This window comes from Microbacterium sp. NPDC090014, assembly GCF_044748285.1.
In the GTDB taxonomy this organism is placed as follows: domain Bacteria; phylum Actinomycetota; class Actinomycetes; order Actinomycetales; family Microbacteriaceae; genus Microbacterium.
The window spans coordinates 2,476,815-2,586,683 of record NZ_JBIVFS010000001.1 but is presented as its reverse complement, the minus strand read 5'-3'; the positions used below and the strand labels follow the sequence as shown (position 1 = coordinate 2,586,683).

The following is a 109,869-nucleotide window of genomic DNA, read 5'->3' as shown; positions in this document are numbered from 1 at the left end:
CGTCAGCGACCTCGCCGCGGACAAGAGGACACGCGTCGCGGGTCTGATCGCGGATGGGCTCGTCGACCCGGCCGCTGCCGTTCGCGGACGCGTGCAGCTCACACTGCGGGGGCGCCTGCTCGCCGATGCCGTCGTGCGTGAGCTCACCGACTGATCGGCGACCGCTGAGTCCGGACATCGTGCCGGATCAGCACGTGGTCGGCGTCGGCGGGTAGAATTGGCACTCGTAGCCAGTGAGTGCCAAGAGGGAGGGAGTTGCGATGGTCAGCGAAAGAGGCCTCCAGGTTCTCCGCGCGATCGTGCAGGACTACGTCGAGACGCATGAACCCGTCGGCAGCCGATCGATCGTAGACCGATACTCCTTCGGCGTGTCCGCGGCGACGATCCGCAACGACATGGCACTGCTCGAAGACGAAGAGCTGATCGCCGCCCCGCACACCTCCTCCGGTCGCGTTCCCACCGACAAGGGCTACCGCGTGTTCGTGGATCATCTCGCCCAGCTGCGGCCGCTGTCGGTCGCGCAGCGCACGGCCATCGAGTCCTTCCTCACCGCTCCATCCGACCTCGACGACCTGATGGTGCGCACGGTCCGAGTGCTGACGCAGCTCACGGGGCAGGTCGCGCTGGCGCAGTACCCGTCATTCGCGCGCGCGCATCTGACGCATCTCGAACTCGTGGCGCTGGCGCCGAATCGTCTGCTCATCGTGCTCGTCACCGACGCGGGCGGCGTCTCGCAGCGCATCGCCCCGCTGCCCGTCGACGTCGACGACGCCGACATGGCGCTGCTGCGTGCTCGTCTCTCCGCCCTGATCACGGGCCGGGCGGTGAGCGACGCCGCTGAGCGGCTGCAGGCGCTTCTCGCGGACGACGCGCACAGTCATGACGTCGTACTGCGCGCTCTCGCGACGATCGTCATCGACGAGCTCGGCGCCTTCCGTCAGGAGCGCCTGGTGATGGCCGGAGCAGCGACTCTGGCTCGACGCGAGCAGGACTTCCGCGGCAGCATCCACCCTCTGCTCGAGGCGATCGAGGAACAGGTGACGCTGCTGCGGCTGATGAGCGAGATGGAGGCGGACTCCCACGGTCTCGCCGCCAGCATCGGCACCGAGAACGCGTCCTTCGGCCTCGGCGAGGCATCGATCGTGGCCAGCAACTACGCCGCCCCCAGCGGCACGGCGCGAGTCGGCGTGATGGGGCCGACGCGCATGGACTATCCGAGCAATCTCGCGGCGGCGCGGGCCGTGGCCCGCTATCTGTCTCGGATGCTCGACGAAGACGAGGCGGCCCGCTGACGCGGCCGCCCAGAGAACAGCACACGCAGAAGGGCCATTGTGGCAGACCACTACGAGGTACTCGGCGTCTCTCGTGACGCCTCCACCGACGAGATCAAGAAGGCGTACCGACGCCTCGCTCGTCAGCTCCACCCCGATGTGAATCCGGGTGAGGACGCGGCCGAGCAGTTCAAGCTCGTCACGCATGCATACGACGTCCTGAGCGACGACGATTCCCGTCGCCGCTACGACATGGGCGGCGGAGACGGCGCCGCCGGCAACTTCCAGGGATTCGGCGGCTTCGGGGACATCTTCGAGACCTTCTTCGGCGCGGGCCAAGGCGGTGGCAGGGGCGCGCGTCCGCGGTCACGCCGCGAACGGGGACAGGACGCCCTCGTCCGGGTGACCCTCGATCTCGGCGACGTCGTCTTCGGTGCGCACCGCGACATCGAGGTCGACACGGCCGTGCTGTGCGAGACGTGCAACGGCTCGTGCTGCCAGGAGGGCACGTCGCCCGTTACCTGTGACATCTGCGGCGGCTCCGGACACGTTCAGCGTCAGGTGCGGAGCCTGCTCGGCAACGTCGTGACCTCTCAGCCCTGCGGCACCTGCGAGGGCTACGGCACGACGATCCCGTATCCGTGCGGCACCTGCGGCGGCCAGGGGCGGGTGCGCTCGCGTCGCACCGTGTCGCTCGACATTCCCGCCGGCGTCGAGACCGGGCTGCGCCTGCAGCTGCCGGGCTCTGGCGAGGTCGGCAAGGCGGGTGGCCCGAACGGCGACCTGTACGTCGAGGTCACCGTGAACCCGCACCCGTCTTTCAGCCGCGACGGCGACGACCTGCTGGCGACGCTCGAGGTGTCGATGCCGGATGCGATCCTCGGCACCGAGACCACGATCCAGGGTCTCGACGGCGAGGTCGATCTCGAGATCCGCTCGGGCGTCCAGTCCGGCGACGTGCTGACGATCAAGGGCCGCGGCATCACGCCGCTGCGGGGCAACCTGCGCGGCGACCTCCGCGTCGGCGTGCAGGTGGTCACTCCGACCCGGCTCGACTCCGCGCAGCGCGCGCTCATCGAGGACTTCGCGAAGAAGACCAAGGCACCGGGCCCGCAGCTGGCGCAGTTCCAGCAGGGGCTGTTCTCGAAGCTCCGCGACCGCTTCCGTTCGCACTGATCCGGACGGCGCTCATGGCACTCCACTTCCTCGTCGAGAACTCCTCCGATGCAGCGGTCGGCGACCTCGTGTCGCTCACCGGCGCCGAGGCGAAGCACGCCGCCGTCGTCCGACGGCTCCGCGTCGGCGAGGCGGTGACGGTCGGCGACGGCTCGGGGGTGTGGCTGACCGGCGTCGCCGAAGAGGTCTCTCCGTCCCGCGTCGACGTGCGCGTGGCCGAGCGATCGGTCGACCCCGCGCCCAGCCCTCGCATCGTGCTCGTGCAGGCTCTCGCGAAGGGCGATCGCGACGAGCTCGCCGTGCAGGCGGCATGCGAGCTCGGCGTCGATGAGATCGTGCCGTGGCAGGCGAGCCGAAGCGTGTCCCGATGGGATGGTCCCAAGGCCCTCAAGGGGCGCGAGCGGTGGGCGACGATCGTCCGCGAGGCGGCGAAGCAGGCTCACCGGGCGTGGGTCCCGGAGGTGGCGCCTCCGGCGTCGACCGCCGACCTCGCGAGACGCGCCGCATCTCAGCGGGTGCTGCTTCTCGACCCGACCGCCCCCGTGCGGTTGTCCGAGCTCGAGCCGGACGGCAGGGACATCGTCCTCGTCGTCGGGCCCGAGGGCGGTATCTCCGACGACGAGCTCTCGAAGCTGTCGGATGCCGGCGCCGAGCGTGTGCTGCTCGGAGACACCGTGCTGCGCACGTCCACGGCGGGCCCGGCTGCGATCGCCGTGCTGTCGGTCGCACTCAGCCGCTGGTGATCAGGCTACGGACCCGGCAGTGCTGCGGTCAGTAGACTGGGAGCATGTCCGAGCCCTCGATCTTCACGCGCATCCTCAACGGCGACATCCCGGGTGAGATCCTGCTCGACACCGGCCGCGTGTTCGCGATCCGGGACATCAACCCGCAGGCACCGCTGCACGCGCTCGTGATCCCCAAGACCGAGGACTACCGCGACGTCACGGAGCTCGCCGAGGGCGACCCCGGTCTGCTCGCGGAGATCGTCGCGGCTGCGAAGCAGCTCGCCTCCGAGCATGCGAACGGCGAATACCGCCTCATCTTCAACAACGGCGCCAGCGCCGCCCAGTCCGTCTTCCACGTGCACGCCCATGTGCTCGGCAACATCGAGGAGAGCAAGCTCGTTGGCTTCTGACGAAAACGACCTGACCGCATCCGACACCGCCGTCGAGAAGATCTACGCCGACGGCGTCGCCATGGTGCAGCTCCTCGGTCCGCAGGATCGACTGCTCCGGATGCTCGAGAAGGAGCACCGCGACGTCCAGGTGCTCGTGCGCGGCAACGAGATCACGCTCACCGGCGCGCCGGAGGCAGTCGCGAAGGCGAAGACCCTGGTCGACGAGCTGATGACCATGACCAAGGCAGGCCACGACCTCGCCCCGAGCGACGTGACGAGCTCGGCCCGCCTGCTGCGCAACGACGGTGGCCCTCGCCCGAGCGAGGTACTCGGAGAGGCGATCCTGTCGACCAGGGGCAAGGTCATCCGTCCCAAGACGCTGGGGCAGAAGGAGTACGTCGACGCGATCGAGGAGAACACGATCGTCTTCGGCATCGGCCCGGCCGGTACCGGAAAGACCTACCTCGCGATGGCCAAGGCCGTCCAGGCCCTGCAGCGCAAAGAGGTCACCCGCATCATCCTCACCCGCCCCGCGGTCGAGGCCGGAGAGCGGCTCGGATTCCTGCCCGGCACGCTCACCGACAAGATCGACCCGTACCTCCGCCCGCTCTATGACGCGCTGAACGAGATGATGGACCCCGAGATCGTCCCTCGTCTGATGGCGACGGGCACGATCGAGGTCGCCCCTCTCGCCTACATGCGCGGCCGCACGCTCAACGACTCGTTCGTGGTGCTCGACGAAGCGCAGAACACGACTCCCGAGCAGATGAAGATGTTCCTCACGCGTCTCGGCTTCGGGTCGAAGATGGTCGTCACCGGTGACATCACCCAGGTCGATCTCCCGCAGGGATCCTCGGGACTCCGGCTCGTCACCCGCGTGCTCGACGGCATCGACGACATCCATTTCGCGCGGCTCACGAGCGACGACGTGGTGCGTCACTCGCTGGTCGGACGGATCGTCGACGCCTACAGCGAGTATGACGAGCGGCGCACCGCCCAGCGCTACGAGCGCGAGCAGGCGGCGGAGTTCGCCAACCGTGCCGACCGGCGGGGCGCACAGCGACCAGGACCCCGAGACCGGATGCCGAAACGAGGCCTCTCCTGATGAAACGAGCACAGCCATGATCGAGATCAACAACGAGTCGGCCATCGACGTCGACGAGACCGTGCTGCAGCGCCTGACAGACTTCAACCTCGCGCAGATGCATGTCAGCCCGGACGCCGAGGTCGCGATCGTGCTCGTCGACGAGGCTGCCATGGAGGCCCTCCACGTGCAGTGGATGGATGAGCCCGGTCCGACCGACGTGCTCAGCTTCCCGATGGACGAGCTGCGCCCGGGCACCGAGGATCGCCCCACGGCCCCGGGGCTGCTGGGAGACATCGTGCTGTGTCCTCAGGTCGCCGAGGCTCAGGCCCAGGCCGCCGGCCACACCCTGATGGACGAGCTGATCCTGCTCACCACCCACGGTCTGCTGCACCTCCTCGGCTTCGATCACGCCGAGCCCGACGAGGAGCGCGAGATGTTCGGACTGCAGAAGGAGCTCATCCAGGGCTTCGCCGCGGCTGAACGTCGACGATGACCGCGGCCCTCCTGCTCGCAGGCGCTGTCCTGCTCGTCGCCTTCGGCGGCCTGATGGCGGCGATCGACGCCGCCTTCGGCGTCACGTCCCGGTCGGACATCGAGGAGATGGGCGCGGAGGGGCGCAACGGCCCCCAGCTGGTGCGCATCGCCGCCGACCCTGACGCACACGTCAACGCCGTCGCATTCATCCGCGTGCTCGCCGAGACGGCGGCCGCGGTGCTCGTCACGGTGGCGTTCAGCATCCTGTTCGACAACATCTGGTGGGCGATGCTGGCCGCAGCGCTGCTCATGACGGGTATCAGCTTCGTGCTGGTGGGGGCGAGCCCTCGATCCTTCGGGCGGCACCACGCCGAGGGCATGCTCCGGGCCAACGCACGCATCGTCCGCGGGCTGCGCATCATCCTGGGGCCACTCGCTCACGGACTCGTGGTGCTCGGCAACCGGGTGACCCCCGGGCGGGGACGCAGCTCGTTCACGTCCGAGGAGCAGCTGCTGAGCATGGTCGACGAGGCCGCCTCGAACGATCTGATCGAGGCTGACGACCGCGACCTCATCCACTCCGTATTCGACTTCACCGACCAGTTCGTGCGTGCGGTGATGGTGCCGCGCACCGAGATGGTGACGGTCGATGCGACGGCGACCACGAGCGAGGCGATGACGCTGTTCCTGCAGCGGGGCGTCTCCCGAATGCCTGTGGTCGACGACGACGCCGATGACGTGGTCGGAGTGCTCTATCTGAAGGACCTGGTGCTGTTCGCCTTCCGCGACGAGAACGCCTGGCGAACCGCATCCATCCGTCCGATCTCGCGACCCGCGACCTTCGTGCCGGAGTCCATGCGCGCCGAGACCCTCCTGCAGCAGATGAAGCGGGATGCCGTGCACGTGTGCCTCGTGATCGACGAGCACGGCGGCATCTCGGGGCTCGTGACCCTGGAGGACCTCATCGAGGAACTCGTGGGCGAGATCTCCGACGAGTACGATCAGGTATCGGCAGAGGTCGTCGAACTCGGCGACGGACGCTATCGCGTGAGCTCCCGACTCTCACTGGAGGACGTCGGCGATCTGTTCGGCCTCGAGCTCGAGGACGAGGACGTCGATTCCATCGGCGGTCTGCTGGGCAAGGCACTCGGACAGGTCCCGCAACCGGGATCCACAGCGACGGTCGAGGGATTGACCCTCACCGGCGGCGCGTCTCGAGGACGAGGGCGCGGGATCGCGACCGTCTTCGTGGAACGAGCGGCAGACGACGCGGGTCATGCCGCAGATGAGAGAGACGGAAACGATGACTGAGCAGACGCGGAGCGGGTTCGTGACCTTCGTGGGACGACCGAACGTCGGGAAGTCCACTCTCACGAATGCGCTGGTGGGCGAGAAGATCGCGATCACCAGTGAGAAGCCGCAGACGACGCGGCGGGCGATCCGCGGGATCGTGAACCGTCCGCAGGGGCAGCTCGTCATCGTCGACACCCCCGGCATCCACAAGCCCCGTACGCTCCTCGGCGAGCGCCTGAACGACCTCGTCGAACAGGTGCTCGGCGACGTCGATGTGATCGGCTTCTGCGTGCCGGCGACCGAGAAGGTCGGCCCCGGCGACCGCCGCATCGCGACGTCTCTCGACGGGTACCGTCGTGCCAAGAAGATCGCCATCGTCACGAAGACGGACGCGGCCAGTCGCGACCAGATCACCGAGCGACTGATGGAGGTCGACGCGCTGCGCGAGGACTGGGACGCGGTGATCCCGATCTCCGCGCTCACGAACGACCAGCTGGAGGTGCTCGCCGACGAGGTGCTCGCACTGATGCCCGAGGGGCCGGCTCTGTACGGCGAGGGTGTCACGACCGACGAGTCGGAGGAGGACCGGATCGCCGAGATGATCCGCGAGGCCGCGCTCGACGGGGTCCGCGACGAGCTTCCCCACTCGATCGCGGTCGTGATCGACGACATCGCCCCGCGTGAGGGAACCGACCTGACCGATGTGCACGCATCCATCGTGGTGGAGCGTGACAGCCAGAAGGCGATCATCATCGGCCACAAGGGCAAGCGTCTGGCCGATGTCGGACGCCGGGCCCGTGTCGGGATCGAAGAGCTTCTCGGCACGAGGGTGTTCCTGGGCCTCCATGTGAAGGTCGCGAAGGAATGGCAGCGCGACCCGAAGCAGCTCGGCCGCCTCGGCTTCTGACCCTCGACACGAGAGGCGGCGAGGATCCGGCGCTCCAGCGGTACGGCCGCAGGACTCTCCCGCAGGGGTAGGGTCGCCATATGACACTCGCACAGCACTGGATCGCATCGTCGTGGGGCGCGCCTGAGACATGGGAGTTCGTCGACTACGAGGTGCCGTCTCCCGGCCGCGGTGAGGTGACGATCCGCGTGGAGGCCGCCGGGGTGAATCCCGCGGACGCCAAGCACGTCGCGTCTGCTCACCAGGGCGTGCAGCTGCCTGTGCCGATCGGCTACGAGGTCTCGGGCACGATCAGCGCGATCGGACCCGACACGCGGATCGGCTCGGGGGAGGCGAAAGAAGGGGACGAGGTCGTCGCCTTCCGCGTGCGCGGGGGATACGCGACCGAGCTGACCGTGCCTGCCGAGAAGGCCTTCGCGAAGCCGACCACACTCACGCACGCGGAAGCCGCGAATCTGCTGCTCGCCGGCACCACGGCCGCTGAGATGCTCTGGGTGACCGGCGCGGCACCGGGGGAGACGATCCTCCTGCACGGCGCGTCGGGAGCGGTGGGAGTGAGCGTGCTGCAGCAGGCCGCGCTGCGGGGGATCCGAGTGATCGGCACCGCGAGCGCCGAGCGGTTCGACGTCGTCCGTCGTCTCGGGGGAGTCCCCGTGCGATACGGGGCCGGCCTGGCGGATCGGGTCCGGGGGGCCGCGGGCGAGGCGGGCGTCTCGGCAGCCCTCGACGCGGTGGGCACGGACGAGGCCGTGGACGTGTCCCTCGAGCTGGTCGCAGACCGCCAGCGCATCGTCACGATCGCAGCGATGGGCAGGGCCGCCTCCGACGGCATCCGGGTGATCGCCGGTTCGATGCCCGTCAGCGCCCGATTCCGGGACGAGGTGCGCGGGGAACTGATCGCTCTCGCTCAGAACGGAGATCTGATCGTTCCCGTGGCGCGGACGTTCGCCCTGGAGGAGGCTCCGGCGGCACTCGCTCTGCTCGCCGAAGGGCACCCCGGCGGAAAGCTCGCTCTGATCCCGTCGTCCTAATCGATCTCGCGCAGCGCCGAGGTCACGACCACGACCCCATCGCCGTAGGCCGCATCCATCGCGTTCTGCACCGACCCGTCGTCCCACACGACCTGCATCCAGACATAGCCGCGTTCGGTCCACAGGGTGAGCGCATCGCGTCCCACGGCTTTCGACAGCTCGTCGGACACCTGCGCCAGCTCAGCCTCGGAGCTCGCGCCTGGGACACCGCCCGTGGGATCCTCCGGTCGGACAGGGTCGTACAGGGCGAGCATGATCGGAGGATCGGTGACCGCATATCGCTCGCCGTCGAAGGTTCCGTACACCGCGTAGGTTCCCCACGTGGTGCCGCCGCTGGATTCGCTCCCGTCTACCCCGTCCCAGGTCCAGCCGTCGAGGGGAAGGCCCGAGCACTGCGGTGGATACGACTCGGCGACGATTCCGAGGCAGAGCCGAGGCTCACCGTCCACATCGAGCACCGTGCCGGTGCCGATCACCCGTCCTTCCGGCGGTGGGACGCTCGCGGCATCCCAGGTCGGTGAGGCCGAACTCGTCGGCGCGGATGCAGCTCCGGAACCGGACGAGCAGGCGGCGAGGCCGCACATCCCGATGACGGCGACGGCGGCGAGTAGCATGCGGCTGTGCGATGTGCTCATGCCTGACAGTGTCCCGTGACGGGTGATCGTCTCACGGCGGCTCTGAGCGGATCGGCATCCCTGCTACCATGGCCGCATGCCTTTCGGCGGTCTGCTTCTTCTTAGCTGCCGCGACGAGTCCTAAAGCTAGGGCCTTCCTCGTCGCGGCGCTTGTGTTGGCCCGTTCACAATTCTGACGAAGAGAAGAAGCCCCATCATGCAGAACACTCAGCGCCCGTCTGCGATGCCGATCCACAAGTATCGGCCGTACCACGAGCAGATCACGGTCAACCTGCCCGACCGCACCTGGCCGGACGCCCGCATCACCGAGGCGCCCCGTTGGTGCGCAGTCGACCTCCGCGACGGCAATCAGGCGCTCATCGACCCGATGTCGCCCGAGCGCAAGCGCGTCATGTTCGAACTCCTCGTCAGCATGGGGTACAAGGAGATCGAGGTCGGATTCCCCTCGGCGAGCCAGACCGATTTCGACTTCGTCCGTCAGCTCATCGAAGAGAACCTGATCCCGGATGACGTCACCATCCAGGTGCTGACCCAGGCGCGCGAGCATCTGATCGCCCGCACGTACGAGTCGATCTCCGGGGCCAAGCAGGCGATCGTGCACCTCTACAACTCGACCAGCGTGCTGCAGCGCGAGGTCGTCTTCCGCACCGACAAGCAGGGCATCATCGACATCGCGCTCGAGGGTGCTCGGCTGTGCCGTCAGTACGAGAAGACCATCCCCGACACGAAGGTCTACTACGAGTACTCGCCCGAGAGCTACACGGGAACCGAGCTCGAGTTCGCCGTCGACGTCTGCAACCAGGTGATCGAGGTCTTCGAGCCCACCCCCGACCGCAAGGTCATCGTCAACCTGCCGGCGACCGTCGAGATGGCCTCGCCGAACGTCTACGCCGACTCGATCGAGTGGATGAGCCGCAACCTGGCGCACCGCGAGAACGTGATCCTGTCGCTGCACCCGCACAACGACCGTGGCACGGCGATCGCGGCGGCCGAGCTCGGCTACATGGCCGGGGCCGACCGCATCGAGGGCTGCCTGTTCGGCAACGGCGAGCGCACCGGAAACGTCGACATCGTGGCGCTGGGCATCAACCTCTTCACGCAGGGCATCGATCCGCAGATCGACTTCAGCGACATCGACCAGGTCAAGCGCACGGTCGAGTACTGCAACCAGCTGCCGGTGCCCGAGCGGTCGCCGTGGGCGGGCGACCTGGTCTTCACCGCGTTCAGCGGGTCGCACCAGGACGCGATCAAGAAGGGCTTCGAGGCGATGGCCGCCCGTGCCGAGGCTGAGGGCGTCACGGTCGACGACATCGAATGGGCCGTCCCCTACCTGCCGGTCGACCCGAAGGATCTCGGACGCTCCTATGAGGCCGTGATCCGTGTGAACTCGCAGTCCGGCAAGGGCGGCGTCGCCTATCTGCTCAAGGCGGACCACGCGATCGACCTGCCGCGCAAGCTGCAGATCGAGTTCTCGGGCGTCGTCCAGAACAAGACCGACGCCGAGGGCGGCGAGGTCACGAGCGAGCAGATCTGGTCGATCTTCAACGACGAGTACCTGCCCGCCACTGACACCGAGGCCAAGTGGGGGCGGTTCGAGCTGCTCTCGACGCAGACCCGCAGCGACATGTCGGGTGACGTGGTGCTCGACGTGACACTGCGCGACGACGATCAGCAGGTGTCCGTCGCCGGTAACGGCAACGGACCGATCGCCGCGTTCATCGAGGTGCTGCGCGGTCAGGGCTTCGACATCACTCTCTACGACTACGTCGAGCACGCACTCAGTGCAGGTGGCGACGCGCAGGCTGCGGCGTACGTCGAGCTGCAGGTCGGCGATCAGCGCCTGTGGGGCGTCGGCATCGACGGAGACATCTCGACGGCATCCCTCAAGGCGATCGTCTCGGGCGTCAACCGCTCGATCCGCACGCGCCAGCTGGAGCTGGCAGCGGTCTGACGGTCGACGAGAACGCCCCCGCGGTCATCGACCGCGGGGGCGTTACGTCTGCCCCGTGCCGAGGATCGGTCACTCAGGGCTCGGCTTGACGACCTGGATCACTCCGGTCTCCGCGGCGACCTTGCGGCGATACAGGCGACGTTGCTCCGGAAGCGAGACGTCGAAGCTCACGGCGAGCACTCGGATCACCGCGGTGACGACGATGCCGAGCACGGCGGCGAGCGTGATCGACATCCCGAGTCCGTTCGCGGTGGCGATGAAGACGCAGCCGGCACCGGCGGCGACGGCGTAGAGCGAGCCGACATGCATGATCGAGGTCGGCAGGCCCATCAGCATGTCGCGCAGCACGCCGCCGCCGACCGCTGCGCAGACGCCGATGAACACCGCGGGAACGGGAGGGATGCCGAAGGCGATCGCCTTGCTCGTGCCGAACGCGCCGAACATGCCGATCACCACGGCGTCGAGCACCACGATGACGGTGTTGAGACGGTTGAAGAGTCCCGCGAGCAGCATCCCGAGCAGCGAGGCGCCGGTGGCCGTGAGCAGGTACCAGTTGCTCTGCAGCGTGGCCGGAGTCTGACCGAGCAGGATGTCGCGGATGAGACCGCCGCCCATGCCGATCATGATGCCGATGATCGCGACGCCGAGCCAGTCGAGTCGTCGCTGCCCCTGGAACCCCGACGCGAACATCGCGCCCTGAACGCCGCCGAGGCCGACGCCGAGGAGGTCCGCCCAGAGCGGAATGGTGAAGAGCGGTTCGGTCACGCCTCTATTCTCCCGCACGGAGGATAATCGAACGGTGCCCACCTACCGAGACGAAGCAGTGATCCTGCGCACCCACAAGCTGGGTGAGGCGGATCGCATCGTCACCATGCTGTCGCGTCAGCACGGCAAGATCCGTGCGGTGGCCAAGGGCGTCCGGCGCACGTCGTCGAAGTTCGGGTCGCGCCTCGAGCCGTTCATGGTGGCCGACGTGCAGCTGTATCAGGGACGCTCGCTCGACATCGTGCAGCAGGCGGAGTCGCTCGGCTCCTACGGTTCCGACATCGCGGCCCACTACGACCGGTTCACATCGGCGAACGCGATGGTCGAGACCGCCGATCGGCTGAGCGACTCCGAGGCGACGCCCGAGCAGTACCTGCTGCTGGTGGGCGGGCTGCGTGCGCTCTCGCGGGGCGAGCATTCCCCCAGGAGCATCCTCGACTCCTACCTTCTGCGCGTGATGGCGCTGTCGGGATGGGCGCCGTCTCTCGGCGACTGCGCACGATGCGCCGCCCCCGGCCCGCACGCGCACTTCGTCGGTCAGCTCGGAGGCGCCGTATGCGTGAACTGCGCGCCGGCCGGAAGTCCGAAGGTGGCAGAGAAGACCCTGTCGCTGCTGCGATCCCTCATGACCGGAGAGTGGGAGGCGATCGATGCCGCGCCTCACGCGGACAACGCCGCGGCATCGGGCCTCGTCGCTGCCTATGCGCAGTGGCACCTGGAGCGCGGCATCCGCTCGCTGGCCCACCTCGTGGCCGACATCCCTCGAGAAGGAGCACGGTGAGCCCCAAGCCCTACACCCACAAGGATGCCGTCGCCTATCGTCCGCTCGACTGGACGGGCGTCCACCCGCCGGCGTTCCGAGCGGTGCCCGAGCACGTCGCCATCGTCATGGACGGCAACGGCCGCTGGGCGAACCGCCGCGGACTGAACCGCGTCGAGGGGCACAAGGCGGGGGAGGAGGTGCTCCTCGACGTCGTCGCCGGTGCGATCCAGGCAGGGGTCAAGCATCTCTCCGTCTACGCGTTCTCGACTGAGAACTGGGCCCGGTCTCCCGAGGAGGTGCGCTTTCTCATGGGGTACAACCGCGACGTGCTGCACCGTCGACGTGATCAGCTCAACGAGTGGGGCGTGCGCGTGCGATGGGCTGGACGCAAGCCCCGGCTGTGGGGCAGCGTGATCAAAGAGCTGCAGTACGCGGAGCAGCTCACGAAGAACAATGACGTGCTCACCCTCACCATGTGCGTGAACTACGGCGGGCGTATCGAGTTGGTCGACGCGATGCGCGCGATCGCCGCCGATGTCGCGGCGGGACGGGTGAAACCGAACGCGATCACCGAGAAGATGATCCGTCGCAACCTCTACGTGCCGGACATGCCCGACGTCGACCTGTTCCTGCGCAGCTCCGGCGAGCAGCGCACCTCGAACTTCCTGCTCTGGCAGGCGGCGTATGCCGAGATGGTGTTCCTCGACACGCTCTGGCCCGATTTCTCTCGCGAGGAGCTCTGGCGCGCGATCGGGGTCTACCTGTCCCGCGATCGTCGTTTCGGCGGGGCGATCGACACCCCTGACGCTTCCGCCTGAGCCCGCAGCCATCGTTCCGTCTCTCGCGGGTGGCGCAGCCGGACGATGAGAAGATGGGGCTGCTCGCTCACGACGCCGGGCATCCGCTCGGTCCACTTGTGCAGCGTTAGCGTCTGCCAGGCAATGATGTTCTCCTCGGGATCTCCCGAGAACATCCGCCAGATCGGCTTCTCGACGTTGCCGTTCCACATGCGGGTGCGCAGGATGCTGCGCCCGAGCGTGCGCCGCAGCAGACGTGCCCGGACCACGCGATACGGGTAGTCCAGCCAGATCACGACCTTCGCACGAGGAGCGAGGATCTCATCGGTTCCCTTGCTCGTGTACTGCCACTCGGTGACCCAGCGGTCCTCCGCAGCGAAGGCGCGGACGTCGTCGAGGAAGGACGGCCGTGGAGTCCAGTTCTCACCGTGGAAGAGTCCGTCGATCTCGACGTGACGCAGATCCCAGAGGTCGGCGATGCGTCGTGCGAGCGTCGTCTTGCCCGATCCTGTGACACCGGCGATCAGCACTCTCTCCGGCCGAAGCGGCAGCGGATCGTCGGCGGAGAGCATCTGAGAATCCTAACGACGGAATAGCCCATAGGTGCATACGGTTGGATGTCAATGTGAGTGAAGCCATCTCGATCGACATCTGGTCCGACATCGCCTGCCCGTGGTGCTACATCGGCAAGCGCAACCTCGAGAAGGGGCTCGAAGCCGTCGCCGGCGACGACGACGCGCCGCAGGTGAACATCACCTTCCATTCGTTCGAGCTCTCGCCCGACACCCCCGTCGACTTCGACGGAGATGAGATCGACTTCCTCGCCGGTCACAAGGGGATGCCGCGCGACCAGGTCGAGCAGATGCTGTCGCACGTCACCGGGGTTGCCGAGAACGCCGGGCTCGCGTACCGCTTCGACCTCCTTCAGCACACCAACACCGTGAAGGCGCACGAGCTCCTTCACTTCGCGAAGGCGCAGGGTGTGCAGCACGCGATGGAGGAGCGGCTGATGTCCGCGTACTTCACCGAGGGCAAGCACGTCGGCCGTATCGACGACCTGGTCGAACTCGCGGTCGAGGTCGGACTGAACCCCGACGACACGAGAGAAGCACTGGTGTCCGCTCGTCACCTCGCCGACGTCCGCCAGGACCAGGCGCAGGCCCAGGCCTACGGCATCCAGGGCGTGCCGTTCTTCGTGATCGACGGTCAGTACGGCATCAGCGGAGCGCAGCCGCCCGCAGCGTTCGAGAACGTCCTGCGCGACCTCTGGGCCAAGCGCGGTGAGACCGAGCCGGAAGCCGAAGCCGAGACGGCCGCGGTCTAGCGGGTCAGCGCGGCTTCGATCGCGCCGACGATCTCGGGGTCGTTCGGCTTCTGCTTCGGGCGGAAGCGGACGACCTCTCCGTCGGGAAGCACCAGGAACTTCTCGAAGTTCCACTCGACGCGACCCGCCTTGCCGCCGGCATCCGGGGTCTCCTTGAGCGTCTTGTAGAGATCGGTGGCGTTCTTGCCGTTGACCTTCACCTTGTCGTTGATCGGGAAGGTCACACCGTACGTGGTCGAGCAGAACTCGAGGATCTGATCGACCGATCCCGGCTCCTGCCCGAAGAACTGGTTGCAGGGGAACCCGACGACGCTGAACCCGCGGTCGCCGTACAGGCGCTGCAGCTCCTCGAGCTGCTCGTACTGCGGAGTGAGGCCGCACTTCGAGGCGACGTTCACCACGAGGACGACATCGGCACCCAGATCATCGAGTGTCTTCTCGTTGCCGTCGGCGTCTGTGAAGGGGATGGAACGGACTGCGGGATCGGTCATATTCACAGCTTAGGTCGATGCGCCGAGACCGGCTCCGTGTCTGGGAGAATGGAGGGGACATGACTCTCGCCACCGCCTCAGCTCGCACCCTCAACATCGGTCCGATCGCCCTCGACGTGCCGGTCGTCCTCGCACCCATGGCGGGTATCACGAACACCGCGTTCCGCAGGCTGTGCCGCGAATACGGTGCGGGGCTCTACGTGAGCGAGATGATCACCTCGCGCGCGCTGGTCGAGCGCAACGAGACCACGATGCGACTCATCCGCCACCACGAGTCCGAGACTCCGCGGTCGATCCAGCTCTACGGCGTCGACCCGCACACGATCTCCGAGGCCGTCCGCATCATCGTCGCCGAAGACCACGCCGACCACATCGACCTGAACTTCGGATGCCCGGTCCCCAAGGTCACGCGCAAGGGCGGGGGAGCGGCGCTGCCGTGGAAGAGCTCTCTCTTCTCGCAGATCGTCACCCAGGCGGTCAAGGCGGCGGGCGACGTGCCCCTGACCATCAAGATGCGCAAGGGCATCGATCCCGACCACCTCACGTTCCTCGACGCCGGGCGCGCTGCCGAAGACGCCGGTGTCTCGGCCATCGCGCTGCATGCGCGGACGGCGAGCGAGTTCTACTCCGGCTTCGCGGACTGGAACGCGATCGGCGAGCTCAAGCAGGCTGTCACCAGCGTCCCCGTGCTCGGCAACGGCGACATCTGGTCGGCCGACGACGCCGTGCGCATGATGCAGCAGACCGACTGCGACGGAGTCGTCGTCGGACGTGGATGCCTCGGTCGTCCCTGGCTCTTCGGCGAGCTCGCGGCGGCCTTCGGCGCGGAATCGCATCCGGTCGACGCGACCCTCGGGTTCGTGGCCGATGCCTTCCGTCGCCACGCCGAGCTGCTGGTCGAGTTCTTCGAGGATGAGGACCGCGGATGCCGCGATGTCCGCAAGCATGTCGCGTGGTACTTCAAGGGCTATCCGGTCGGCGGCGACATCCGGACGGGGCTCGCGACAGCATCCAGCCTCGCCGAGATCGACGAGCTGCTCGGCCAGCTCGATCATTCGGCGCCGTACCCCGGCGCCGATGCCGAAGGACAGCGCGGTCGGTCCGGTCGCCCGAAACGCCCGGCGCTGCCGGACAAGTGGCTGGAGTCGCGGGAACTCGCGGCGTCGGCCTCAGAGATGATGCGAGGGGCGGAGATCGAGAACAGTGGCGGCTGATCCTCAGGCATACCCGGCTCGCGGACGCTCGGACGGATACGACCCGCGCGATGCCGAGCGATTCTTCGCCGAGACCCATCGATCCGAACGAGACGACTTCGCCCGCGACCGTGCGCGCGTGCTGCACTCGGCGGCTCTGCGTCGACTGGCCGCGAAGACCCAGGTGCTCAGCCCGGCCAGCACAGCCGATTTCGCCCGCAATCGTCTGACCCACTCGCTCGAGGTCGCCCAGGTCGGACGCGAACTCGCCACCGCACTCGGAGTCTCGGCCGATGTGGTCGACACCGCGTGCCTCAGTCACGATCTCGGACACCCTCCCTTCGGGCACAACGGCGAGCGTGCGCTCAACGAGTGGGCCGAGCCCATCGGCGGGTTCGAAGGCAATGCGCAGTCGCTGCGCATCCTGAGCCGTCTCGAGGCCAAGGCGATCGACGACGACGGGCGCTCTGTCGGACTCAACCTGACTCGAGCCAGCCTCGACGCGACCTGCAAGTACCCGTGGACCGCCGACAGCCCCGTGCCCGACCCGGGAGGTCGACTCAAGTTCGGCGTGTATCCCGAGGACGAGGCGGTCTTCCGGTGGCTGCGCGAGGGAGTCCCTGGACGCCGACGCTGCATCGAGGCGGAGATCATGGATCTGTCCGATGACATCGCCTATTCGGTGCACGACTTCGAGGATGCGATCGTCAACGGCTACGTCGATGTCGCGCAGCTGTCCGATCCGCGTCAGCATGAGGCGCTCATCGACCGCATCCAGCAGTGGGTCGGGTACGACTTCACCCGCGACGACCTCGCCGATGCCCTGTATCGACTCGCCTCCCAGCCGATGTGGCTGCAGTCCTTCGACCGATCGCGGCATGACCTCGCCCGGCTCAAGAACCTGACGAGCGACTTCATCGGCCGCTTCGCGAGAGCAGCCGTCTCGGCGACGCGTGAGGCATACTCCGGCCCCGCTCTCGTGCGCTACAACGCTCACGTCGTGGTGCCGCGGGTGATCGAGGCCGAGATCGCCGTGCTCAAGGGCATCATGGGCCAGGCGATCGTCACGATCGATGCCCGCAAGGGCGTGTACAAAGAGCAGCGGCGGGTGCTGAAGCGTCTGGCCGATGCCCTCTGGTCGACCGACGCGCTGTGGTCTGCCGGCGCGGACGTGCTCGAGCCCGCCTTCTCGGCGGACTTCCTCGCGGCGACGAGCGACGCCGAACGCGCCCGCGTGATCGTCGATCAGATCGCGAGCCTCACCGATCAGAGCGCGATCGACTGGCACAACAGGCTCGTCGGCGAGATCGACCCTGCAGAGGTCGGGATCTGGACTCCGAGACATGCGCGACCGGGTGCTCGTCAGCACACGCCGCGTCAGGCGGTCATCGAAGGGGTCGGCTGATGCCCCGCATCCGCCAGGCCGATGTCGACGAGGTCAAGGCCCGCACGAACATCGCCGACATCGTCGGGGAGCGCGTCGCACTCAAGTCCGCCGGAGTCGGCTCGCTGAAGGGCCTGTGCCCGTTCCATGACGAGAAGAGCCCCAGCTTCCATGTGCGGCCCCAGGTCGGCTACTACCACTGCTTCGGATGCGGTGAATCGGGTGACGTCTACTCGTTCCTGCGCGAGATGGACCACGTCAGCTTCACCGAGGCCGTAGAGCGACTGGCCGGCCGCCTCGGCTACGCGCTGCACTATGAAGACGGCGGGTCGGCACCGGAGACGAGCGGACGCAGTCGTCTCTATGCGGCCAACACCGCCGCCGCCGAGTACTTCCGCGGCCAGTTGCTCACCGCCGATGCGGAGGCGGGACGCCGGTTCCTCGGGGAGCGCGGCTTCGACGCCGGTGCTGCCGCGCACTTCGGCGTGGGCTTCGCGCCGCGCGGGTGGGACAAGATGTTGAAAGCCCTCACGGCTCAGGGGTTCACGCGCGAGGAACTGAGTGCTGCCGGACTGGTGTCGACAGGTCAGCGCGGCGTCTACGACCGCTTCCGCGGCCGCCTCGTCTGGCCGATCCGCGACGTCTCCGGTCAGACGATCGGGTTCGGTGCGCGCAAGCTCTTCGACGACGACCAGGGGCCGAAGTACCTGAACACGCCTGAGACGCCGATCTACAAGAAGGCCCAGGTCCTGTACGGCCTCGATCTCGCCAAGCGCGACATCTCGCGGGGCGATCCCCGCCGGGTCGTGGTGGTCGAGGGGTACACCGATGTCATGGCGTGTCACCTCGCCGGCCTCACGACCGCGATCGCGACGTGCGGCACGGCGTTCGGAACCGATCACATCAAGGTGCTCCGCCGGGTGATGGGCGACGACAACGCCTCCGGAGAGGTGGTCTTCACCTTCGACGGCGACGAGGCAGGTCAGAAGGCCGCGCTTCGCGCCTTCACCGAGGACGATCGCTTCAACGCGCAGACGTTCGTGGCTGTGGCGCCCGACGGCCTCGACCCGTGCGACCTCAGGCTGCAGCGCGGTGATGCCGCCGTGCGCTCCCTCATGGAGACCAAGCAGCCGATGTTCGAGTTCGCGATCGACAGGAAGCTCAGCGGCTTCGACCTCTCGACGGTCGAGGGCCGGGTGGGCGCGCTGCGCGCGGCAGCGCCGATCGTGGCGGAGATTCGCGATCGTCTGCTGCGACCCGGATACGAGCGGGTGCTCGCGCGAAGGCTGGGCATGGACCCCACCGAGGTGCGCAACGAGGTCGAACGTGCCGCACGTGGCGGAGCGCAGTCCTCGCGGCACGAGGCGGCCAGGCACGAGACCACGATCGACCCCGCCACCGGGGCGCCGGGCATGGCTCCGGTCACTCTTGCGAGCCTGCCGCGAACCGCGGATGTCGCGGTCGAACGCGACGCGCTGATGGGCGCCCTGCAGTACGGTCACCAGATCGATCAGGCGCTGCTCACCCGCGCCCTCAGCGCTCCGTTCCGCACCCCGGGGCTCGACGCCGTGCGCGAGGCCGTCGCGGCCGCGGCTGACCGCACCCGCGCCGGTTGGGTGACGGATGCCGTGAACTCGGTGCGCGAACCCTACCGATCGCTCGCGGGCGAGCTGCTGATGACGCCGTTCCCGGCTCGCAACGAAGACGGCGCCGTCGCCTCGACGACCGATCTCGCCAAGCGGCTCATCATGCGCATCCTCGAGCACGAGAAGCAGGAGCTCCTCGGTGCTGTGCAGCGGGTTCCCGCGGACTCAGACGGCGGGCGCGCCCTGCGGATGCGTCTTCGCGACATCGACGTCGAGCGTCAGCGGTTCGCCGAGTCGTAACGACGGCTGTCAGGCGCGGCAAGGCAGGATGGAGGAATGTTCTCCCGGCCCGAATCGACCAACGCGATCGACAGCTCTGATCTGGTCATCGATCGAATCGGGCACAGCGGCCCCACCCGTGCGATCGACGGGGTGAGCTTCGCTCTCGCACCGGGCGAGCTCATCTGCGTCGCCGGCCCGACCGGCTCGGGCAAGTCGACGCTCGTCGCGGCGCTGGCAGGATCCACGGATCCGTCGGTCCGGGTCGTCGGAGGCAGCGCTCAGGTGTGCGGAGTCGACATCCGCCGGCCGGGACGCAAGCATCGCCTGCTGACCTACCGCACGGGATTCGTTCCGCAGGGCGCCGGTGCCGACCTCCCTCCCCAGCTCACGGTGAGCGAGATCATCTCAGAGCCGATCCTGATCCGCGAGAAGCGGGTCAATACCCAGGCGCTCTCCATCCGCGTCGCGACGCTGCTCGACGAGTTGCACCTGCCTCTCGGAACAGCCGCGAAGTTCCCGTACGAGTTGAGCGCAGGCATGCGTCAGCGTGTGGCGATCGCGCGATCGTTCGTGCTCGAGCCCTGGGTGCTCATCGCCGACGAGATCCTCGCCAACCTCGATCTCGAGGTGCGGCCTGTGGTGTTCGACGCGATCACCCGTCGGCGCAAGGAGCAGGGGATGGGCGCGCTGCTAGTGACGAACGACGCCGACTTCATCCGTGAGCTGAATGCGGAGACGCTGATGCTGCGCGGGGGTCACGTGGTCGCCCGCGGTGTCGGCAAGGACCTGCTGTGGGCGCCCAACGCCGAGGCGGATTCGGGCCACTGACAGGGGTGCCGACGACACGCCCGACCTGCGGCCCGTGTCACGAGCACGCTCCGGAGTTTGCTAGGATTGACGAGTTGCCCGCACAGCGGAGCACATTCCTCGGTAGCTCAATTGGCAGAGCAGCCGGCTGTTAACCGGCAGGTTCTTGGTTCGAGTCCAAGCCGGGGAGCCAATGAAAAGCCCCTCTTCGGAGGGGCTTTTCCCTTTCTGCGGTGCGAGTCCCCGCTACTGTCTCTTCGAGGTCATTCGATGGTGACCTCTGGATACGCGAACGAGGCCCCGTCGGATGACGGAGCCTCGTTCGGTGATCAGAGCGAGATCAGCGCGCTGCGCCCTTGAGTGACCCGGTGGTCTGGCCGGCGGGGTCGGAGATCACGCACTGCACGACGCGGTCGTTCAGCTCGTCCCAGGTCTGCTGGGTCGGCGTGATCGGGTAGACCTCGAGCACCGAGGCCTCGAAGGCGACACCGACGAAGCTCGTGTAGGCGTCGCCGATGCACTCCTGCGACGCGGCGTCGATGTTCTCCTCGGAGAACTCGCCGTCGTCCATCGTGATCTCGTAGTAGACCTCTTCATCGTGCGGCTGGTCGCACGGGACGACGTCGGCGTCCTCGATGAGACCGCTTGCACTCGCCATCTTGCAGTCGCCGAGCTTCAGCGAGAAGATGTCGATGTTCGAGCTCTCGGTCACCTGTCCGGTGTCCTCGTCGCGGTCGGCGTCGCCCGAACCGCCCCCCAGGATGCCGTTCAGCGCGCTGCAGCCGGTCAGTGCGACCGACAGCGCCACAGCAGAACCTGCCAGCGCCAGTGCGCGTCGCGTGCGCATCTTCATCATTTCGTCCCCTCCAGAGCCTCTTGGTGAGTGGCATATTGAAATACCACCTCAAGCACGGTATCCGGGCCGGAGTCTGTGATGCAACTCCGAGAAGACTGTGAGCGGGCTGGGAGGGAAGGTCAGGCTTCCAGATCGTCGATGCCGGGGACCCAGCTCGCGCCGGGCTTGCCCCACCCGCGCTTCTTCGCGATCTTCTGGACGGTCTTCCAGTCGCCGTCCGAGAGGCGGTCGATGTAGAGGATGCCGTCGAGGTGGTCGAACTCGTGCTGCATGATGCGGGCGCGCCAGCCGTCGACCGCGATCTCCACAGGCGCCCCGTCGAGATCGACGCCTGAGACCCGCACCCGCTCCGAGCGCCGTAGCGGGAATCGCTCACCCGGGAACGAGAGGCAGCCTTCGGACTCCAGCTCGTCGTCCGGCTCGCCGGGCTCCAGCGGCACCATCCAGAGCTCCGGGTTGATGATCACGCCACGCCACGGCTGCTCGTCATCATCGACGTACGCGTACGTGTAGATGCGCAGCGGCACGCCGACCTGGGGTGCGGCGAGACCGACGCCCGGGGCCCTGTCCATCGTCTCGAACATGTCGGCGACGAGCGTGCGGATGTCGTCGGAGATCTCCTCGACGACGGAAGCGGGGGAGTGCAGGACGGGGTCGCCCATGATGCGAATAGGAAGAACAGCCACGCCATAACCCTACTCGGCGCACATCGCCGGGTAGGGTCGAAGGGTGAGCATCTCCGTATGGATGACTGGGGCGGAAGACGTCACCGAGCAGCTGGTCGGTGTCTTCCAGAACCCGAAACTGCTCCTCGGCATCCCCCTCGCGCTTGCGGGTGCCGTCTTCATGTCTCTCGGCGCGCAGTATCAGCATCGTGGCGTCGAGAAGGTGGAGCGGCTCAGCGGATCCGACGGAGCCAACGGTCTGAGCATGAGCCAGATGAAGGGCCTGCTCACCCGGCCCTCCTGGATAGCCGGAACGCTGATGCTCGGCCTGGCGATCGTGTGTCAGCTCGCGGCGCTCTCTCAAGCGCCGCTGATGGTCGTGCAGCCGCTCGGCGCCATCGCGCTTGTCATCACCACGCTGCTCAACGCACGGATCTCGGGTCATTCGCCGACCAGGAAGTCGATCATCGCGATCGTCTGCTGTGTGGGCGGCATCTTCCTGTTCGTCTTCTTCGCGGCGATCTACGCCACGGAGAAGGAGATCACCGACACCGAGCTCTTCACGATCCTGGCGATCCTGCTGGTCGTCATCATCGTGCTCGGCGCCTGCTGGCTGGTGCTCCGCCACCGCATGCGCGCTCTGTTCTACGTCATCGGCGCCGGCATCCTCTACGGTTTCGTCGCCACTCTCGCCAAAGCCGTCATCAGCCGGATCAGCGCCGGCAACTTCGAGTGGATCACCCTCGTGTGCGTCATCGCGCTGATCGCGGCCGGCGCCGTCGGAGCGTACTTCGTCCAGTCCGCCTACAGCTCGGGGCCGCCGGATCTCGTCATCGCCGGACTGACGGTCGTCGACCCCATGGTCGCCGTGCTCATCGGCATGGTCGTGCTCGGAGAGGCCGCGGCGTCACCGCCGTGGGTCCTCGTGATCTTCGCCGTGGCCGGTGCCATCGCGATCTGGGGCGTCGTCAACCTCGCGCGGTATCACCCGCAGGTGCTGAGCGACAGCCAGGACCTCGGGATCACGCGCGGCAGTGACGACGCGACAAAAGACCCCGAGGCCTGAGTTCTCTCGGCTTCAGTACGCCGGGTCGATGAGGTCGGGCGAGACCTCTGACGCAGCGGCCTCGTCGACGAAGAAGACGGTGCGCTTGCGGCCCTTGGCGCCCGCGGCCGGAACGTTGGTGTAGCTCGCGCCCGCGAGGGCGAGTCCGAGCGCCGATGCCTTGTCCGCGCCGGTGAGGACCAGCCAGACACGCTTCGACGCATTGAGCACCGGGCGCGTCAGCGTGACACGCTCCGGCGGAGGCTTGGGAGAGTCGCGAACCGGCAGCGCGGCGGCGTCCGTCACGGTGACCTCGGGGCGATCGGGGAAGAGTGAGGCGATGTGGCCGTCGGGCCCCACGCCGAGGAAGCAGACCGCGAACGACGGCCACGGGTGCTCGTCGGTCCCGTAGCGCGCGAGATCCGCCGCGTACGCCGAAGCGGCCTCGTCGAGGGTCAGCCCCTCGTTCGCAGCAGCGACCTCGTGGATGTTCTCGGCGGGGACGGGAATGTGGTCGAGCAGGGCCTCACGCGACTGCACCGCATTGCGATCGGCGTCGTCGCGGGCGACGAACCGCTCATCGCCCCACCAGAAGTGCACGAGCGACCAGTCGATCTGAGCCGACCTGGGGTCGTCGCGCGTCGCACGCAGAACCGCACCGCCCATCGAACCGCCGGTGAGAGCGATGTGGGCGATACGGCCGTTGCGCGTGCGCGCACGAAGGCGCGTCAGGAATCTGTCGGCCACGCTCGCGGCAAGTGCTGCGGGCGTGGCTTCGACCACGACCCGCTTCTCTGCGGGCGCTGTCTTCGTCGACATCATTCTCCTGTCTGGGGCGGACCCAGTTTCTCCCAGCCCTCGGTGATCACTCGACCGTACAGGACGTCGGGGTCGAGGCGACGCAGCTCCTCGGCGAGGCACTCCCGCAGCGTGCGGCGCGGCAGGTGCAGGTCGTGGTCGGGCTGGTCGGGCTGCGTGAGCACGGCCACGCCGGGCGTGGGGCGCTCGAGCAGGATGTCGCCCGACGAGCGGTGCAGCCGCACCGACTTGATGCCCTCCTGCCAGTGCTCGGGGTCTTCGTACGACCAGGTCACCGGGACGTCGAGGGCCATCTGCAGCCATGCGGCGAGCAGCGCGGTCGACGGCGAGGCCGATCCACCGCGCACCTCGACAGCGGTGACCTCTTCGAACGGCGGCTGATCGAGCACGGCGGCGAGCTGCTCGCGCCAGTGCGTGAGACGGGTCCACGCGAGGTCGGTGTCGCCGGGCGCGTGGGTCTCGCCGAGCAGTCCCAGGCGGTCGCGAACATCGGGTGCGGTCGCGGCATCCGTGATGCGGCGCTGCGCGATCTTGCCGAGGGGAGACGAGGCCGGCGATGTCGGCGCCTCTTCGGGCCACCAGGCGACGACGGGGGCGTCGGGCAGGAGCAGACCTGTGACCAGGCTCTCCTCGTTGCTGGCGGCGTCGCCGTAGGCCCGGAGGACGACGACCTCGGAGGCGCCGGCGTCACCGCCGACCCGGATCTGAGCGTCGAGACGCGACTCGCCCTCACCCGTGGTGAGAACGATGACACGCATGGGGTGCTCGCGGGACGCGTCGTTTGCCGCGTCGATCGCTGCCTCTGCGACGCCGTTGCGTGCAGAGATGATCAGCGTGAGCACACGGCCGAGTGCGACGGCGCCGCCCTCTTCGCGCACCTTGACGAGCTGCTTGGCGACCTGGCTGACGGTCGTGTCGGGAAGGTCGATGATCATGGGCGTCTCCACACTCGTCCATCACGGGCAAGGAGGTCGTCGGCGGATGCCGGACCCCACGAACCGGGTGCGTACTGGTCGACCGGGCCGCCCTCGGCTGCCCAGTACTTCTCCACCGGGTCGAGGATCTTCCAGGAGAGCTCGACCTCCTCATGGCGCGGGAACAGCGGCGGGTCGCCCAGGAGCACGTCGAGGATCAGACGTTCGTACGCCTCGGGGCTCGCCTCGGTGAACGCGTGGCCGTAACCGAAGTCCATGGTGACATCGCGCACGTTGGTGCCGTTTCCGGGCACCTTCGATCCGAAGCGGATCGTGACGCCCTCATCGGGCTGGACGCGGATGACGAGCGCATTCTGGCCGAGCTCTGCCGTGTTCGAGCGGCCGAAGAGGTGCTCCGGTGCCTTCTTGAACACGACGGCGACCTCGGTCACACGACGCCCCAGACGCTTCCCGGTGCGAAGGTAGAACGGGACGCCGGACCAGCGTCGGGTGTCGATCTCCAGCTTGATCGCGGCATAGGTCTCGGTCGCGGACTCGGGGTTCATCCCGTCCTCGTCGAGGAATCCGGTCACCTGCTCGCCACCCTGCCAGCCTCCCGCGTACTGCCCGCGGGCGGTCGCGAGCGAGAGATCCTCCGGCACGTGGACCGCAGCGAGAACCTTCTCCTTCTCGGCACGCAGGTGCTCGGCGGACAGGCTGATCGGCTCTTCCATGGCGGTGAGCGCGAGCAGCTGCAGCAGGTGGTTCTGGATGACATCGCGCGCCGCGCCGACGCCGTCGTAGTAGCCCGCACGGCCACCGACGCCGATGTCCTCGGCCATCGTGATCTGCACGTGGTCGACGTAGTTGCGGTTCCAGATCGGTTCGTACAGCTCGTTCGCGAAGCGCAGGGCCAGGATGTTCTGGACCGTCTCCTTGCCGAGGTAGTGGTCGATGCGGAAGATCGAGTCGGCGGAGAACGCCACCTCGAGGGCGGCATTGAGTTCGCGCGCCGACTCGAGGTCGTGGCCGAACGGCTTCTCGATCACGACACGTCGCCAGCGCTCATCGTCGTCGTCATTCGCTCCGACGAGGCCGGAGTCCTTGAGCTGCTTCGCGACGAGGGGGAAATCCTTCGGCGGGATCGACAGGTAGAACGCGTGGTTGCCCATCGTGCCGCGTTCGACGTCGAGCTGATCGACCGTGTCGCGCAGCTTGCGGAAGGACTCGGGGTTGTCGAACTCGCCCGAGACGAAGCGGATGCCCTGCAGCAGCTGCGCCCACGTCTCTTCGCGGAAGGGAGTGCGTGCATGCTGCTTCACGGCGTCGTACACGACCTGGGCGAAGTCCTGGTCCTCCCAGTCTCGACGGGCGAAGCCCACGAGAGCGAATCCGGGAGGCAGGAGTCCGCGGTTGGCGAGATCGTAGACGGCGGGCATGAGCTTCTTGCGTGACAGATCTCCGGTCACACCGAAGATCACGAGGGCGCTGGGCCCGGCGATCCGGTTGAGGCGGCGATCATCGGGGTCACGCAGCGGGTTGTGCCCGCGCGAGATGGGAACAGACATCGGTGGGGGATTCTCCTGGCTGTTACTTCTGTGCGGCTTCGAAGAGGGTGAGGACGTCGGCCGACGAATCGGTGATCGTCAGGGAGACGACCGGACGGCCGTGCTCGGCGAGGACACCGGCATCGCCGGCGGCCTGTGCCTCGATGAGCTGTCCGAACGTGAACGGGCGCTCGGGGATCTCGAGGTCGACATCCGTGCGCTCCAGGATCTGCAGGAACACGCCCTGCGCCGGCCCGCCCTTGTGATACTGGCCGGTGGAGTGCAGGAATCGGGGTCCCCATCCGAACGTCGTCGGCCGACCGGAGTCGGCGGCGACGAGCTCGCGGAGACCCTGCAGCTGCGGGACGTCGAGCCTGTTGACGTATGCCTGGATCGACACGTAGCCGTCTTCCGGCAGTGCAGCCCACAGCGCGTCGAGCACGCCCTCGACGGTTCCCGACGCCGCGAGAGCGGGGTCGGAGACGCGGACCTCGACGCCGTTCTCGACGAACGCCGGTGCCGTCGGAGCGGGACGTGCATCCAGCAGTCCACGGGCCGCGACCTTCGCCGACTCGACGTCGGGCTGGTCGAACGGGTTGATGCCGAGCAGATACCCGGCGATGGCGGTCGCGTACTCCCAGACGATGAGCTGCGCACCCAGCGAGCCGCTGACGAGGATCTCGCCCTCGTGACGTTCGCGCAGGTGGAACTCGTTCGCGTCGTCGACGAGCCGCACGATCTGGAGATCGGCGGGGCGGGAGTCGAGCTCCGGCGACACGGGCAGCAGGACGACGGGCAGGATGCCGGTGCCGTCCTTGCCGGTGGACTCCGCGATGAGCTGCTCGATCCAGTCGGGGAGCCCGTTGATGTGCGTGCCGTCGGTGATGAGACCGAGCTTGTCGCGTCGCGGCGTGGTGGCGGAGATCGCCGCAGCCAGCCGGAGTGCCGGGTTGTCGGCCGAGTCGATGGCGACCTCGAGGAGCGAGGCCTCGGCCTCGTCGAGGAGCTCGGCGATGTCAGCGCCGGCGAGCCCCGACGGTACGAGGCCGAAGGCGGTGAGGGCCGAGTACCGTCCGCCGACGTGCGGGTCGGCGTTGAACACGCGGTAGCCGGCTTCACGAGCGGAGACGTCGAGCGGCGAGCCCGGGTCGGTCACGACGATGATGCGCTCGAGCGGGTCGATGCCCACGTCGCGGAACGCGGCCTCGAAAGTGCGACGCTGCGAGTCGGTCTCGACGGTGGAGCCGGACTTCGAGGAGACGACCAGCACGGTGTTCTCCAGGCCCTCGTCGAGCGCGGCGAGCACCTGGCTCGGCGCTGTCGAGTCGAGAATCGTCAGCGGGACACCGGCGGTCTGGGCGATCACCTCGGGGGCGAGCGATGACCCGCCCATGCCGGCGAGCACCACCCGATTCACACCCTTCGCGTGCAGATCGGCGCGGAGGGCGACGATCTCAGCGACGAGGGGGCGCGAGACGGATACCGCCTCGACCCAGCCCAGGCGGATCGACGCCTCGGACTCGGCGGCGGGACCCCACAGGGCTGCGTCACCGCCGGTCACCCGCGAGGCGACCAGGTCGTGGACGAGAGCGGGAACCGTCTCGTCGATCGCGACCCGAGCCGCGCCCGAGGCGTGGATCGCAAACGTCATCGCCGCGCCTCGAGGCCCTCAGCCACCTGCGTCAGCAGATCGTGCCAGGAGTCGATGAACTTGGCGACGCCCTCGTCCTCGAGCACCTGGGTGACGTCGGTGAAGTCGATGCCGAGGTCGGCGAGACCGGCGAACACGGCGCGAGCCTCGTCGTAGCCGCCCGTGATCGTGTCACCGGTGACGACGCCGTGGTCGAAGGTGGCCTCGAGCGTCTTCTCCGGCATCGTGTTGACGACGTCCTTCGCCACGAGCTCGGTGACGTAGAGCGTGTCGGGCAGGGCCGGGTCCTTGACGCCGGTCGACGCCCACAGCGGACGCTGCGGGTTGGCGCCCAGCTTGATGAGGTCCTGCGCACGCTTCTCGGCGAACTTCTGCTCGTAAAGCTCATAGGCGAGACGCGCGTTCGCGAGGCCCGCCTTGCTCTTGAGCGCTTCGGCCTCGTCGGTGCCGATCGCCGAGAGTCGCTTGTCGGTCTCGGTGTCGACGCGCGACACGAAGAACGAGGCCACGGAGTGGATGCTCGACAGATCGAAGTCGGCGCTGTGCGCGCGCTCGAGACCGGTGAGGTAGGCGTCGATGACCTCGGCGTAGCGCTCGAGGCTGAAGATCAGGGTGACGTTGACGCTGATGCCCGATGCGATCGCCTCGGTGATGGCAGGCAGGCCCGCCTTCGTCGCGGGGATCTTCACGAGCAGGTTCGGACGGTCGACCTTGGCCCACAGCTGCTTGGCCTGTGCGACGGTGCCCTCGGTGTCATGCGCGAGGTCGGGGGAGACCTCGATGGAGACGCGGCCGTCGACGTGACCCGACCTCTCCCACACGGGGCGGAAGACGTCGAGAGCGGCGGCGACGTCCTGCGTGGTCGCGGCGAACACGGCCTCTTCCGCCGTGGCGCCCGACGCTGCGAGTTCGGTGACCTGAGCGTCGTACGAGGTGTTGTTCTTGTCGGTGATCGCGTTCGCGAAGATCGTCGGGTTGGTGGTCACACCGACCACGTTGCGCGACTCGATCAGCTCGGCGAGGTTGCCGGACGAGATGCGGGTGCGGGACAGGTCGTCGAGCCAGATGCTGACACCGGCTGCTGCGAGGTCTGCGGTGGGGGTGCTCATGCGTTCTCCTTGATGGTCTCGCGTGCGGCCGCGATGACGGCCTCGGTGGTGATGCCGAACTTCTGGAACAGGGTCTTGTAGTCGGCGGAGGCGCCGAAGTGGTCGATGCCGACCGAACGGCCGCGGTCGCCCACGATGCCGCGCCAGCTGAGGACGGAGCCGGCCTCGACCGAGACGCGGGCGGTGACGGCCTTCGGCAGGACCGACTCGCGGTACGCCTCGTCCTGCTCGTCGAACCACTCGAGCGAGGGAGCCGACACGACGCGGACGTTGACGCCCTCTTCGGCCAGGGCCGCCCGGGCGTCGACCGCCAGCTGGACCTCGGACCCGGTCGCGATGATGATCACGTCGGGGGTGCCGTTCGGCGCCTCGGCGAGCACATATGCACCCTTCGAGACACCGTCTGTCGAGGCGAAGAGGTCGCCGTCGGCTGCACCCTGGCCGCGCTCGAACACCGGGATGTTCTGACGGGTCAGCGCGATGCCGGTGGGGCCCTCGTGGCGTCGGAGGATCTCGAGCCAGGCGGCCGAGGTCTCGTTGGCGTCAGCCGGACGCACCAGGGTGAAGTTCGGGATGGCGCGGAGCGTCGCGATCTGCTCGACGGGCTGGTGCGTCGGGCCGTCCTCTCCGAGTGCGACGGAGTCGTGGGTCCAGACGAAGATGCTGGGGACGTTCATCAGCGCGGCCAGACGCACCGGCGGGCGCATGTAGTCGCTGAAGATGAGGAAGGTGCCGCCGAAGGCGCGCGTCGGGCCGTGCAGCACGATGCCGTTGACGATGGCGCCCATGGCGTGCTCGCGGATGCCGAAGTGCAGCACGCGGCCGTAGAGGTCGCCCGACCACTCGTGGGTCGACCACTCGGCGGGGATGAAGGACTTCGAGTCCTTGATCGTGGTGAGGTTCGACTCGGCGAGGTCGGCCGATCCGCCCCAGAGCTCGGGAAGCTCGGCGGCGAGGGCGTTGATGACCTGACCGGAGGCCGCACGCGTCGAGACGTCCTTGCCGCCTTCGAAGACGGGGAGCGCCGAGGTGATGTCGGCCGGCAGCTCCTTCGCCTCGAGGCGGTCGAGCAGCGCCTTGCGCTCAGGGTTGGCCGCCGCCCACGCGTCGAACGACTTCTGCCACTCGGCGCGGGTCTCCGCGGCGCGATCCGCGAGTGCGCGGGTGTGGGCGATGACGTCGTCGGCGATGGCGAAGTGCTCTTCGGGGTCGAAGCCCAGGACCTTCTTCGTTGCGGCGAGCTCGTCGCCGCCGAGCGCGGAGCCGTGGATCTTGCCGGAGTTCTGCTTGCCGGGCGAGGGCCAGCCGATGATCGTCTTCAGGATGATGAGCGACGGCTTCGAGGTCTCGCCCTTCGCGGCCTCGATGGCCGCGTTGAGCTCGGCGACGTCCTCGACGTACTCGCCGGTCTTCTTCCAGTCGACGACCTGGACCTGCCAGCCGTAGGCCTCGTAGCGCTTGGCGACGTCTTCGGTGAAGGCGACGTTCGTGTCGTCCTCGATCGAGATCTGGTTGGAGTCGTAGATCGCGATGAGGTTGCCGAGCTCCTGGTGGCCCGCGAGCGAGGAGGCCTCGCTGGTGACGCCTTCCTGGAGGTCGCCGTCACCGGCGATCACGTAGACGAAGTGATCGAACGGGCTGGTGCCCGCCTCTGCCTCGGGGTCGAACAGGCCGCGCTCGTAGCGGGCGGCGTAGGCGAAGCCGACGGCGGAAGCGAGTCCCTGTCCCAGCGGGCCGGTGGTGATCTCGACGCCCTTGGTGTGACCGTATTCGGGGTGGCCCGGGGTGAGGGAACCCCACGTGCGCAGCGCCTTGAGGTCGTCGAGCTCGAGGCCGAAGCCGCCGAGGTAGAGCTGCACGTACTGGGTGAGAGAGGAGTGTCCGACCGAGAGGATGAAACGGTCACGACCCAGCCAGTCGGTGTCGGTCGGGTCGTGACGAAGCACCCGCTGATAGAGGAGATACGCGGCCGGAGCCAGGCTCATCGCGGTGCCGGGGTGGCCGTTGCCGACCTTCTCCACGGCATCCGCAGCCAGAAGACGCGCGGTGTCCACCGCGCGTCGGTCGATCTCATCCCACTGCAATTCCGACACTGTGAAGCCCTTCTGCAACTGTTCGAGAGCGCCGGATTGCACGATCGCAGTCCGCAACGATACGGAGGGGTTTGTGATGTGCGCCGGACGCGCGAGTCATTTCAGCATAGCGCCGAGGTTCGACTCGTTACCCCCCTTTACAACGCTCCGCCCGTCCAGTAATTCCATGCCTTCGTCGAGGCTTCCGATGAGCGGTGGAACTGCGGATCAGGAGTCCTGGAACGCGATCCCGTCGCGTCCCGGGAGCCCGGATGCGAGGGTCGGTGGAACGCCGATCATCGGGGCGGGCGAGCCCTGCGCCCGGCGTGCCCTAGACTGGGAAACGCTGTCGTGACGCGTGTGGAGGAGGCGATCGAGATCTCGACGATGTCTGATCAGACCGTTGTGAAGAAGTCCATCGGTCGCACCGTGAAGGCGTACGTCGCCCTCACCAAGCCGCGCGTCCTCGAACTGCTGCTGGTGTCGACCGTCCCGGTGATGTTCCTCGCTCAGGGCGGTCTCCCCGACATGTGGCTGGTGCTGGCCACCGTGATCGGCGGCTCGCTGAGCGCCGGCTCGGCCGCGGCGTTCAACATGTACCTCGACCGCGACATCGATGCCCACATGCATCGCACGGAGAACCGTCCGCTGGTGACCGGCGAGATCAGCCCGCGAGGCGCGCTGATCTTCTCCTGGACGCTCGCCGTCGTCTCGACCGTATGGCTGTGGTTCACCACGAACTGGCTGGCGGCCACGCTGTCGGCATCCGCCATCTTCTTCTACGTCGTCATCTACACGATGATCCTCAAGCGACGCACCGAGCAGAACATCATCTGGGGCGGCATCGCCGGGTGCTTCCCGGTGCTCATCGGCTGGGCTGCCGTCACCGGCTCGCTCGACTGGCCCGCGTTCATCCTGTTCGCGCTCATCTTCCTCTGGACGCCGCCGCATTACTGGCCGCTGTCGATGAAGTACAAGGACGACTACGACGACGTCGACGTGCCCATGCTCGGTGTCACCCGCAACGCCTCACAGGTCGGCCTCCAGGTCATCCTCTATGCCTGGGCGACCGTCGCCTGCTCGCTGCTGCTGATCCCGATCGCGAACATGGGCCTCGTCTACGGCGTCTCCGCCGCGGTGTTCGGCGGCTGGTTCATCTATGAGTCGCACCGCCTGTACAACCAGGCGGTGCGAGGCAACGAGGCGCGGCCGATGCGAGTCTTCCACGCCTCGATCACTTATCTGACGCTGATCTTCGTGGCCGTCGCGGTCGACCCGCTGCTGCCGTTCTGATCCTGCTCGGCGCCGCCGACCAGCTCGTCGTCCGCCGCTGTCGCGGGGATCTCGGAGTCGATGGTGTCGACCTCGTCGGCCTCAGCTGATTCGTTCGTCCCATCGATCGGCCCGACGACTGCGGGTGCAGGAGAAGGCAGGAGCGCCTGCACCGCACTCAGACCGACGGCGATCAGCACGCCGATGACGCCGGCGCCCAGAAGCGCGGCTCCGACGACGACGAGCGACTGCCCCACGTAGACCTCGATGCCGGTCGCCGTGCCGTCGAGCAGAGTGCTCGTCATGGTGCCGACCTGGCCGGCGATCAGCCACCCGCCCACTCCCGCTGAAGCGAGCGAGAGCACGAGGAGGAGCCAGAAGCCGATGCTGCGTGTCAATGACTTGTTCATGTCCGCAACGGTGCACGACGAACTGATGAGCCGCTGATGCCCGGGCTGTGCATCCCCTGTGCGCAGCCGGGGTCAAGCCTCCGCAGCGGCCGGCTTCTTCAGGTTCAGCACCACCACGGTGTACGCAGCCGCCGACAGCGAGGCGAGCACCATGTGGATGCCCACGAGCACCGGCGGGAGGCCTTCGCGCGCCTGCCACACGCCCACGCCGACCTGCACCAGGATCGCCAGCACGAGCACGAGCAGCCATCTGCGCGGTCGTAGGTGCAGGACCCACGCGGCGATCGTCAAGGTGACGACGAGCGCGGCGAGGATGTATCCCGGCCAGGAGTGCACGTGGGCGAGCACCGTGGCGTCGAATCCCTGGCGCTCGACGGCCGCGTCGCCGGAGTGCGGCCCGGAACCGGTGGTCAGCACGCCGAACAGGATCGTCACGGCGAGGGCGAGACCGGTGACGTGGCTCAGTGCCGCGAACCAGGTCGGCACCGCGCGCTCACGCGGTCCGGGCGCGGCGTAGAGCCTGACCAGGAAGGCCGCGGTCACGCACACAAGGAGGAGGGAGGACACGTAGTGGAATCCGACGATGAAGGGGTTCAGTCCCGTGAGCACCGTGATGCCGCCCACAAGAGCCTGCGCGACGACGCCGATCAGCACGACCCAGGCGAGGATGACGAGATCCCGCCTTTCGGTCGTCACCCTGACCGATCTGACCGTGGCGGCGATGACCGTCACGAGCAGAGCCGCCATCGCGAAGGGCGTGGCGGGGAGGTCGACGAGCGTGAAGACGAAGAACACGACCCCGGCCGCCAGGATTCCGGCGGCGGCGAAGCGGAGGGCCGAGAACACCGTGGCCTTCCCCCCGGTGCGCGCCAGCATGAGCAGCAGGACGGCGAGGGCGATGACGCCGACCACACCCGTCATGACGCGGTTGCCGAACTCGATGATGCCGTGGATTCCCTGATCGGCATAGATCGGGACGAGCGACTCCGGCGTGCAGAGCGGCCACTCGGAGCATCCGAGGCCTGATCCGGTCAGCCGCACGGCACCGCCGGTGCCGATGATGATGGTCTGCGCGAGGAATGAGAGCCAGGCGAAGACGCGAAGCGCTCGTCCCCAGAGGATCGCATGCGTCGACGCTGCCGCGTTCGTGGGGGAGGAGATCGTCGTCTCGGGCATAAGTCTCTCCGAACCGCGCCGGACACGGCGAGCGGCCCTGTCTTCAGGCGGAACCTGTAGAATCGGATTGTTGTGATGAGCGCTGACCGCGCTGAAGCATCGCTAACAGTTTAGGCGCGATGGATGCGCCGGTGATGAGGGCCCACCAACGGCACCCGCTCCCGCAGACTCGACGGGGATCAGGTGTGTCGGGGCGGATGACACCGTTTGGGACCTGTGAGGAGAGTGTGTGATGTCGGATGTGCTGATCGACCGCCCGGAGCTTGACGGCCTGGGGGTGTACGAATTCGGGTGGCATGACGAAGATGCCGCCGGAGCCATCGCCAAGCGCGGTATCTCCGAAGAGGTGGTCCGCGGGATCTCGGCGCTCAAGCACGAGCCCGAATGGATGCTGAAGACCCGACTCAAGGGCTATCAGCTCTTCGGTCGCAAGCCGATGCCGACCTGGGGTGCAGACCTCAGCGAGATCGACTTCGACAACATCAAGTACTTCGTGCGCTCGACCGAGAAGCAGGCCCAGTCCTGGGAGGAGCTCCCGGCTGAGATCCGCGAGACGTACGAGCGCCTCGGCATCCCCGAGGCCGAGCGTCAGCGCCTCGTCGCCGGCGTCGCAGCGCAGTACGAGTCCGAGGTCGTCTACCACCAGATCCGCGAGGATCTGGAGGAGCAGGGCGTCATCTTCATGGACACCGACACCGCGCTCCGCGAGCACCCCGAGTTCTTCGAGGAGTACTTCGGCACCGTGATCCCGGCCGGCGACAACAAGTTCGCCGCGCTCAACACGGCCGTGTGGTCGGGAGGTTCGTTCGTCTACGTCCCCAAGGGCGTGCACGTCGAGATCCCGCTGCAGGCGTACTTCCGCATCAACACCGAGAACATGGGCCAGTTCGAGCGGACCCTGATCATCGCCGACGAGGACAGCTACGTCCACTACATCGAGGGCTGCACCGCTCCGATCTACAAGTCGGACTCGCTGCACTCGGCCGTCGTCGAGATCATCGTGAAGAAGAACGCCCGCGTTCGGTACACGACGATCCAGAACTGGTCGAACAACGTCTACAACCTCGTCACCAAGCGAGCCGTCGCCCATGAGGGCGCGACGATGGAGTGGGTCGACGGCAACATCGGCTCCAAGGTGACGATGAAGTACCCGTCGATCTACCTGATGGGCGAGCACGCCAAGGGCGAGACCCTCTCGGTCGCCTTCGCGGGTCCCGGCCAGCACCAGGATGCCGGCGCGAAGATGATCCACATGGCTCCGTACACGCAGTCGTCGATCGTCTCCAAGTCGATCGCCCGTGGCGGCGGACGTGCGGGATACCGCGGCGAGGTGAGGGTGGACGCGAACGCGCACCACTCCGCGAACACCGTGCGCTGCGACGCGCTGCTGGTGGACACGAAATCGCGCTCCGACACGTACCCGGCCATCGACATCCGGGTCGACGACGTGCAGCTGGGCCACGAGGCCACCGTCTCGAAGGTCAGCGAGGAGCAGCTCTTCTACCTGCAGTCCCGCGGCATGCCCGAGGACGAGGCGATGGCGATGATCGTGCGCGGCTTCATCGAGCCGATCGCGCGCGAACTGCCCATGGAGTACGCGATGGAATTGAACAAGCTCATCGAAATGGGCATGGAAGGATCGGTCGGCTAAATGGCGGCCTCGACGACAGCGCCCAGCGAGGCGCAGCACACGAACGCGCACATCGACCCCGCAGCTCAGGTCTCGGATGCCGGATTCGTCCCGGTGCAGACCCGCTCGGAGCGTCCGCACTCCTTCGAACCCGCCGACTTCGGTTCGCCGACCGGCCGCGAGGTCAACTGGAAGCACACTCCGGTGGCCAAGCTCTCCGCCCTCTTCGAGGTGGCAGGTCTGACCGAGGGCGTGCGCTACTCGTTCGGTGACGGCGAGAAGTACGTGGCGGCACCGCTCGCCGCGGGTGATGCCCCGCGCGGAGAGGTCTTCCTGGCCGAGGACATCACGGCGGCCGTCGCCTGGCAGGGCTCGTCCGAAGCGCTGCACATCCGCATCCCGCGCGAAGAAGAGGTCGCTGAGCCGATCCTCGTCTCGATCGAGGGCCTCGGCGCCGAACTGCGCGCCGATGCCCACATCGTGATCGAGGCCCTCGAGCACAGCTCGGCCACCGTCGTGCTCCAGCACACCGGAGCCGCGCAGTACTCGCAGAACGTCGAGATCATCGTCCGCGATGGCGCGAAGCTCACTGTCATCAGCCTGCAGCAGTGGCAGGACGAGGCCGTGCACACCTCTGCGCATCAGGCCAGGGTCGATGCGGATGCCACGCTCAAGCACTTCGTGATCAGCTTCGGCGGCGGAGTCGTGCGCGTGAACCCGAGCGTCGAGCTCGCCGGCGCCGGATCCGAGGGCTACCTCTACGGACTGTCCTACGCCGATGCCGGGCAGCACCTCGAGAGCCAGGTCTACCTGCACCACAAGGGCCCGCACACCAAGGGCGACGTGCTCTACAAGGGTGCGCTCCAGGGGCAGGGAGCGCACAGCGTCTGGATCGGCGACGTGCTCATCGGCGCCGACGCGACGGGCACCGACTCCTACGAGGCGAACCGCAACCTGGTGCTCACCGAGGGTGCACGCGCCGACTCGATCCCGAACCTCGAGATCGAGACCGGGGACATCCTCGGCGCCGGCCACGCCAGCGCCACGGGGCGCTTCGATGACGAGCAGCTGTTCTACCTGCAGGCCCGCGGCATCAGCGAAGAGGAAGCGCGCCGACTCGTCGTGCTCGGATTCCTCACCGACATCGTTCAGCGCCTGGGAATCCCGGCACTGGAGACCGAGCTGCTCGACGCGATCGAGACGGAGCTCGCCGAGGTGAACGCATGAGCGCCGAGCGCGTGTGCGGCGTCGCGGAACTCGAGCAGGACATGCCGATCCGCGTCGAGCCGAACGGCGTCCCGATCACCGTGATCAAGGACTCCGAAGGCGTGATCCACGCCATCGGGGACACCTGCACGCATGGCGACATCTCTCTCGCCGAAGGCTTCGTCGAAGGTGACACGGTGGAGTGCTGGGCCCACGGCTCCGCGTTCTCGCTGCTCACCGGCAAGCCCCAGAACCTCCCTGCTTATGAGCCCGTTCCGGTCTACGTCGTCGAGATCGACGGCGACGACGTGCTCATCGACCCGACTGTGACGAAGGAAGTCTGAATGTCTGTTCTCGAAATCCGCGACCTGCACGTGACGGTCGAGACCGAGGCGGGTACCACCCCGATCCTCAACGGAATCACCCTCACCATGAACACCGGTGAGACGCACGCGATCATGGGCCCCAACGGCTCGGGCAAGTCGACGCTCGCGTACACGATCGCCGGTCACCCGAAGTACACCGTGACCTCCGGCTCGATCACCTTCGACGGCCAGGATGTGCTCGCGATGAGCGTCGACGAGCGCGCGCGCGCCGGCCTGTTCCTCGCGATGCAGTACCCGGTCGAGATCCCCGGCGTGACGGTGACGAACTTCCTCCGCACCGCCAAGACGGCACTCGACGGCGAAGCTCCGGCGATCCGCGGCTGGACCAAGGACGTCAAGGCGGCCATGGCGAACCTCCGCATGGACCCGAAGTTCGCTCAGCGCAACGTCAACGAAGGCTTCTCCGGTGGCGAGAAGAAGCGTCACGAGATCCTGCAGCTCGAGGTCCTCAAGCCGCAGTTCGCGATTCTCGACGAGACCGACTCGGGCCTCGACGTCGACGCGCTGAAGATCGTCTCGGAAGGCGTCAATCGCGCCAAGGAGTCGACCGGCCTCGGCGTGCTGCTGATCACGCACTACACCCGCATCCTCCGCTACATCCGTCCGGACTTCGTGCATGTGGTCGTCGCGGGCAAGATCGTCGAAGAGGGCGGCCCGGAGCTCGCAGACCGGCTCGAGGAAGAGGGATACGACCGTTTCCTCGACCCCGCAGCCCCCATCGAGGCGTAGGCTGATTCGCATGACAGCCACCCTCACGGACGCGAAGTACGACGAGGTCACCGAGGCGCTCAAAGACGTCATGGACCCGGAACTCGGGATCAATGTCGTCGACCTCGGCCTCATCTACGACCTCGCCTGGGATGACGAGAACGATGCTCTCGTCATCCACATGACGCTGACCAGCGCCGGCTGCCCCCTGACGGACGTGCTCGAGGACCAGACCGCGCAGGCTCTGGACAACGTCGTCGACCGCTTCCGCATCAACTGGGTGTGGATGCCGCCGTGGGGTCCGGAGAAGATCACAGACGACGGGCGCGACATGATGCGCGCCCTCGGCTTCGCGATCTGAGAATGCTCGAAGTCACGGCTCTGCCTCTGGCGGAGCTCAGACGACGTAGCAGCGAGAAGTGGCGGGAGTATCCCGCCGACGTGCTTCCGCTCTTCGTCGCGGAGACCGATTTCCCGCTCGCACCGGAGGTCTCGAACGCGTTGCGTCGCGCCGTCGAGCTCGGAGACACGGGGTACATCGCCTCGCGGACACCATTGCCCGACACCTACGCGGCGTTCGCACGCCGTCGCTTCGGCTGGGAGGCGGATCCGACGCGGATGCGCACCACGGCCGATGTGAGCATGGGCATCGTCGAGATTCTCCGCCGCGTGACGCAGCCGGGAGAGCGCGTGGTCGTCACCCCTCCCGTGTACCCGCCGTTCTTCGACCTGGTGTCCGAGGCCGGCGCCGAGGTGGAACGGGTGCCTCTCATCGACACGGGGATGGGGTGGGAACTCGATCTCGACGGCGTCCGTGCAGCGTTCGAGGACGGCGCGACCGCGATCCTGCTCTGCAATCCGCACAACCCGACGGGCACCGTCCACAGTCGCGACGCGCTCGCGGCGCTGGCCGAGATCGCCGACGAGTTCGGCGCGGCGGTGGTTTCCGACGAGATCCACGCACCGCTCGCCCAGCCGGGAACCGGCTTCACGCCGTTCCTCGACACGGGCGAGGCCGCCGAGCGCGTGGGGTATGCGGTCGTCAGCGCGAGCAAGGCCTTCAATCTGGCCGGCCTCAAGTGCGCCCTCATGGTGACCGCTTCCGATTCGACGAGCGCGGTCGTGCGCGGGTTGCCGATCGAGGTCGAGTGGCGCACCGGTCAGTTCGGTCTGCTTGCGGCTGTCGCCGCCTTCTCGGAGGAGAGCGATGAGTGGCTGGACGGGCTGCTCGCGACACTCGACGCGAACCGCGTACTCCTCGAGGACCTGCTCGCATCGAAGCTCCCCGGTGCCCGCTACCGGATGCCCGATGCCGGCTACCTCGCCTGGATCGATCTCTCGGCTCTCGGATGGGGCGACAACCCCGCGCGTCGGATCCTCAAGGAGGCGAAGGTGGCCCTGCACTTCGGCCCCGCCTTCGGCGAGCAGGGCAGGGGATTCGTGCGGTTGAACTTCGGGACGAGTCCGGAGATCATCACCGAGGCCATCGAGCGCATCGCGACGCTCGTGGATCGATGACGGTCGATCGCGCGACATCGTCGATCTGGGACCGGGAACGCCTCTGGGTCACCGCCGGCGCGGTCGCGTTGATCTTCCTGGCGGCGATCGAGGCTCTGGCGGTGACGACCGTCATGCCGATCGTCAGCGAGGCGCTCGACGGCCAGGCGCTGTATGCGGTGGCCTTCGCGGGGACACTGGCGACGAGCGTGATCGGGATGGTCGCAGCGGGTGCCTGGTCGGACGCTCGCGGGCCCCGGGGTGCGCTGTACGCCGCCGTGTCGCTGTTCATCGCCGGCCTTCTGCTATCGGGGTTCGCGGTGACGATGGATCAGTTCCTCATCGGCCGCCTGGTGCAGGGGCTCGGTGCGGGCGGACAGACGGTGGCCCTGTACGTCGTGGTGGCCCGCCTGTATCCGCCCCACCTGCACGGAAGGGTCTTCGCGGCGTTCGCCGCGGCCTGGGTGGTGCCGTCGATGATCGGCCCGTTCCTCGCGGGTGCCGTCGCCGAGTACCTCGACTGGCGTTGGGCATTCCTCGGGGTGGCCGTGCTGACGACGGCCGCCTTTCTCATGATCGCGATCCGGTTGCGCGGCGTCGACCTCGGGCATGGCGAACCACAGGACCGTCGAGCTCTCGTGACTCGTCTGATGCTCGCCGTCGTCGTCGCGGTGTTCGCCGTGCTGATCGGCTTCACGGCCGAGATGACCGCGCAGATCGGATGGTCGGTCGCACTGGGCTCGGTGGCCGTCATCGCCGTGGCCGTGCTGCCGCTGCTCCCTCGACGCACTCTGCGCGCCGGCCGGGGCCTGCCGAGCGTCGTGCTCATGCGGGGCGTCGTCGCCGGCGCGTTCTTCGCCGCGGAAGCGTACATCCCGTACCTGCTCATGGAGAGGTTCGGATTCACGGCGACGTGGGCGGGCATCGCCTTGATGTTCGCCGCCTTCGCCTGGGCCGGGGCGTCCGCGCTGCAGGGGAGGTTCGGTGAACGTCTCGGCAACACGAGGATCACCGTCGTCAGTCTCTCGCTGCTCGTCTGTGCGCTGGTCTTCGTGCTCCTCGCAGCGCTCTGGGGGTTCTCGCCGCTCTTCGTGGTGGTGGGATGGGCATTCGCCGGCGGCGGCATGGGTCTGCTCTATCCCCGCCTCACCGTGCTCACGCTCGCGTACTCGGATGCCGGCAACCAGGGCTTCAACTCGTCAGCTCTGTCGATCTCGGACTCCACGGGCGCCGCGGTCGTCATCGCTCTCGCGGGTCTCGCCGTCGCCAGCCTCGGCGGTGGTGCGAGCGCCTTCGGCGTCGTCTTCGCGTTCTGTCTCGGTCTGGTGCTCCTGGCGTTCGTGCCAGGACTCAGGCTGGGGCACGCCGCGGAGCTGACGGATGCGGAGTCGCGCGAGCGGTGAGGCCCGCGCCGGACGACTCTCCGGCGAGCGCGGCCACGCCGAGGTCGAAGACGCGGTCGAGTCCCGCTGTGACGTCGATCGTGTGGTCGTCGAGCGCTGCTCCGTGGCTGTCGGCGTGCATCCGCTGCTGAACGAGAGTCGCATGGCCGAGCACGAAGTGCAGGAGTGCGGCTGCTCGCTCCGGTGCGTCCGACAGGCCGTGGCGCGTCAGCGCGGCTTCCAGTGCGGTGTGCGCATACGACGAGCCGAGACGCAGGGCATACGTGCTGAGCACGAGCTCGGCCCCGTCGCGATAGGTGAAGAGCGCGTCGCGGATGCTGCGGGCGGTGGTCAACACGTCCGCATCGTCGCGCGGGATGCCCGCGGTGATGCGATCGGCCAACTCCGCCAGCAGCTCCTGCTTGCTCGAGAAGTGCCAATAGAGAGCACTCGGCTGCACATCGAGCCTGCCTGCGATCCGCCGCATCGAGAGGTCGGCGAGGCCGACCTCGTCGAGGAGCGCGAGTGCAGCGCGCGCGACGCCGTCGCGGTCGTGACGGGTCGAGTTGTGCTCCGGGGCCATCCCGTCAGTATAGTGAACACCGTTCAAGTGAACGGTGTTCAGGAAGGTGATGGATGATGGCTCGGCACACAGACGACCTCGGTCGCGAACTCGCGAGGGTGGCGATCTTCGCCGCGCTCATCATCGTCCTCGGAATGGTGACGATCCCGATCCCCGGCGGGGTGCCCATCACCGCGCAGACCCTGGGGGTGATGCTCGCCGGCGCTGTACTCGGCCCGCGGTTGGCCCCGCTCTCGGTGCTCCTCGTGTTGGTGCTGGCAGCGGTCGGGCTCCCCGTCCTCGCCGGTCGCCGTGGCGGTCTCGGCGTCTTCGTCGGTCCGACAGCCGGCTACCTGCTCGGGTGGCTCCTGGGCGTCATCGTCATCGGACTGATCGTGCGCAGCGGTCGGCCCAGCTGGTGGCGGATCGCCCTCGGGGTCGTCGTCGGCGGCATCGTGGTCGTGTACGTCTGCGGGGTGCCCGTCACCGCGCTCGTACTCGGGCTCGACCTGGGACCCACCGCACTGGCGAGTCTCGTCTTCCTCCCCGGCGATCTGCTCAAGGCGGCAGCGGCCACAGCGCTGGTCCTCGCGCTACGGCGCGCGTACCCTCGAGCTTTCGGCACGAGTGCCCCATCCGTTCCGGCATCCGTCCGTGCGGTCTGAGACCTCGACCGGATCGATCTCGGTCGACGATGTCACCGTCGAGCGGGAGGGGCAGCCGATCCTGCGCGATGTGAGCATCGAGCTCACGACGGCGAGGATCGCGGTCATCGGCGCGAACGGTTCAGGAAAGTCCACTTTCGCGCGTCTGCTGAACGGCCTCGTGCTCCCGGATGCAGGGCGTGTCACGGTGCACGGTCTCGATTCTCGTCGGGATGTGAAGGCTCTGCGGCGGCGGGTGGGTTTCGTCTTCACCGATCCGCAGGCGCAGATCCTCATGCCTACGCCTGCCGAGGACCTCGCGCTGTCGCTTCGCGGATCCTCTCGTGCGGACGTCGACAGACGCGTGGCCGCGGCACTCGCCGAGCACGGCTTGACCGATCGGGCGGACGTGCCGGCGTCGGCGCTGTCCGGCGGTCAGAAGCAGATGCTGGCTCTCGCGTCTGTCCTGATCACCGAACCGCAGCTGATCGTCGCCGACGAGCCGACGACCCTGCTGGACCTGCGCAACTCCCGACGGATCGCGGATCTGCTGCTGGCGCTTCCCGCCCAGGTCGTCATCGTCACCCACGACCTCGAGCTCGCAGCGAGGTGCGACCACGCGGTCCTCTTCGAGGCGGGCTCGATCATCGCGTCGGGCGCCCCGCCGGACGTGGTCGCCGAGTATCGCGAGCTGGCCGCGTGATCCAGTCCTATCGGCCGGGGGCGAGTATCGTCCACCGGATGCCGGCGGGCCCCAAGCTCGCCGTCTTCGCCGTGCTCGCGCTCGTCTCGTCCGGCTATCCGCACGATCGATGGAGCGTCACAGCCGCGCTTCTCGTCGTCTGCCTGCTCTATCTCGCCGCCGGCCTTCCGGTGACGACCCTGCTCGTCGAGGCGTGGCGGCTGCGGTGGCTCGTACTGGTTCTCGGGGCCGCACTGTGGATCTTCGCCTCACCGCTCACGGCATGGGTCAGCACGGCCAGGGTGGCATCACTGCTGCTGCTGGCGTCGCTTCTCACGATCACCACCCGGATGGGCGATCTGCTCGCGGTGCTGCATCGGATGCTGAGACCGCTGCGCCGACTGGGCATCGATGCGGATGCCGTCGCGATGACGATCTCACTGACCCTCACGATGATTCCGGTGGTCGCAGGCTTCGCCCATGCGGTCACCGAGGCCCACCTCGCACGCGGCATCCGTCGCGGCGTGCGAGGCGCGGTGCCGCTCATGGTCAGGACACTACGCCACGCGGACGACGTCGGCGACGCTCTCGCCGCTCGCGGTCTCGTGTGATCGGCGGGCGATGCGCAGGGACAGCAGCATCCCGCCGGCGGCGACCGAGGCAGTGAGCACGGTCGTCCCCGCGACGAGGAGCAGGACGACGGAGGCGATGCCCAGGACGGCGGCGATCACGACCCGGTGCGTCCTGTCAGCGGATCGCGGCGACGGCTGCGTCTCGATGCGGGTGAGGGAGGTCGCGATCGCCGCTGTCAGAGTCAGGGCGACGGCGAGCCAGATCGGACGCGACACCCACCAGGAGACGGAACTCGGATCCGGCAGCGCGATTCCGCTGACGAGTGAGGCGACGGCCGAGATCCCCGCCATGGCGAGCAGTACCGGCATGTGCCACAGGTAGATCGTCATGGTGCGGCGATTGACGAAGGCGCAGAACGCGGCGGGGACCGGCCGGTGGCTGAGCTCGTCGATGCGATCGCGCAGAAGCGAGACGGCGCTCAGGTGCACGACGCCGACGAGCAGCAGCGCGGCGGTCGGGGGATTGATGTTCGCGATGAGGTCGGGGGAGTAGATCCCGGTCGCGAACGCTGCGATGAGGGCGGTCAGAGCCGCTGCTCCCACTAGGGCCCGCGTCGCTCGAGGCAGCCGGTCGATCGTGCCGTCGGCGAGGAAGAACCCGATCTGCTGGAGTGCGAGCCACACGAAGGCGAGATTCAGAAACCCCAGTCCCTCGACCCCGGTGCTCGCCCGGGCCACATCGACGCAGACCGATGCCCACACGAGGGCTGCGACGGTGACCAGGGGCCTGCGTGCGTGGGCTCTCGAGAGTGCCGGGAGGAGCGCCTGACAGCCCAGGAAGACTCCGAGGAACCACAGCGGCTGGCTGTAGCGGAAGCCGGCGGTGGCGATGATGTCGGCGGGAACACCTGCGACGTGGAGAGCCGCGAGCGCGACGCCGACGACGGCTATGGCGAACAGTGCGGGCCGGAGCAGGCGATGCACGCGGGCTGCGATGAACTCGGATGCGGTGCCGCCGCGCGCCTGCGACCGCCGGAACGCGATGTGACCGGCGAAGCCTCCGATGATGAAGAACAACGGCATGACCTGGAGGACCCAGCTCATGGGGATGATCCACGAGGTGCCCTCGCTCGCGTTCGCGAAGACCGGGCTGCCGTCGGCGACCGTGACGCCCACCATGATGGCGTGAAGCAGCACGACTCCTGCGACGCAGATCGCTCGCAGCAGGTCGATCGCGGCATCACGACCGGCCGGCAGCGGGGGGCGGGGAGCGATGCGGGGCGGCGCTTCGACGATGGCCATGGAGTCCTCCTCGGATAGGTGTCCGAGAAGCGTATGGACGCGGTGCCGGTCGGGGGATCACCCTCCGGGCTGGTTCGCACCCCTACTGCGGTGTGACCCGGAGCAGCGGTTCAGGAGGGCTCGACGAGACCCGTGTCGTAGGCGAGGATCACGGCGTGCACGCGGTCGCGGAGTCGGAGCTTGGCGAGCACCTTGCCGACATGCGTCTTCACGGTCTGCTCGGCGATGAAGAGGTCGGACGCGATCTCGCTGTTCGACCGTCCGCGACCGATGAGCACCAGCACCTCCCGCTCCCGATCGGTCAGGTCTGCGAGCGAGGTCGCCGCCTTCGCGGTGCGGGGCCGACGTCCGGCGAACTGCTCGATCATGCGCCGCGTCACACTGGGGGCGAGCAGGGCATCGCCGCCGGCGACGACGCGCACGGCGTGCACGAGCTCCTCGGGAAGAGCGTCCTTCAACAGGAATCCGCTCGCGCCGGCCTCGAGCGCGTCGTAGACGTAGTCGTCGATGTCGAAGGTCGTGAGCATGAGGATCCTCGGCACATGAGCCGCAGGGTAGGCGGGTCCGAGGATGCGCCGAGTGGCCTCGATGCCGTCGACCTGCGGCATCCGCACGTCCATCAGGATGACGTCCGGATCGAGGCGGGCAGCGAGGGTGATGGCTTCGGCTCCGTCGGCCGCCTGGCCCGCGACACGGATTCCCTCGTGCGCATCGAGCAGAGCGGCGAATCCGGCGCGCACCATCGCCTGGTCGTCGGCGATGAGGACGCTGATCGTCACGGGTTCTCCTGGGTGATCGGAGCGGTGGTCTCGCTCGATGGACGCTCGTGCAGCGGGAGGGAGGCGATGACCTCCCACCCGCCGTCGGTGGTGGGGCCGGCGGCGAAGGACCCGCCGAGCAGTTCGACGCGCTCACGCATGCCGCGAAGTCCATAGCCTCCGCTGGGGTGAGCCGGTGGGGTGGTGGCGCGGCCGTTGCGGACGCGGATGCCGATGGCTTGGAGATCCGCCTGCAGGCGCACCGTGACGGCGGCGCCGGACGCGTGCCGTACCGCGTTGCTGAGCGCCTCCTGCGCGATGCGGAAGGCGGCGATCTGCACGGCCTGCGGGGCGTCGGTGAACGCGCCCGTCATCTCGAGCCCCACCGTCACGCCGGCGCGCCGGATCGTGTCGACGAGGGCCGGGATGTCGTCGATGCTCTGCTGCGGCGCCAGCTCGGCCGCCTGGTCCTCGGTGCGCAGCACGCCCAGCATCCGCCGCATCTCGGTGAGCGATCCCCGCGCTGTGGCCGCGATGCTCTCGAACTCCGACGTCGCCGCGTCGCCGATCTCGGGGAGTCGGTATCGAGCAGTGGACGCCTGCACCTGGATGACCGACATGCTGTGGGCGATGACGTCGTGCAGTTCGCGAGCGATACGGGTGCGCTCCTCGACGAGCGCGCGGCGGGACTCTTCGAGGGCTGAATGCTCCCGTTCCTTCGTGAGCTCGGCAGATACCCTCACGCGTCCTGCGACCAGTATGGCGACCAGGAACACGGCTGCGGCCACAGACGTGGTCACGATGAGATCTGCCGTGGCGCTGCCTGCCGTCGCCGGAGTGGCGACGATCTCGGGGCGCAGCAGCGGGGCCGTGAGGGAGAGCAGCGCGCCGACGCCGAGCGGGACGACGCCCAGGCGCGCGCCGTGGACGAAGGTCACGACGCCCACGAAGAGGACGAAGGTGACGAGCGCGGGCACCGACCACGGCCACGGCGCCTCGGTCGCCTGATCGGGCACGACCAGCAGCGGGAGCGCGAACGCCGCAGAGCAGAACATCGCGATCGCCCACCGCGGATACCGCAGGGAGAGAAGCGGTGCCGAGCAGAGTGCGACGCCGAGGATGAACGTCAGCGGCAACGCGGTGCCGTACAGCACGGTCTGCAGCGACACGAGCACCGCGAAGAGCGCCAGGCTCGCCACGGCGAGCGCGGCGAGCGCGGCCGTTCGACGGCTGATGCGGGGAGTCCGCGGTGTGCGGGGTGTGCGGGGAAGGCGACGTGCCATGAGTGTCATCCTGCCAGTTGCGGGACGGGGGCGCGTCGACGCCGGGCAGCGGTGACGCGGTCGATGACCAGTCCGATGATGAGAGCGACCCCGATGCCGATCCCGGCGCTGGCGAGGGGCTGATCTTCGATCCATGATCCGGCGAGCAGCCCGATCGCCAGGCTCAGCGCGCTCCAGCCGAGACCGGCCACGACGCTCAGGGGAAGGAAACGCCTCCAGGGGAATCGCAGCGCGCCCGCCGACATGTTCACAGCGACACGGCCGACAGGGATGTATCGAGCGCCGAGGATCAGAGCCGCACTGCGCTGGTCGAGGGCGCGTTCCGCGTGGGCGAAGGCCGAGGCGATCCGCGGTCGATGCATCCACGCCCAGCGGGTCGTGCCGAGTCGACGACCGAGCACGAATGCGATGTTGTCGCCGATGGTCGCGCCGACGGCGGCGACGAGCCCGAGCGGGATCAGCGCCCATGGCTCTCCTGAGGATGCCAGCACGGCGGCTGCCGCCACGAGCACGGTCTCACTCGGAACAGGCGGGAAGAAGCCGTCGATGATCGTCACCGCGAGCAGCACGGCATACAGCCAGGGGGAGGCGACGGTCTGCAGGATGAGCTCGTTGATGACGTCCACCTCAGCAGGCTAGAAAGCGGAGGGCACGCAGGGCATCACCCTGAGGTATCGATCGCATCCACCCGCAGAGGTAGATCTGTGCACAGGCCGACGACTGCACCACGATCCGTACGTCGACTGAACACCCAGCCGAGCGATCTATACTGGGAGTTTGGCCCCTCGGCCTGAACCCCCTTGAAAGAACGGACATCCCGCCTGTGCTTGCCGTGCACGAACTCGAGATCCGCGTGGGCGCACGCCTCCTGATGGAGAACGTGTCGTTCCGTGTGAGCGACGGAGACAAGATCGGTCTCGTCGGCCGCAACGGTGCAGGCAAGACCACGCTCACCAAGGTGCTCGCCGGCGACGTCCTTCCCTCTGGGGGCACGGTGACGCGCTCCGGAGAGCTCGGCTACCTTCCCCAGGATCCCCGTTCGGGCAACCCGGAGGATCTGGCGCGCACGAGGATCCTCGATGCCCGCGGACTCGGACAGCTGAATCTCGGCATGACCGAGGCCTCGCTGGCCATGGGCTCGGAAGACCCCGCCGTGGCCGAGAAGGCGATGAAGCGCTATGCGCGCCTCACCGAGCAGTTCGAGGCACAGGGCGGATACGCCGCAGAAGCCGAGGCGGCATCCATCGCCAACAACCTCTCGCTGCCCGACCGCATCCTCGATCAGCCGCTCTCGACGCTCTCGGGCGGACAGCGTCGTCGCATCGAGCTCGCGCGCATCCTGTTCTCGGATGCGGAGACGATGATCCTCGACGAGCCGACCAACCACCTCGACGCCGACAGCGTCGTGTGGCTGCGCGAGTTCCTCAAGAACTACAAGGGCGGGCTGATCGTGATCAGCCACGACGTCGAGCTCGTCGGCGAGACCGTCAACCGCGTCTTCTACCTCGACGCGAACCGCCAGATCATCGACACCTACAACATGAACTGGAAGAACTACCTGCGCCAGCGGGTGGCCGACGAGGAGCGCCGCAAGAAGGAGCGAGCCAACGCCGAGAAGAAGGCCACCACGCTGCAGCAGCAGGCGGCCCGCTTCGGTGCGAAGGCGTCGAAGGCCGCTGCCGCTCACCAGATGATCGCGCGTGCCGAGAAGCTCCTCGCGGGTCTCGACGAGGTCCGCCAGGAAGACCGGGTGGCGAAGCTCCGCTTCCCCAAGCCCGCCGCCTGCGGCAAGACCCCGATGATGGCGACGGGGCTGTCGAAGTCGTACGGATCGCTCGAGATCTTCACGGATGTCGACCTCGCGATCGACCGCGGATCGAAGGTCGTCGTGCTCGGCCTCAACGGTGCGGGCAAGACCACGCTGCTGAGGATGCTCGCCGGAGTCGACGAGCCGGACACGGGTCAGCTCGAGCCGGGCCACGGACTCAAGGTCGGTTACTACGCGCAGGAGCACGAGAACCTCGACGTGAACCGTTCGGTGCTCGAGAACATGGTCTCGGCCGCTCCGCACATCACGGAGATGGAAGCGCGCAAGGTGCTCGGATCCTTCCTCTTCACCGGCGACGATGTGCTCAAGCCTGCCGGGGTTCTCTCGGGCGGCGAGAAGACGCGTCTCTCGCTGGCAACCCTCGTGGTCTCCTCGGCCAACCTGCTGCTGCTCGATGAGCCCACCAACAACCTCGATCCCGCGTCTCGCGAGGAGATCCTCGGCGCTCTCGCGCACTACGAGGGTGCAGTCGTCCTCGTCTCGCACGACCCCGGTGCGGTGCAGTCGCTCAACCCGGAGCGCGTGCTGATCCTTCCCGACGGTGTCGAGGACCTCTGGAGCCAGGAGTACCAGGACCTCATCGAGCTCGCCTAACGCGTCCGGGGTGGGCCACGTCCGACGGGAGTGGCATAGTCGACAGGGTGACCCATGACGACTCGGACCTTCCCCTCGATCCGCTCAACGACTGGCTCAGAGGACGCCACGCTCTCACCGGCGTCGCTCCGGACTGGGACATCCGCGACCTGCCGGATGACCCGGCGGTCCTGTTCGCCGAGTGGTTGCGCGCCGCCGCCGCAGCCGGGGTGGCGGAACCGCACACGGTGACGCTGGCGACGGTCGACGAGGACGGGATCCCCGATGCGCGCACGCTCATCCTGAAGAGGATCGACGAACGAGGGTGGGCCTTCGCGAGCACGCGGTCGTCCCGTAAGGGGGCGCAGCTCGGCGCAGTGCCGGCAGCGGCCCTGAACTTCTGGTGGCAGCCGCAGGTCCGTGCAGTCCGCGTGCGCGGCCGCGTGGAGGAGGCGACGCCCGAGGAGAGCGCCGCCGACCTCGCTGCTCGCTCGGCGGCCGCACAGGCCGGCATCGCCGACGGGGACTGGGTGCTCTGGCGCATCGTCCCGAGCCGCATCGAGTTCTGGCAGGGGGAGACCGATCGGAACCACACCCGTCTCGTGTACGAGGCATCCGCGGACGGCTGGAGCCGGGCGCTCTCCGGTCGCGCCGCTGACCGCATCGAGGAGGAGGCTCGCGCATGAGCGACTTCCAGGTCATCGAGATCGGTGCGCTGGACGAGTGGCGTGAGCACCACGGCGGCTTCGATGCCGCGCGCTCCCGCGACGGTCGCCGCGTCGTCGACCACGAGCTGACGATGCAGTTCATCGGACTCACCGCGAACGCCCTCGCTCCGGGTGAGGAGGCGGGGTACTGGCACGTTCATTCACGCATCGAGGAGCTCTACGTCTTCCTCGAGGGGCGCGGGCAGATGGGTCTCGACGACGAGATCGTCGAGGTCGGCCCCGGCACCGTGATCAGAGTCGGTCAGGGGGTCGCCCGCACCTGGCGGTCTCACCCTGGCAGTGCGGGGGAGCTCCGCTGGCTGTGCATCCGGGCCGGAGGCCAGGAGCTGCCGCATCTTCCCGATGACAGTGCGCGCCTGCCTGACCGGCCGCTGCCCTGGACCGACTGAACGATGAGCGAGGTTCTCCCGCCTCCGCCGTCAGAGGCCCCGAGCTTCGCCGACGACTTCTCGACGGGGCTCGACGACGAGAAATGGGTCGCCCACTACCTCCCGCATTGGACGGTTCCCGAGAGGTCGGCGGCGCGATATGAGATCGTCGACTCGGTGCTGCGCCTGCGTATCGACAGCGATCAGCTCGATTGGCGGAAGGAGGATGCCCCGCTCCGTGTGTCGAATGTGCAGACCGCGGTGTTCTCCGGATCCGTCGGGTCGGCGCGCGGCACGCACCGACAGCGTCCGGACGGTCTGGAGGTGCGAACGGAGACGCCTCTGCACTTGCTGTTCGCTCCCGCCCGCGGACGCATCGATGTGACCGTCGCCGCGAGCACCGACGAAGGATGCATGCTCGCCGCCTGGCTCGTCGGGATCGAACACCTCTCGGAGAGGGATGCCGGCGAGATCTGCATCTTCGAGATCGACGCGGATGCGGTCTCGAATACGACTCGAGCGCGGACCGGCATCAAGGCGCACGGTGATCCGCGTCTGCAGACCGACATGGCCGAGGTGGTGCTCCCGTTCGACGCGAGTGAGCAGCACACCTGGACAGTCGTCTGGGGTGACGGCGAGACGGTGATCGGCTGCGAGGGGAGGGTGCTGCGGCGGATCCCGCAGTCGCCCGACTATCCGCTGATGCTCCTGATCGATCTCTTCGAGATCGGGACGCCCTCGGGCCGCTACCCCAAGTCCGCCCTCGTCGTGGACGTGCGGGCCTGGGGCTGACCCGCCTCAGCGAGCGTCGAGGAGCTCGTCCTCGACGTCGGCATCGCTGTCACGGCGCCGGGACTTCTTGACGGGTGCCGGCATCCCCTCCACCTCTTCGCGGTGCTTCACGATCTCGGTGCGGATGATGTAGCCGATGAACACGAAGCCCATCAGCGCGAACAGGATCCACTGGATCGCATACGACAGATGCGGGCCGGGGTCGTCGGTGGGGGAGTCGAAGCGGCCCAGGGTGCCTTCGCCCGCCGGTTCCTCGCTCACGATCTGCCCGTACGCGCTCGTGATCACGTCTCCGTCGACCAGCTCGGCGATCGAGGGGAGGTTGATCGTCGGCACCTGGCCCTCGGGAGCGCCGCGTCCCGAGGCCGGCAGCTGCTCTCCGGGACGCAGACGCACGATGACCTCGACCTCTCCGCTCGGAGGCGCAGGAACGGCATCCGGGGAGTCACCGTCACCGGGCGGCACCCATCCGCGGTCGACGATGAACACACGTCCATCGACATCGCGGAACGGCACCAGAACCTCGAACGCACTCGTGCCGCCGTGGGGGCGATTGCGCACGAGGAGCTGGTCATCGGCGATGTACTCGCCGTTCAGGACGACGGGATGCCAGACGTCGCCGGGCTCGAGCGCTCCGTCGGCGCCGATGAGGTCGGACAGCGGGACGGGATCCGCGTCATAGTTCTTCTCGACGAGAGCGATCTGCTCGGATCGCGTCTCGTTGCGCTCGAACTGCCAATTCGACAGGAAGGCGCACCCGACCGCGAAGCCGATCGCGATCAGCACGTACACGGTCCATCGACCCATCCGGGCACTCACGAGGGCACACCATCTCTCACTGTCACGGGGAAGTCTCTGGCCGCCAGGTAGTCGTGGAGGAACGAGACATGCTCGTCGCACGCGAGCCAGATCTTCTCACGGTCGGCGGCATGGATACGCGGATTGCGCCACACCACCTGCGTGGTCGCCGCGCTCCGGCATCCGGCACGCGAGCACTCCAGTCCACTCACTCGCGATCCTGGCGGCTTTCGTGGATGGTGATGACGTGAGGCGGCGGATCCTGTTCGACCGGAAGCGTCGGGGCCGGGGCAGGTGCCTCCAGCTGCTGCACGGGAGATTCCGCCGTCGTCTCGGTGCTGTCGCTTCCTGCGTTCGCGAACACCACCGCGATGTAGGGAAGGAGCGCGGCCGCGAGCGCGAAGACCCATGTGTACCAGCCGTAGGGCTGCACGAACATCATGAGCGCGAAGCAGACGATGCGGATCGTCATCGTGAGCGCGTATCGGCGCACGCGGTGGTCCGCCTCGTCTTTCGGCGACTGCGGAAGCGAGGTGACAGCAGGGACCAGTGGCTTGCTCTTCACGATGAGTCCAGCCTACGCCGGTGCGGGCACCACGGCGCGCCCGTCTGCCGCTCAGGTCGAGAAGAGGAAGGGCAGAGTGAAGGCGCCGAAGAACAGGAACCCGATGACCGTCATGACGATGCCGATGACGAGCACCGCGACCATGATGTACCCCATGATGAGGCCGGCGAAGGCCATGCCGCGTCCGCCGATCGAGGGGTTCGCCTTCGTCTGCCGGAGCGCCATGTGGCCGGTGATCACGGCGACGATCGAGGCGAGCAGAGGCACCACGGCCCAGAAGAGCACGACTCCGGCGATTCCGCAGATCAGCGACGTGACCGCGAGTCCGCTCGCCGGGCGAGGTGCGGGATAGTTCGGTGCTGCGTAGTTCGGTGCCGCGTAGTTCGGGTATCCGGTGGCGGGTTGGCCGGGAGCGGACGTCGGGTATGGCGACGCTGCAGACGCTGAGCCGTAGGGGTATATCGATTCGCCGCCGTGGACAGGCTGGCTCGGCGCGAAGGAAGGCGCGGCGCCCGGGTACGCCTGGGTGGGCGACGCCGGAGGGGCAGTCGGGTACGACGGCGGCTGCGCCGCCGGAGAAGGTGCCTGGTAAGGCTGTGCGGGTGGTGCCGACGCTGCGGGCGGCGGGGGAGTCGGCTGCGGTCCGCCCGAAGGGGTGGGGATGCTGTTGTCGCTCACGGTGGCGCCTTTCGTCGGGTTCAGCGTTCCAGTCGCGGCGTCCGTCTGTCAAACGTCGCCGGTCGGACGGCGGCATCCTCGGTAGGATCGAGGACGACCAGGCCCCGACCCCCAGCGGCCAGATCAGGAGTGGAAATGAGTTCTCGCGTCGTCCTCGTCACCGGCGGCAACCGCGGCATCGGCCGCGCCATCGCAGAGCGGTTCGTCCGTGACGGATACCGCGTCGCAGTGACGGCGCGGAGCGGGGAAGGCCCCGACGGCACGTTGACGGTCCGCGCGGACGTCACGGACGCCGCGGCTCTCGACGCGGCATTCACCGAGGTCGAGCAGCAGCTCGGGCCGGTGGAGATCGTGGTCGCCAACGCGGGGATCACCAAGGACACTCTCCTCCTTCGCATGAGCGAGGACGATTTCGACAGCGTCGTCGCCACCAACCTCGGCGGAACGTTCCGTGTCGTCAAGCGCGCGTCCAAGGGCATGCTGCGGGCTCGTTTCGGACGCGTCGTCCTCATCTCGAGCGTCGTGGGCCTGTACGGCTCGGCGGGGCAGGTGAACTACTCCGCATCGAAAAGTGCACTCGTGGGCTTCGCGCGATCGCTGACCCGCGAACTCGGCGGACGCGGCATCACCGCGAACGTCGTCGCGCCGGGCTTCATCGAGACCGACATGACCGCAGAGCTGCCCGAGGAGACTCAGAAGCAGTACAAGGCGAACATTCCCGCCGGACGCTTCGCCACACCTGACGAGGTCGCGGGCGTGGTCACCTGGCTCGCGGGCGACGACGCCGGCTACATCTCGGGCGCGGTCATCCCCGTCGACGGCGGCCTCGGGATGGGGCACTGAGCCGAGACCGACGCCCTGTCGTCACCGACGGGAGACCGCCGCGTCGATGAGCTCGGCCAAGCGGCCCGGAACCGAGAACTGCGGCCAGTGACCTGAGCCGATGCGGATGACCTCGGCATCGCCGATCGCTCGGAATTCATCCGCGTACGGGCCCCATTGCTCGAGCTCCGACTCGAGAGTCTCCTGATCCATCGCGCCCATCAGCAGTGTCACGGGGACCCCGTGGCGCTGCTCCGAGCGCAGCTCGATCGGATCGGTGGGCACCCGCGCGGGAACGCTCCGAGCGAGCGGAGCGGTGCGGGCGCGGGTCGAGTCGTCGAGGTCGTCGACGTCTTCGGCGGGGAAGTAGTCCCACCCCGGGAAGGGGACGACGCCGTCCGCGACCTCGAATTCGCTGATGCCGAACCCGGAGGGCGGCGGCACCGTGTCGACGAAGACGACCCGCGAGACGAGGTCGGGCCGTGCGTCGGCGACGCCCCAGGCGACGTTGCCGCCGCCGCTGTGACCGACGACGGCCACGGGTGCCCCGATGTCGTCGACCGCGGCCACGGCGGCATCGACCCACTCGGCGATTCCGATGTCGGAGGAAGCGGCGGCGGGGAGACCGACGCCGGGCATCGTCAGGGGATGCACCGAGTGCCCCGCGCGTTCGAGATCGGCGGTCACCTCGCTCCAACTGGACGCGTCGAGCCAGAGACCGGGGATGAGGATGATGTCCATGCCCCGACGCTAGACGGGGCCTCGGACATCCGCTAGGGCAGCAGCGCGATGACCTCGGAGAGGTCCTGCGGGCCGATCACGAGACTCGCCGCCGCGCGGACGGCAGGCTTCGCATTGAACGCCAGTCCGAGACCGGCGACGGCCATCATCTGCAGGTCGTTGGCTCCGTCCCCGATCGCGATGGTGGCGTGACAGGGGACCCCGAGCTCGTCGGCCCATTGCTGCAGTGAGGCGGCTTTCACGGCGGCATCCACGATCTCGCCATCGACGCGGCCGGCCAGGGCGCCGTCCACGATCTCGAGGCGGTTGGCGCGCCACCGGTCGACGCCGAGCCCGGGGGCGACGTCGTCGAGGATCTCGTGGAACCCTCCGGACACGACTCCCACGACACCGCCGCGCTCATGGACGGCCGCAGTGAGCTCGCGCACCCCAGGGGTCGGCTCTATGCGCGCCAGCACGCGCGCGAACCCCGACACCGGTACGCCTTCGAGCGCAGCGACGCGGGAGCGCAGGCTGGTGGCGAAGTCGATCTCGCCGCGCATCGCGGCTTCGGTGGCCGCCTGCACCTCGGGGCCCCGCCCGACCTCATCGGCGATCAGTTCGATCACCTCGTTGCGGATGAGGGTGGAATCGGCATCGAGGACGACGAGGAAACGCGCGGCAGTCACGCCTTCGAGCCTATCGACAGCAGAACGGCCCGCTGTGCAGCCGCGTATCGCGGCGACACCGTCACCTCTCGATGAACAGGCCCTTGCCCACCACGGTGATGCCCGACTCGGTCACGGTGAACCCGCGAGCCAGATCTCGCTCGCGGTCGACGCCGACGGTCGCACCGTCCGCCAGGACCACGTTCTTGTCGAGGATGGCTCGATGGACTCTCGATCCCGCTCCCACCCGCACACCGTCGAAGACGACGGAGTCGGTGATGGTGGATCCTCCTCCGGCGAGTGTCCACGGACCCACGACGCTGCGCTCCAGATGAGTGCCCGAGAGCACGGATCCGAGCGACACGATCGAGTCGATCGCATTGCCGATGCGCCCGACGGAGTCGCGCACGAACTTCGCGGGCGGCGAGTTCACGGCCTGCGAGTGGATCGGCCACTCCATGTTGTAGAGGTTGAAGATCGGAAGCGTGGAGATCAGGTCCATGTGCGCGTCGAAGAAGGAGTCGATCGTACCCACGTCGCGCCAGTACGAGCGGTCGCGCGGCGATGAGCCGGGGACGTCGTTCCGCTTCATGTCGTAGTAGCCGGCCTCGCCTCGATCGACGAAATACGGCACGATGTCGCCGCCCATGTCATGCCCGGAGGTCGGCGATTCGCCGTCTGCCTCGACCGCGGCGATCAGCGCATCCGCGTCGAAGATGTAGTTGCCCATCGAAGCGAGCACTTCGTGGGGCGAGTCCTCGAGGCCGGCGATGTCGGTCGGCTTCTCGAGGAACTGCTTGATGCGGCCGGACTCGGTGTCGGCGTCGATGACCCCGAACTGGGACGCCATGGCGAGCGGTTGGCGGATGCCCGCGACGGTGGCCTTCGCGCCGGACTCGATGTGGGCGTCGAGCATCTGTCGGAAGTCCATGCGGTAGACGTGGTCGGCGCCGATCACGACGACGATGTCGGGCTTCTCGTCGTTGATGAGGTTCAGGCTCTGCAGGATCGCATCGGCCGAGCCCGAGAACCAGCGCTTTCCGAGACGCTGCTGCGCGGGCACCGAGGTCACGTACGAGTCGAGGAGAGCTGACATGCGCCACGTCTGCGAGATGTGGCGATCGAGGCTGTGCGACTTGTACTGCGTGAGTACGACGATCTGGCGCAGACCCGAGTTGATGAGGTTCGAGATCGCGAAATCGATCAATCGGTACTGTCCGCCGAAAGGCACTGCAGGTTTGGCCCGATCGGCTGTGAGGGGCATGAGACGCTTTCCCTCGCCGCCGGCGAGGATGATGCCGAAGATCTTCTTTGGTGCGGACATGCACCAACCATAGATGCGATTCGGCTCGGCTAACTAGCATCTGGACAACTGAGTCACTACCGTCTAGACATGCGCGTCGAGATGATCACGAAGGAATACCCGCCGGAGATCTACGGAGGTGCCGGTGTGCACGTCGCCGAGCTCGTCACGGCCCTGCGGCAGAATATCGATGTACACGTCAGGGCCTTCGGAGCTCCTCGTGACGAGGCGAGCACTTTCGCCTATCGGACACCCTCGGGACTGGCCTCCGCGAACCCCGCGCTGCAGACGCTCGGGACGGACCTCGAGATCGTCGCCGCGATCTCGGACGCCGATCTCGTGCACAGTCACACCTGGTACGCGAACTTCGCCGGGCACATCGCCTCGCAGCTTCACGGCATCCCGCACGTCCTCACCGCGCACAGCCTGGAACCGCTGCGCCCGTGGAAGGCCGAGCAGCTGGGCGGGGGATACGCGGTGTCGAGCGGAATCGAGAAGCTCGCGTACGAGAACGCGGCGGCGGTGATCGCTGTCAGCGCCGGCATGCGCGAGGACATCCTGCGGAGCTACCCGTCGGTCGACCCGACCCGGGTGCGCGTGATCCACAACGGCATCGACGTGGATCGCTGGCGGCCGGTGCAGAACCCGGCGTTCCTCGAGTCGGTCGGTATGGATCCGACCAGGCCGTCCGTCGTGTTCGTCGGCCGGATCACCCGGCAGAAGGGCCTGCCGTACCTCCTTCAGGCCGCTCGTCTGCTGCCCCCGGAGGTCCAGCTCATCCTCTGCGCCGGCGCGCCGGACACCCCCGAGATCATGGCGGAGGTGCAGGAGGGCGTGCGGCTTCTCCAGCAGACCCGCGAGGGCGTCGTCTGGATCGATCGGATGCTGCCGCGCGACGAGCTGTCGGCCATCCTCACCGCGGCGACGACATTCGTGTGCCCGTCCGTCTACGAGCCGCTGGGAATCGTGAACCTCGAGGCCATGGCCTGCGGCGCTGCCGTCGTCGGCACGGCGACCGGCGGCATCCCCGAAGTCGTCGACGACGGGGTCACCGGCCGCCTGGTGCCGATCGAGCAGCTCCAGGACGGCACGGGGACGCCGGTCGATCCGGAGCGCTACGTCGCCGACCTCGCTGACGTGCTCACCGAGGTGACGTCCGATCCCGAGCGAGCCCGTGCCTACGGCGCGGCCGGCCGGGAGCGGGCTCGCGACGAGTTCAGCTGGGGCGCGATCGCCGACACCACGCGCGCGCTGTACGCGGAGCTGACCGCCTGAGCCGATAGGCTGGAGGCATGTCGAGCGCTCTGGAATTCACCGACGTCGTCGTGCGCCGCGAGGGGCGCAACATCATCGATCACGTGACCTGGCAGGTCGACGATGATCAGCGGTGGGTGATCCTCGGACCCAACGGCGCAGGCAAGACGACGCTGCTCCAGCTGGCTGACACGCTGATGCACCCGACGTCCGGAACCGTCACGGTGCTGGGAGAGACCCTCGGACGCACGGATGTGTTCGAGCTGCGCCCGCGCATCGGCTTCGCGTCCTCCGCGATGGCGAAGCGCGTGCCGCGCGAAGAGACGGTTCTGAACACGGTGCTCACAGCGGCATACTCCGTGCTCGGGCGATGGAACGAGAGCTATGAGGACATCGACGAACGTCGTGCGCTGCGCGTCCTCGGCGACTGGCGACTCGACCACCTCGCCGACCGGACCTTCGGCACGCTGAGTGACGGCGAGCAGAAGCGCGTGCAGATCGCCCGCGCCGTGATGACCGACCCCGAGCTGCTGCTGCTCGACGAGCCGACCGCGTCTCTCGACCTCGGCTCTCGCGAGGAGCTCCTTGCACTCCTGAGCGGCTATGCGTCGTCGCCGACGACGCCGGCGATGCTGATGGTCACGCACCACGTCGAGGAGATCCCGGTCGGATTCACTCATGTGCTGCTGATGCGCGAGGGGCGCATCGTCGCCGCCGGGCCCGTCGCCGAGACTCTGACGGCCGAGGCTCTGACCGAGACGTTCGGCATGCCGATCGTCCTCAGCAGCGAAGAGGGTCGATATGCGGCCCGCGCGGCATCCTGATGCGCATCTGATAGAATCAATCCTTGGTGCTCTCTGCACCGCAGACTTCCCTCGTCCCTGGCACAATCCAGGGCAGCAACTAAGGAATCCCATGAAGACTGACATTCACCCCGTGTACAAGGCTGTCGTGTTCCGCGACCTCGGCTCGGGCGAGACGTTCCTCACCCGTTCGACTGTCTCGAGCGACAAGACCATCGAGCTCGACGGCGTCGAGTACCCGGTGATCGACGTCGAGATCTCCTCGGCATCGCACCCGTTCTACACGGGCAAGCAGCGCATCATGGACTCGGCCGGTCGCGTCGAGAAGTTCAACCAGCGCTTCAAGGGCTTCGGCGGATCGTCCAAGTAACGACCCCCGCGATCGAAGGCCCCGTGTTCCTCGGAACACGGGGCCTTCGTCGTCTGCAGTGGGTTCGTCTTCTGCGGTCGGAGAGCGCGCGAGTCGTCACACGTCGATGACGATGCGCTCTCCGTCGATGCGGCCCAGCGGGTCGCCAGGGGCCGGTGCGGGGGCGGTGCGCTGAGTCTGACGGTCTCGCTCGGCACCGGCTTCGTGCGCCGACGGCATCCACACCGCGTCGAACGATCCGCCCAGGCCGCCGCCCGCGCTCTCGTACTTCTTCTCGAGCGGAGTACGGGAGTAGACCGCCACGATCACCACCACGGCCGCGGTCGCGGCGACGAGGAGGATCGCGATCGTCAGCAGGGTCCCGAGAATGTCGGCCATGACTCCAGGCTAGGCGGGACGACTCCGATCGGCATCCGTCTGCAGGAGGATCCTCAGCGGATGCGTCGGCCCTGGGCGAGATCGATGAGATGCGTCAGCACGGGACCCGACCGCAGGCCGTTGTGCTCGTGTTCGCTCGTCACCCAGAGCTTCACGCCCGGCAGCAGGCGCGCGGTCTCGAGGGAGTACTCCAGCGGCACGTAGACGTCGTTCACGTACACGGCGGCCGCGCCCGTCGCACCCGAGGTGGCGATGGCGACCTCGTCGTAGATGCGCGGCCACTCGAACTCGGCGAGCGCGAGCGTCACATCGCGCCACGGCCGGAAGGCCGGCACGGTCTCGGTCCAGTCGCGGCGGATGTGCTCTCCGGTGAACAGCGTGACGTCGTCCCGGAAGTCCTGGGGCTCCGTGCGCTCGGCGGACCAGCGGGTCGCGTGTCCGCTGGCGTAGCTCGACTCGTGGAAGACGAAGTAGAGCGGGTTGCGCCCGCTGTAGGGCAGCGCGTGCATGAGGTCGTGGCGGAACGCGTTCGATGCGGCATCTCGCTCCAGGAGCGACCACAGGGTCTGCCAGCCCTCGTTCGTGCCGAGCGCCGAACCCACAGAGCGCAGTCGAGACGGCGAGACCACCTCGCCGTCGGGGAGCACGATGTCGCCGGCCGCTGCCCGGTCGACCAGACCCCGCATGACGTCGCGATGCTGCGGGAATCGCCGGTAGTACTGCTCGGAGGCCGCGCGCATCTTGTCATAGCAGAGCGCGTACACCTCGTCAGGATGACGATCGACGGCGCTCAGGCCGCCCGTGATGAAGACGTCCGCCAGCGAGTCCGCATCGGTGGAGAGATAGGCCAAGGTCGTGAACCCGCCGAACGACTGGCCGAGCACGCTCCACGTCTCAGCGCTGAGGTGCTCGCGCATCGCCTCGCAGTCCCGGACGATCGAGTCCGCGCGGAGATGGGTCAGGTACTCGGCCACTGCCTCGGAGCCTCGTGCGAGGTCGCCGTCGCCCACGGGCGTGGACAGGCCGGTGCCGCGCTGGTCGAGCATCACGACGCGGTAGTGCGCGAGGGCCTCGTCGAGCCAGGCGGGGGAGGATGAGGCGTGGAAGGGTCGCGGCGCTTCGTGACCGGGGCCGCCCTGCAGGTAGACGAGGAAGGGGAGTCGCTCGCCTCCCTCGCGGGTGACGACGCGGGCGAAGATGTCGATCGTGCGGGTGTCTGCGGCGTCGCCCCAGACGAGCGGCACGGTCAGCGTGTGCTCCTCGATCGTGAGGTCGAAGAGGCGGTGGATGGTGGTGGTCATGTCACATCACATTCCCGATGTAGGAGTACTTGACGAAGACCTCCGAGGCGATGTCGGCCTCGTGGAGCACGCCCTGCACTGCGTTCATCATGTAGTTCGAATCCCACCCCATGTAGAGGTGGTGCGTCTCGTCCAGCTGGTCCCATTGACCCTTCCAGGCCATGGTGTCGTAGATCGGACCGCCGTGAGCGGCGCAGTACGACACGGCTGCCGCGCGGGTGTCGGTCCAGGAGCGGCGGAAGACGCGGTTGAAGAGGTGCTTGACGTCGAAGACCTCCCAGCGCTCTCCGCGGTATTCGACGTACTCGAACTCGCGTTCCCACCCGGCGGGCCATCCACGGCGGCGGACGGCATCGAGGATGGGAGTGAGGCCGTCGTCATCGATCTCCGGCAGTGCGGGGCGGGCCCAGATCCGCAGCAGGTCCGCGGTCAGGCGGATCGTGCGCTGCGAGATGGCCGCGGTGCCCCAGGTGTCGGTGGCCGCGAGCGCCTTCGTCTCGGCGATCGTGCTGCGGGCGTACGCGGAGTCGCGCTTGACGGAATAGGACTCTCCGAAGACCCGCTCCGAAAGACGCTGCTCGAGAAGCGTGAGGTTGCCGAGCGTGGGTGCGAGAGCACGATGCGCGTTGCGTTCGTCGTCCGAGTACTCGATCCACTGGCGCACGCCGTCGCCGGACCAGCTGTCGCTGGGCACTGTGGGCACGATGTGCTCGACATCGAAGTCGATCGGGTCATCGACCCCCTCGATGCGGCCCAGCACGTATGCCGGGTGCGCGAGCTCGCTGTACTTCACCACCGCACTCACCCGTTCGTCAGACGGGGTGATGCGGGCGAAGGCGCGAGCCAGGGCGTCGCGCCCATGCGCACGTGCGCGGCAGAGACGGGCGACCAGGCGCTCGTTCGGAAGATTGACGAGCGTCCGCCGCAGGTACATCGCCTGGATCCACTCGAGAGTCTCGACGAGCTCATCCCGCTCGATCAGACCTCGGGCGTGCTCGCTGAAGACGCTGAGGACGAGAGGGTAGGACGCCCGGCCGAAGGTGTTGACGTAGCGCAATTGCCGGGCGATCTCCGGGTTCTGCTCGCGCGAAGGATCGAGCAGGATGCCGTAGATCTCCGCGTAGTGGCGCCAGACCTCAGCATCCGCCTGCAGATGGTCCAGGTCGACGCGAGGGAACGACTGCCGGAACGCGCTGTAGACGCCGTGCTCGCCGTTGGCGGCGACCTCCCGTCCCGTCGTCATCACCAGGTAGTGCCGCCAGAAGGCTCCGATCGCCTCTCCGGTGTGCCGTTCGATCGGAAGCCAGAACCGCTCCTCGACCTCGAGCTGCTCCGTGTGGGTCAGGCCCATGAGCATGTAGTTGTGGATGAGCTCGTGGTCGCGCAGCGGCTCGCCCGTCGAGTTCAGGCTCGCGAAGATCTGCTGGGCGTTCGCGTCGGCACCGAGCGTGATCGACACGTGCTCGAGCTTCTGCAGGCCGGCCCAGATGAGCGGGGCTTCATCGGCGTGCACCTGGCTGCGGAAGAACGCGTAGTTGTCATCGAACCGCGACTCGCGGTCGGCGTGGCCGTCGCGTTCGAGCACCACGGATTCGTAGAGCTCGGCCCACGCGTCGTGCGGGCGCAGCTTCGTGCGGGTGGGGTCGTCGGGGCGCACGAGCACGCGGTCGAGATCGGCGGCGAGCCGGGGGTCGGAGTCCTGGACCGCATGCCGAAGGGCCGCGACCAGCAGCATCAGCGTGGTGATGCGCTGCTGCCCGTCGATCAGGACGAGGTCGGTGTCGGCATCGCTGTCGTCGGCCGCCGACAGGATCGACCCGATGAAGTGGCGGTGGGATGAGTCCTCGCGGGCGACCGCACGGACGTCCGAGAGAAGCTGCTCGCACCCGCCGATGTCCCACCGGTACTGGCGCTGGTACACCGGCACGACGATGGTCGTGGAGTCCTCTGCGAGCCACTCGATCGTGTTGACAGCTGTCGCCTCGACGTTGGTCGCAGTGCTCATGCTGGTGTCTCGTCCTCCCGTAACGCCCGGCGCCGAGGAGTCGCCAGGCGCCCGATTCAGTCTATTCGCTTATTCACGGCGGCCCTCGGCGGCGCTCCAGAGGTGCCCTGTTAGGCTTGCCTTATCAGGGCCTGTTAAAACGTGCTGGCCCCCGATGAAGGGACATGACCTAGATCATGGGATACATCAAATCGAAGGCGCTCGAAGACAAGGGCTTCGTCGTGCTCGACAGCTACGACCAGGAGCTCGACCCCAAGGAGTGGCTCGACATCGAGTACAACGACTGGAAGTCGTCGGGCGACACCCGCTTCGCGCCGCTCGCCAGCGCCAAGGGCGAGATCGAGTGCAACGGCTTCTGGAACCACAAGCCGCCGCGCACCGACAAGGACGGCGTCTGGATCGACTCGCAGACGGCGAAGGCTCCGAACCTCACGAGTCGCGCACAGGAGCCCGGCGCCAACGTCGGTCGCTGCCGCGTCATCGAGCTGCAGCCGACCCCGTACGGCGAGTGCCTGTACAACCTCCACCAGGACGACAACAACCGCCTGAACCCCGACGGCACCGGATGGGTCGTGCGCGGATTCTTCAACCTCAGCGACGACAAGGACAGCTTCTTCGTCCTGCGCGAGAACCGCACGGACCCGAGCATCGAGTACCGCATCGCCCTGCCCGCCGGTGCACAGCTCATCGTCGACACGCAGCGTCTGTGGCACGCCGCGACGCACGTGGGCACCGAGCCCCGCTACTGCCTCATCACGTCGTGGACGTCCGGCCCTGAGCTCGACGCCTACATCGAGAAGTACCACGGCACCCAGGACGTGCCGAACGTCGAGGTACCGCAGGAGGTCCTCGAGGCGGGCTACGCCGAGCAGGCTCGCCGTGACGCCGCCCGTGCCGCGTACTACGCCGCCAAGGGGCAGCAGGTCAAGCAGGCCATGAGCGAGGCCTGAGCCTCATCCGAATCAGGACCGGCGACGGTCCGAAGGCCCCGGTCCTCGCGACCGGGGCCTTCTTCGTGGAGTCACATGCTTGTGATTTCGCCTGGTCTGGGCGAGAATAGCCCCATAACCGCATATTCACGCCAGTTCTCGGTGTTTCAGGTCGTTGGGGAAGACGCACCTGATGAAACGGAGAGATCATGGCGACGGCTTACGCACGCGGAGTGGTGTTCATCCACTCTGCACCTCGCGCGCTCTGCCCGCACCTGGAATGGGCGGTAGGACGCGCCATCGGTCGTGCGGTGAACTTCGACTGGAGCGACCAGCCCGTGCTCGACGGCGCACGCCGTGCCGAGTTCTACTGGGATGGTCCGGTCGGCACGGGCGCTGCTCTCGCGACCGCGATCCGCGGGTGGGAGCATCTCCGCTTCGAGGTGACCGAGGATCCGACTCCTCGCAGTGACGGCGGGCGCTGGCTGCACACTCCCGACCTCGGGATCCACTACGCCCAGACGGATGCGGCCGGCAACATCGTCATCGGCGAGGACCGCATCCGCTACGCGATGGAGATCGCGGCCGGGAGCGCGACCGAGCTGCAGCGTGAACTCGACATCGCACTCGGCTCGGCCTGGGACGAGGAGCTGGAGCCGTTCCGCCACGCGAGCGATGACGCGCGTGTCGTGTGGCTGCACAAGGTCGGCTAGGCAGCCGCCCACAGACCTGGAAGGGGAAGGCGCGAGTATCGGATGCCGGTGAGCGATCCCGGACGCTGAGAAGGCGAATTCCCTTTCCATACATGACGAGGACCCCGCCCCTGGACAACAGGGACGGGGTCCTCGTCCGTCAGATGACGGCTGACCGGGCCATGTCGGTGCGGGCTGTGGTTCCGCCGGACATCACGTCGTCCCACGCGAGCCGCAGTCGCTGCATCGCCTCGGCGGTGCGCTCCGGGGGCAGCGTGATCGGGATGCGCAGGCGCCGCTCGAGCACGCCACCCGTGGAGAAGCGAGGTCCGGGCGGGAGGATCAGCCCGTGATCACGTGCGGCCAGCGACAACTCCGTCGAGACGGTAGCGCCGAGATCGAGCCAGGCGGACAGTCCGCCGTTCGTCTGAGGCATCGAGAGGCTCTCGATCGATTCGAGTCCCACCGCCACGGCATCCCGACCCGCGTGCAGGCGTGACGCGACGTGCGAGGTGAGAGCGGGCATCTCGCGCAGCAGCTCGATGGCGATGCACTGCTCGAGCAGCGCCGTGCCGAGCTCGAACGAGGGGCGGACGGCGAGCAGGCGGGTGATCATCGCGCGGTCGGCACGGATCCAGCCGATGCGCATGCCGCCCCAGGCGATCTTCGACATCGAGCCGACGGTGATCACGCGCGGGCCGAACGCCGCGAGAGGACGTGGAGACCAGCCGCGATCGATGTCGAGCTCCGCGGTCGTCTCGTCGACGACGAGATGGGTCCCGACGCTCTGCGCCGTCGACGCTATGCGTGACCGGGCCGTGTCGGGCAGCGTCGCGCCGGTGGGATTGTGGAAGTCGGGGATCAGATAGGCCAGGTGGGGGCGACTGCGAAGAAGCGTGTCGGCGATGTGGCGCTCATCCCACCCGGTGACATCCACCGGAGTCGGCACCAGTCGGTAGCCATGGCGGTGGAGCGCCTCGAGAGCGTGCGGGAAGGTCGGCTGCTCGACGAGTGCACGCTCTCCGCGTCGGCCGATCGTCGCGAGCACCAGGTTGAACGCGTGGAGAGCGCCGGACGTGATCATGATCTCGTCGGCATCCGTCGGGAGCCCCCGCTGCGTGAAGCGCTCGGCGACTGCGTCACGCAGCTCGGGGAGGCCCTGCAGCGAGTATCCGCTCGTGCCGCGCAGCGCGGCCAGACGGGGGAGCGATCGTACCGTCGCGTCGTACAGCCCCGGCGTCGAATCCATCGAGGCGATCGACAGATCGATCGCCGAGGCGTCAGCCACAGGACCGACACGTGCTGCGGTGTGCGGAAGCGTGACACGGGTGCTGCCTCCGTGCCGTCGCGAGACGTAGCCGTCGACCTCGAGGAGCCCGTACACGCGGGTCGTGGTGGAGCGGGACCGCCGCAGCTCGAGGGCGAGCGCTCGCTCGGACGGCAGACGCTCGCCCACCGTCAGTCGACCGTCGAGGATCAGCGCACGGATCTGTTCGGCCAGGGCCTTCGCTGTACCGCCGGCGACGTTCTGTGCGCCGAGCTGCTGGACGAGTCGTGAGGTCATCTGTCCAGCATGCCGCAAAGTGGCCTGAGGAAAGCAGGCCACTTCTCGTCGAGTGGACGTCTGGCGCGCATCCGCGGCGGGTGCACGATGGAAGGATGCAGCTCCGTTCCGTCTTCCTCCCCATCGCAGCCACCAGTCGTCGTGACGTCGTCGAGCGCATCGTCCAGCTGCTCGTCGGGCTGTTCCTCTACGGTATGGCACTCGGTCTGATGGTGCGCGGAGGCATCGGCGTCGCGCCCTGGGATGTCCTCGCTCTCGGCATCGCCGGCAACGCAGGCATCGGCTACGGGGTGGTGACGGTGCTCGTCTCCGTGCTGGTGCTGCTCCTGTGGATCCCCCTGCGGCAGCGCGTCGGTCTCGGCACGCTGCTCAATGCACTGCTCGTCGGACCGAGTGCAGATCTCGCACTCTTCCTCCTCCCCGTGCCCCCGTCGGTGTGGGTGGGTGCCCCGATGTTCGTGGCGGGGCTGCTGCTCCTCGCGTTCGCCACCGGGCTCTACATCGCCGCGGACTTCGGTCCCGGCCCGCGCGACGGCCTCATGACGGGTCTCGTCGGGCGAACGGGCTGGCCGGTCTGGCTCGTCCGCACTCTGATCGAGGGCAGCGTGCTGCTGATCGGGTTCCTGCTCGGCGGGCCTGTGGGCGTGGGAACCGTGCTCTTCGCGTTCGGGGTGGGGCCGCTGATCGGGTGGTTCCTGCCCTGGACGACGAGGGTGCGGGCCGCTCGCTCACGGCAGCTCGCCCGCGCGTAGTCCCACCGCTGTCGACGACAACGGCCCCCGGGATCACCTGGGGGCCGTTCTCTCTTCCACCTCAGTCAGTCGGCGCTTGCGAACACGGCGACGGCGTTGTGCCCGCCGAAGCCGAACGAGTTGCTGATCGCGTAGAGCTGACCGTCGCCGAGGGGCTGCGGTTCGCCCGAGAGCTTGAACGGCACGGCCGGGTCGGGCTCGGTCATGTTGATGGTCGGCGGAGCGACACGGTCCCGCAGGGCGAGCAGCGAGAAGATCGCCTCGAGGGCTCCGGTGCCGCCGAGCAGGTGCCCCGTCGACGCCTTCGTGGCCGACACGGGGATCTCATCGATCCGGTCGCCGAAGACCTTCTTGAGTGCGACGTACTCGTTGGGGTCGCCGACCGGGGTCGACGTCGCGTGGGCGTTGATGTGGGCCACCTGGTCGGCGCTGATGCCGGCCTCGTCGAGAGCCTGGGTGACGGCGCGGGCGGCACCGTTGCCCTCGGGGTCATTGCCCGTGATGTGATAGGCGTCTGCCGTGACGCCACCGCCGAGCACGTAGCCGTAGATCTTGGCGCCGCGCGCCCGGGCGTGCTCCTCGGTCTCGAGGATCAGTGCCGCAGCGCCCTCTCCCATCACGAAGCCGTCACGGTCGATCGCGCCGGGGCGCGAGGCGGTCGCCGGGTCGTCATTGCGCCGCGACAGGGCCTGAGCCGAGGCGAAGGACGCCATCGTGATCGGGTGGATGGCGGATTCGGTGCCACCCGCGATCACGACGTCGGCGAGACCGTCCTGCAGGTGGTGGAAGGCGTGGATGATCGACTCGGTGCTCGATGCGCAGGCACTCACGACGGTCTGCGCGTAGGCGCGAGCCTGGAACTGCAGCGACAGGTTGCCGGCAGCGGCGTTCGGCATCAGCATCGGAACGGTCAGGGGCATCACCCGGCGCGGTCCCTTCTCGCGCAGGGTGTCCCAGGCGTCGAGGAGGGTCCAGAGGCCGCCGATGCCGGTGGCGAAGTCGACACCGAGGCGCTCGGGTGCGACCTCGGGCGAGCCGGCATCCGCCCAAGCCTCGCGCGCTGCGATGAGCGCGAACTGCGACGACGGGTCGAGACGCTTCGCCTCGTGGCGGGGAAGGACCTCTTCGGGGCGGACGATCGCCTCAGCGGCGAAGGTCACGGGGAGTTCGTACTGCTGCACCCAGTCGTGCTCGAGAGTGCGGGTGCCGGACTGGCCTGCGAGCAGGTTCGTCCAGTTCTCGGGAGCTGTCCCGCCGATGGCGGACGTGGCGCCGATGCCGGTGACGACGATGCGCTTGGTCATGTGTGGTTCCTTGTCAGGCGGGTCGAGCAGAGGGCGGGCAAGGCGGAGGATGCCACGCCCCGCAGACGCGGGGGTGGCATCCTGCGTGGATTACTCCTGGCCTGCGACGATGAAGTTGACGGCGTCGCCGACGGTCTTGAGGTTCTTGACCTCGTCGTCGGGGATGGTGACGCCGAACTTCTCCTCGGCGTTGACGACGATCGTCATCATCGAGATCGAGTCGATGTCGAGGTCGTCGGTGAACGACTTCTCGAGGGCGACCTCGGAGGCGTTGATGCCGGTCTCGTCGGTGATCAGCTCTGCGAGGCCAGCGAGGACCTCATCGTTGGTGAAAGCCATGTGGTCTTCCTCTTTCTTACGGGTTGTATTCGGAACCGTGGAACAGTCTAGGGAAAGTCGGCGCGTTGTCAGGGAAGGACGACGACCTGAGCGGCGAACACGAGACCCGCGCCGAAGCCGATCTGCAGTGCGAGGCCGCCCGAGAGCTCGGGGTGCTCGGCCATCAGACGGTGACTCGCGAGCGGGATGGAGGCCGCCGACGTGTTGCCGGTGGTCTCGATGTCGCGGGCGATCACGGTGCTCTCCGGAAGCTTGAGCTGCTTCGCGAACTCGTCGATGATGCGCATGTTCGCCTGGTGCGGGATGAACGCGGCGATGTCCGTCGGCTCGACGCCGGCCCGGTCGAGCGCCTCGCGCGCGACCTTCGCCATCTCCCAGACCGCCCAGCGGAAGACCGTCTGGCCCTCCTGACGAAGGGTGGGCCACGGCACCTCGCCGTCGCGGAACTCGGTGAGCGTCGCATTCATGCCGACAGCGTCGGCCTTCGACCCGTCGGATCCCCACACTGCGGGCGCGATGCCCGGCGTGTCGCTCGGGCCGATGAGCGCGGCTCCGGCACCGTCGCCCAGCAGGAACGAGATGCTGCGGTCGGTCGGATCGACGACGTCGGACAGCTTCTCGGTTCCGATCACGAGGGCGTAGCGGGCGGCGCCGGACCTGATCAGCGCATCCGCCTGGGTGATCGCATAGGCATAGCCGGCGCAGGCGGCGTTCACGTCGTAGGCCGCGGCGGGATTCGCGCCGACGCGGTCGGCGACGATCGCGGACACCGACGGCGACTGCTTGGGGTTGCTGATGGTGGCGACGATCACGAGGTCGACCTGGTCAGCGGGGATGCCCGACTTCTCGATGGCCTCAGCGCCGGCGATCGCGGCGAGATCGATCGCGTCCGTGTCCTTGTCCGCGCGAACACGTGTGACGATGCCGGTCCGCTGGCGGATCCACTCGTCGCTCGAGTCGATCGGTCCGATGAGGTCCTCGTTCGGCACGGCGTTCTCGCCCCGGGCAGCGCCGAAGGAGTAGATGCGGGTGTAGGCGGGACCGGTGATCTGGTTCAGGGTGGGGCTCATGCGGCTTCTCCGTTCAGCAGCGCGACGGCCGCATCGAGATCATCGGGGGTCTTCACGGCGACGGTCGGCACGCCGCGCAGGCCGCGCTTGGCGAGACCGGTCAGCGCGCCCGCCGGGGCGAGCTCGATCAGGCCGGTGATGCCCTGGTCGGCGAACGAGGCCATGCACAGGTCCCAGCGCACCGGCGAGGAGACCTGGTCGACGAGATAGGTCAAGGCCTGCGAACCGTCACTGACGACCGAGCCGTCGCGGTTGGTCCACAGTGTGATGTCGGGATCTGCGGGAGTCACGGTCGACACGGCGTCACGCAGCGCGGCGACGGCCGACCCCATGAACGAGGTGTGGAACGCGCCCGCCACCTGCAGAGGGATGACGCGGGTGCCCTTGACGGGCTCGGTGGCGAGAGCATCGAGCCCGGCGAGCTCACCGGCCACGACGAGCTGGCCGCCGCCGTTGTAGTTGGCGGGGGAGAGGCCGAGCTCGCTCAGACGGGTGAGGATGGCCTCCTCGTCTCCGCCGAGCACGGCGCTCATGCCGGTCGGAGTCTGGGCGGCGGCATCGGCCATCGCGCGGCCGCGGATGCCGACGAGGCGCATGCCGGTCTCGGCATCGATCACTCCGCTGCCGACGAGTGCGGCGATCTCGCCGACGGAGTGTCCGGCGACGCCGTCTGCTCGGCGTCCCGCGCGAGCGGTGAGTGCGGCGGCGGCGATGAGGGACGCGGCGACGATCAGCGGCTGGGCGATGCGCGTGTCGCGGATCGTGTCAGCATCCGACACCGTTCCGTGCTGCCGGAGGTCGACCTCGGAGGCCTCGGAGTACGAGGCGAGAGTCTCCGTCACGCCGTCCAGCTCGAGCCAGGGGGAGAGGAAACCGGGGGTCTGCGAGCCCTGTCCAGGGCATACGACGACAATCACCACCCCAGTCTGCCAACGATCTGCCAGAAGTGGTGGATGATCCATCACAAGATTCCGAAGAACCCTTGTGTGTGGCGTACAGCTGAAGGGCGTCTGGTGCGGCGATCAGCGTGAGGGACGCCGCAGCGGAGGGCGACGTCGCACCTGCTCGGCGGCGCCGATCGAACCGAGGATGAGCGCCGTCTGCAGGATCAGAGCCTCGCGTGGGCCCGTGGCGTCCCAACCGATGACCTCGCTGACGCGCTTCAGGCGATAGCGCACGGTGTTCGGGTGCACGAACAGCTCGCGGGCGGTCGCCTCGAGGGAGCGACCGTTGTCGAGGTAGCTCCACAGCGTCGTCACGAGGTCGGTCGAATGGGCCTGCAGCGGTCGGTAGATGCGCTCGATCAGCGTCTGCTTGGCGAGCGGATCACCGGCGAGGGCGCGCTCGGGAAGCAGGTCGTCGGCGTCGACGGGCCGCGGAGCGCTCCGCCACGCCCGCGCCACGGCGAACCCGGCGAGGGCGGCTCGTGCGCTCTGGCTCGCGTCGACGAGCGCGGCGACCGCGGGGCCGAGCACGACGTAACCCGGACCGAAGGAGGGCTCGAGGCGCGTCGCGATCTCTTCGAAGCCGAGTTCCTCCTCTTCGCCCTCCGCGAGCTCCTGGCCGGCGACGCGTGCCCGCCCGATGACGAGAACGAGGCGCGAGCCCTGCACGCCGATCAGCACATCGACCGCGAGCTTGCGCGCCGTGCGACGCACCAGATCGACATCGAACTGCGGGGGAGTCGTGCCCACCAGCACCGCGACCTCGCCGTGTCCGTGCCAGCCCAGCGCGGCGATGCGACTCGGCAGCTCTTCGTCGGCTTCGCCGGTCAGGATCGAGTCGACGACGAGCGCCTCGAGCCTGGCATCCCAGAGGCCGCGGGCCTCAGCCGCGCGGGCGTAGACGTCGGCCGCGGCGAAGGCCACGTCGCGAGAGTAGAGGAGGATCGCCTCGCGGAGATCTGCACCCCGACCCGCGACCCTCTCTTCCGTCACCTCGACGGTGACGCGGATCAACTGGAGGGTCTGCTGCAGGCTGACGCTGCGGAGCAGCTCGCGCGGTGCCGCCGCGAAGATGTCGGCGGCGATCCACGGCGTCGACGTCGGGTCCTCGTACCACTGGATGAACGAGGTGATGCCCGCCTGGGCCACCAGCCCGACCGCAGAGCGGCGGGCTGGTGGCATGTCGGCGTACCACGGGAGGGTGTCCTCGAGGCGCTTGATCGTCACCGAGGCGATGTCACCGGAGATCCGGCGCAGCCAGGTGAGCGTGGCGGACTTGTCCATGCCGCGCGAAGAGGAACCCGTCACCGATGACTCAGCTTTCGCCGCCCGCGTTGCCGCTCGTGCCGGCGTTCACGTCGAGCAGGCTGTACTTCTGGATGGCCTGCGCGGCGAGAGAGCGGTCGACGACCCCGTCTTCGGCGAGCGACTGCAGCGTGCGGACGACGATCGACGGACCGTCGATCTTGAAGAAGCGACGAGCGGCCGCACGCGTGTCGGAGAAGCCGAATCCGTCGGCACCGAGCGTCGCGAACCGCTGCGGGACCCAGGGACGGATCTGGTCCTGCACGGCGTGCATGTAGTCGCTCACTGCGACGACGGGACCCTCGGCACCCTGCAGCTTCTGCGTGAGGTACGCGGTGCGGGGCTCTTCTTCGGGGTGCAGGAAGTTGTGCTCGTCGGCGGCGAGGCCGTCGCGGCGCAGCTCGGTCCACGAGGTGACCGACCAGACATCGGCGATCACGCCCCAGTCGTTCTTCAGCAGCTCCTGTGCTTCGAGAGCCCAGGGGAGTCCGACGCCCGAGGCGAAGAGCTGGGCACGCGGGCCCTCGCCCTCGCCGACGGAGATGCGGTGGATGCCGCGCACGATGCCGTCGACGTCCACGTTCTCCGGCTCGGCCGGCATCACCATCGGCTCGTTGTAGAGCGTGATGTAGTACATGACGTTCGGGTCTTCGTGGTTGCCGCCGTACATCCGCTCGAGACCGGATCGCATGATGTGCGCGATCTCATAGCCGTAGGCCGGGTCGTACGAGACCGTCGCCGGGTTGGTGGCGGCGAGCAGGTGCGAGTGGCCGTCGGCGTGCTGCAGGCCTTCACCCGTGAGGGTGGTGCGGCCGGCCGTCGCCCCCATGATGAAGCCGCGCGCCATCTGATCACCGGCGGCCCACTGGGCGTCACCGGTGCGCTGGAAGCCGAACATCGAGTAGAAGAGGTAGATCGGGATCAGCGGCTCGCCGTGCGTGGCGTACGACGTGCCGGCCGCGGTGAACGCCGCGAGGGCGCCCGCCTCGTTGATGCCGACGTGCACGATCTGTCCCTGAGGGCTCTCCTTGTAGGCGAGGAGGAGCTCGCGGTCGACCGAGGTGTAGTGCTGGCCGTTCGGGTTGTAGATCTTCGCCGAGGGGAAGTACGCGTCCATACCGAACGTGCGGGCCTCGTCCGGGATGATCGGGACGATGCGGTGCCCGAAGTCCTTCGAGCGCAGCAGGTCCTTCAGCAGACGGACGAACGCCATGGTCGTGGCGATCTCCTGCGTGCCGGAGCCCTTCTTGGGAAGCGCGTAGGCCGTGTCGTCGGGGAGCGAGAGTCCCACGTGAGTGGAACGGCGCTCGGGCAGGTAGCCGCCGAGAGCCTGGCGGCGCTCGAGCATGTACTGGATCGTCTCGTCCTGCGGGCCCGGGTTGTAGTACGGGGGCAGGTAGGGGTTCTCCTCGAGCTGCGCATCCGTGATCGGGATGTGCATCGCGTCGCGGAACGTCTTGAGGTTGTCCAGCGTCATCTTCTTCATCTGGTGGGTCGCGTTGCGGCCCTCGAAGTGCGGACCGAGGCCGTAGCCCTTGACGGTCTTCGCGAGGATGACGGTGGGCTTGCCCTTGTGTTCGGTCGCGGCCTTGAACGCGGCGTAGACCTTGCGGTAGTCGTGGCCACCGCGCTTCAGGTTCCAGATGTCGTCGTCGGAGTAGTCCTTGACGAGGGCCGCGGCACGCTCGTCGCGGCCGAAGAAGTGCTCGCGGACGTACGCGCCGGACTCGGCCTTGTAGGTCTGGTAGTCGCCGTCGGGGGTGACGTTCATCAGGTTGAGCAGCGCACCCTCGGTGTCGCGGGCGAGCAGGTCGTCCCATTCGCGACCCCAGACGACCTTGATGACGTTCCAGCCCGCGCCGCGGAAGAACGACTCGAGCTCCTGGACGATCTTCCCGTTGCCGCGCACCGGACCGTCGAGACGCTGGAGGTTGCAGTTGACGATGAACGTCAGGTTGTCGAGCCCCTCGTTGGCTGCGACCTGCAGCTGTCCGCGGCTCTCGACCTCGTCCATCTCACCGTCGCCGAGGAAGGCCCAGACGTGGGACTGCGAGGTGTCCTTGATGCCGCGGTTCTCGAGGTACTTGTTCGACATCGCCTGGTAGATGGCGTTGATCGGACCGAGTCCCATGGAGACGGTGGGGAACTGCCAGTACTCCGGCATCAGACGCGGGTGCGGGTACGACGGGATGCCGTGCGGCGCGTGCGACTTCTCCTGACGGAAGCCGTCGAGCTGGTCTTCGCTCAGGCGGCCCTCGAGGTACGAGCGCGCGTAGGTGCCGGGGGAGGCGTGGCCCTGGATGAAGATCTGGTCGGCGCCACCGGGGTGGTCTGCGCCCTTGAAGAAGTGGTTGAAGCCGACCTCGTACAGAGCGGCCGACGATGCGTAGGTCGAGATGTGGCCGCCGACGCCGATGCCGGGGCGCTGCGCGCGGTGCACGGTGATCGCGGCGTTCCAGCGGATCCACGCACGGTAGCGGCGCTCGATCTCTTCGTCACCCGGGAACTCGGGCTCGTTCTCCGGCGCGATCGTGTTGATGTAGTCGGTGGTCGGGACCATCGGCACGCCCAGGTGCAGCTCCTTCGAGCGCTTGAGCAGGCTGAGCATGATCTCGCGGCCACGACCGTGGCCCTTCGCGTCGACGAGCTCGTCGAGAGACTGCTGCCACTCGCCCGTCTCTTCCGGATCGCTGTCGAGGGGGCCCTGGGAATACGGATCCTGGTCGTGCACAGTCACGGGGAGCCTTTCGTCAAGCTGGCAGGTCATGCCAATGAAACGGGAAGCGACGCGGGCAGCCTTGTCGGCTGTGCACAACGCGTGCCGCCCTCAGCCTATCCCTCTTCCACGACATCAGCGCGCATCGGGTCATCTGTAGACTGGGACGCACCAGGGCCTTTAGCTCAGCTGGTAGAGCGCCACGTTTACACCGTGGATGTCGTCGGTTCGATCCCGGCAGGGCCCACCGCATCGATCATCTGCTGAAGGCGGACGCTCCTCCACCTCGTGTCTCCGACGGGGCGCAGAACTCTACTCCGCAGGGTCGAGAATGGCCAGGGTCGGCTGATTTCTTCCTGCGGCGTCGCGCCGCTCGTAGAGTTCTCCGTGGACTCTGAGCGGCTTGCGGACGTCGAGGCGATGCCGGGAAGGAGGCCACGTGGACATCTGTCGAGAGTGTCGGTTCATCGTGGTCAATCCGGTGGGCCGACTCACCGTCTCGCGTGTGGGACTGCTCTCCGACGCCCGGTTCCCCGGCCGGAGCATCCTGAGCCTCCGCGATCACTACGACGACATCGCCGACGCGCCGGCGGAGATCGCCGAGCTCTTCCTGGTCGACATCCAGTTCGCCTCTCGCATCATCCGCCGAGCGACCGGAGCCGATCGGGTCGATGTCGTGCTCTCCGGAGCTGCAGGGCCGCATGTGCATGCGCACCTGGTCCCGCGCCGCCGAGACCGCGACCCTCGTCCTGACCACGGCCCCGACGAGGACCCGAGGGCGTGCCGGCCGCTCGAGCCGCTTCCTGAAGCGATGGCCGTCGGACTGCTCGCCGCGGCCTTCGACGTGGCCGGGGCCGGTCTCGCCGGGACATAGCGATGGCGCACCCGGACTCTCGGTCCGGATGCGCCATCGTGTGCCGCGTGGGCGCTACTGCTGGATGAAGGCGAGGATGTCGGGGTTGATCACATCGGCGTGCGTCGTCAGCATGCCGTGGGGGAACCCGGGGTAGATCTTCAGGGTCGAGTCGCTCAGGAGCTCCGCCTGCTTCAGAGCGGCATCCTTGTACGGCACGACCTGGTCGTCGTCGCCCTGGATCACGAGGACCGGAACGGTGATCGCCGTGAGGTCTTCGGTCTGGTCCGTCTCGGAGAAGGCCTTGATCCCCTCGTAGTGAGCGAGGGCGCTGCCCGTCATGCCTTGTCGCCACCAGTTGTCGACCACGGGCTGCGACAGCGTGACACCATCGCGGTTGAAGCCGTAGAAGGGCCCGGAGGCGACAGCCTGGAAGAACTCGGCGCGATTCGCGGCGAGTGCCTCGCGGAAGCCGTCGAAGACCGAGATCGGGGTGCCCTCGGGGTTGCTGTCGGTCTGCACCATCAGCGGCGGCACCGACGAGACGAGCACCGCCTTGGCGACGCGGCCCTGAGGCTGTCCGTACTGCGCGACGTAGCGCGCGACCTGGCCGCCGCCCGTCGAGTGCCCGATGTGGATGGCATTGCGGAGGTCGAGGTGCTCGACGACGGCCGAGGCATCGCTGGCGTAGTGGTCCATGTCATGGCCGGTGCCGATCTGCGACGACCTTCCGTGGCCCCGGCGGTCGCTCGCGATGACGCGGTAGCCCTTGTCGAGGAAGAACAGCATCTGCGCGTCCCAGTCGTCGGACGAGAGCGGCCAGCCGTGGTGGAACATGATGGGCTGCGCGTCGGGGCTGCCCCAGTCCTTGTAGTAGATCTCTGCGCCATCATCCGTGGTCACGAACGCCATGATCAGCCTCCAGGTTTCCGCCGTCCCGAGAGAGATCCCGGACGACTGTCGAACGCCCCACGTCAGCTTCGTGGGAGCGCGACCACGCTAACCCGTCCGTCCTCACGGCGCGCTCGACATCTGTCCAGAATCCGTCCCCGCCGTTTTCGACATCTGTCCGGTGCGGCGTCGAGGCCGCATCGATAGCGTCTCGACCATGTCGAACTCCCGGATCTCGCACGGGGCGGGATTCTGGGTGGTCGCCTCCGCCTTCCTGCTCGTGATGGCGTACGCGACCGTGCCGACCCCTCTGTACCCGCTGTACCAGGAGGTCGACGGGTTCCCGGTCTCGGTGATCACCCTGATCTTCGCGGCCTTCGCCGTCGGCGTCGTGCTCAGCCTCTTCCTGCTCGGGCATGTCAGCGACTGGATGGGGCGACGGCGGATGCTGGTGATCGCGATCCTCATCGCGGCTCTCAGCGCCGTCCTGTTCCTCGCATGGCACGAGGTGCCGGGACTGCTCGCCGCGAGGCTGGTGAACGGCGCGAGCGTCGGCATCCTCACCGCCACCGCCACCGCGCATCTGGGTGAGCTGCGGGCGCAGGCGCGCCCCAGCGAGAACGCGATCGTGGCCGCATCGGTCGCGGGTGCCGCCAATCTCGGCGGACTGGCGCTCGGACCGCTGATCGGCGGTCTGTTCGCCGAGTTCCTGCCCGCGCCGCTGGTGCTGCCGCACGCGGTCTTCCTCGTGGTGCTCATCGCGGCCGCGATCGCGGTGTCCGGTGTCCCGGAGACGGTGACACCACCCGGCGAGCCGAGACGGTACAGGCCGCAACGCATAGCCGCACCGCCGCGATCGAGGGCGGCATTCATCGCCGCGGGCTTCGGAGCATTCGCCGGATTCGCCCTGTTCGGCCTGTTCACCTCTCTCGCGCCCACCATCCTCATCAGCACGTTCGGCGAGCATGACCACCTTCTCGCCGGGATCACCGCGTGCTCGGTGTTCGCTGCCGCGGCAACCGGCCAGGTGGCTCTCGCTCGGGTGCCGCTGCGCATCCAGCTGACGGTCGCGGCCGTCTGCTGCGCATGCGGGCTCGTCGCCGTCGCCGCAGGAACGCTGGTGCCGTCGCTCGCGGTGTTCCTCATCGGAGGCGTCGTCGCAGGCGTCGGCGTCGGGCTGCTGTTCAAGTCGTCGGTCGCGACGGCCGCGGGTCTCGCCGAGCCGGGACGACGGGGGGAGACGCTCGCGCTGGTCTTCCTCATCGCCTACTGCGGCCTCGCGCTTCCGGTGCTCGCGATCGGCGTGATCCTCACGTTCGCATCGCAGACCACGGTGCTCCTCGTCTTCATCTCGATCGTGTCGGTCGCGACCGTCTCGGCGGCGGTCGTCATGCGTCGCGCGCTCGTCGGTCAGGAGCCCGGCGCGAGGGCCGGACGTGCAGTGTCCGGTCGCGACGAAACCGCCCCGTAACCGGCGCGCCATCATCCCGCCGACGAGACCTGCCAAGCTGAGATCAGCGAAAGGCGGACGTCGTGACACACCCCTCACCCTTCGGGCTGATGCTGCGCTCGTTGCGCGTGGGCCAGAACCTGACTCTCGAAGCGCTCGCGTCTCGATCCGGGGTGAGCGTGCGCACGATCGGCGACCTCGAACGCGGAGCGAGCGCCTCGCCGCAACGGCGCACCGTCGATGCGCTCGCCGACGGACTCGGACTCGATGTGGCCGATCAGCATGCGTTCCTCCGCGCTGCGCGTGCCCGGCCCCGTGCCGCCGTCGCGACAGAGCCCGCGGGGGCCATCGCCCCGCACCGGGTGTTCGACTTCTCGGGCCGGCAGGCCGAGATCGATGAAGCACTTCGCATCCTGCACGGCCCTCAGCCCGCAGATCGGCAGCGACCGGCGCTGGTCATCAGCGGCGCGCCGGGAATCGGCAAGACGACCGGCGCCGTCGAGATCCTGTCGCGTGGAGGAGAGGCCGACCGCCGTCCGCTGGTCTTCGTGGGGCTGGACGGCGTCAGCTCGTCTCCGCTGACACCGCTCCAGGTGGTCACCGCCATGCTGCGGCAGCTCCCCGGAGCGGAGCAGAAGCCGCCTGCTGATCTGGCGACGGCGCGGACGCAATGGCAGGCAGCGGTCGCGGAGGCTCCCGTCCAGGTGCTGCTCGACAACGTCGCGAACGAGGCGCAGATCCGTCCGATCCTGTCGATCTGCGCGGGGGATGTCGTGGTCGTGACGTCGCGCCGCAGTCTCGCAGGCCTCGAAGGGGTGCGGCGCCTGCGGCTCGGGCCCCTGCAGCGGGACGAGAGCATCGCGTTCCTCGGTCGTCTCATCCCGCACGACGATGCCTCCGATCTGGATGCGCTGAGTGAGATCGCGGCCCTGTGCGACGACGTGCCCCTCGCGCTTCGAGTGGTCGGCAATCGCATCGCCAGTCGCCCCTCATGGACGGCCGCCGATCTTCTGAGCCGCCTGCGCACGTCGGAGGACAGGCTGCGCATGCTCGTCGCCGGTGACCTGGCCGTGGAAGCGGCCATCTCTCTCTCCTACGAGGAGCTGGACCCGCGCACTGCCGCGCTGTTCCGATGGATCTCGCTCATCGACGGTCGCACCTTCGGGGCCCATCTCGCCGCGGCTGCCGTGCGATCGTCAGATGTGGCCGAGGTGGAGCGACGGCTGGACGACCTCACGGACCTGGGAATGCTCGAGGCGCGCGGTGGCGACCGCTACCGTCTGCACGACCTGATGCGTCTCTTCGGGCTGGGCAAGCTGCGCGATGCTGTCGGATCCGATGAGATCGCACGGCGGCACGCCCATATCCGCGCGTGGCTGCTGGGGAGTCTGGAGCGCGCCGGCGCCTGGTACGAACCGGGAAGGGATGCGAGCGCAGTCTCACGCAACGGTCGCAGCTTCATCGATGCCGAGGCCGCCGCGGTGTGGATCCGCGAGGAGGTCGAGCACTGGTGGCCGGCGTATGCGGAGGCAGCGGAGCTCGGCGAGGACGCGATGGTCTGCGACGTCGCGGATGCGCTGCACTGGTACTCCGACATCTGGATCACGTGGGGACACTGGCATCGATTCTTCTCTCTCGCGGCTGCGGCGGCGAAGAGGCTGGGCGACCCGAGAGCAGAAGCCGCGCAGCTGGGGTACGTCGCGTGGGCGGAGATCGTCGAGGTCGGTGACCGGGCGCACGCGGTGCTCACCGGGCATGCCGCGCTGGAGGCGGCCACCCGCGCGGGTGATGCCGCGCAGCAGGGCTGGGCGCACTACTACATCGGGTGGGCGAGCTGGACGCTGGATCGTCTCGTCGAGGCCGACGCGGCGGCCGCGGCCGCCATGGTCGCCTTTCGCGCGGCTCAGGAGACGACAGGGGCGGAGAACGCGCAGGTGCTCTCGTCGATGGTCAAGGCCCGACGCGGCAAGTACCTCGAGTCGATCCCCGAGACGGAGGCGACGCTCGCACGCGTCCGATCCGCCGAGACCACGGACAGTCTGACCAGCATCGTCACGCAGTTCGCGGCGTGCCTCGACCTCGTCGACGCCTATGTCGCCGTCGGACGACACGAGGACGCGGTCAGAGTCGGCGCGCTGGGCATCGAGATCGCACGATCGCTCAAGGACGACACCCGTGTGCTGCTGATGATGCGCCGACACATCCGTGCGCTGATCCACGCGGGCGACGGCGAGGCTGCGATCGCCGAGGCGGATGAGGCGCTGGCCATGCTGGGGCCGGGGAGCAGCGAGGCGTTCATCTTCGACAGAGTGCGCCGGGAGGTGTCGCTCATCGGCACGTCTCGCGCACCCGGTTCGGAGGGCGATGCAGCGTGATCGTCCGGCGGGGTCACGCGGTCACAGGCGGCCGGTCGACTCCCAGAGCCTGATGAGCTTGAGCGCAAGATGGAGAGTGCTGCGCGCGACGCCGTCGTCGAGCGCCTCTCTGACCACCTCGGGCAGACGCTCGAGCCGGTAGTAGAGCGTCGTCCGATGGACGAACAGGATGCGGCATGCCGCGACGACGTTCGCCCCCACGTCGAGATACGTCTCGACGGTCACCCGCTGGCTGTCGTCTCGCTGGGAGTAGAGCGCATGCGCGGCGGGCGAGATGATCCGGAGTGCTGCCGGATCGGCTGACGCCGAGGCGAGCAGCCGCCATCCGCCGAGAGCGCTCGAGTCGACGGAGGGGTGGAACTGCGGGAGGGCGGCCGCGAGAGAGGCGGCGATGACGGCCTCATCGGCGGCGCTGCGCAGGTCCGACGCGCCCTGCGCAGGGGAGGCGGTGCCGATTCCGAGAATGCGGATGCCGCGTCTCGCCGCCTCGTCGAGGAGGAGGTCGGTGAGGCCGCTGTCGGACGGCTGTCCCACGAGCAGGACGACACCGCGCTCCAGCCCGATGAAGTGAGCCGGCACGGGACGGAGGTGCGTCAGGTGACGTCCGAAGGCGATGCGGTCGACATCGCTCACCGTCGCATCGATGAGGATCGCGCGAGCGACCGTGCCGGGGCCCGGCCGGAGCCACCGCTGCTGGACGGCATGCGCGAAGGCGCCGCGACGCACGGACTCGTCGGCGTGCAGCAGATCGACCAGGATCGACTCTCGATCGACACGCGACGAACCAGGGGCCCTGCGCAGGGCGATACGGGTGAGGGCGACGGCCGCATCGATCGCCTCGAACTCGCTCGCCGTGAGCTGCGGCCCATTTCCGAGGTCGATCTCGATGACGGCGACCGGGACACCGTCGTCATGCACCGGAACGGAGAGGAGCGAGGCGGATGCCTGAGGTGATGCGGACAGCCCGCCGTCGGACGCCGCCGGACCGAACTCGTGCACGACCACTCGGCGGCGCAGGGATGCTGCGAGTTGGAGGGCGATCTCCGGCAGCGCCGTCGAGGCTGCGGGGGTCGTCGTATCGCTGATCGTCATGGGTCGCTCCTGTGCGGGGGATGGGCTCACCGTGTCGCTCTGCGTCGATGGATGCGGACGTCACATCCACCGAACTCGAGTACGCCCCATAGAAGCGTCTTCCGAGCAGCCGCACCAGGCGGAAAGCAGGCAGAAGTGAGGAACGACCGTCTTCGACTCCTGTCGCATGGTCGTGAGTCTGACGGTTCATAGATTCGTATTCAGCGGACGAAGGGACACGAGGTGACGCGATGATGAGCAGCAGCACGGTCGTCCTCGTGCACGGAGCCTTCCTGGACGCATCCGGTTGGTGGCCGGTCGTGCTCCGCCTGCTCGACGGCGGACACCGGGTGCTCGCTCCGCCGGTGACCGGCCGCAGCTTCCGCGGCGACTGCGACTACATCCGCACCGTCGTCGAGCACGTCGACGGAGAGGTGCTGCTCGTCGGACACGGGTATGGAGCGGCCGTCATCACGGTCGTCGGTGAGGCGGCCAACGTCTCAGGGCTGCTCTTCATCGCGGGCTATGCGCTGGAACGGGGCGAGAGCATCGCTGATATGCGAGACCTCTTCGCGCCGGCAGAGGCGTCCGCGCATCTCGTGGCCACCGTGTTCCCGGCTGAAGACGGCGCACGGCGAACGGAGCTGACCGTCGCACCCGACCAATTCGCGCGCCTTCTCGCGCAGGGCCTTCCCGCCGACGAATCGGGAGTCCTCGCCGTCTCGCAGCGCCCGATCTCCGACTCCGTGTTCGCCGAGCGGGCGTCCGGCGCGGGCTGGAGCGTGACGCCGAGCTGGGGCGTCGTGGCGACTCACGACCGTCTCATCAGCCCGCACCTCCAGCGCTTCGGATATCGGCGAGCGGGATGTCGAGCGGTGAGGGAGCTGGACGCACCGCACCTGGTCACGCAGACGCACGCCGCGGAGATCGTGCGGTTCATCGACAGCATCCTCGACGAGATCGAGACCCGTGGCTGAGCAGCAGGGGAGTGCTGTCGACACCCGCCCCGGTTGGACGGCGGGGTTCGCGCCGCTCGCTGTCCCGATCTTCCGCCTGGTGTGGCTGGCATCGATCGTCAGCAACATCGGCAGCTGGATGCAGACCGTCGGCGCTCAATGGCTCCTGGTGCAGGACGACAGCTCGCCGCTGCTCGTCGCGCTCGTGCAGACGGCATCGGCAGCGCCCGTGCTCCTGTTCGCGATACCGGCCGGCGTCATCGGCGAGTTCCTCAACCGTCGGCGCGTCCTTCTCTGGTCGCAGACGGTCCAACTCGCCGTCGTGCTGGGTCTCACGTATCTGACCGCGGTCGGCCAGACGACCACGACCATCCTGCTGGCGTCGACGTTCGTGCTGGGGACGGTCTCGGCCATCCAGCTGCCGGCGTTCCAGGCACTCGTGCCGGACATCGTGCCGCCGAAGCTCCTGATCGATGCGGCGAGCCTCTCCTCGATCGGCGTGAACATCGCCCGCGCGGTGGGACCGGCGATCGCCGGCCTCGTGGTCGCCCAGTTCGGCGTCGCGGCGGTCTTCCTGCTCAATGCGCTCTCCTTCCTGGTGTTCCTGGGCGTGCTGCTTTTCTGGAAGACCTACAGTCCGCCGGTGGCTCGGCCCGAGCCCTTCGTCGATGCGACGCGGGCCGGCATCCGCTACATCCGCCACTCGCGGATCGTCCGCCGCATCCTGCTGCGGCTCGCCGTCTTCCTGATACCGGCGAACGCGCTCTGGGCGCTGCTGCCGACCATCGCCAAGAACTCGCTCGGGTTCTCTGCGAGTGGCTACGGCCTTCTGCTGGCAGCGCTGGGAGCAGGATCGATCGTCGGTGCGTTCGTGCTTCCGTGGGCGCGGCGCGTCGCAGCGGTCAACGGTGTGGTGCTGACCTCGTCCGTGGTCTTCGGGGCGGGACTCGTGGTCCTCGTGACCTCGCCGACCCTGTGGATCACCTTTCCGGCGCTCGTGGCGACCGGTCTCGCCTGGATCGGGGTGATCGCGACCATCAACGGCACGGTGCAGGCGTTCCTGCCCGTCTGGGTGCGTACGCGCGGCCTGTCGTTCTACCAGCTCGTCCTCTTCGGCTGCACGGCCGCCGGGTCTGCGGGCGCGGGCGTGCTCGCGTCCGTGTGGGATCCCGGGCTCGTGGTCATCGGGGCCGGGATCCTCTGCGGCCTGGGCGGACTCTCCCTGCTCGTGTGGCCCATGCCGGCGACGAGCGGCATCGGCCGCGGCATCGTGGAGGTGCCGGGGGTCGAGGACCGGCCCCGCCCGGACGGTGCTGACGACGCGCCCGTTCTGGTGGTCATCCGGTATCGCATTCCGGTCGAGCGGAGACAGGAGTTCCTCGACACGATGACCGGCGTGCAGCAGACCCGTCTGCGGACGGGGGCGCGGGGGTGGCAGGTGTACGTCGACGCCGACGACCCGGGGTCGGTCATCGAGGCGTACTCCGTCGGCTCGTGGCGCGAGCACGTGAGTCAACACGAAGGTCGCACCACCGAGTTCGACGCCCAGCAGATCGCTCGTGCGCGCGCGATGAGCACCCAGGAGCTCGAGGTGACGCACCTGCTCGCCATCCCCCTGCCTCACCACCGCGGCGTCGAGAAGCGCCGCACCCGCGACAAGAGACGGAGCATCCCGCATGGAACGTGACGACAACCCCACCACTCACCCCGAGATCCCGTCGCTGGGCGACCCCGATCTGCCGCAGGAGGGGGAGGTGAACATCGCCGACCGCCCGCAGAGCAACACGATGACCGGTCCGCAGAACGAGGTCATCGAGTCGCAGTTCCCGAACCAGATGCACGCGCCGGCGACGGACATCAGCACGCAGCCGTTCTTCTGGTCCTCGTTCAACATCTCACCCCGCCGGGTGCAGCGCGGCGGCTGGGCGCGGGAGCTCACGAAGCAGGACTTCCACATCTCCGACGAGATCGCCGGGGTCAACATGTACCTCGAGCCGGGCGGCATCCGCGAACTGCACTGGCACCAGACCGCCGAATGGGCGGTCATGACCCGCGGCAAGGCGCGCGTGACGACTCTCAGCAGATCGGGTCTGCCCGCGGTGGAGGATGTCGAAGAGGGCGACCTGTGGTTCTTCCCGGCGGGCACCCCGCACTCCCTACAGGGCCTCGGCCCGGACGGCGCGGAGTTCGTGCTCGCGTTCGACGATGGCGACCAGTCCGAGTCGAACACACTGCTGCTCACCGACTGGTTCGCCCACACCCCGCCCGAGGTCCTCGCGAAGAACTTCGGCGTCGCGCAGTCGGTCTTCTCCGACATCCCGCTGCACAACCTCTGGATCTTCCCCGGCGAAGAGCCACCCGCGCTCGACATCGACCAGGCCGCCGCGGGCGTGGAATGGGGCATGGAACCGGTCATCTTCCGACTGTCGCGCTCGAAGCCGCTGTATGAGAACTCCGGCGGATCCATCCAGATCGCCGACTCCACCAACTACGCCTACTCCAGCACCGTCGCTGCAGCCCTCGTGACGGTCGAGCCGGGGTCGATGCGCGAGCTGCACTGGCACCCGAACGCCGACGAATGGCAGTACTACCTGCGCGGCTCCGCCCGCATGACCGTGTTCAACACCGGCCCCCATGCGAACACGACCGACTTCCGCGCCGGTGACGTGGGCGTGGTCAGGAAGAATCTCGGCCATTACATCGAGAACACCGGTGACGACGTGCTGCAGTTCCTCGAGGTGTTCCGCACCGACAAGTACGAGGAGATCTCGCTCGCGAACTGGCTCTCCCACGTGCCCCCGCAGCTCGTCTCCGCGCACCTGAACATCGACCCCGCGGTGCTGGCGACGTTCCCCCGCGGAGCACAGGGCATCACACCACTGCGCTGATCAGCGCCCTCCGAGCGCGATCAGCGTTGAGCGCCTTCGGCGAGGTATCGGTGGATGAGGGTGACGGCCATCGCGCCCTCGCCGACGGCGGATGCGACGCGCTTGACGGAGTTCGCACGGACATCGCCGGCCGCGAAGATCCCGGGGACGGATGTCTCGAGGTAGTAGGGCGAGCGTGCCAGCGGCCACTTCTGCAGGTCGTCGGCGGAGAGGTCCACGCCGGTGAGCAGGAACCCGCGACTGTCGAGCTGCACATCCGTCATCGCCGCCCACTCGGTGTTGGGAGCCCCGCCGATGCAGACGAACAGGTGGGTCGCGGGCACGCGTGTGGTCCTGCCCGCCTGGTCGAGGGTGATCTCCCGCAGATGCTCGTCTCCGTCGACCGCGACGACGCGGGTGTGGACGAGGATGGTGACGTTGCTCTGCGCAGCGAGCCGGTCGAGCAGATAGGCCGACATGGTCGACGAGAGCGAGGGGCCGCGGACGACGACAGTGACGTGCGCCGCGTGGGCCGCGAGGTTCATGGCCGCCTGTCCTGCGGAGTTGGCGCCGCCGACGACGTACACGTGCTGACCGATGCAGGCGGAGGCTTCGCTGGTGCCCGCGCCGTAGTAGATGCCGGCACCGCGGAAGCCCTGCTCGCCGTCGAGGCCGAGTCTGCGCCACTGCACGCCGGTGGCGCAGAGCGCCGCGCGTGCATGGATCTCCGACCCGTCGGCGAGCCGAGCCCGCACGTCGTGGTCCCTGAACGTGCGGGCGATGCCGTACCTCATGACGATGAGTTCGGCGCCGAAGGAGAGCGCCTGCCGGCGGGCGCGCTCGGCGAGCTCCGCCCCGGAGATCCCCCCGGGGAAACCGAGGTAGTTTTCGATGAGGCTGCTGAAACCGGCCTGCCCGCCGACGGCGTCGCGCTCTACGACGGCGACGCTGAGACCCTCGGATGCCGCGTAGACGGCGGCCGAGAGTCCGGCGGGTCCTGCTCCGTAGATGATGAGGTCGTACGTCGACTGCGCCGGAGGCTTCACCCAGCCGAGAGCCGCAGCGACCTGCTCGGGATTCGGGTCCTCCAACACGGCGCCTTCGGGAAGGACGACCAGCGGTAGCCGCCTGTCGGTCAGGTCGATTCCTGCCGCCGCGGCGGCACCCCGGGGAACCATGATCGGCAGGAACGGAACCTCGCTGCGCGTCAGATAGTCGCGCAACGCGAAAGCCTGCGGCCCGTCGGCGTCGGCGATGAGACGCAGGGGCGACCGCTGGTCGGATGCCTCGGTCACGCGTCGCCTGCGAGCTGCTCCTGGCAGTCCGCAGGCACGCGCTCAGCCGGGCCGGGGGTGGTCTGCGACCGCGGATGGCTGTGCGGGGGAGCGAGGACGGGACCGTCGAAGGCTGTCTCGGTGCCGAAGTCCCAGAACCAGTCCTCACCGGGCTCGAAGCTCTGGATCACTCGATGGCCGCTCGTGTGCGCGTGCTTCGTCGCATGCTTGTGCAAGGAGTCGTCGCAGCATCCGATGTGCCCGCAGTAGGCGCACCGGCGCAGATGCAGCCACCACGAGCCGATCGCCTCGCAGTCCAGACACCCCGGGCCGGAGGGGGGAACGTCCGCCCGGATGAAGTCGCTGACGTCGCTCATGGGTGCATCTCCTGTCGTCGGTATGCCGTCGGGGTCATGATGTCGGGATTCCGTGTCGTACTCAAGGGTGCCCGCGGGAGTCCTCATGTTCCTTCGACACCCGTCGAAGCCGTGCTCGTCGACATCCTCTAGGTTCGGGGAGGTGAGCACCTCTTCCTCCCGCCGGGTCCCGATCGAATCGCAGAAGGTCGATGCGCCGCTGACGTCCAGCGCGACGTTCCTCGTGTTGCAGATCGCTGACGGAGCGGATGCCGCGTCGACCGCGCGCGACGCGATCGCCGGTATCGACGACCTCGTGAAGAACGTCGGATTCCGTGATCTCGACGCGATGCTGTCGTGCACGGTCGGTATCGGAGCCGCGGCGTGGCCGCGCCTCACCGCGCGCCCGGTTCCGGCCGAGCTGCACCCCTTCGCGCCGGTCGTCGGCCCGGTGCACACCGCGCCGGGCACGCCCGGGGATCTCCTCTTCCATATCCGTGCGAACCGCCAGGATCTCGTGTTCGAGTTCGAGCGCCAGCTGCTCGACGTGCTGGGCGACGCCGTGACCGTGGTCGACGAGACCTCGGGATTCCGGTATTTCGACGTGCGCGACCTGCTCGGCTTCGTCGACGGGACGGCGAACCCGGTGGGGAACGCCGTCGCCGAGTCGACGCTGGTGGGCGCAGAGGACGGTGATCACGTCGGAGGCAGCTACGTCGTCGTCCAGCGATATCTGCACGACCTCGCTCAGTGGCAGGCGCTGACGACCGAGCAGCAGGAGGCCGTGATCGGCCGCAAGAAGGCCGACAACGTCGAGCTCGACGATGCGGCCGTCGGGCAGAAGTCCCACAAGACCCTCGCCACGATCGTGGTCGACGGTGTCGAGCACGACATCCTTCGTGACAACATGCCTTTCGGCAGCCCGGGCTCGTCGTCCTTCGGCACCTACTTCATCGGATACTCGCGCTACCTGTGGGTCATCGAGAAGATGCTCGAGAACATGTTCATCGGTGACCCGCCCGGCGCCTACGACCGACTCCTGGACTTCTCCCGCGCCACGACCGGCAGCACCTTCTTCGCGCCGTCCGCGGACTTCCTCAGCGGGCTCGCCGACGAGCCGATGCCCGTGCAGCGCATCTGACGGCAGACGAGCGGACAAGAGTCACCTCCCATCTCGCGCCGCACGCGCGTAGCGTTGATATATGGGAAGACTCTTCTACGGAGCCGCTCAGCCGCCGATCCTCATCGAGGACCGAGCGTTGGCTCACCTCAAGATCGTCGTCACGACGAAGCTGCGCCGCAACGAGAGCTTCACCCTGTCGTGGATCCACAAGGACGGCGAGGCCCCCGGTCGATCGACCATCTGGCTGCATCCGTCGATCCCGCTGCGCTTCGTGTTCGACGAGACGGAGGCGCCGACGCTGAACCGTCGGTGGATCGAGGAGCTCTCTCAGACGCTCAGCAGCACGGGCGGCGTCTGCCTGACTGCGGAGATCATCGATCCCACCGAAGGCGGCGAATCGGAACGCGCAGGCGGAGGGCGGTGACCGACTCGCTCACAGGGTGAGGCGGCGGTCGACGATCTGCTGCGCGACATCGTGCAGTCGCCCACCGACAGAGCGCGCGTGTCGTCGAAGGATGGTGAAGGCATCGTCGATGGAGACGCTGCGCTGAAACGACAGCGCGCCCTTCGCCTGCTCGATCAGGATCCTGCTGTCGAGCGCGTGGTGAAGCTGCGCGGTGCGGTCGGCGTGCGCGCGGAGCGTGCGATTCTGCACCAGACCGATCGTGGCGAACTCGCCGAGTGCCTGAGCGACGGCCGCATCCTGGTCGATGAGCACGCCGACCCTGTCGAAGAAGAGGTTCAGCGCACCGAGGTGCTGATCGCGAAGCGAGAGCGGCACCGCGTAGCCAGCGCGAAGGCCGCGTCGCACCGCGAGAGGAGCGAACTCGGGCCAGCGATCGGCGCTCGCCCGCAGATCGGGTGTCTCCACCACGCGCCCGGACCGGAAGCTGTCGAGGCAGGGGCCCTGCTCGATGCCGAGCTCTGCCTCCTCCACATCGCTCGCGCGCTCACTCGTCGAGCCCAGCACGTGGAGTTGTCCTCCGGCATCGGCCAGGACGATGCCGGCGTCGACCGCAGGGGTGAAGCGCGTCGCGGCCTCGACGAGAAGGTCCACGGTGTCGATGACGTCATAGTCCGGATCCAGAGCGTCAGCCAGGCGGCGGAAGACAGCGGTCAGGTCGTTCGGCGAGTGCGGGTTGCGGATCACATCGAACGGCATTCGGATCCGATCCTCAACTCACGCCCACGGCATGGCCCTGCTCTGCGCCCACGTTCTCGGGTTCGTGAACCAGATACAGCCCGGACGGCGCATTCGCGGTGAACGCGAGCGCGTCGATCCAGTGCCGATTGAGCTCGGGGACTTTGCCGCCGGTGTACTTGAAGACGAGGTTGCAGCCGGGGTGCATCCAGACCGAACTCCGACCTCCGCCGATGCTGGCGTCCTCCCTCCAGGTGAAGAGGAACGGCTCGCCGCGGCGCAGCTTCGTCGTCATCACGACCTGCAGATGATGGAGCGCGCGGTCGTCGATCTCCACCTTCTGATTTCCCTCGTACACGAACTTGCCCATGATGGGATGTCCCTTCGCAGATCTCCTCCTGTGCCCAGACCTACAGGGGTGGGGTGCCCCCCGCAAGGCCCTTGCAGACCGATCGAGAGTGTTCCTGCGCCGTTCGCAGGCGTCTCGGTCGGACGCCTTTTACACCCGAGACCTCGATTTCGGCAAGGGTGCTGGAACGGCTTTCTCACCCCGTTAGACCAGTGCTCACCAATCCAGCGGATCGGTCGACGAAGTCGTTCGATCCGAGACGACCCCGCACGAAGGAGCACTGATGTCGGACACTTATGGCACGACGAGCCTGAGCGGCTCGGACGCGCATCACGAGCAGGATTCAGGGAAGGCGGAGGCTGCCAAGAACGAGGCGGCCGGTCTTGCCGACACGGCCGGCGCTCAGGCGAAGGACGTGATCGGCACCGCCAAGGCAGAGGCGGCGAGCGTCGTCGGCGAGGCCAAGACGCAGGCGAAGGACCTGTACGCGCAGACCACCCGTGAGCTGAACGAGCAGGCGCACACGCAGCAGCAGCGCCTCGCCGGTGGGCTTCGGTCGGTCAGCGACGAACTCGGTTCGATGGCTGCGAACTCGGAGGGCAGCGGTGTCGCGAGCGATCTGGTGCAGCAGGTTGCCGGGCGACTGTCGGGCGCGGCGAGCTGGCTCGGGGACCGGGATCCGGCCTCCGTGCTCACGGAGGTGAAGCGGTATGCGAGACGCAAGCCCGGAACCTTCATCCTCGGGGCGGCGATCGTCGGCGTCGCCGTCGGCAGGCTCACCCGAGCGCTGGCATCGAACGCCTCGGCAGATGACACGCATACATCTCCACGGCCGGTGACGCCGCCCCGTGAGGTCCACCCGGACCCGGCCGTACCGGTGCCGGTCGGCTCACCCGCGGGCGGTGCCGCCGACAGCGGCGGGGCGACGGCTGCAGACCTCGCCGGCGCTCCGACACGCACGGAGACAGAAGGTCTCACACCTCCGACCCGTCGCGGCGGCGCACAGACCGCCTGGACCGGATCGGGCGCACTCGGGGAGGGTGGCGATGAGCGACCCCACACCCTCTGAGACGAAGGCCGCGTCGAGCTCGCTCGGCGATCTGCTGGGTGAGGTCTCGCGAGACCTGTCGACGTTGATGCGTCAGGAGCTCGCACTCGCTCGCGCGGAGCTGCGGGAGACCGCGACGAAGTCCGCGAAGGGCGCGGGCATCATGGGTGCCGCCGGCTATGCGGCGCTGATGGCGGTGTTCTTCCTGTCCGTCGCACTGTGGTGGGCGCTGGGCTCGCTCATGGGGCGCGGCTGGTCGGGCGTCGTCGTGGCCGTGATCTGGGCGATCGTCGCGCTGATCCTGTTCGTGGTCGGCCGAAGCCAGCTGAAGCAGGTCGAGGGCATGCCGCAGACCGTCGACACGGTCAAGGAGATTCCAGAAGCACTGAAGAGAAATGAGGAGAACCGATGAGTGATTCACCCGATGAGATCCGCGCGAACATCGAGCGGACGCGACAGGAGCTGGGGTCGGATGTCGACGCGCTCGCCGACAAGGTGACGCCGTCGAAGATCGTGGACCGGCAGATGGGGAAAGTGCGCGGTGCCTTCACCTCGGTGCGCGAGCGCGTCATGGGGTCGGCGGACGATGCGGGATCCACGCTCTCGGACGCCGGTGACCGCGTGACCGAGGTCAAGGACCGCGCCATCGCGAAAGCCGAGGGCAATCCGCTCGCGGTCGGCCTGATGGCCTTCGGGGCGGGGCTGCTGATCGCATCGCTCGTGCCGGCGTCGTCGAAGGAGCAGCAGCTCGCGAAGACGGTCAAGGACCAGGCCCAGCCGCTCCTCGATGAGGTCACGGACGTGGCCAAGGAGGTCGGCGAGCATCTGAAGGAACCGGCGCAGGCGTCGGTCGAGTCCGTGAGGGAAACGGCGCAGGAATCCGTGGCTGTCGTGAAGGACGAAGCGCAGACCGCGGCCGGTGAAGTGACCGATCAGGCGCAGCAGGCGCGCGAGAACATCGCGGGCAGCTGACCGCCATCGACCGGACGGACCCGTCGCACGCGGGTAGGCGACGGGTCCGTTCGTCATGAGAGGAATGAAGATGTCGCAGCCGCACACGGAGGCCCGAGACGGGAATGTCGATCCCGAGGCCTCGAGCAAGCCCGACTCCCCGGACGATCTCCACGGACGATCATGGAAGTACGTGGCGAAGAAGGCCTTCCGTGAGTTCTCGTCCGACCAGTGCACCGATATAGCTGCCGCGCTGACGTACTACGCGGTGCTGTCGATCTTTCCCGGTCTGATAGCGATCTTCTCCCTCCTCGGCGTCGTCGGTCAGGGACAGGCCGCCGGGGAAGCGGTGATCGGCATCGTCGAGCAGGTCGCCCCGGGCGACACGGCGGACGCCCTCCGGGGCCCGATCGAACAGGTCGCGGACTCGCCGGCCGCCGGGTTCGCACTGATCAGCGGCATCCTGCTCGCGATCTGGTCGGCGTCCGGGTACGTCGGCGCCTTCAGTCGAGCGATGAACCGCATCTACGAGATCGACGAGGGGCGACCGTTCTGGAAGCTCAAGCCTGCACAGCTGCTCGTGACGGTGATCACCATCGTGCTGTTCGTCATCGCGGCGATCATCCTGGTGGTGTCGGGGCCGGTCACGCGAGCCATCGGCGACTCACTCGGACTCGGCACCGTGCCTCAGGTCATCTGGTCGATCGCGAAGTGGCCGCTGTTGGGGTTCATCGTCGTCCTCGCCGTCGCGATCCTGTACTACGCCACTCCCAACGCGAAGCAGCCGCGTTTCCGGTGGATCAGCCTCGGGGCGCTCCTCGCGATCATCGTGCTGGCTGTCGCCACAGCGGGCTTCGCCTTCTACGTGGCGAACTTCTCGAACTACGACCGCACTTACGGCTCCCTCGCGGGCATCGTGGTGTTCCTGCTGTGGCTGTGGATCGCCAACCTGGCGCTTCTCGTCGGAGCGGAGTTCGACGCCGAACTCGAGCGAGGTCGCCAACTGCAGGCGGGCATCGCCGCAGAGCGGGAGATCCGCCTTCCTCCGAGGGACACACGCAAGAGCGACAAGGCCGCAGAGAAGGAGCGGCAGGACATCGACGAGGCCCGCCGCATCCGCGAGCATGCCGATGCAGAATCGGGGCACCGCGAATCCGACGGGTCCGACCGTCGATGACCGATCAGCGTGCGGTCGGCGGAAGCTTGTCCACGCCGTGCCGGTTCGGCTTGTCGGGCTCCGCGGCGGTATCGGGAGACACGTGCGCGGGTCCGGTCGGCCCCGCTTCGGACGTCGGATAGTGCGGCTCGTCGATCTCGACGGCCTTGTCTCGCTCGTCGAGAGGAGGCAGATGGTCGAGCGGTTGCTTGATGTCGTCTGGGTGGCTCATGCCTACAGGCTCCGCCACCGGTGACGTGGGCGAACAGGGGCTTGTCATCGAAAGGATGATGTGGTGGGCGACTGCTCTCCGGTGAGGCGTAGGGTCGATTCCATGCACGCCCGGCCACTTCTCGTCTATGACGGCGATTGCGCGTTCTGCACCACGTGGGTGCAACGACTCGAACGCTGGCTCGGCAGGTTTCCCGAGGCTCAGCCGTGGCAATGGCTCGACCTCGATGAAATCGGACTGAGTTCCGCGGATGTCACCCGCTACGCGTGGCTGCTGGTCGGCGCGCGTCGGATGCGCGGACATGCTGCCTTCGCAGGATTGCTCCGCATGCAGCGATCCCGGCTGCTGCGCTTCGCCGGCGTGCTCCTCGTCACGCCCCCGTTCTCCTGGGTCGCTGCGCTGGGCTATTCGCTGATCGCGCGCTTCCGACACCGTCTTCCCGGCGGCACGGCCGCCTGTGCGCTTCCGCGGGCCTGAGACAGCACCCGACGATCCTCCGGTTGTCAACGCCCCTTCACCCGGGCGGGCGCTCACCTAGCATCGCCGGATGGGACGCCTCAGATATGACAGCACACTCGACCCGATCGTCATCGACGATGTGACGCTCGCGCACATGAAGATCGTCGTCGGCACGAAGCTCAGGCGGCAGGAGAGCTTCATGATGTCCTGGATCCCGGGAGACGATTCCCGCGACGGCCGACTGACCGCATGGATTCATCCGAGCATTCCGCTCGTCCTGGCGTTCGACAGCGTCGAGCCGATTCACGTGGATGCCGAGCGCGTGTCACGGATGATGAACAGCCTCAACGCTCACGGAGAACTGCTGATCGAGGATATGTAGGCCGCTCACACCACTTACATCGGGATCCCGTCGGCTGTCAAGAGAGGCGAAGTTCGGGCCGCGCGGTCCGAAGAATGAACCGCATGAACCCATCGCCCCATGCGCTTGCCGCCCACCCCTCCTCCGACATGAGACTCGCACGGACCCTCCGGAGCATCGACTACCCGGCAACGAAGGATGACCTGCTGAGGATCGCCGTCGTCGATCATCTCGAGGTCGCGACCATCGACGCCATCCACGAGCTGCCCGCCCGCGACTATCACGGAGTCGCCGAGGTGCTGAAGACGCTCGATGGCGCCTGACTGACCTGCGGGCACCGTGCAGGGTGAGGGCGAACTTGTCAATACCCTGCGATAGCGCCCGCTGTCTTCCTAACCTGGCGCCATGTCCGACCTCACCGGCGCGCCACTGACGCTCACGTGGCCGCACGAATCCGATACATCGTCGCCGTCGCGACTCACCATGCACGCGCCGCAGGGAGGTGCATGATGGGCAGATTCATCTATGAGGGCTCGATCAGGATCGAGATCGAGGATCGCGCGCTCAGCCACCTGCAGCTCGTGATCACCGCGAAGCTCCGGCGGGCCGAGCCCTTCAACTTCAGCTGGCGCGAGGATCAGAGCATCGGGGGAGGCCGCACCACCGTCTGGCTGCACCCGGGGAGTGCGCTGGTCTATCGGTTCCTCGGCAGCAGGCAGCCATCGATCAACCGGCGGTGGGTCGATGCGCTCGCATTCACCGCGAATGCCCCGACCGGGCTGTACCTGGTCGCAGAGCCGGATGAGCTGTCATCGGGGGAGAAGCTCGGAGTGCCCGCCGACCTGTAGCCGCCAGCTGCCGCGATCTTCGGTGCGAAGACGGGCTGAGGATCTTGTCAATACCCGAGAAGAGGCGAGCGGACGCGATCTATCGTGCCGCCATGACAGGCGCTCCACTCCTGGACATCGAATACGTCCTCCCGCTGCGATGGGGGAGTGACGAGACGATGGACGATCTCACGGCCTACCTCACGCGTCTGCGCGCGTGGGCGGACGTGACGGTGGTCGATGGATCCGACCCCGACCGCTTCGCCTCGCACGCGTCGGCCTGGTCGAACCTCGTCCGGCACATCCCGTGCGACGAGACCACGGGAGCGAACGGCAAGGTGCGGGGCGTGCTCACGGGCATCGCATCCGCTCGGCACGAGCGTGTGGTCATCGCCGACGACGACGTGCGGTACGACTATCGCGCGCTCGCCGCGGTGGTCTCCGAGCTCGAACGCGCGACCCTCGTGAAGCCGCAGAACCATTTCGCTCCGCTGCCCTGGCATGCCCGGTGGGACACCGCTCGCAGCCTCCTCAATCGCGCACTCTCGGACGACTATCCCGGAACCTACGCTCTGCGGCGCTCGGCACTGCTCTCATCAGGCGGATACGATGCGGACACGCTCTTCGAGAATCTCGAGTTGGAGCGCACCATCCGCGCGACCGGCGGTCGAATCCACTCCCGACCCGACATCTACGTCATGCGGCGCCCACCCACCGCCCGGCACTTCCTGTCGCAGCGGGTCAGACAGGCGTACGACAGCTGGGCCCAGCCGCTGCGCCTCGCGATCGAGGCGGCGATCCTTCCCACGGCGTGGATCCTGCGCCACCGACCGGGCGCGCTGGCGCTCGTGCTGCTCATGATCGTCGTGCTCGCCGAGCGCGGCCGACGACGGCTCGACGGCCGTTCGGTGTTCCCGGCGACCAGTGCATTGTGGGCGCCGCTGTGGGTCGCCGAGCGTGCGGTGTGCTCGTGGCTCGCCATCGCCGCGCGGCTGCGCGGAGGGGTGCGGTACGGGGGAGCGCGTCTGAGTGTCGCCGCCCATAGTCGGCGCCGCATCCTGATGACGATCCGAGAGCGGAGAGATCGGCACGAGAATCGCCACGTCTCGTCACCCTGACTCCGGTAACCTCATGCGCATGGCCACCGCAACGACGCAGACCCCGAAACGCGAGGCCTTCGGCTCGCGCAACGTCTTCATCCTCTCTGCGATCGGCTCTGCCGTCGGGCTGGGGAACATCTGGAGATTCCCCTACGTGGCGTACGAAGGCGGAGGCGGGGCGTTCCTCATTCCGTATCTGTGTGCACTTCTCACTGCCGGAATCCCGCTCCTCTTCTTCGACTACGCGATCGGCCACCGATTCCGCGGCTCCGCGCCGTTGGCCTTCCGACGGATGCACCGCAGGGCCGAGCCGCTCGGCTGGTGGCAGGTGCTCATCTGCGTGGTGATCGCGGTCTACTACGCGGTGATCATCGCGTGGGCTGCGATGTACACCTGGTTCTCGGCGCAGCTGACCTGGGGGCCGGGCAACGAGAACGACTTCTTCTTCATCGACTTCCTCCGCTCGGCCGATGTCGCCGAGGTGGGCATCTCGACGGACTTCGTGCCGCAGGTCGGCCTCCCGCTCGTGGCGGTCTGGCTGATCGTCATCGTCATCATGGCGCTGGGTGTGAAGCGCGGAATCGGCCGCGCGAACATGATCCTGATGCCTCTGCTCACGGTGATGTTCGCGATCCTCGTGGTGCAGTCGCTGTTCCTGCCGGGCGCCATGGACGGGCTGAACGCCTTCTTCACCCCCAACTGGGAAGCGCTGGGCGACCCGGCCGTCTGGGCATCCGCCTACGGCCACATCTTCTTCTCGCTGTCGGTGGCCTTCGGCATCATGGTCACCTACTCGTCGTACCTGAAGCGCAAGACCGACCTCACTGGTTCCGGTCTGGTCGTGGCGTTCGCGAACTCCGGCTTCGAGATCCTCGCGGGAATCGGCGTGTTCGCGGCCCTCGGCTTCATGGCGCAGGCGCAGGGGACCGAAGTGGCCGGTGTCGCGTCGTCGGGAATCGGCCTGGCCTTCATCGCCTTCCCCACGATCGTCTCTCAGGCGGCGGGCGGCTCGATCATCGGCGTCCTGTTCTTCGGAGCGCTGGTCTTCGCGGGGGTGACCTCGCTCATCTCGATCCTCGAGGTGATCGTCGCGGCGCTGCAGGACAAGCTGGGCTGGGCGCGCATCCGCACGACGCTCACGGTGTCCATCCCGCTCGCGATCGTCTCGTTGGCACTGTTCTCGACGACCACCGCGCTGTCGGTGCTTGATACCGCTGACGCCTTCGTCAATGCCTTCGGCATCATGGCCGTCGCCCTGGTCGCGGTGATCGTGGTCGCATGGCTGCTGCACAAGCTGCCGGCACTCGTCGACCACCTCGATCGTCGGTCGAGCTTCCGGGTCGGGCGAGTGTGGATGCTGCTCGTCGGCGCGCTCGCGCCCCTCGTGCTCGGGTACCTGCTCGTCACCGAGCTGATCTCGAAGATCTCCGAGCCGTACGGCGGCTATCCGGGATGGTTCCTCGCCGTCTTCGGATGGGGCATGGTCATCGCACTCGTCGTGATCGCACTGCTGCTGTCGGCGCTGCCATGGAGCGGCCGCTCCCACGCCAAGGATGATCCCGAGTACGACGAGTTCCTCACCGAGGAAGACTACGAACCGGATGCCGAGACCTCGTCGATCCCGCTGATCGCGACCTCGGAACCGCACGCGACGGAGAAGGGAGCGGGCGCATGACCACGACAGCGGTCGTCATGATGATCATCGCGATGGTCACGATCTGGGGCGGCCTCATCGCCGCCGTCGTGAACCTCGCTCGTCACCCCGAGGCCGCGGATTCGGAGCCGGCGCCGCCCGTCGAGCTCTGACCGTCTTACCTGCACGGGGAGCGGGAATCAACCCGCTCCCCACGTTCCTCGATCCTGACTACTTTCTCTTCCAGAAGCACTGTCGACGGAAGAGGAGCCCATGAGCAGGACGCGGCCGAGATTCGATATCGACGAGTGGAGCATCGGTGCCGACGGCATCGACGTCGAGAACCTCGCCCATGAGGAGTCCGTCTTCGGCCTCTCGAACGGTCATGTGGGCTGGCGGGGGAACCTCGACGAAGGCGACCCGCGCGGCGTCGCGGGAAGCTATCTGAACGGCCTCTTCGAAGAGCACCCGATGCCGTATGCCGAAGAGGGATACGGCTACCCCGAGTGCGGGCAGAGCGTGATCAACGCGGCCAACGGCCAGCTCATCCGGCTGATCGTCGGGGACGAGCCGTTCGATGTCCGTCGTGGATCGCTCACGTCGCACACCCGTCGTCTCGACTTCCGCGCGGGAACTCTCGAACGCGAGGTCGAGTGGACCAGTCCGACCGGCCAGCGGGTGCGGATCCGGTCGACGAGGATCGTCTCCTTCGCGCACCGCTCCGTCGCAGCGGTGCACTACCGTGTGCAGGCGCTCGGCGGTCCGGCGGACGTCACCGTCATCTCCGAACTGCTGGCGAACGAGCCGCTGCCGATCACGCACGACGACCCCCGGGTGCAGGAGCTGCTGAGCGAGCCGCTCGAGGGGGTGGCCTCGGCCGCCGACGCGGGTGCCGCCACCCTCGTGCACCGCACGAGGAAGAGCGGGCTCACGACCGCTGTCGCGATGGACCATCGCGTGAGCGGTTCTCCCCGGAACGAGCCGAGCGTCGAGACGGATGTCGATGCGACGGGCGACCGTGCGCGTACCACGGTGCGCGCATCCCTGGCTGCCGGAGAGACGCTCGAGATCGTCAAGCTCGTCGGTCATGAGTTCTCGTCCGACCTCTCGACCGCCGCCCTGCGGGACCGGGCCGAGACGGCGGTCGGCGACGCGCTGCGGGCCGGATGGGACGCACTGGTCGCCGATCAACGGGCACGGCTCGACGACTTCTGGGAGTGCGCCGACGTGCGGGTCGACGGACCGGCACGGCTGCAGCAGGCCGTGCGCTTCGCGCTCTTCCAGGTGTTCCAGGCCTCCACCCGCATGGAATTGCGATCCGTTCCGGGCAAGGGGCTGACCGGCTCCGGATACGAGGGGCACACCTTCTGGGACTTCGAGGCGTTCGTGCTCCCCGTCCTCACCTCGACCCTCCCGCACGCCGCCGAACAGGCGCTGCGATGGCGACATTCGGTGCTCGACCGCGCTCGTGACAGGGCGGCGCAACTGCATCTGCAGGGTGCCGCATTGCCGTGGCGAACCATCGACGGCAGAGAGTCGTCGGGGTACTGGCCTGCCAGCACGGCCGCGTTCCACATCAACGCCGATGTGGCCGGAGCGGTTCTGCACTACGTGCGGGCGACGGGCGATGTCGACTTCGAACGGGAGGCCGGCCTCGAGATCCTGGTCGAGACCGCTCGCCTCTGGGCCTCGCTCGGTCGGTGGGATGCGCACGGCGGCTTCCACATCGACGGCGTCACGGGGCCGGACGAGTACTCGGCCATCGCGAACGACAACGTCTTCACGAACCTGGCAGCCCAGAAGAACCTTCAAGGGGCGGCGGCCGCGGCCCGACGGCATCCGGAGGTCGCGTCGGAGCTCGAGGTCGTAGACGACGAGATCGCGAGGTGGGAACTCGCTGCCGCAGCGATGACGGTGCCCTTCGATGACGAACGGGGCGTGCACCCGCAGTCCGCCGGCTACACCGACCTCGAACGGTGGCACTTCGAGTCGACCGCCCCGGACGAGTACCTGCTGCACGACCACTTCCCGTACTTCGACCTCTACCGCAAGCAGGTCGTGAAGCAGGCCGATCTGGTGCTCGCCCTGTTCTTCTCGCATGAGTCGTTCACCGCGGCGCAGAAGGAGCGTGCGTTCGAGTATTACGAGGCGATCACCGTGCGGGACTCGTCGCTGTCGGCGGCGGCGCAGGCCGTGGTCGCCGCAGAGGTCGGTCACCTGGATCTCGCGCTCGACTATCTCGCCGAGGTCGCGACTCTCGATCTCGACGACCTTCATGGCAACACCGGTCAGGGGCTCCATGTCGCCGCTCTCGCGGGGGTCTGGACGGCCATCACCGCGGGCTTCGGCGGGATGCGCGACAGCGACAGCGGCCTGCGGTTCTGCCCGCGTCTTCCGTCCGAGATCGACGGGCTCGAGTTCGGGGTGCGCATCCACGGCTGCGTCCTGCGTGTCGATGTCCGCCAGGCGGAGGCCACCTATCGGCTCGCCTCGGGCGACCCGCTCACCATCACCCACTACGACGAGCCGGTGACGCTCGACGCCGGACATCCCGTCACACGAGGGATCCCACCATTGCCGCCGCGGGGGCCGCATCCCCGGCAGCCTCGAGGACGAGCGCCCCGACCGGCGCTCGAGGCGTTCAGCGGCTGAGGTGACAGAGAGAGGAGACAATCATGTCGGATCGAACCATCGGTCGCGCATCGATGCGAATGGCGTTCTGGTCATGGACGCTCATCATCGTGGTCGGGCTGGCGACCATGATCGCCCTGCCTCTGACGGGGAAGTGAACGAGATGCGTCGCTTCGTCAGAGACGGGGGACTCAGCCTCGTCTTCCTCGCGATCTTCGCGCTCAGCCTGATCGGGCAGTCGATCGCGGGACACGCCTACAACAACCAGGAGCTGGCTCAGCACGGTCAGCCGCCCACTCCGTATCTGGAGTTCATCACCTCCTCCGACTTCCTCGTCGATGTGGCGGAGAACTGGCAGTCGGAGTTCCTGCAGTTCTTCCTCTTCATCCTCGCGACCATCTGGTTCATCCAGCGAGGATCACCTGAATCCAAGAAGCCGGGCGACGAGGGAGTGGGGTCGGACGCCGATCAACTCGTCGGAGAGCACGCGCATGTCGACTCCCCGCGCTGGGCGAAGGTGCACGGACTGCGCGGGTGGATCTACTCCAACTCGCTTCTGCTCGCGATGGGAACGATCTTCCTGCTCTCGTGGCTCGCCCAGTCGCTCGCCGGGCATGTCGTCGCCAACGAGCAGAACGCGCAGCACGGCCTGCCACCGGAGACGTGGACCGACTATGTCGTCTCGGCGGAGTTCTGGAACCGCACGCTGCAGAACTGGCAATCGGAGTTCCTGGCCGTCGGCGCGATGGTCGCCTTCTCGATCTATCTGCGGCAGCGCGGCTCGAGCGAGTCGAAGCCGGTCGGCGTGCCGCATCACGTGAGCAGCGTCGAGTCCGAGTAGCGAGGACCTTATCGCTTCGATCGTCAAGCCCCTGTCTGCAGCGAAGTCGACAGGGTTTCCTGGCACGAAACCGATCGACAGGAGCGGATGATGAAGCACGTGAAGTATGCCGAGAAGTCGGTTCTCGTGGGTGATGACGCAGCGGACACGCTGATGGACTACGCGCGAGTGCTGGCGAGCGACGGGAGCGCCGACACGGTGACGCTGCGGGTCGTCAGCCCGGACGGGAACATCGTAGACGCGTCTTTCCTGCTCACGCCGAGCACTGAGCTCATGGTCGAGTCGACCAACTCCCAGCTCGAGGAGCCGGACAACGGGGAGACCGTGCAGGAGATGCGCGACCGCATCGCGTCGTCGCGCTCCACCGTCGTGACCGAGACGGAGCCCCCGTGGATCCTCGAGAGCACTGAGGAGATCTAGCCGCGCGCGGGGCTCAGGCCTTGCGCCACTCGTGCGACTCGATGCTCGCGCCGGCCTGCGGCCCCATCTGCAGCATCCCTCCGTCGATCACCACCGATGCTCCGGAGATGTAGGCGGCCGGCGGCGACGCGAGGAAGGCGATCAGCGCGGCGACCTCGCGTGCGTCCCCCGGGCGTCCCAGCGGGATGCCGGGGCGGTCCTGCGTGTGAGGATCCACATCCGTCTGCCCGGTCATCGGGGTCGCGATCTCGCCGGGGGCGACGCTGACCGCGCTGATCCCCGCCGAGCCCAGCTCGAGGGCGAGGTTCTTCATCAGTCCATCGAGTCCGTGCTTCGCGGCGTCGTACGCGCTCGAACCGACCATCGGCTGATGCGCATGCACGCTGGTCACGGCGATCAGACGGCCGCCGTTGCCCGCCGCGACCATCGCGCGCGCGGCGCGCTGCAGGCAGACGAAGGCGCCGGTGAGGTCGGTGTCGATGACGTGCTTCCAGTCATCCAACGAGAGGTCGAGGAACGGAGTCGACGTCCCGGTCCCCGCGTTGTTCACGAAGACGTCGAGGCCGCCCAGCTCCGCGATCAGGCCGTCGATCACGTCACCGCACGCGGGGATGTCGGCGACGTCGAGCTGCCCCGTGATCGCCCGCGCTCCGTGGGTGCGCACCTCTTCGGCGGTCTGCTCGGCGCCCGCCTGATCGGAATGCCACGTGATCGCCACGTCCATCCCGGCGGTGGCGAGCGCCACCGCCGTGGCGCGGCCGATTCCCGAATCGCCGGCCGTGACGATCGCCCTACGGGGTGTGTGTGCGTGGTCGGTCATGCCGTTCTCCTCATCGTCGGGTCTTCTCATCCACCGGGCCTGGCGATCAGCCGGCCGTCTTCTCGTATGCGCGCATCGCCGCGTCCTGCGCGTCAGCCAGGGCATCCTCGATGGACTTGTCGCCGAGCAGCGCCGCAGTGATGGCGTTGTTGAGCTCGTTCTGGATCTCCTGACCGGCGGGCGACGAGCCGAATGACTCTCCGTACTCGACGACGTCGTAGTAGGTCGAGATCACCTGATCGAATCCGGCGTTGCCGCTCTCGGTGACCCACTGATCGCGGATCTCCTGGTCAGATGCCGGCGACCCGGTGAAGAGGCCGGTGTTGATGCCGCCGTCCTGCTCGCGGACCTCGGCGCGCGCCTCGCCGGCCGCGTTCCAGGCCTCGTCGGAGGTGAGTTCCACCATCCATGCGCAGGCAGCTGCGGGGTTCTCCGCACCGACCGGGATCACGAACGCCGTGCCTGACGCGACCGAGAAAGGCTCGCCGTCCGATGAGCGGAACGGGACCGCTTCGAGCTCGAGCTGGTCGACATACGGGGAGAGCACGTTGGGGTACCACTGGGCGTTGACCTGCCCGCCGACCTGTCCCGCCACGTACTGGTTGTTGTCGCCGAAGGTGTCGAAGGAGTCGGTGAAGCTCTTCACCGACGCGAATCCGCCCTGGGCGTCCGTGATCTCCTTCAGCATCTCCAGCCCGGCGACGTTGCTCGGATCGTCGAGCGTGGGAGCCCCTTCTTCATCGTTGAGCTGCCCGCCCATCGCCAGCACCCAGAGCCCGCCCTGGCCGGTCGCGACCGGGTCGAAGCCCAGGCGGGTCGGCACTCCTCCCGACTCCTGGTAGATCTTCTCGATCGCTCCCATCAGGGCATCCGGCTTCGACGTGTCGAACTCCTCGGCCGAGACACCGGCCTCGGCGAGCACCGCCTTGTTCAGCAGAATCGCCGGCGGCTGGTAGAACTGCGGCACGGCCCACACGCCGTCCTCGTACGTCACATCGTCGACGACGAAGGGATACCAGCGATCGCGCGGCGAGACGTCGTGCGCCTCGAAGCAGGCGTCCAGGGGCATGATCAGATCCTGTGCCGCATACGTGGTGACGTAGCGTCGGTCCATCTGCACGACATCGGGCACATCGCCGCTCGCGATGCGGGTGGTGAACTTCTGCGCGTCGAACGCCGTGGCGTCGAGGTCGACCTCAACATCCGAGAGCTGCTCGGCGGCATAGTCCATGCGCGAGGTGCCGACATCATCGGCGTTCTCGAAGCCCCAGGCCTTCAGGGTTCCGGTGGCGTCCGCGCCGAAGTCGACCGACTCTGCGGCGCTCTCGCCGCTTCCCCCACCGCACCCGCTGAGCAGCAGAGCGGATGCCGTCACGGCTGCGGCGGCTCCGAGGATTCGTGTCTTCATGTCGTTCTCCATTCATGTGGGGGCGGATACCCGCCCTGCGGGATTGGGATCAGCCCTTGCGCCCCTGCGTCGCGACGCCCTCGATGAAATACCGCTGGCCGAAGGCGAAGAGCAGCAGCATCGGCAGGGTCACGATGAGCGATGCCACCATCACGTACTGGTAGTCGCCGTGACCGCCGGCGGTCGGGCTGTACTTCGTCATCGCGTAGGCGATGCCGAGAGGCGCGGTGAACTCGTCGACGGACCCGGCGTTGAGGTAGATCAGCGAAGCCTGCAGGTTGTTCCAGCTGGCCTGGAACTCGAAGAGGAACACGATCACGAACGACGGGATCGAGAGCGGCATCGCGATACGCCAGAACAGGCCCCAGGCGCTCGCTCCGTCGAGTCGCGCGGCCTCGAACAGCTCTCGGGGAAGTCCGAGGAAGAACTGGCGCTGCAGGAAGATGTAGAAGGCGGAGCCGAACAGGTTCATGCCCCACAGCGGAACCCAGGTGCCGAGCATGCCGGTCTGCTTCCAGATGAGGTAGACCGGGATCATCGTCACCGCTCCCGGCAGCATCATCGTCGCCAGTACGAGTCCGAACAGCAGCTTGCGGCCCGGGAATCGGAAGTAGGCGAACCCGAACGCCACGATCGAGCTCGAGATGGCGACGGTGCCCGCAGCGAGCAGGGCGATGGCGACGCTGTTCCATACCCAGCTCAGCAACGGCAGCTGATTCCACACCTCGATGTAGTTCTCGGGAACGAAGGTGCGCGGGAAGAGACTGTTGTCGAACACCTCTCCCCGGGGCTTCAGGCTCGCGGCGATCAACCAGACGAAGGGGTAGAGGAACAGCAGGCCGAAGCCGATCAGAACGATCGTGAGCAGGATTCTTGCGACCAGGCTCTTCGGTCGAGCGAGGCGTCGACGTCTGCGCGGCTGCCCGGGGGTCGTGACCGAGACCGTGTCGGTGCGGGGTTCCGGTCCGGGAGGCGGGGTGAGCGGGACAGGTCGGATCGTCGTCGACATCAGCGGTCTCCCTCGTAGTAGACGAAGCGGTTGCCGACCTTCACCTGGATGAGCGTGATCAGCATGATGATCACGAACAGCAGCCAGGCCATCGCGGCCGCGAAGCCGAAGTCGAACTGGCGGAAGGCCTGCTGGAACAGGTAGATGGCATAGAACAGCGACGCCTCGGGGGAGGCGTTGCTCTGATCTCGCCAGAACAGCAGATAGGCCTGGTCGAAGATCTGGAAGGCCGCGATCGAGAGGACGATGACGTTGAAGAACATCGCTCCCGAGATCATCGGCAGAGTGATCGAGAAGAACCGGCGGATGGGCCCCGCGCCGTCGAGCGACGCCACCTCGTAGAGTTCGATCGGCACGTTCTTGAGCGCGGCGAGGAAGATCACCATCGTTCCGGCGACCGTCCAGAGCGTCATGATGACGATGCTCGGTTTGACCCATGCCGGGTCGACCAGCCACTGCGGCCCCGAGATGCCGAACACGCGGAGGAACTGGTTGATCGCCCCCGAGTTGCCGTTGAGCAGGAGGAAGAAGACGGCGGCCGTGGCGACGGCGGGGGTCATCTTGGGCAGGTAGTAGAGCACGCGGAAGAAGCCGGCACCGCGGCCCACCCGGTTGAGCAGCAGTGCGAGGACGAGCGCGAAGATGATCTCGAGAGGCACGGCCATCACGACGTAGAACAGCGTGTTGGCGAGCGAGAGCCCCACCCGAGGGTCGTCGAAGAGCTCGGCGTAGTTGGCGATGCCGATCGGACGCGCCGAGTTGGTGGCGAGGTTGTAGTTGCTGAACGAGATGTAGAGGCTGTATGCCATCGCACCCGCCGTGAAGATCAGGAATCCCAGGATCCATGGCGAGATGAACAGGTATCCGGCCAGGACCTCACGCCTGTTGTACGGATCGCGCTGCCGTCGCTGCGGGTGTGCCGTCTTCATGAGACGAGAAGTTAGACGCGCGGGGAGAAACCGGCCCGGGGCTTGTCACCGACCGGTTGTTGTGCAACTCTCGGACTTCGTAGGTGCCTCCACCGCGCGGGCAGTCCGGTGGCGGTATCGTGAAGAGCACTATGAGTGAGTCATTCGACGATGCGCTGAACGATCTGGAGCGCTCCGGTCGTCAGCTGGACGCGCTCAGTGGTTTCTTCGTCGATCGGTTCCCGGTCACGGGTGCCGCGGTCTCGACCGTAGGGGACGTGCTCGGGAGCGAGACGATCTCCGCGACCGACGACGTGGCGGCACGCCTGGATGAGCTCCAGTTCGACCTCGGCGAAGGCCCGTGCTGGGAGGCCATGCGCACCTCTGCCGCTGTCCTCGAGCCCGACTTCCGGCACCGCGGCGTCTCTCGGTGGCCCGCTTTCGCCTCGGCTGTGGAGGACGACGCGGAGGTCGCGTCGATGTTCGCCTTTCCGCTGTCTGTCGGCGAGATCAAGATGGGAGCCGTCGACCTCTACTCGACAGCACCCGTGGCGCTCACTCCGAGCGAGTGCACGCAGGCGCGCGCCATGGCGGATGTGGTGAGCCGGCATGTGCTGAGGGACGCGCTGTCGGACTTCGCGGACAACGACGCGCAGACGGGCATCTACTCTCGACGAACCGTGCACCAGGCGACCGGCATCGTGCTCGCGCAGCTCGACATCGGTCCGGACGACGCGCTGCTCATGCTTCAGGCGCGGGCGTTCTCGACCGGGCAGCGCGTCATGGAGGTCGCGCAGGCGGTGGTGGACGGCTCTCTCCGCTTCTCGCGCACGTCAGGCGGCATCGAGGCGGGCTCATGACGACGCCTACCCGCGAGGCTCGGTTGTTGGAGCTCTTCGCCACCCTCGCCGACACGATGGTCGACGACTACGACGTCGTGGATCTGCTGCAGACACTCGTGGATGCGTGCCAGGAGCTGCTGGATGCGAGCGACGCCGGAATCCTTCTCGCCGACCCCTCCGGTGAACTCGAACTCGTCGCATCCACGAGCGAGGCGACCGAGCTCGTCGAGGTGATCCAGCTCGCCGCAGAGGCGGGACCCTGCATCGAGTGCTTCCTGACGGGGACAGCGGTGTCGGTTCCCGACATCGCCGCCGGTTCAGAGAAGTGGCCGGTCTTCCGCCAGGCGGCGTTGGAGAACGGCTTCGCGTCGATCGAGGCGATACCGATGCGGCTGCGGAACACGACGATCGGCACCCTCAACCTGCTCCGATCCGATACCGGGTCGCCGCCCCCTGAAGACCTCTCCGCGGCGCGAGCGTTCGCCGATGTGGCAACGATCGGGATCCTGCACGAGCGCAGCCTCCGAGAGCAGGAATCGCTGTCGTCACAACTGCAGACCGCACTGAACAGCCGGGTGATGATCGAGCAGGCCAAGGGTGTGGTCTCGTTCACGGCGGGGGTGCCGATCCCCGATGCCTTCACGCTCATGCGCACCTTCGCCCGTGATCGCGGCCTGCGTCTGAGCGCGGTGGCTGAACGCATCGTGCGGCGGGACATCAGGCTTGAATCACCTGAATCCTGAAAGCGCAAGGGGGGTCGACCTCGCACACGATCGGGCCTAGCGTGAAATCGCTGCCCCGGACCCGGTAGCGGAAATGCAACCGTCGAGAGTCCCGGGAGTGATCATGAAGTCCCTCATCACCCAGGTCGGCACCTACCTGACGGGTGACGCGACCGCAGACGCGGTGCTGGAGTACTGGAAGGCGTTGGCGGAGGAGCGGCGCTCGGATGTCGTGGAGATCCCCGTCGTCGGCCCCGCGGGCGGTCGGTCGAGTGTGCGGGTGACGCTCGGTGCCATGCTGCCGATCGCGGTGGCGCACGCGGAGTTGTCGCCGCAGATCGAGGACGATGATGGCGCAGCTGAGGGGATCCGGGCCCGTGCTCTGGCGCTTGTGCCGACGGCGACCACGGCATTCGAGCCTGACGACGTCCGTGAGGTGTTCGACGCCGAATGCGACTCGGGCCCCGTCTGAGCGCCGGTCGCCGACGAGCGAGCTAGTCGCCGTCGGAGGCCCACTCCAGGCGGGACAGAGCCCCGACATCGAGCGAGTACCGCCCGTCGATCTGAATACAGGTCAACAGGGTGTGTCCGCATCCGCGACACAAGAGGATCACGCCGGCCGGATCCAGTTCTGCGACGGCGTCGCCGAGCACGGCCTTGCGATCGCAGCGCGTGCAGGTGGCCCGAGCACCGGTCATGTCCCTGCCGAACACCTCGATCAGGATCCCGCCAGCGGCGTTGCCGTCGACTCTCGTGCGATGGCCGGGGTGGGCAGCCTCCATCAGGCACCTCCGAAACGCTCGGTACGGATGCGGTCGGGCGGATGCCCGGCCGCGACGAGCAGATCGGCGACCGCCTCGACGAAGCCGGTCGGCCCGCAGACGTACACCGAGGGGCGCTGCGCAGCGGGGATGGTCGAGGCCTCGAGCGTCGCGGCATCCACCCTGCCGGCGGGGCGAGCGAAGCCGACCGGTGCCGAGCGGCTGTACGCCCAGTCGACGCTGAAGGCGTCGTCGGCGAGATCGCCCAGTTCGGCCGCGTAGAACGCGTCGTCCGCGGAACGCACCGCGTACAGGAGCCGCATCGGTGCGGAGCTGGCCGAGCGCGCATGTTCCCGGGCCATCGCGAGGAGGGGCACTATCCCTGACCCGCCCGCGATGAGCTGAACGGGCTCGGGCTGGGCTGGGGTCCACACGAAGTAGGCGCCGATCGGACCGCGGACCTCCAGCTCGTCGCCGGGCCGGACATCTTCGACGAGATACGGAGAGACCTCGCCATCCGGCACCTCGTCGACGGCCAGCTCGAGCACGTCACCCTCTCCGGACGATGCGAGCGAGTACGACCGCACGGCCTGATAGCCGTCCTCAGCGGTCAAACGCACATCGACGTGCTGTCCGGCGAGATTCCCCGGCCACCCGTCGACCCGGAGGGAGAGCACGCGGCCATGGGGTGTGGCTCGTCGGACCTCGATGACACTGGCGACAAGCCACAGCGACGACGAGGTCACCAGTAACGCTCCTCTTTCCACGGGTCGCCGTACATGTTGTATCCGTTCTGCTCCCAGAACCCCGGTTCGTCGTTCTCGAGAAGATCCAGGCCGTGGACCCACTTCGCGGATTTCCAGAAGTAGAGGTGGGGGACGAGGAGCCGGGCGGGGCCGCCGTGCTCTGCGACGAGTGGCTCGCCCTCGAACTCGAATGCGATCCACGCCTTGCCGCCGGTCAGGTCGGCGCGGGGAACATTCGTCGTGTACCCGCCGTAGGAGAAGACACGGGTGAAGTCGCCGCCTCCGGCATCCTGCAGCAGATGATCGAGCGAGACTCCGCGCCACTGCGTGCCCAGCTTCGACCACCGCGTCACGCAGTGGATGTCGGTGGTGATCGTATCGATCGGGAGCGCCTGCAGCTCATCCCACGACCAGGTGCGGCGAATGCCGTCGAGCCCGACGACCGCGAACTCCCAGGTGTCGGTCGCGACTCGGGGTGTCGGTCCGGCCGAGAGCACCGGGAAGTCCTCGGTGAGGTACTGACCCGGGGGGAGCCGGTCATCCGACTCGCGTCGCCGGGCGCCGAAGCCGCGGGAGATCACAGCCATGATCGCCTTCTTTCGTTGGTCCCACTCATTCCACCCGATCGATCGGGTGGATGCCTCCTGCAGGTGTCGAACGCGGCACGCGCGGGTCGCCCCGATTCTAGGACCGTGGGGCGCGGTGTCGCACCATTCGAGGGCGGAGAGCGCCGGACGGCGTCTCCGCCCTCGAGAGGTCAGACGACCTCGGCAGCCGCCTCGACGATGAACTGGATGACGTCCTGGGGGAGGGCGCGCATCACGAGGTGCGGTGCGTCGAGTTCGATGACGCGACGGAAGTTGCCGCGGGTGTAGCCGAAGCGCTCGACGTCCGGGTTGATGGTGTGGTCGGCAGCGGACACGATGCCGAAGGCAGGCTTGGTCTTCCACGCAGCGACCGGTGCGGCCTCGCTGAATGCAAGGGCTGCGAGGGGGCGCTGTGCGACGGCGAGGACCTCGGAGATGGCGGGGTCGATGCCGGCAGCGAAGACCTGCGGGAAAGCCTCGACCTTGACCGAGACGTCCGTGCCGTCCTCAGCGCCGGGGTTCGGGAACGGAGTGTAGACGAGGTTGGCGGCCAGCTCGGAGTCGGGGAACCCGCCCTGCAGCTGGCCGAGGCTCTCGCCTTCTTCGAGTGCGTAGCCCGAGAGGTAGACCAGCCCCACGACGTTGTCCGCAGCACCGGCGACCGTGATCACTGCGCCACCGTACGAGTGGCCGACCAGGAGGACGGGCCCCTCGATCTTCTCGACGACAGAGCGGATGTACGCCGAGTCGCCGAGCAGACTGCGGTTGGGGACGGCGGGGACGACGACCTCGTGGCCGAGATCGAGAAGACCGCGAGTGACGGGCTCGAAGCTCGCGGCGTCGGCGAATGCGCCGTGGACGAGGACGATGGTGAGGTTCGACATGGTTTCCTTTCGGGGGTGGTGGTTATGACGCTAGGTTCGGCGGCCGATCCTGTGGTGTCCCTCCCAGGGTCCCCATCCGGCGGGCGTGCTGCGTCCTACTATTTGAGCGAGAGTGCGGGATGACACCAGCGGGAGAGCATGAACGAACAGCGGACGCCGGTGTCGGAGTATCTGCGGGCTCGGCGCAATGTGCTGCAACCCGAGGACGTCGGCCTGCCGCGTACCCCGGGACGACGCGTCGTCGGGCTTCGCCGCGAAGAAGTGGCGGCACTCGCAAGGATCAGCCCGGAGTACTACGTGCGGCTCGAACGCGGCCATGACCACCAGCCGTCTGCGCAGGTGCTGCTGGCGCTCGCCCAGGCGCTGAAGCTGGACGACGCCGCCACGACGTATCTGCTGCGTTTGAACAGCGGGTGGAGTCCGTCTGCGATGGAGCGATCACCTGCCTCCCAGAAGATCCCGGAGTCCGTCACAGCGCTTCTGCGAACACTGCAGGACGTGCCCGTAGTCGTCGTCGACGGCAACCAGGACGTACTCGCTGCCAACCCCCTCGCGCAGGCTCTCCAGCCGGCTTCGATGCAGCCGGGACGGAATCTCCTCCTGGCCACTTTCAGTGCCGGCGCGCGGGACCGGGTCGGTGAGACCTGGAGGAGTCTGGCCGAAAGGCTTGTGGCGTCATTCCGTCTGCGGAGCAATCCGAACGATCCCCGTTTTCGGGAACTCCTCGCGAACCTGCTTATTCAGGATGCCGACTTTCCGGGGATCT

At 67.8% G+C, this 109,869-nt stretch carries 118 protein-coding genes and 2 tRNA genes (2 of these 120 running past the window's edge); 69 read left to right on the top strand and 51 right to left on the bottom strand.

All coding sequences use genetic code 11. The features are described 5' to 3' along the window. From hemW to ACIPV5_RS12360, 10 genes are all read left to right on the top strand, one after another. Positions 1–154 carry the 3' end of a radical SAM family heme chaperone HemW gene (hemW, locus tag ACIPV5_RS12405; RefSeq protein ID WP_400341123.1) on the top strand. The gene continues 1,064 nt to the left of window position 1, outside the view, so 154 of the gene's 1,218 nt are visible here — the last part of the coding sequence; its start codon lies off the left edge, out of view; the stop codon is at positions 152–154. Positions 155–260: 106 nt separating this feature from the next. Next, positions 261–1,292 carry a heat-inducible transcriptional repressor HrcA gene (gene hrcA / locus ACIPV5_RS12400; protein WP_053096524.1) on the top strand — a complete coding sequence of 344 codons (1,032 nt, stop codon included), beginning with the start codon at positions 261–263 and terminating at the stop codon, positions 1,290–1,292. A 39-nt stretch (positions 1,293–1,331) separates the two neighbouring features. After that, positions 1,332–2,447, top strand: coding sequence for a molecular chaperone DnaJ (gene dnaJ, locus ACIPV5_RS12395; protein WP_400341122.1), 1,116 nt, complete (start codon positions 1,332–1,334; stop codon positions 2,445–2,447). Between the two features lie 14 nt (positions 2,448–2,461). After that, positions 2,462–3,190: a 16S rRNA (uracil(1498)-N(3))-methyltransferase gene (locus ACIPV5_RS12390; RefSeq protein WP_320488577.1), complete on the top strand. Its 729-nt coding sequence runs from the start codon at positions 2,462–2,464 to the stop codon at positions 3,188–3,190. A 44-nt stretch (positions 3,191–3,234) separates the two neighbouring features. Then, positions 3,235–3,582, top strand: a complete 348-nt coding sequence (locus tag ACIPV5_RS12385) for an HIT domain-containing protein (protein WP_053096519.1) — start codon at positions 3,235–3,237, stop codon at positions 3,580–3,582. A 61-nt stretch (positions 3,583–3,643) separates the two neighbouring features. Further along, positions 3,644–4,669 carry a PhoH family protein gene (locus tag ACIPV5_RS12380; protein WP_230100781.1) on the top strand — a complete coding sequence of 342 codons (1,026 nt, stop codon included), beginning with the start codon at positions 3,644–3,646 and terminating at the stop codon, positions 4,667–4,669. 16 nt (positions 4,670–4,685) lie between these two features. Further along, positions 4,686–5,144 carry an rRNA maturation RNase YbeY gene (ybeY, locus tag ACIPV5_RS12375; protein ID WP_053096515.1) on the top strand — a complete coding sequence of 153 codons (459 nt, stop codon included), beginning with the start codon at positions 4,686–4,688 and terminating at the stop codon, positions 5,142–5,144. After that, positions 5,141–6,436 (top strand): hemolysin family protein, encoded by a 1,296-nt coding sequence (locus tag ACIPV5_RS12370; protein ID WP_053096513.1) that lies wholly within the window; start codon positions 5,141–5,143, stop codon positions 6,434–6,436. The genes ybeY and ACIPV5_RS12370 overlap by 4 nt, the downstream gene beginning before the upstream one ends. After that, positions 6,429–7,325, top strand: coding sequence for a GTPase Era (gene era / locus ACIPV5_RS12365; protein ID WP_053096511.1), 897 nt, complete (start codon positions 6,429–6,431; stop codon positions 7,323–7,325). Before ACIPV5_RS12370 ends, era begins: the two co-directional genes overlap by 8 nt. 80 nt (positions 7,326–7,405) lie before the next feature. Beyond that, positions 7,406–8,356, top strand: coding sequence for an NADP-dependent oxidoreductase (locus ACIPV5_RS12360; protein ID WP_053096509.1), 951 nt, complete (start codon positions 7,406–7,408; stop codon positions 8,354–8,356). On the opposite strand, the gene ACIPV5_RS12355 is transcribed toward ACIPV5_RS12360, so the two are convergent. Next, positions 8,353–8,991: a hypothetical protein gene (locus ACIPV5_RS12355; protein WP_295102843.1), complete on the bottom strand. Its 639-nt coding sequence runs from the start codon at positions 8,989–8,991 to the stop codon at positions 8,353–8,355. The genes ACIPV5_RS12360 and ACIPV5_RS12355 overlap by 4 nt on opposite strands. A gap of 196 nt (positions 8,992–9,187) precedes the next feature. On the opposite strand from ACIPV5_RS12355, the gene leuA reads away from it, so the two are divergent. Continuing rightward, a complete protein-coding gene (gene leuA, locus ACIPV5_RS12350) occupies positions 9,188–10,942 on the top strand; it encodes a 2-isopropylmalate synthase (RefSeq protein ID WP_053096506.1) in 1,755 nt (584 codons plus the stop codon). Positions 10,943–11,011: 69 nt separating this feature from the next. On the opposite strand, the gene ACIPV5_RS12345 is transcribed toward leuA, so the two are convergent. Further along, on the bottom strand, positions 11,012–11,707 hold the full coding sequence (locus ACIPV5_RS12345; protein ID WP_053096504.1) for a trimeric intracellular cation channel family protein: 696 nt from the start codon (positions 11,705–11,707) through the stop codon (positions 11,012–11,014). Between the two features lie 34 nt (positions 11,708–11,741). Here ACIPV5_RS12345 and recO point away from each other — a divergent pair, with 34 nt between their 5' ends. Then, entirely contained in the window at positions 11,742–12,488 is a 747-nt protein-coding gene (recO, locus tag ACIPV5_RS12340; protein WP_053096502.1) for a DNA repair protein RecO, read from the top strand. After that, the gene (locus ACIPV5_RS12335) at positions 12,485–13,288 is read left to right on the top strand and encodes an isoprenyl transferase (RefSeq protein WP_053096500.1); all 804 of its coding nucleotides are present in this window, start codon (positions 12,485–12,487) and stop codon (positions 13,286–13,288) included. Before recO ends, ACIPV5_RS12335 begins: the two co-directional genes overlap by 4 nt. Here the strand turns inward: ACIPV5_RS12335 and ACIPV5_RS12330 are convergent. After that, positions 13,228–13,839 (bottom strand): AAA family ATPase, encoded by a 612-nt coding sequence (locus ACIPV5_RS12330; protein WP_053096498.1) that lies wholly within the window; start codon positions 13,837–13,839, stop codon positions 13,228–13,230. The two genes, ACIPV5_RS12335 and ACIPV5_RS12330, sit on opposite strands and share 61 nt — an antisense overlap. 53 nt (positions 13,840–13,892) lie before the next feature. On the opposite strand from ACIPV5_RS12330, the gene ACIPV5_RS12325 reads away from it, so the two are divergent. Beyond that, complete coding sequence (locus ACIPV5_RS12325; RefSeq protein WP_400341121.1) at positions 13,893–14,591, top strand: DsbA family protein; 699 nt, start codon at positions 13,893–13,895, stop codon at positions 14,589–14,591. Here ACIPV5_RS12325 and ACIPV5_RS12320 read toward each other — a convergent pair. Further along, positions 14,588–15,082: a glutathione peroxidase gene (locus ACIPV5_RS12320; protein ID WP_053096494.1), complete on the bottom strand. Its 495-nt coding sequence runs from the start codon at positions 15,080–15,082 to the stop codon at positions 14,588–14,590. The two genes, ACIPV5_RS12325 and ACIPV5_RS12320, sit on opposite strands and share 4 nt — an antisense overlap. 59 nt (positions 15,083–15,141) lie before the next feature. Between ACIPV5_RS12320 and dusB the strand changes: the two genes are divergently transcribed. From dusB to ACIPV5_RS12295, 5 genes are all read left to right on the top strand, one after another. Beyond that, the gene (gene dusB / locus ACIPV5_RS12315) at positions 15,142–16,296 is read left to right on the top strand and encodes a tRNA dihydrouridine synthase DusB (protein ID WP_053096491.1); all 1,155 of its coding nucleotides are present in this window, start codon (positions 15,142–15,144) and stop codon (positions 16,294–16,296) included. Further along, positions 16,286–17,680 carry a deoxyguanosinetriphosphate triphosphohydrolase gene (locus ACIPV5_RS12310; RefSeq protein WP_187249759.1) on the top strand — a complete coding sequence of 465 codons (1,395 nt, stop codon included), beginning with the start codon at positions 16,286–16,288 and terminating at the stop codon, positions 17,678–17,680. Before dusB ends, ACIPV5_RS12310 begins: the two co-directional genes overlap by 11 nt. Further along, positions 17,680–19,545, top strand: coding sequence for a DNA primase (gene dnaG / locus ACIPV5_RS12305; protein ID WP_400341120.1), 1,866 nt, complete (start codon positions 17,680–17,682; stop codon positions 19,543–19,545). Before ACIPV5_RS12310 ends, dnaG begins: the two co-directional genes overlap by 1 nt. A 36-nt stretch (positions 19,546–19,581) precedes the next feature. After that, the gene (locus ACIPV5_RS12300) at positions 19,582–20,355 is read left to right on the top strand and encodes an ATP-binding cassette domain-containing protein (protein ID WP_320488558.1); all 774 of its coding nucleotides are present in this window, start codon (positions 19,582–19,584) and stop codon (positions 20,353–20,355) included. Between the two features lie 96 nt (positions 20,356–20,451). Next, a tRNA-Asn gene (locus ACIPV5_RS12295) sits at positions 20,452–20,527 on the top strand. A gap of 147 nt (positions 20,528–20,674) precedes the next feature. Here ACIPV5_RS12295 and ACIPV5_RS12290 read toward each other — a convergent pair. Together ACIPV5_RS12290 and def are read right to left on the bottom strand one after the other, a co-directional pair. Then, entirely contained in the window at positions 20,675–21,187 is a 513-nt protein-coding gene (locus ACIPV5_RS12290) for a septum formation family protein (protein ID WP_233277329.1), read from the bottom strand. Positions 21,188–21,309: 122 nt separating this feature from the next. Beyond that, positions 21,310–21,876, bottom strand: a complete 567-nt coding sequence (gene def / locus ACIPV5_RS12285; protein WP_072591388.1) for a peptide deformylase — start codon at positions 21,874–21,876, stop codon at positions 21,310–21,312. A gap of 61 nt (positions 21,877–21,937) precedes the next feature. Here def and ACIPV5_RS12280 point away from each other — a divergent pair, with 61 nt between their 5' ends. Beyond that, entirely contained in the window at positions 21,938–22,921 is a 984-nt protein-coding gene (locus ACIPV5_RS12280; protein ID WP_400341272.1) for a DMT family transporter, read from the top strand. A gap of 12 nt (positions 22,922–22,933) precedes the next feature. On the opposite strand, the gene pgl is transcribed toward ACIPV5_RS12280, so the two are convergent. From pgl to tkt, 6 genes are read right to left on the bottom strand one after another with little or no spacing between them, the layout of a single operon-like run. Further along, positions 22,934–23,719 carry a 6-phosphogluconolactonase gene (gene pgl / locus ACIPV5_RS12275; protein ID WP_400341119.1) on the bottom strand — a complete coding sequence of 262 codons (786 nt, stop codon included), beginning with the start codon at positions 23,717–23,719 and terminating at the stop codon, positions 22,934–22,936. Continuing rightward, positions 23,719–24,654, bottom strand: a complete 936-nt coding sequence (locus ACIPV5_RS12270) for a glucose-6-phosphate dehydrogenase assembly protein OpcA (RefSeq protein ID WP_053096468.1) — start codon at positions 24,652–24,654, stop codon at positions 23,719–23,721. The genes pgl and ACIPV5_RS12270 overlap by 1 nt, the downstream gene beginning before the upstream one ends. Beyond that, a complete protein-coding gene (gene zwf / locus ACIPV5_RS12265; RefSeq protein ID WP_053096466.1) occupies positions 24,651–26,201 on the bottom strand; it encodes a glucose-6-phosphate dehydrogenase in 1,551 nt (516 codons plus the stop codon). Before zwf ends, ACIPV5_RS12270 begins: the two co-directional genes overlap by 4 nt. A gap of 22 nt (positions 26,202–26,223) precedes the next feature. Further along, on the bottom strand, positions 26,224–27,831 hold the full coding sequence (locus ACIPV5_RS12260) for a glucose-6-phosphate isomerase (RefSeq protein ID WP_295101028.1): 1,608 nt from the start codon (positions 27,829–27,831) through the stop codon (positions 26,224–26,226). Continuing rightward, positions 27,828–28,940, bottom strand: coding sequence for a transaldolase (tal, locus tag ACIPV5_RS12255; RefSeq protein ID WP_400341118.1), 1,113 nt, complete (start codon positions 28,938–28,940; stop codon positions 27,828–27,830). The genes ACIPV5_RS12260 and tal overlap by 4 nt, the downstream gene beginning before the upstream one ends. After that, on the bottom strand, positions 28,937–31,033 hold the full coding sequence (gene tkt / locus ACIPV5_RS12250; RefSeq protein ID WP_400341117.1) for a transketolase: 2,097 nt from the start codon (positions 31,031–31,033) through the stop codon (positions 28,937–28,939). Before tkt ends, tal begins: the two co-directional genes overlap by 4 nt. Before the next feature lie 366 nt (positions 31,034–31,399). On the opposite strand from tkt, the gene ACIPV5_RS12245 reads away from it, so the two are divergent. Continuing rightward, positions 31,400–32,305 carry a heme o synthase gene (locus tag ACIPV5_RS12245; protein ID WP_053099149.1) on the top strand — a complete coding sequence of 302 codons (906 nt, stop codon included), beginning with the start codon at positions 31,400–31,402 and terminating at the stop codon, positions 32,303–32,305. On the opposite strand, the gene ACIPV5_RS12240 is transcribed toward ACIPV5_RS12245, so the two are convergent. Together ACIPV5_RS12240 and ACIPV5_RS12235 are read right to left on the bottom strand one after the other, a co-directional pair. Beyond that, a complete protein-coding gene (locus ACIPV5_RS12240) occupies positions 32,251–32,694 on the bottom strand; it encodes a hypothetical protein (RefSeq protein WP_187249750.1) in 444 nt (147 codons plus the stop codon). The two genes, ACIPV5_RS12245 and ACIPV5_RS12240, sit on opposite strands and share 55 nt — an antisense overlap. A gap of 72 nt (positions 32,695–32,766) precedes the next feature. Then, entirely contained in the window at positions 32,767–33,870 is a 1,104-nt protein-coding gene (locus ACIPV5_RS12235; RefSeq protein ID WP_400341116.1) for a heme A synthase, read from the bottom strand. 232 nt (positions 33,871–34,102) lie between these two features. Here ACIPV5_RS12235 and sufB point away from each other — a divergent pair, with 232 nt between their 5' ends. The 7 genes from sufB to ACIPV5_RS12200 are packed head-to-tail and all read left to right on the top strand — an operon-like array spanning position 34,103 to position 40,700. Continuing rightward, a complete protein-coding gene (sufB, locus tag ACIPV5_RS12230) occupies positions 34,103–35,521 on the top strand; it encodes a Fe-S cluster assembly protein SufB (protein WP_400341115.1) in 1,419 nt (472 codons plus the stop codon). Beyond that, positions 35,522–36,727 (top strand): Fe-S cluster assembly protein SufD, encoded by a 1,206-nt coding sequence (sufD, locus tag ACIPV5_RS12225; RefSeq protein WP_053096455.1) that lies wholly within the window; start codon positions 35,522–35,524, stop codon positions 36,725–36,727. It abuts the gene before it with no gap. Further along, positions 36,724–37,050 carry a non-heme iron oxygenase ferredoxin subunit gene (locus tag ACIPV5_RS12220; protein WP_053096453.1) on the top strand — a complete coding sequence of 109 codons (327 nt, stop codon included), beginning with the start codon at positions 36,724–36,726 and terminating at the stop codon, positions 37,048–37,050. Before sufD ends, ACIPV5_RS12220 begins: the two co-directional genes overlap by 4 nt. Next, positions 37,051–37,821, top strand: a complete 771-nt coding sequence (gene sufC / locus ACIPV5_RS12215; protein WP_053096451.1) for a Fe-S cluster assembly ATPase SufC — start codon at positions 37,051–37,053, stop codon at positions 37,819–37,821. A gap of 10 nt (positions 37,822–37,831) precedes the next feature. Next, a complete protein-coding gene (locus ACIPV5_RS12210) occupies positions 37,832–38,161 on the top strand; it encodes a metal-sulfur cluster assembly factor (protein WP_053096448.1) in 330 nt (109 codons plus the stop codon). A 2-nt stretch (positions 38,162–38,163) separates the two neighbouring features. Beyond that, positions 38,164–39,318: a MalY/PatB family protein gene (locus ACIPV5_RS12205; RefSeq protein WP_072591383.1), complete on the top strand. Its 1,155-nt coding sequence runs from the start codon at positions 38,164–38,166 to the stop codon at positions 39,316–39,318. Then, positions 39,315–40,700, top strand: a complete 1,386-nt coding sequence (locus ACIPV5_RS12200; RefSeq protein WP_400341114.1) for an MFS transporter — start codon at positions 39,315–39,317, stop codon at positions 40,698–40,700. Before ACIPV5_RS12205 ends, ACIPV5_RS12200 begins: the two co-directional genes overlap by 4 nt. On the opposite strand, the gene ACIPV5_RS12195 is transcribed toward ACIPV5_RS12200, so the two are convergent. Then, on the bottom strand, positions 40,648–41,262 hold the full coding sequence (locus tag ACIPV5_RS12195; protein WP_187249745.1) for a TetR family transcriptional regulator: 615 nt from the start codon (positions 41,260–41,262) through the stop codon (positions 40,648–40,650). The two genes, ACIPV5_RS12200 and ACIPV5_RS12195, sit on opposite strands and share 53 nt — an antisense overlap. 53 nt (positions 41,263–41,315) lie before the next feature. Between ACIPV5_RS12195 and ACIPV5_RS12190 the strand changes: the two genes are divergently transcribed. Genes ACIPV5_RS12190 through ACIPV5_RS12180 form a run of 3 tightly spaced genes read left to right on the top strand, consistent with a single transcriptional unit; the run spans position 41,316 to position 43,178 of the window. Then, positions 41,316–41,906: a biotin transporter BioY gene (locus ACIPV5_RS12190; RefSeq protein ID WP_400341113.1), complete on the top strand. Its 591-nt coding sequence runs from the start codon at positions 41,316–41,318 to the stop codon at positions 41,904–41,906. Next, positions 41,896–42,588, top strand: coding sequence for an energy-coupling factor ABC transporter ATP-binding protein (locus ACIPV5_RS12185; RefSeq protein ID WP_400341112.1), 693 nt, complete (start codon positions 41,896–41,898; stop codon positions 42,586–42,588). The genes ACIPV5_RS12190 and ACIPV5_RS12185 overlap by 11 nt, the downstream gene beginning before the upstream one ends. Before the next feature lie 38 nt (positions 42,589–42,626). Then, a complete protein-coding gene (locus ACIPV5_RS12180; protein WP_320488535.1) occupies positions 42,627–43,178 on the top strand; it encodes an energy-coupling factor transporter transmembrane component T in 552 nt (183 codons plus the stop codon). Here the strand turns inward: ACIPV5_RS12180 and ACIPV5_RS12175 are convergent. The 4 genes from ACIPV5_RS12175 to ACIPV5_RS12160 all read right to left on the bottom strand — a co-directional run bounded on the left by ACIPV5_RS12175 (position 43,125) and on the right by ACIPV5_RS12160 (position 47,108). Beyond that, entirely contained in the window at positions 43,125–44,441 is a 1,317-nt protein-coding gene (locus tag ACIPV5_RS12175; protein WP_400341111.1) for an acyltransferase, read from the bottom strand. The genes ACIPV5_RS12180 and ACIPV5_RS12175 overlap by 54 nt on opposite strands. 110 nt (positions 44,442–44,551) lie before the next feature. Further along, the gene (locus ACIPV5_RS12170; RefSeq protein WP_053096436.1) at positions 44,552–45,220 is read right to left on the bottom strand and encodes a response regulator transcription factor; all 669 of its coding nucleotides are present in this window, start codon (positions 45,218–45,220) and stop codon (positions 44,552–44,554) included. Beyond that, positions 45,217–46,482, bottom strand: a complete 1,266-nt coding sequence (locus tag ACIPV5_RS12165; RefSeq protein WP_400341110.1) for a sensor histidine kinase — start codon at positions 46,480–46,482, stop codon at positions 45,217–45,219. Before ACIPV5_RS12165 ends, ACIPV5_RS12170 begins: the two co-directional genes overlap by 4 nt. Before the next feature lie 5 nt (positions 46,483–46,487). After that, positions 46,488–47,108 (bottom strand): DedA family protein, encoded by a 621-nt coding sequence (locus tag ACIPV5_RS12160; protein WP_400341109.1) that lies wholly within the window; start codon positions 47,106–47,108, stop codon positions 46,488–46,490. Positions 47,109–47,305: 197 nt separating this feature from the next. Here ACIPV5_RS12160 and ACIPV5_RS12155 point away from each other — a divergent pair, with 197 nt between their 5' ends. The 4 genes from ACIPV5_RS12155 to ACIPV5_RS12140 are packed head-to-tail and all read left to right on the top strand — an operon-like array spanning position 47,306 to position 50,771. Beyond that, a complete protein-coding gene (locus tag ACIPV5_RS12155; RefSeq protein WP_053096429.1) occupies positions 47,306–48,904 on the top strand; it encodes an ABC-F family ATP-binding cassette domain-containing protein in 1,599 nt (532 codons plus the stop codon). Positions 48,905–48,951: 47 nt separating this feature from the next. Beyond that, positions 48,952–49,569: a pyridoxamine 5'-phosphate oxidase family protein gene (locus ACIPV5_RS12150; protein ID WP_400341108.1), complete on the top strand. Its 618-nt coding sequence runs from the start codon at positions 48,952–48,954 to the stop codon at positions 49,567–49,569. Then, positions 49,566–50,000: a cupin domain-containing protein gene (locus ACIPV5_RS12145; RefSeq protein WP_285363216.1), complete on the top strand. Its 435-nt coding sequence runs from the start codon at positions 49,566–49,568 to the stop codon at positions 49,998–50,000. The genes ACIPV5_RS12150 and ACIPV5_RS12145 overlap by 4 nt, the downstream gene beginning before the upstream one ends. A 3-nt stretch (positions 50,001–50,003) precedes the next feature. Beyond that, a complete protein-coding gene (locus tag ACIPV5_RS12140) occupies positions 50,004–50,771 on the top strand; it encodes a hypothetical protein (RefSeq protein ID WP_400341106.1) in 768 nt (255 codons plus the stop codon). A 6-nt stretch (positions 50,772–50,777) separates the two neighbouring features. On the opposite strand, the gene ACIPV5_RS12135 is transcribed toward ACIPV5_RS12140, so the two are convergent. The 4 genes from ACIPV5_RS12135 to ACIPV5_RS12120 are packed head-to-tail and all read right to left on the bottom strand — an operon-like array spanning position 50,778 to position 52,812. Then, positions 50,778–51,578: an SURF1 family protein gene (locus ACIPV5_RS12135; protein WP_053096422.1), complete on the bottom strand. Its 801-nt coding sequence runs from the start codon at positions 51,576–51,578 to the stop codon at positions 50,778–50,780. Between the two features lie 8 nt (positions 51,579–51,586). Then, on the bottom strand, positions 51,587–51,781 hold the full coding sequence (locus ACIPV5_RS12130; protein WP_187249736.1) for a hypothetical protein: 195 nt from the start codon (positions 51,779–51,781) through the stop codon (positions 51,587–51,589). Further along, complete coding sequence (locus ACIPV5_RS12125; RefSeq protein WP_072591374.1) at positions 51,778–52,134, bottom strand: DUF3099 domain-containing protein; 357 nt, start codon at positions 52,132–52,134, stop codon at positions 51,778–51,780. The genes ACIPV5_RS12130 and ACIPV5_RS12125 overlap by 4 nt, the downstream gene beginning before the upstream one ends. 51 nt (positions 52,135–52,185) lie before the next feature. Next, positions 52,186–52,812 (bottom strand): DUF4190 domain-containing protein, encoded by a 627-nt coding sequence (locus ACIPV5_RS12120; protein ID WP_400341105.1) that lies wholly within the window; start codon positions 52,810–52,812, stop codon positions 52,186–52,188. Positions 52,813–52,947: 135 nt separating this feature from the next. Between ACIPV5_RS12120 and ACIPV5_RS12115 the strand changes: the two genes are divergently transcribed. Beyond that, positions 52,948–53,655: a beta-ketoacyl-ACP reductase gene (locus ACIPV5_RS12115; protein ID WP_400341104.1), complete on the top strand. Its 708-nt coding sequence runs from the start codon at positions 52,948–52,950 to the stop codon at positions 53,653–53,655. A gap of 21 nt (positions 53,656–53,676) precedes the next feature. On the opposite strand, the gene ACIPV5_RS12110 is transcribed toward ACIPV5_RS12115, so the two are convergent. The 3 genes from ACIPV5_RS12110 to glgC all read right to left on the bottom strand — a co-directional run bounded on the left by ACIPV5_RS12110 (position 53,677) and on the right by glgC (position 56,346). Next, positions 53,677–54,375, bottom strand: coding sequence for an alpha/beta fold hydrolase (locus ACIPV5_RS12110; RefSeq protein ID WP_072591371.1), 699 nt, complete (start codon positions 54,373–54,375; stop codon positions 53,677–53,679). A gap of 32 nt (positions 54,376–54,407) precedes the next feature. Beyond that, a complete protein-coding gene (gene serB / locus ACIPV5_RS12105; RefSeq protein ID WP_400341103.1) occupies positions 54,408–55,043 on the bottom strand; it encodes a phosphoserine phosphatase SerB in 636 nt (211 codons plus the stop codon). Between the two features lie 61 nt (positions 55,044–55,104). After that, positions 55,105–56,346, bottom strand: a complete 1,242-nt coding sequence (gene glgC / locus ACIPV5_RS12100) for a glucose-1-phosphate adenylyltransferase (RefSeq protein WP_053096406.1) — start codon at positions 56,344–56,346, stop codon at positions 55,105–55,107. 69 nt (positions 56,347–56,415) lie between these two features. Here glgC and glgA point away from each other — a divergent pair, with 69 nt between their 5' ends. The 3 genes from glgA (at position 56,416) to ACIPV5_RS12085 (ending at position 58,752) form a co-directional block, all read left to right on the top strand. Then, positions 56,416–57,600 carry a glycogen synthase gene (gene glgA, locus ACIPV5_RS12095; RefSeq protein ID WP_400341102.1) on the top strand — a complete coding sequence of 395 codons (1,185 nt, stop codon included), beginning with the start codon at positions 56,416–56,418 and terminating at the stop codon, positions 57,598–57,600. 17 nt (positions 57,601–57,617) lie between these two features. Further along, positions 57,618–58,403 carry an ABC transporter ATP-binding protein gene (locus tag ACIPV5_RS12090; RefSeq protein ID WP_053096402.1) on the top strand — a complete coding sequence of 262 codons (786 nt, stop codon included), beginning with the start codon at positions 57,618–57,620 and terminating at the stop codon, positions 58,401–58,403. A 91-nt stretch (positions 58,404–58,494) separates the two neighbouring features. Continuing rightward, entirely contained in the window at positions 58,495–58,752 is a 258-nt protein-coding gene (locus tag ACIPV5_RS12085; RefSeq protein WP_042537536.1) for a type B 50S ribosomal protein L31, read from the top strand. A 96-nt stretch (positions 58,753–58,848) separates the two neighbouring features. Here the strand turns inward: ACIPV5_RS12085 and ACIPV5_RS12080 are convergent, their stop codons facing one another. From ACIPV5_RS12080 to ACIPV5_RS12070, 3 genes are read right to left on the bottom strand one after another with little or no spacing between them, the layout of a single operon-like run. Beyond that, a complete protein-coding gene (locus tag ACIPV5_RS12080) occupies positions 58,849–59,130 on the bottom strand; it encodes a hypothetical protein (protein WP_053096401.1) in 282 nt (93 codons plus the stop codon). A 53-nt stretch (positions 59,131–59,183) separates the two neighbouring features. Next, positions 59,184–60,431, bottom strand: a complete 1,248-nt coding sequence (locus ACIPV5_RS12075) for an alpha/beta fold hydrolase (protein WP_285363208.1) — start codon at positions 60,429–60,431, stop codon at positions 59,184–59,186. Between the two features lies 1 nt (position 60,432). Continuing rightward, positions 60,433–62,436, bottom strand: coding sequence for a DUF262 domain-containing protein (locus tag ACIPV5_RS12070; protein WP_400341101.1), 2,004 nt, complete (start codon positions 62,434–62,436; stop codon positions 60,433–60,435). A gap of 176 nt (positions 62,437–62,612) precedes the next feature. On the opposite strand from ACIPV5_RS12070, the gene ACIPV5_RS12065 reads away from it, so the two are divergent. Further along, entirely contained in the window at positions 62,613–63,386 is a 774-nt protein-coding gene (locus tag ACIPV5_RS12065) for a hypothetical protein (protein WP_400341100.1), read from the top strand. Between the two features lie 188 nt (positions 63,387–63,574). After that, positions 63,575–64,078 (top strand): DUF3145 domain-containing protein, encoded by a 504-nt coding sequence (locus ACIPV5_RS12060; protein WP_053096393.1) that lies wholly within the window; start codon positions 63,575–63,577, stop codon positions 64,076–64,078. A gap of 139 nt (positions 64,079–64,217) precedes the next feature. On the opposite strand, the gene ACIPV5_RS12055 is transcribed toward ACIPV5_RS12060, so the two are convergent. Then, positions 64,218–65,621, bottom strand: a complete 1,404-nt coding sequence (locus ACIPV5_RS12055; RefSeq protein WP_400341099.1) for a PLP-dependent aminotransferase family protein — start codon at positions 65,619–65,621, stop codon at positions 64,218–64,220. 95 nt (positions 65,622–65,716) lie between these two features. Between ACIPV5_RS12055 and ACIPV5_RS12050 the strand changes: the two genes are divergently transcribed. Beyond that, the gene (locus ACIPV5_RS12050; protein WP_400341098.1) at positions 65,717–66,373 is read left to right on the top strand and encodes a YitT family protein; all 657 of its coding nucleotides are present in this window, start codon (positions 65,717–65,719) and stop codon (positions 66,371–66,373) included. A 65-nt stretch (positions 66,374–66,438) separates the two neighbouring features. Here ACIPV5_RS12050 and ACIPV5_RS12045 read toward each other — a convergent pair whose 3' ends face one another. From ACIPV5_RS12045 to aceE, 6 genes are all read right to left on the bottom strand, one after another. Next, positions 66,439–67,677, bottom strand: a complete 1,239-nt coding sequence (locus ACIPV5_RS12045) for a beta-ketoacyl synthase (RefSeq protein ID WP_053096389.1) — start codon at positions 67,675–67,677, stop codon at positions 66,439–66,441. Positions 67,678–67,767: 90 nt separating this feature from the next. Further along, positions 67,768–68,016 (bottom strand): acyl carrier protein, encoded by a 249-nt coding sequence (locus tag ACIPV5_RS12040; RefSeq protein WP_017202249.1) that lies wholly within the window; start codon positions 68,014–68,016, stop codon positions 67,768–67,770. A gap of 68 nt (positions 68,017–68,084) precedes the next feature. Next, entirely contained in the window at positions 68,085–69,086 is a 1,002-nt protein-coding gene (locus tag ACIPV5_RS12035; protein WP_053096388.1) for a beta-ketoacyl-ACP synthase III, read from the bottom strand. Further along, positions 69,083–70,003 carry an ACP S-malonyltransferase gene (locus ACIPV5_RS12030; protein ID WP_072592302.1) on the bottom strand — a complete coding sequence of 307 codons (921 nt, stop codon included), beginning with the start codon at positions 70,001–70,003 and terminating at the stop codon, positions 69,083–69,085. The genes ACIPV5_RS12035 and ACIPV5_RS12030 overlap by 4 nt, the downstream gene beginning before the upstream one ends. 105 nt (positions 70,004–70,108) lie before the next feature. Beyond that, positions 70,109–71,314 carry a CdaR family transcriptional regulator gene (locus ACIPV5_RS12025; protein WP_056278864.1) on the bottom strand — a complete coding sequence of 402 codons (1,206 nt, stop codon included), beginning with the start codon at positions 71,312–71,314 and terminating at the stop codon, positions 70,109–70,111. A gap of 31 nt (positions 71,315–71,345) precedes the next feature. Continuing rightward, the gene (gene aceE, locus ACIPV5_RS12020) at positions 71,346–74,072 is read right to left on the bottom strand and encodes a pyruvate dehydrogenase (acetyl-transferring), homodimeric type (protein ID WP_053096386.1); all 2,727 of its coding nucleotides are present in this window, start codon (positions 74,070–74,072) and stop codon (positions 71,346–71,348) included. Positions 74,073–74,225: 153 nt separating this feature from the next. On the opposite strand from aceE, the gene ACIPV5_RS12015 reads away from it, so the two are divergent. Further along, positions 74,226–74,298 (top strand) — tRNA-Val (locus ACIPV5_RS12015). Between the two features lie 192 nt (positions 74,299–74,490). Then, positions 74,491–74,925: a hypothetical protein gene (locus ACIPV5_RS12010; protein ID WP_056278863.1), complete on the top strand. Its 435-nt coding sequence runs from the start codon at positions 74,491–74,493 to the stop codon at positions 74,923–74,925. Positions 74,926–74,979: 54 nt separating this feature from the next. Here the strand turns inward: ACIPV5_RS12010 and ACIPV5_RS12005 are convergent, their stop codons facing one another. After that, entirely contained in the window at positions 74,980–75,816 is an 837-nt protein-coding gene (locus ACIPV5_RS12005; RefSeq protein WP_072591362.1) for an alpha/beta fold hydrolase, read from the bottom strand. Between the two features lie 196 nt (positions 75,817–76,012). Between ACIPV5_RS12005 and ACIPV5_RS12000 the strand changes: the two genes are divergently transcribed. Both ACIPV5_RS12000 and ACIPV5_RS11995 read left to right on the top strand, forming a co-directional pair. Next, positions 76,013–77,266, top strand: a complete 1,254-nt coding sequence (locus ACIPV5_RS12000) for an MFS transporter (RefSeq protein ID WP_400341097.1) — start codon at positions 76,013–76,015, stop codon at positions 77,264–77,266. 62 nt (positions 77,267–77,328) lie between these two features. Then, positions 77,329–79,620 carry a helix-turn-helix domain-containing protein gene (locus ACIPV5_RS11995; protein WP_400341096.1) on the top strand — a complete coding sequence of 764 codons (2,292 nt, stop codon included), beginning with the start codon at positions 77,329–77,331 and terminating at the stop codon, positions 79,618–79,620. A gap of 21 nt (positions 79,621–79,641) precedes the next feature. Here the strand turns inward: ACIPV5_RS11995 and ACIPV5_RS11990 are convergent, their stop codons facing one another. Continuing rightward, positions 79,642–80,712: a PucR family transcriptional regulator gene (locus tag ACIPV5_RS11990; protein WP_400341095.1), complete on the bottom strand. Its 1,071-nt coding sequence runs from the start codon at positions 80,710–80,712 to the stop codon at positions 79,642–79,644. A 233-nt stretch (positions 80,713–80,945) separates the two neighbouring features. Here ACIPV5_RS11990 and ACIPV5_RS11985 point away from each other — a divergent pair, with 233 nt between their 5' ends. From ACIPV5_RS11985 to ACIPV5_RS11975, 3 genes are read left to right on the top strand one after another with little or no spacing between them, the layout of a single operon-like run. Then, positions 80,946–81,668, top strand: a complete 723-nt coding sequence (locus ACIPV5_RS11985) for an alpha/beta hydrolase (RefSeq protein WP_400341094.1) — start codon at positions 80,946–80,948, stop codon at positions 81,666–81,668. Further along, entirely contained in the window at positions 81,661–83,334 is a 1,674-nt protein-coding gene (locus ACIPV5_RS11980) for an MFS transporter (protein ID WP_295103561.1), read from the top strand. The genes ACIPV5_RS11985 and ACIPV5_RS11980 overlap by 8 nt, the downstream gene beginning before the upstream one ends. Then, complete coding sequence (locus tag ACIPV5_RS11975; RefSeq protein ID WP_295103562.1) at positions 83,324–84,535, top strand: cupin domain-containing protein; 1,212 nt, start codon at positions 83,324–83,326, stop codon at positions 84,533–84,535. The genes ACIPV5_RS11980 and ACIPV5_RS11975 overlap by 11 nt, the downstream gene beginning before the upstream one ends. A 20-nt stretch (positions 84,536–84,555) precedes the next feature. Here the strand turns inward: ACIPV5_RS11975 and ACIPV5_RS11970 are convergent, their stop codons facing one another. Together ACIPV5_RS11970 and ACIPV5_RS11965 are read right to left on the bottom strand one after the other, a co-directional pair. Further along, entirely contained in the window at positions 84,556–85,809 is a 1,254-nt protein-coding gene (locus tag ACIPV5_RS11970) for an FAD-dependent oxidoreductase (protein WP_400341093.1), read from the bottom strand. Continuing rightward, positions 85,806–86,165 carry a UBP-type zinc finger domain-containing protein gene (locus ACIPV5_RS11965; protein WP_400341092.1) on the bottom strand — a complete coding sequence of 120 codons (360 nt, stop codon included), beginning with the start codon at positions 86,163–86,165 and terminating at the stop codon, positions 85,806–85,808. Before ACIPV5_RS11965 ends, ACIPV5_RS11970 begins: the two co-directional genes overlap by 4 nt. 142 nt (positions 86,166–86,307) lie before the next feature. Here ACIPV5_RS11965 and ACIPV5_RS11960 point away from each other — a divergent pair, with 142 nt between their 5' ends. Together ACIPV5_RS11960 and ACIPV5_RS11955 are read left to right on the top strand one after the other, a co-directional pair. Then, positions 86,308–87,285 carry a Dyp-type peroxidase gene (locus tag ACIPV5_RS11960; protein ID WP_400341091.1) on the top strand — a complete coding sequence of 326 codons (978 nt, stop codon included), beginning with the start codon at positions 86,308–86,310 and terminating at the stop codon, positions 87,283–87,285. Between the two features lie 61 nt (positions 87,286–87,346). After that, entirely contained in the window at positions 87,347–87,691 is a 345-nt protein-coding gene (locus tag ACIPV5_RS11955; protein ID WP_072591357.1) for a hypothetical protein, read from the top strand. A 9-nt stretch (positions 87,692–87,700) separates the two neighbouring features. Here ACIPV5_RS11955 and ACIPV5_RS11950 read toward each other — a convergent pair whose 3' ends face one another. Then, a complete protein-coding gene (locus ACIPV5_RS11950) occupies positions 87,701–88,429 on the bottom strand; it encodes a GAF and ANTAR domain-containing protein (RefSeq protein ID WP_400341090.1) in 729 nt (242 codons plus the stop codon). A gap of 13 nt (positions 88,430–88,442) precedes the next feature. Beyond that, positions 88,443–88,778 (bottom strand): ATP-dependent DNA ligase, encoded by a 336-nt coding sequence (locus tag ACIPV5_RS11945; protein ID WP_400341089.1) that lies wholly within the window; start codon positions 88,776–88,778, stop codon positions 88,443–88,445. A 262-nt stretch (positions 88,779–89,040) separates the two neighbouring features. On the opposite strand from ACIPV5_RS11945, the gene ACIPV5_RS11940 reads away from it, so the two are divergent. The 4 genes from ACIPV5_RS11940 to ACIPV5_RS11925 all read left to right on the top strand — a co-directional run bounded on the left by ACIPV5_RS11940 (position 89,041) and on the right by ACIPV5_RS11925 (position 91,933). Then, positions 89,041–89,826, top strand: a complete 786-nt coding sequence (locus ACIPV5_RS11940; protein ID WP_400341088.1) for a hypothetical protein — start codon at positions 89,041–89,043, stop codon at positions 89,824–89,826. Then, complete coding sequence (locus ACIPV5_RS11935; RefSeq protein ID WP_320488466.1) at positions 89,804–90,217, top strand: phage holin family protein; 414 nt, start codon at positions 89,804–89,806, stop codon at positions 90,215–90,217. Before ACIPV5_RS11940 ends, ACIPV5_RS11935 begins: the two co-directional genes overlap by 23 nt. Further along, the gene (locus ACIPV5_RS11930) at positions 90,214–90,777 is read left to right on the top strand and encodes a DUF3618 domain-containing protein (protein ID WP_320488465.1); all 564 of its coding nucleotides are present in this window, start codon (positions 90,214–90,216) and stop codon (positions 90,775–90,777) included. Before ACIPV5_RS11935 ends, ACIPV5_RS11930 begins: the two co-directional genes overlap by 4 nt. Before the next feature lie 70 nt (positions 90,778–90,847). Continuing rightward, positions 90,848–91,933, top strand: a complete 1,086-nt coding sequence (locus ACIPV5_RS11925) for a YihY/virulence factor BrkB family protein (RefSeq protein ID WP_400341087.1) — start codon at positions 90,848–90,850, stop codon at positions 91,931–91,933. 4 nt (positions 91,934–91,937) lie between these two features. On the opposite strand, the gene ACIPV5_RS11920 is transcribed toward ACIPV5_RS11925, so the two are convergent. Further along, positions 91,938–92,144: a hypothetical protein gene (locus tag ACIPV5_RS11920; protein ID WP_072591351.1), complete on the bottom strand. Its 207-nt coding sequence runs from the start codon at positions 92,142–92,144 to the stop codon at positions 91,938–91,940. A gap of 102 nt (positions 92,145–92,246) precedes the next feature. Between ACIPV5_RS11920 and ACIPV5_RS11915 the strand changes: the two genes are divergently transcribed. The 10 genes from ACIPV5_RS11915 to ACIPV5_RS11870 all read left to right on the top strand — a co-directional run bounded on the left by ACIPV5_RS11915 (position 92,247) and on the right by ACIPV5_RS11870 (position 100,416). Further along, positions 92,247–92,621 (top strand): thiol-disulfide oxidoreductase DCC family protein, encoded by a 375-nt coding sequence (locus ACIPV5_RS11915; protein ID WP_056278854.1) that lies wholly within the window; start codon positions 92,247–92,249, stop codon positions 92,619–92,621. A 70-nt stretch (positions 92,622–92,691) separates the two neighbouring features. After that, a complete protein-coding gene (locus ACIPV5_RS11910) occupies positions 92,692–92,985 on the top strand; it encodes a hypothetical protein (RefSeq protein WP_056278853.1) in 294 nt (97 codons plus the stop codon). 83 nt (positions 92,986–93,068) lie between these two features. Next, positions 93,069–93,287, top strand: a complete 219-nt coding sequence (locus ACIPV5_RS11905) for a DUF2795 domain-containing protein (RefSeq protein WP_187249711.1) — start codon at positions 93,069–93,071, stop codon at positions 93,285–93,287. A 186-nt stretch (positions 93,288–93,473) separates the two neighbouring features. After that, complete coding sequence (locus ACIPV5_RS11900; protein ID WP_072591349.1) at positions 93,474–93,812, top strand: ATP-dependent DNA ligase; 339 nt, start codon at positions 93,474–93,476, stop codon at positions 93,810–93,812. Between the two features lie 92 nt (positions 93,813–93,904). Continuing rightward, positions 93,905–94,909 (top strand): glycosyltransferase, encoded by a 1,005-nt coding sequence (locus ACIPV5_RS11895; RefSeq protein WP_400341086.1) that lies wholly within the window; start codon positions 93,905–93,907, stop codon positions 94,907–94,909. A 19-nt stretch (positions 94,910–94,928) separates the two neighbouring features. Continuing rightward, the gene (locus ACIPV5_RS11890) at positions 94,929–96,566 is read left to right on the top strand and encodes a sodium-dependent transporter (RefSeq protein WP_053099140.1); all 1,638 of its coding nucleotides are present in this window, start codon (positions 94,929–94,931) and stop codon (positions 96,564–96,566) included. After that, a complete protein-coding gene (locus tag ACIPV5_RS11885; RefSeq protein WP_072591348.1) occupies positions 96,563–96,697 on the top strand; it encodes a methionine/alanine import family NSS transporter small subunit in 135 nt (44 codons plus the stop codon). Before ACIPV5_RS11890 ends, ACIPV5_RS11885 begins: the two co-directional genes overlap by 4 nt. A 100-nt stretch (positions 96,698–96,797) precedes the next feature. Further along, positions 96,798–99,176: a glycoside hydrolase family 65 protein gene (locus ACIPV5_RS11880; protein ID WP_400341085.1), complete on the top strand. Its 2,379-nt coding sequence runs from the start codon at positions 96,798–96,800 to the stop codon at positions 99,174–99,176. A gap of 142 nt (positions 99,177–99,318) precedes the next feature. Next, the gene (locus tag ACIPV5_RS11875; protein WP_400341084.1) at positions 99,319–99,996 is read left to right on the top strand and encodes a DUF6766 family protein; all 678 of its coding nucleotides are present in this window, start codon (positions 99,319–99,321) and stop codon (positions 99,994–99,996) included. A gap of 90 nt (positions 99,997–100,086) precedes the next feature. Beyond that, positions 100,087–100,416: a hypothetical protein gene (locus ACIPV5_RS11870; protein ID WP_400341083.1), complete on the top strand. Its 330-nt coding sequence runs from the start codon at positions 100,087–100,089 to the stop codon at positions 100,414–100,416. Positions 100,417–100,429: 13 nt separating this feature from the next. Here the strand turns inward: ACIPV5_RS11870 and ACIPV5_RS11865 are convergent, their stop codons facing one another. From ACIPV5_RS11865 to ACIPV5_RS11850, 4 genes are read right to left on the bottom strand one after another with little or no spacing between them, the layout of a single operon-like run. After that, positions 100,430–101,236 (bottom strand): SDR family oxidoreductase, encoded by an 807-nt coding sequence (locus ACIPV5_RS11865; protein WP_320488455.1) that lies wholly within the window; start codon positions 101,234–101,236, stop codon positions 100,430–100,432. Between the two features lie 46 nt (positions 101,237–101,282). Further along, positions 101,283–102,644, bottom strand: a complete 1,362-nt coding sequence (locus ACIPV5_RS11860) for an ABC transporter substrate-binding protein (protein ID WP_400341082.1) — start codon at positions 102,642–102,644, stop codon at positions 101,283–101,285. 49 nt (positions 102,645–102,693) lie between these two features. Further along, the gene (locus tag ACIPV5_RS11855) at positions 102,694–103,653 is read right to left on the bottom strand and encodes a carbohydrate ABC transporter permease (protein WP_295101371.1); all 960 of its coding nucleotides are present in this window, start codon (positions 103,651–103,653) and stop codon (positions 102,694–102,696) included. Then, positions 103,653–104,582 (bottom strand): carbohydrate ABC transporter permease, encoded by a 930-nt coding sequence (locus ACIPV5_RS11850; protein WP_400341081.1) that lies wholly within the window; start codon positions 104,580–104,582, stop codon positions 103,653–103,655. The genes ACIPV5_RS11855 and ACIPV5_RS11850 overlap by 1 nt, the downstream gene beginning before the upstream one ends. A 131-nt stretch (positions 104,583–104,713) precedes the next feature. On the opposite strand from ACIPV5_RS11850, the gene ACIPV5_RS11845 reads away from it, so the two are divergent. The 3 genes from ACIPV5_RS11845 (at position 104,714) to ACIPV5_RS11835 (ending at position 106,597) form a co-directional block, all read left to right on the top strand. After that, a complete protein-coding gene (locus tag ACIPV5_RS11845; protein WP_400341080.1) occupies positions 104,714–105,421 on the top strand; it encodes a GAF and ANTAR domain-containing protein in 708 nt (235 codons plus the stop codon). Next, entirely contained in the window at positions 105,418–106,146 is a 729-nt protein-coding gene (locus tag ACIPV5_RS11840) for an ANTAR domain-containing protein (RefSeq protein WP_400341079.1), read from the top strand. The genes ACIPV5_RS11845 and ACIPV5_RS11840 overlap by 4 nt, the downstream gene beginning before the upstream one ends. A gap of 103 nt (positions 106,147–106,249) precedes the next feature. Then, entirely contained in the window at positions 106,250–106,597 is a 348-nt protein-coding gene (locus ACIPV5_RS11835; RefSeq protein WP_072591346.1) for a hypothetical protein, read from the top strand. A gap of 22 nt (positions 106,598–106,619) precedes the next feature. Here the strand turns inward: ACIPV5_RS11835 and ACIPV5_RS11830 are convergent, their stop codons facing one another. The 4 genes from ACIPV5_RS11830 to ACIPV5_RS11815 all read right to left on the bottom strand — a co-directional run bounded on the left by ACIPV5_RS11830 (position 106,620) and on the right by ACIPV5_RS11815 (position 109,103). Further along, positions 106,620–106,907: a DUF6510 family protein gene (locus ACIPV5_RS11830; RefSeq protein WP_400341078.1), complete on the bottom strand. Its 288-nt coding sequence runs from the start codon at positions 106,905–106,907 to the stop codon at positions 106,620–106,622. After that, positions 106,907–107,632, bottom strand: a complete 726-nt coding sequence (locus ACIPV5_RS11825; RefSeq protein WP_372983473.1) for a ferredoxin reductase — start codon at positions 107,630–107,632, stop codon at positions 106,907–106,909. Before ACIPV5_RS11825 ends, ACIPV5_RS11830 begins: the two co-directional genes overlap by 1 nt. Next, positions 107,629–108,219: a sulfite oxidase-like oxidoreductase gene (locus ACIPV5_RS11820; protein WP_400341076.1), complete on the bottom strand. Its 591-nt coding sequence runs from the start codon at positions 108,217–108,219 to the stop codon at positions 107,629–107,631. The genes ACIPV5_RS11825 and ACIPV5_RS11820 overlap by 4 nt, the downstream gene beginning before the upstream one ends. A gap of 170 nt (positions 108,220–108,389) precedes the next feature. Then, positions 108,390–109,103 carry an alpha/beta hydrolase gene (locus ACIPV5_RS11815; protein WP_295101381.1) on the bottom strand — a complete coding sequence of 238 codons (714 nt, stop codon included), beginning with the start codon at positions 109,101–109,103 and terminating at the stop codon, positions 108,390–108,392. A gap of 138 nt (positions 109,104–109,241) precedes the next feature. Here ACIPV5_RS11815 and ACIPV5_RS11810 point away from each other — a divergent pair, with 138 nt between their 5' ends. Continuing rightward, on the top strand, positions 109,242–109,869 hold the 5' portion of the coding sequence (locus ACIPV5_RS11810) for a helix-turn-helix domain-containing protein (RefSeq protein WP_400341075.1). Its footprint extends 191 nt past the window's final position; only the first 628 of its 819 coding nucleotides appear in the window; its start codon is at positions 109,242–109,244; its stop codon lies off the right edge, out of view.

Coding starts and splice junctions, on each gene's coding strand:
- ACIPV5_RS11840 (WP_400341079.1), top strand. CDS start 105,418: ATGACGACGCCTACCCGCGAGGCTCGGTTGTTGGAGCTCTTCGCCACC.
- ACIPV5_RS12080 (WP_053096401.1), bottom strand. CDS start 59,130: ATGGCCGACATTCTCGGGACCCTGCTGACGATCGCGATCCTCCTCGTC.
- zwf (WP_053096466.1), bottom strand. CDS start 26,201: ATGTCTGTTCCCATCTCGCGCGGGCACAACCCGCTGCGTGACCCCGAT.
- ACIPV5_RS11880 (WP_400341085.1), top strand. CDS start 96,798: ATGAGCAGGACGCGGCCGAGATTCGATATCGACGAGTGGAGCATCGGT.
- ACIPV5_RS11940 (WP_400341088.1), top strand. CDS start 89,041: ATGTCGGACACTTATGGCACGACGAGCCTGAGCGGCTCGGACGCGCAT.
- ACIPV5_RS12065 (WP_400341100.1), top strand. CDS start 62,613: ATGGGATACATCAAATCGAAGGCGCTCGAAGACAAGGGCTTCGTCGTG.
- ACIPV5_RS12270 (WP_053096468.1), bottom strand. CDS start 24,654: ATGATCATCGACCTTCCCGACACGACCGTCAGCCAGGTCGCCAAGCAG.
- ACIPV5_RS12280 (WP_400341272.1), top strand. CDS start 21,938: ATGACTGGGGCGGAAGACGTCACCGAGCAGCTGGTCGGTGTCTTCCAG.
- ACIPV5_RS11950 (WP_400341090.1), bottom strand. CDS start 88,429: ATGCCGTTCGATGTGATCCGCAACCCGCACTCGCCGAACGACCTGACC.
- ACIPV5_RS12320 (WP_053096494.1), bottom strand. CDS start 15,082: ATGACCGATCCCGCAGTCCGTTCCATCCCCTTCACAGACGCCGACGGC.
- ACIPV5_RS12210 (WP_053096448.1), top strand. CDS start 37,832: ATGACAGCCACCCTCACGGACGCGAAGTACGACGAGGTCACCGAGGCG.
- glgC (WP_053096406.1), bottom strand. CDS start 56,346: ATGTCCGCACCAAAGAAGATCTTCGGCATCATCCTCGCCGGCGGCGAG.
- sufC (WP_053096451.1), top strand. CDS start 37,051: ATGTCTGTTCTCGAAATCCGCGACCTGCACGTGACGGTCGAGACCGAG.
- sufD (WP_053096455.1), top strand. CDS start 35,522: ATGGCGGCCTCGACGACAGCGCCCAGCGAGGCGCAGCACACGAACGCG.
- ACIPV5_RS11860 (WP_400341082.1), bottom strand. CDS start 102,644: ATGAAGACACGAATCCTCGGAGCCGCCGCAGCCGTGACGGCATCCGCT.
- ACIPV5_RS12205 (WP_072591383.1), top strand. CDS start 38,164: ATGCTCGAAGTCACGGCTCTGCCTCTGGCGGAGCTCAGACGACGTAGC.
- ACIPV5_RS12145 (WP_285363216.1), top strand. CDS start 49,566: ATGAGCGACTTCCAGGTCATCGAGATCGGTGCGCTGGACGAGTGGCGT.
- ACIPV5_RS12075 (WP_285363208.1), bottom strand. CDS start 60,431: ATGACCACCACCATCCACCGCCTCTTCGACCTCACGATCGAGGAGCAC.
- ACIPV5_RS12385 (WP_053096519.1), top strand. CDS start 3,235: ATGTCCGAGCCCTCGATCTTCACGCGCATCCTCAACGGCGACATCCCG.
- ACIPV5_RS11935 (WP_320488466.1), top strand. CDS start 89,804: ATGAGCGACCCCACACCCTCTGAGACGAAGGCCGCGTCGAGCTCGCTC.
- ACIPV5_RS11850 (WP_400341081.1), bottom strand. CDS start 104,582: ATGAAGACGGCACACCCGCAGCGACGGCAGCGCGATCCGTACAACAGG.
- ACIPV5_RS12355 (WP_295102843.1), bottom strand. CDS start 8,991: ATGAGCACATCGCACAGCCGCATGCTACTCGCCGCCGTCGCCGTCATC.
- pgl (WP_400341119.1), bottom strand. CDS start 23,719: ATGTCGACGAAGACAGCGCCCGCAGAGAAGCGGGTCGTGGTCGAAGCC.
- ACIPV5_RS12135 (WP_053096422.1), bottom strand. CDS start 51,578: ATGGGTCGATGGACCGTGTACGTGCTGATCGCGATCGGCTTCGCGGTC.
- tal (WP_400341118.1), bottom strand. CDS start 28,940: ATGAGCACCCCCACCGCAGACCTCGCAGCAGCCGGTGTCAGCATCTGG.
- ACIPV5_RS11835 (WP_072591346.1), top strand. CDS start 106,250: ATGAAGTCCCTCATCACCCAGGTCGGCACCTACCTGACGGGTGACGCG.
- ACIPV5_RS11820 (WP_400341076.1), bottom strand. CDS start 108,219: ATGGCTGTGATCTCCCGCGGCTTCGGCGCCCGGCGACGCGAGTCGGAT.
- ACIPV5_RS11900 (WP_072591349.1), top strand. CDS start 93,474: ATGGGCAGATTCATCTATGAGGGCTCGATCAGGATCGAGATCGAGGAT.
- hrcA (WP_053096524.1), top strand. CDS start 261: ATGGTCAGCGAAAGAGGCCTCCAGGTTCTCCGCGCGATCGTGCAGGAC.
- ACIPV5_RS11815 (WP_295101381.1), bottom strand. CDS start 109,103: ATGTCGAACCTCACCATCGTCCTCGTCCACGGCGCATTCGCCGACGCC.
- ACIPV5_RS12235 (WP_400341116.1), bottom strand. CDS start 33,870: ATGCCCGAGACGACGATCTCCTCCCCCACGAACGCGGCAGCGTCGACG.
- ACIPV5_RS12045 (WP_053096389.1), bottom strand. CDS start 67,677: ATGACCAAGCGCATCGTCGTCACCGGCATCGGCGCCACGTCCGCCATC.
- ACIPV5_RS12025 (WP_056278864.1), bottom strand. CDS start 71,314: ATGGACAAGTCCGCCACGCTCACCTGGCTGCGCCGGATCTCCGGTGAC.
- ACIPV5_RS11965 (WP_400341092.1), bottom strand. CDS start 86,165: ATGAGCGACGTCAGCGACTTCATCCGGGCGGACGTTCCCCCCTCCGGC.
- ACIPV5_RS11910 (WP_056278853.1), top strand. CDS start 92,692: ATGGGACGCCTCAGATATGACAGCACACTCGACCCGATCGTCATCGAC.
- ACIPV5_RS12110 (WP_072591371.1), bottom strand. CDS start 54,375: ATGGACATCATCCTCATCCCCGGTCTCTGGCTCGACGCGTCCAGTTGG.
- ACIPV5_RS12380 (WP_230100781.1), top strand. CDS start 3,644: ATGGTGCAGCTCCTCGGTCCGCAGGATCGACTGCTCCGGATGCTCGAG.
- ACIPV5_RS12040 (WP_017202249.1), bottom strand. CDS start 68,016: ATGGCTTTCACCAACGATGAGGTCCTCGCTGGCCTCGCAGAGCTGATC.
- ACIPV5_RS12260 (WP_295101028.1), bottom strand. CDS start 27,831: ATGACGTTTGCGATCCACGCCTCGGGCGCGGCTCGGGTCGCGATCGAC.
- dusB (WP_053096491.1), top strand. CDS start 15,142: ATGACTCTCGCCACCGCCTCAGCTCGCACCCTCAACATCGGTCCGATC.
- ACIPV5_RS12330 (WP_053096498.1), bottom strand. CDS start 13,839: ATGCTCTCCGCCGACGATCCGCTGCCGCTTCGGCCGGAGAGAGTGCTG.
- ACIPV5_RS11945 (WP_400341089.1), bottom strand. CDS start 88,778: ATGGGCAAGTTCGTGTACGAGGGAAATCAGAAGGTGGAGATCGACGAC.
- ACIPV5_RS12085 (WP_042537536.1), top strand. CDS start 58,495: ATGAAGACTGACATTCACCCCGTGTACAAGGCTGTCGTGTTCCGCGAC.
- glgA (WP_400341102.1), top strand. CDS start 56,416: ATGCGCGTCGAGATGATCACGAAGGAATACCCGCCGGAGATCTACGGA.
- ACIPV5_RS12370 (WP_053096513.1), top strand. CDS start 5,141: ATGACCGCGGCCCTCCTGCTCGCAGGCGCTGTCCTGCTCGTCGCCTTC.
- ACIPV5_RS11975 (WP_295103562.1), top strand. CDS start 83,324: ATGGAACGTGACGACAACCCCACCACTCACCCCGAGATCCCGTCGCTG.
- ACIPV5_RS12360 (WP_053096509.1), top strand. CDS start 7,406: ATGACACTCGCACAGCACTGGATCGCATCGTCGTGGGGCGCGCCTGAG.
- ACIPV5_RS12050 (WP_400341098.1), top strand. CDS start 65,717: ATGCAGCTCCGTTCCGTCTTCCTCCCCATCGCAGCCACCAGTCGTCGT.
- ACIPV5_RS11915 (WP_056278854.1), top strand. CDS start 92,247: ATGCACGCCCGGCCACTTCTCGTCTATGACGGCGATTGCGCGTTCTGC.
- ACIPV5_RS12070 (WP_400341101.1), bottom strand. CDS start 62,436: ATGAGCACTGCGACCAACGTCGAGGCGACAGCTGTCAACACGATCGAG.
- ACIPV5_RS11925 (WP_400341087.1), top strand. CDS start 90,848: ATGTCGCAGCCGCACACGGAGGCCCGAGACGGGAATGTCGATCCCGAG.
- ACIPV5_RS12140 (WP_400341106.1), top strand. CDS start 50,004: ATGAGCGAGGTTCTCCCGCCTCCGCCGTCAGAGGCCCCGAGCTTCGCC.
- sufB (WP_400341115.1), top strand. CDS start 34,103: ATGTCGGATGTGCTGATCGACCGCCCGGAGCTTGACGGCCTGGGGGTG.
- ACIPV5_RS11875 (WP_400341084.1), top strand. CDS start 99,319: ATGCGTCGCTTCGTCAGAGACGGGGGACTCAGCCTCGTCTTCCTCGCG.
- ACIPV5_RS12180 (WP_320488535.1), top strand. CDS start 42,627: ATGCCGGCGGGCCCCAAGCTCGCCGTCTTCGCCGTGCTCGCGCTCGTC.
- ACIPV5_RS11830 (WP_400341078.1), bottom strand. CDS start 106,907: ATGGAGGCTGCCCACCCCGGCCATCGCACGAGAGTCGACGGCAACGCC.
- ACIPV5_RS12000 (WP_400341097.1), top strand. CDS start 76,013: ATGTCGAACTCCCGGATCTCGCACGGGGCGGGATTCTGGGTGGTCGCC.
- ACIPV5_RS12220 (WP_053096453.1), top strand. CDS start 36,724: ATGAGCGCCGAGCGCGTGTGCGGCGTCGCGGAACTCGAGCAGGACATG.
- ACIPV5_RS11845 (WP_400341080.1), top strand. CDS start 104,714: ATGAGTGAGTCATTCGACGATGCGCTGAACGATCTGGAGCGCTCCGGT.
- ACIPV5_RS12200 (WP_400341114.1), top strand. CDS start 39,315: ATGACGGTCGATCGCGCGACATCGTCGATCTGGGACCGGGAACGCCTC.
- ACIPV5_RS12195 (WP_187249745.1), bottom strand. CDS start 41,262: ATGGCCCCGGAGCACAACTCGACCCGTCACGACCGCGACGGCGTCGCG.
- ACIPV5_RS12005 (WP_072591362.1), bottom strand. CDS start 75,816: ATGGCGTTCGTGACCACGGATGATGGCGCAGAGATCTACTACAAGGAC.
- ACIPV5_RS11990 (WP_400341095.1), bottom strand. CDS start 80,712: ATGACGATCAGCGATACGACGACCCCCGCAGCCTCGACGGCGCTGCCG.
- era (WP_053096511.1), top strand. CDS start 6,429: ATGACTGAGCAGACGCGGAGCGGGTTCGTGACCTTCGTGGGACGACCG.
- ACIPV5_RS12090 (WP_053096402.1), top strand. CDS start 57,618: ATGTCGAGCGCTCTGGAATTCACCGACGTCGTCGTGCGCCGCGAGGGG.
- ACIPV5_RS12055 (WP_400341099.1), bottom strand. CDS start 65,621: ATGACCTCACGACTCGTCCAGCAGCTCGGCGCACAGAACGTCGCCGGC.
- ACIPV5_RS12175 (WP_400341111.1), bottom strand. CDS start 44,441: ATGGCCATCGTCGAAGCGCCGCCCCGCATCGCTCCCCGCCCCCCGCTG.
- ACIPV5_RS12290 (WP_233277329.1), bottom strand. CDS start 21,187: ATGAAGATGCGCACGCGACGCGCACTGGCGCTGGCAGGTTCTGCTGTG.
- leuA (WP_053096506.1), top strand. CDS start 9,188: ATGCAGAACACTCAGCGCCCGTCTGCGATGCCGATCCACAAGTATCGG.
- ACIPV5_RS11930 (WP_320488465.1), top strand. CDS start 90,214: ATGAGTGATTCACCCGATGAGATCCGCGCGAACATCGAGCGGACGCGA.
- ACIPV5_RS11870 (WP_400341083.1), top strand. CDS start 100,087: ATGAAGCACGTGAAGTATGCCGAGAAGTCGGTTCTCGTGGGTGATGAC.
- ACIPV5_RS11855 (WP_295101371.1), bottom strand. CDS start 103,653: ATGTCGACGACGATCCGACCTGTCCCGCTCACCCCGCCTCCCGGACCG.
- ACIPV5_RS12115 (WP_400341104.1), top strand. CDS start 52,948: ATGAGTTCTCGCGTCGTCCTCGTCACCGGCGGCAACCGCGGCATCGGC.
- ACIPV5_RS11955 (WP_072591357.1), top strand. CDS start 87,347: ATGGGAAGACTCTTCTACGGAGCCGCTCAGCCGCCGATCCTCATCGAG.
- ACIPV5_RS12245 (WP_053099149.1), top strand. CDS start 31,400: ATGTCTGATCAGACCGTTGTGAAGAAGTCCATCGGTCGCACCGTGAAG.
- ACIPV5_RS12390 (WP_320488577.1), top strand. CDS start 2,462: ATGGCACTCCACTTCCTCGTCGAGAACTCCTCCGATGCAGCGGTCGGC.
- ACIPV5_RS11895 (WP_400341086.1), top strand. CDS start 93,905: ATGACAGGCGCTCCACTCCTGGACATCGAATACGTCCTCCCGCTGCGA.
- ACIPV5_RS12060 (WP_053096393.1), top strand. CDS start 63,575: ATGGCGACGGCTTACGCACGCGGAGTGGTGTTCATCCACTCTGCACCT.
- ACIPV5_RS11905 (WP_187249711.1), top strand. CDS start 93,069: ATGAACCCATCGCCCCATGCGCTTGCCGCCCACCCCTCCTCCGACATG.
- ACIPV5_RS12300 (WP_320488558.1), top strand. CDS start 19,582: ATGTTCTCCCGGCCCGAATCGACCAACGCGATCGACAGCTCTGATCTG.
- ACIPV5_RS12165 (WP_400341110.1), bottom strand. CDS start 46,482: ATGGCACGTCGCCTTCCCCGCACACCCCGCACACCGCGGACTCCCCGC.
- ybeY (WP_053096515.1), top strand. CDS start 4,686: ATGATCGAGATCAACAACGAGTCGGCCATCGACGTCGACGAGACCGTG.
- ACIPV5_RS12035 (WP_053096388.1), bottom strand. CDS start 69,086: ATGAGCCCCACCCTGAACCAGATCACCGGTCCCGCCTACACCCGCATC.
- ACIPV5_RS11985 (WP_400341094.1), top strand. CDS start 80,946: ATGAGCAGCAGCACGGTCGTCCTCGTGCACGGAGCCTTCCTGGACGCA.
- dnaG (WP_400341120.1), top strand. CDS start 17,680: ATGCCCCGCATCCGCCAGGCCGATGTCGACGAGGTCAAGGCCCGCACG.
- ACIPV5_RS11865 (WP_320488455.1), bottom strand. CDS start 101,236: ATGACCGACCACGCACACACACCCCGTAGGGCGATCGTCACGGCCGGC.
- ACIPV5_RS11890 (WP_053099140.1), top strand. CDS start 94,929: ATGGCCACCGCAACGACGCAGACCCCGAAACGCGAGGCCTTCGGCTCG.
- ACIPV5_RS12190 (WP_400341113.1), top strand. CDS start 41,316: ATGATGGCTCGGCACACAGACGACCTCGGTCGCGAACTCGCGAGGGTG.
- ACIPV5_RS12240 (WP_187249750.1), bottom strand. CDS start 32,694: ATGAACAAGTCATTGACACGCAGCATCGGCTTCTGGCTCCTCCTCGTG.
- ACIPV5_RS11920 (WP_072591351.1), bottom strand. CDS start 92,144: ATGAGCCACCCAGACGACATCAAGCAACCGCTCGACCATCTGCCTCCT.
- ACIPV5_RS11885 (WP_072591348.1), top strand. CDS start 96,563: ATGACCACGACAGCGGTCGTCATGATGATCATCGCGATGGTCACGATC.